Source organism: Sinorhizobium sp. 22678, from assembly GCF_052044265.1.
Lineage (GTDB): Bacteria > Pseudomonadota > Alphaproteobacteria > Rhizobiales > Rhizobiaceae > Sinorhizobium > Sinorhizobium meliloti_A.
Window position 1 is genome coordinate 272,116 of the sequence record NZ_JBQEMS010000001.1, and the last position, 87,750, is coordinate 359,865.

The window sequence follows — 87,750 nt, forward strand, 5'->3', positions numbered from 1 at the left end:
AGAGGCGTCATAGCCGGTGATCGTGTAGATCGGCAGCAGCAGTCCGAGAAGGAACACCCAGGTTCCCGAGGTTTGCGGCCACACATTGCCGCCCGTCTCGCCCGAATAATTGGAGAAGGTGAAAAGACGGCTGATCTCGTAGGTGTCGGCAGCGGCAAGGCAGACCAGCGCGAGGAGGATCGCGGTAACGAAGATCAGATAGCCCGAGAAGTCGGTGAGTTTCGCCGTCAGTCCGATGCCCATATGGTTCACGAGCGCCTGCGCGCCGGTGATGATCGCCAGGAAGACGATGCGCGTCATCGTCGTGTCCTCGAGACCGAAGTAAGGCGTTCCGAACGAGCCCATGAAAAAATAATAGGTGCCGACATTGATGGCGCCGAGAACGGTGACCAGACCGAGCAAATTGAACCATGCGGTCAGCCAGCCGGTAAAGCGGTTGCCGAGGATTGAACCCCAGTGATAGAGGCCGCCGGCGGTCGGATAGGCGGAGCTGATCTGCGCCATGGCGACCGCGAAGACAAACGAGATGAAGCATCCGAGCGGCCAGCCGATGCCGATCGCGGCGCCTCCGGCCCCGGAAGTCGCCTGCGCCAGCGAGTTGATGCCACCGGACAGAATGCAGATGATCGAGAACGAGACGGCGAAATTCGAGAACTGGCTCATTCGCCTTTCGAGTTCCTGGGCATAGCCCATCGAATGCAGGATCTGCATATCCTGCTTCTTGTCGACTTCGGTGTAGTCTGACATCCTTTTCCCCTGTTTCTCCAAGACCCGCCGCGCCATTGCGGAAGATCATGTCACCCCTGCTCCGGAAACCGGAGCAGCACCGCGGCTTTGCCGCTCCCCCAGGGTCTTTTAGTGCGCCGGAAGGGCAGCCACGCTCTTCGCGAGCAGCCCCGCCAGATAATCGGCCATGACCCTTTGGCCGAGTTTATCGCGGATGAGATCGTTGCGGATCTCGATCATGACATTCGGCACGCCAAAGCGGACGCCGTACTCGATCAGGCTGTGCGTCACACCGTCGGCCGGCCCGTAAGGCTCGTTGCGGCGGACGTCGTAACCCGCCTCGCCGATGGCTGCGGCGGCAAGCATGCGGTCCGCGAGCCGGCTGTCGGCGTCGTGCAGAATGCCTAACTCGACTGTCCGCGGCTTCCCGAAATAGATCGGCGTGAAACTATGCATGGTCACGAGAACCGGCCGCCTGCCTGCGGCCTTGCGGTCTGCGACCGCGCGCGTCACCGCCTCCTGAAACGGCAGATAGATCTCCTCCACCCGCGAACGCCGCTCCGCCGCCGACATGGTCCTGTTGCCGGGCACGTCATAGACCTCGCTGAGGACAGGCATCGCCGCGTCAGACTCCGGCGGCCTGTTGCAGTCATAGGCGAGCCGGGAAAAACGTTGATGGATGACCGTGCCGTCAAGCTTTTCGGAGAGCAATCGGGAGACTGCCAGTGCGCCGGGATCCCAGGCGACATGACTCTCGAGCGCCTCCTTCGAAAGGCCGAGCGTTCCCAGCCGCTCGGGCATCCGGTTCGAGGCATGCTCGCAGACGAAGAGGAATTCTCCCTTCGCTTCGGCGTTCTCGATCGCGACCGGGTCGCCCTCTGCCTCAGTCAAAAGTCCCGTCAAAACCGGCCCCCAATGCCTCGTCAGACGATGGTTGTGAAGAGAATTCTTCACGAATCGGCACGTGTCAATGGAAAACTGAAACGATCTTTTCAAAATTGCGATTGACTCCGATTGTGACAGCGATGTTTAATTTCCGGCAAGCTGGCAAAGACCGGCCAAGGGGACGACATTGAACGGCAACACGGCTTCCATGACGGTGTCGGATGTGATCAACGCACATTTCGCCGCGCTGACGCGCGCCGAAAAGCAATTGGCGGAGACACTTCTCGACAATTACCCGGTCTCCGGTCTCGGCTCGATCACCACCGTAGCAGAGAACGCCGGCGTTTCGACGCCGACGGTTGCCCGCATGGTTCAGAAGCTCGGTTTTCGCGGCTTCCCGGACTTTCAGGCACGGCTTCATCAGGAGCTCGAGGCAACGATCTCCAATCCGATCGCCAAGCACGACCGCTGGGCGGCCAGCGCGCCGGGAACCCATACGCTCAACCGCTTCGCCGACGCGGTCATGGGAAACATGCGCCAGACGCTGTCGCAGATCGAGCCCGCGGAGTTCGACACGGCCGCCGCACTCGTTGCCGATTTGAAGCGCAGGGTCTATCTCGTCGGCGGGCGCATCACCCGCTCTCTCGCGGATTACCTCTTCACTCATCTTCAGGTCATCCGAACCGGCGTGACGCAGATCGCCGCGAACCCGAGTTCGTGGCCGCATTACGTGCTGGACATGCGCCCGGGAGACGTCCTCATCCTGTTCGACATCCGCCGTTACGAGCAGGAGATGGAAACGCTCGCCCGCTCCGCCCGAGACCGCGGCGTCGAGATCATCCTCTTCACGGACCAGTGGGGCTCTCCGGTCGCCAAGTCTTCATCGAAGGTCTTCCGCGCCCGGATCGAGGTTCCCTCCGCATGGGACAGTTCCGTCATGCTGCTCTTCCTCGTGGAGGCGCTGATCGAGGCGGTACAGAGCTCGAACTGGGACCAAACCCGGGACCGGATGAGGACGCTGGAGGGCCTGTTCGATTCCACCCGCATTTTCCGCAAGCCGGTCTAGGAGGGCTCCGGCGGCTTGAATTCCCTGATGGAAGAGCATTCAGGCGACATTCGAATGCAACCGGGGCGGATTGCTCCGAAACCGACATATCTGCCGCAGACGGGACAAGGCCTGTCACATAAGCTTCATCGCATATCTTTAACTGCATCGGCGAAATTGAACGAAAACCCAATAAGGAGAACGCCAGTGATTTCAAGGACTCAACGCCTGCTCTCGCTTTCGACCGCCATGCTGCTCGCAACGACGGCAGTAGCCGTTGCCGAGCCGAGCGAAGAGCTCATCGCAGCCGCCAAGAAGGAAGGCACGCTGACGACAATCGCGCTCCCGCACAATTGGTGCGGGTACGGCGACGTGATCGCCGGCTTCAAGGCCAAATACGGCCTCGAAGTCAACGAACTGAACCCGGATGCGGGCTCCGGAGACGAGATCGAGGCGATCAAGGCCAACAAGGGCAACACCGGCCCGCAGGCCCCCGACGTCATCGACGTCGGCCTCTCTTTCGGCCCCTCGGCCAAGGCCGAAGGCCTGATTCAGCCCTACAAGGTCTCTACCTGGGACACGATTCCGGACACGGCCAAGGATCCGGAAGGCTATTGGTACGGCGACTATTACGGCGTTCTCTCCTTCGTGGTGAACACCGATATCGTCAAGGACGTGCCGAAGGACTGGGCGGACCTCAAGAAGTCCGACTATGCGAACTCGGTCGCCCTCGCCGGCGATCCGCGCGCATCCAACCAGGCGGTGCAGGCGGTCTACGCCGCCGGCCTCGCGGCCGGCGAAACGGATGCGGCAAAGGCCGGGGAAGCGGGCCTGGCCTTCTTCGCCGAGGTCAACAAGGCCGGCAACTTCGTCCCGGTCATCGGCAAGTCCGCCTCGCTCGCGCAAGGCTCGACGCCGATCATCATCGCCTGGGACTATAACGGTCTCTCCTGGCGCGACAGCCTGAACGGCAACCCGCCGGTCGAAGTCGTCGTCCCGGCCTCCGGCGTCGTCGCCGGCGTCTACGTGCAGGCGATCTCTGCCTTCGCTCCGCATCCGAACGCCGCCAAGCTCTGGATGGAATATCTTTACTCGGACGAAGGTCAGCTCGGCTGGCTGAAGGGCTACTGCCACCCGATCCGCTTCAACGACCTCGTCAAGAACGGCAAGGTTCCGCAGGAAATGCTCGACAAGCTGCCGCCAGCCGCATCCTACGAAAAGGCCGTGTTCCCGACACTCGACGAGCAGGCCAAGGGCAAGGAAGCGATCACCACCAAGTGGGACAGCGTCGTCGGCGCGAGCGTGCAGTAACCGCCATTGCGTACCTCCCCGCCTCGTACGTGGCGGGGAGGTCATTTTCCTCCGACGCCGGGACAGCCGAAAGCTTTATGACCACGACAACAGCAGCAGCACCCCTGATCAGCAAGCGAGCGATCATCGACTGGCTGGGCATCGCGCCCTTCATGATTTTCGCGCTGATGTTCCTGGTCGTTCCGACGCTCTATCTCGTCACCGGGGCCTTCCTCACGCCTGCAGGCGAGTTCACCTTCAAGAATATCGGCGATCTCTTCACGCCCTCGATCCTCTCCGCCTACTGGATTTCGATCCGCGTATCGGTCGCCTCCTCGCTCGGCGGCGCGCTCATCGGCTTTTTCCTCGCGTGGGCGATCGTGCTTGGCGGGCTGCCGGGCTGGATTCGCTCCGGGCTCCTCACCTTTTCCGGCGTCGCCTCCAACTTCGCGGGCGTTCCGCTCGCCTTCGCGTTTCTCGCGACCCTCGGCCGCACCGGACTCGTCACCGCGTTTCTGCGCGACTGGTTCGGCTTCAATCTCTATTCGACGGGCTTCAATCTCCTGAGCTTCCTCGGCCTCACCATCACCTACATGTATTTCCAGATCCCGCTGATGGTGCTGATCCTTACGCCGGCGCTCGACGGCATGAAGAAGGAATGGCGCGAAGCTTCCGAAATTCTCGGCGCCTCCACCTGGCAATACTGGCGCATGGTGGCGCTGCCGATCCTCTGGCCGAGCCTGCTCGGCACGACGCTCCTGCTCTTCGCCAACGCCTTCGGCGCGATCGCCACCGCCTACGCGCTGACCGGCAGTTCGCTCAATATCGTGCCGATCCTGCTCTATGCGCAGATCCGCGGCGACGTGCTCCATAATCCGAACCTCGGCTATGCGCTGGCGCTCGGCATGATCGTCATCACCGGCATCTCCAATATTCTCTACATCTGGCTGCGGATGCGCGCCGAACGGTGGCAGAAATGAAAGCAAGACGTCTCGGTGCCTGGATCGCCATCGCCATCGGGGCGAGCTATTTCATCGTTCCGCTGCTCGGCACGCTGGAATTCTCGCTGCGCATGCGCCGCGATGCCTATTCCTTCGACGCTTACCGGTCGGTCTTCTCCGACTTCCAGTTTCGCGAGACCTTCGGCTATTCGATGCTGATGGCGTTTTTCACGATCATCTTCGGCATGCTGCTGGTGGTGCCGACCGCCTATTGGGTGCGGCTGCGCCTGCCCCAGGTCCGCCCCGTCATCGAGTTCATCACGCTGCTGCCGCTCGTCATTCCGGCGATCGTCATCGTCTTCGGCTATCTCAGACTCTATAATTCGTCCTCGTTCCTGCCGCTGACCGGCTCCACTTCCGGCACCAACGCGCTCCTGATGTTCTCCTACATGACGCTGTCGCTTCCCTATATGTACCGCGCCGTCGACACGGCGATGCGGGCCATCGATGTCAGAACGCTGACGGAGGCCGCGGAAAGCCTCGGCGCCAAATGGCCGACCATCCTCTTCCGCTGCATTTTCCCGAATGTGATGAGCGGCGTGCTTTCCGGTGCCTTCATCACCTTCGCGATCGTCATGGGCGAATTCACCATGGCGGCGCTGCTCAACCGCCCGGCCTTCGGCCCCTATCTGCAGCTTGTCGGCGCCAACAAGGCCTACGAGCCTTCGGCGCTCGCCGTCATCGCATTCGCGATCACCTGGCTCAGCATGGGATTGATCCAGCTCGTATCGCGCTTCCAGAAATCCGCTCCGGCCAAGGCTTGATCACATGGCATTCCTGCAACTGACCAACATCCAGAAATCCTTCGGCCCGGTTCAGGTCGTGCATAATTTCGACATGGGGATCGACAAGGGCGAGTTCGTCTCCTTCCTCGGCCCCTCCGGCTGCGGCAAGACGACCATCCTGCGCATGATCGCCGGCTTCGAAACGCCGTCCGGCGGCTCGATCTTCATCGACGGCAAGGACCAGGGCACGCTCAAGCCCAACCAGCGCAATATCGGCATGGTGTTCCAGGCCTACGCACTCTTTCCCAACATGAATGTTCACGACAATGTCGCCTTCGGCCTCAAGGTCGCCGGCGCCTGCAAAACGGAGATCGAGGCACGGGTGAAGCAGATGCTCGGACTGATCAAGCTCGAGCATCTGGCGGACCGCTTCCCCTATCAATTGTCCGGCGGACAGCAGCAGCGCGTGGCGCTTGCCCGCGCCCTCGCCGTCAAGCCGCAGGTGCTGCTCCTCGACGAACCGCTCTCCGCGCTCGATGCAAAAATCCGCATCTCACTGCGGGAGGAGATCCGGCAGATTCAGCAGCAGCTCGGCATCACCACGGTATTCGTGACGCACGACCAGGAGGAGGCACTGTCGATCTCCGACCGGATCGTCGTCATGAATGCCGGCCGCGCCGATCAGATCGGCACCCCTTTCGAGATCTACAACACCCCGGCCACACGATTCGTCGCCTCCTTCGTCGGCACACTCAACATCATCGAGGGCAAGGTGGCCGATCCCGCCAGCGGCGCGGTCACCATAGGCGGGCAGCGGATTTCGCTGAAAGAGCCGATAACCGGGGCAAAGGGCGGCGACAGCATTTCGCTGGCACTCAGGCCGGAAGCAGGCTCAATCGCCGAGGGCGCCAGGGGCGATACCGCACTTCCGGGCCAAGTCGTATCGAGGAGTTTTCTCGGCTCCGTCATCCGCACCAAGCTGCGGGTCGGCGAAGACATCATCTCCTTCGATATGTTCAACGATCCGGGCATGACCCCACCGGTCGCCGGCGAGAGCGTCACGCTGCGCTTCGCGGCAAAGGACCTGCTCGTCATCCGCGAATAGACCGGCGGGAATGAATTGTTCAGGGGCGCGAAATCCTTGGAAAATTCTGTCGTGATTTTTCGCTTTCACGTCGCAGCACAGATTTGACGGCGGCGAAACAGCCGCTATAGTCGCAAGCGTTCTCAGGGCGGGGTGAAATTCCCCACCGGCGGTAGCGAACACAGGATCGGGAATGGTCGGTGGTCGAAGCCCGCGAGCGCTTCGCATTTTCGTGCGAAGGTCAGCAGATCCGGTCGAATTCCGGAGCCGACGGTTATAGTCCGGATGGAAGAGAGCAAGCAGAGGCGTCGCCCCTCCCCGGGGTCTTCGCACATGCATGTTCGCCCGACGGGATCATTGGAAAATGCCAACCCTGAAAGGCTTGAGACCATGACCATACTTTCCCATCCCTCCGCCAAGATCGCCATCGTCCGCGCCCGCTGGCACGCCGATATCGTCGATCGTTGCGTCGACGCCTTCATTGCGCAATGGACGAAACTCGGCGGCAGCGCCGCCGATGTCGAGATCTTCGACGTGCCGGGAGCGCTCGAAATCCCGCTGCATGCGCAGGCGCTCGCCAGGACCGGCCGCTACGCGGCGATCCTCGGCACCGCCTTCGTCGTCAATGGCGGCATCTATCGCCACGACTTCGTCGCCGGGACGGTGCTCGACGGCATGATGCGCGTCCAGCTCGATACCGGCGTGCCGGTGCTCTCCGCGGTCCTGACACCCCACAACTTCCAGGAAAGCGAGCCTCTGATCGCCTTCTTCCGCGACCATTTCGTCGTCAAGGGCGAGGAAGCCGCGAATGCCTGCGCGCAGATTCTCGATGCGCGTGCGAAGCTCGCGCTGGTCGACGCCTGAAACGGTGCTGCCCCTCTCCCCGGGGCTAAACCCGAGAGGCGCAGATGTACCAATTCCATTCAGAAAAAGGGCGCGGTCGGCATCGGCCGCGCCTTCACACTGAAGCGATTGAAACCCCACGCGATCCGCGATAACAAACTTGAACAACACCTGAAGGATTACTGCGGTCGGGCTTGGCAAGCCGGCAGGACCGGAGAAAGCGACGATGACATTTCAGCCGCGCATGCAGAACAGGATCAGCGGGTTTTCGATTATCGGCGGCCTCAACCGCAGAGAGTGGAATGGTGTGGTCGCGGACGTCTGGGATGTGGAATGCGTTCCGCATGCGGGCGGCTATTATATCGCCGAGGACCCCCGCATGTTCATCGTGCTCGACGCCAAGGGCGGCGGCAATTGCAGGGTGAAGCTCGCCGCAAACGGCGAGGGTGCCGTCCAGAACTACCATCGGCAGGCCCTCTCCTATATCCCGGCCGGAATGGAGCTCTGGACCGATGTCGTCGACATCCATTACATCCGGCATCTCGATCTTCACTTCGACATCGATGCGCTCGGCAGACGCCTGAAGGAAGACCTGGACGCCGCGGCAATCGAGACGCCCCGGCTGATGTTCCAGGACCAACGCTTCCTCACGATCGCCGGCCTGATCGCAGCCGAGTGCCTCAATTCCCAGCCCCTCCACGATCTTTACGGCGACGGCCTCACGGTGGCGCTTTTCATCGATCTCATGAAGATCGGCAAGCGAAGCGGCCGCAAGCGCAGCCAGCTTGCGGCGTGGCAATTGCGGCGGGCCGTCGATTTCATCGAGGAGAATTTCGCCCGTAATGTCCGGCTCGAGGAACTCGCCGACCTCACGGGCCTCTCCCAATCGCATTTCAGTCACGCCTTCAAAGCTTCGACGGGTGTCGCGCCTCACCAGTGGCACATCAATGCGCGGGTCGAACGGGCAAAGCAGATGCTGCTCAGGAGCGACGCCCCGCTGACCTCGATTGCCGCCGAGACGGGCTTTGCCGATCAGGCGCACTTCACCCGTGTGTTTCGCAAGGCAGTCGGCACGACTCCGGCCTTCTGGAAGAAAAGTCACACCGCCTGACCAGTCCGCCGGCAGCGCGCAGTTTTTGCCCAAAATCGTTCAATTTCCCGATATCGGGACAAGCGCCGCCAAAATAGTTGATCTAGACACTCATCTTATTGTCGACGGTGCCGGTCACGCGGGGCAACGCGGGGCCGGCCGATTTTTCGGGGCATGAATGAGATGAAGTGCAGGATTCGCGGGGCGCATCTGAAGACTCTTCTGGCGAGCGGAGCAGCGCTCGCGCCGCTGATGATGAGCGGAATGGCGCTGGCGCAGGAGGGAAACGCCACGCAGCTCGAGCGAATCGTCGTCGAGGGCGGCAATGCGACGGGCGCCAACGCGAGCGGACCGGTGGACGGCTACGTCGCAAAGGCGACCGCAACCGGGTCGAAGACCGCCACGCCGCTCAACGAAATCCCCCAGTCGGTCTCCGTCGTCGGCCGCGAGGAACTGGACGATCGCGCCGTGGTCAACAAGGTCGACGAGGCCTTGCGCTATACGCCGGGCGTCACGTCGGCACCTTTCGGCACCGATCCCGACACGGACTGGTTCTACATCCGCGGCTTCGATGCGGCCCAGACCGGCCTCTTCCTCGACGGCTTGCCGCTCTTCAGCTTCGGTTTCGGCAATTTCCAGATCGACCCCTTCATGCTGGAGCGGATCGAGGTGCTGAAGGGCCCGGCCTCCGTGCTCTATGGCGGGTCCAATCCGGGCGGCATCATCAATCTGATCAGCAAGCGTCCGCTCGATGAGCCGCTCTATTACACCGAAGTCGGCATCAACAGCGACGGCAACGCCTTCACCGGCTTCGACATCAACGACAAGCTGAACGATGACGGAACGGTTCGCTACCGCCTGACCGGAAAGGTCGCCGGCGGCGACAACTATTCGGACTATTCCGAGGACCTGCGCGGTTTCATCCTTCCTCAGGTAACCTATGCACCCGACGACGCGACCAGCCTGACCGTCTTCGGCCTGCTCCAGGGTCTGGACCAGGTTCATGTGGGCAACGGCTTCCTGCCCTATGTCGGAACCGTGGTCGATGCTCCCTACGGCAAGATCGACCGCGACGCCTATTTCGGCGAGCCGGACATGGACGAAGGAACCTACGCCCAGCAGATGGTCGGCTACGAGTTCACGCACGACTTCGACAACGGCTGGAAGTTCACGCAGAACGCCCGCTATGCCCATCTCCACAAACACGAGAACTATCCGTATCCCTACGGCTATGTCGGCCCGGGCTTCGGCAATGTCGATCCGATCGCTCCGGACTACCTCCTGAACCGCATCGGTTTCGAGGCCACCTCGAAAGTCGACAGCTTTGCGATCGACAACCGCGCCGAGACGGAATTCGATCTCGGCTCCACGAGCCACACCTTCCTCGCCGGCCTGGAATACAAATATTACCGACTGGACCACATCGGCGCCTCGGGAGGCGCAACACCGATCAGCCCGACCGATCCGGTTTACGGTGTGCCGCAGGGCCCGAAATCCGTCTACATCAACCAGGTTTTCACGCAGCAGCAGATCGGCATCTATGCTCAGGATCAGGTGCGCTTCGGCGACGGTTGGCTGGCCACGCTCAACGGGCGATACGACTATGTGGACACCGACCTCAGGAACGGCGCCACGGCCTGGGCCGCACCTTCGAACTTCGGATATGACGACGGAGCGCTCAGCGGCCGGGCCGGCCTTGCCTACGAGTTCGAAAGCGGCGTTACGCCCTATTTGAGCTTAGCGACATTCTTCAATCCGCTCGTGGGCTCGCGCGACTCGAACCCGGATCCCGCGGTCACGACGCTGGTGCCCCTGAAGCCCGAAGAAGGCTACCAATACGAAGCGGGGATCAAATACGAGCCGACGTTTATCGATGGTTTGTTCACCGCCTCGGTCTTCGAGATAACCAAGCAGAACGTCCAGGTGACCGACACACTCGGTGTTTCCACACAGCTCGGCGAGGTGCGCTCCCGCGGTTTCGAGCTCGAGGGCAAGGTGAATATCGACGAAAACTGGAAGATCGTCTCGGCTTTCAGCTATACCGATCTGGAGATCACGGAAGACACCAATCCGTCGCTGCTCGGCAAGTCGCCCTATCTCATACCCGAGACTCAGGCCGCTCTGTGGCTCGACTACACCGTGACCGACGGCGCGTTCGAAGGCATGAGCCTCGGTGCGGGCGTGCGCCGCCAGGGCGAGTCCTGGGCGGACGCCGCGAATACGAAGAAGGTCCCGGCGGCGACGCTCGTAGATGCCGCCATCCGCTACGAGAAGAACGACTGGACGGCGTCGCTCAACGTCGCCAACCTGTTCGACAAGGACTATGTCGCGGGCTGCCAGGGTCTCCTGACCTGCGGCTATGGCGAAAGCAGGACCTTCACGCTGAAGCTCAGCAAGAAGTGGTGACGGGCGGCATTTCCACCTCATCCGCCTGCCGGCACCTCCCCGCAGGCGGGGCGAAGGTCGCGGCGGCGAGTTGAGGGGGGCCGCCTCGTCCCGCGATCAAACTTTCATTTTTCCATCATGTAGATCGGCAACGACTGTCACACTCAACTGGTAGCAAGCGCTCGGCTTCATTCATGCCAACAATCTGCAGGGAGCGCTTTGCAATGAGAATCTCCGTCACTACGTCCCTTATCATCGGCTTGGTCGCAGGCATCGCGCCTGGCTCGCCGGCGGCTGCAGCCGAAAAGACGAAGTTTGAGTTCTGGTACGGCCTTTCGGGCGATCTTGGGGAACGTGTCCAGGATGCCTGCAAGAAGTTCAACGACAGCCAGACCGAATTCGAGATCGTCTGCACCTCGCAAAACGGATACGACGCGACCCTGCAGAACACGATTGCTGCCTACCGCGCGAAGAAGCAGCCGGCAATCACCCAGATCTACGATGCCGGCACTCTGGACATGATGCTTTCGGGTGCATTCGTGCCCGCCAGGAAGCTGATGGCCGACAACGGCTACAGCATCGATTGGAACAATTATTTCGGCGGCATCGCCAATTATTATGCGACGGCAAAGGGAGAACTGAACTCCTTCCCGTTCAACTCCTCGACTGCGATGTTCTACTACAATGTCGACGCCTTCGAGAAGGCCGGCGTCGATTTCAAGCCGGACACGTGGGAACAGGTCGAGGCAGCGGCCCGCAAATTGAAGGCAGCCGGATACGAATGCCCGCTCGCCTTCAACTTCGATACCTGGCAGCTCATGGAGCAGTTTTCGGCCATCCACAACCAGCCGATCGCCACCAGGGGGAATGGCTACAACGGGCTGGATGCCGAGCTGGTCGTCAACAGGACCAGGTTCGTGGACCATGTGAAGTTCTTCAAGAAAATGGCAGACGAGAAGCTGTTCGTGGTCAAGACCAAGCAGCTCGGCATGGATCTCGTCCCGGCCTTCACGTCGCAGACCTGCCAGATGATACAGACCTCGATCGCCGACCATGGCACCGTCGGCAAGTCCCTTCCCGAGGGGGTGAAGTGGGACGTCGCCATGCTGCCCGTATGGAACGGCACCGAGCGGCAGAATTCTCTCGTCGGCGGCGCGTCGCTCTGGGTGCTCGCCGGCCGTCCGGAAGCGGAGTACAAGGGCGCGGCCGCCTTCCTCAACTATCTCGCGACACCCGAAATGGCCGAGTGGTGGTCCACGGTAACCGGATATATCCCGGTGACCAGGACCGGGTTCGACGCCATGAAGTCAAACGGGTTCTACGACAAGGCACCCTACAAGGGACGCGAGCTCGCCATCGAGAGCCTGTCCTTTACTCCGACCTCGGAGAACACCCGCGGCATTCGCCTCGGTGGCTTCACGCAAGTCCGCAAGGAACTCGCGACCGCCCTCGAAGCGATCTTCATGCAGAACGCGGACGTGCAGACGGAACTCGACAGGGCCGTTGAACGCGGCAATGCCGTCCTGCGCCGTTTTGAGAAGACCTACGCCGGACAGACGCTGAACTAGATCTGATCCGATCCGGGGCCTGCCGTGACGTCGGCAGGCCCCGATTTTCTTCCTGCACATCGGAAATCGAAGCTATGGACAAGCGTGCGGCCTTTCGCAGCTGGTGGCTGCCAAGCCTATTCGCCCTGCCGCAGATCATCCTGATCCTGCTGTTTTTCTATTGGCCAGCAGTCGCCGTGCTGCGATGGGCGTTCACATTGGAGCCGCCGTTCGGGGGCGCCGCGGAATTCGTCGGCCTTGCCAACTTCCAGGAGGTTTTCGCCGATCCGCTCTACTGGAACTCCGTCGGTATCAGCCTGGCATTCGCCCTTTGCGGCACCTTGGCCACCATCTTCATCGGCCTCGTTCTTGCGCTTGCGGTCGATCGGCAATTGCCGGCCTCAGCTCCGTTCCGGTTTCTGTACATTCTGCCTTATGCGATTGCAGGCCCGGCCGCAGGCATGGCTTTCCGCTTTATCCTGTCGCCGGAGCGCGGACTGATGGCATCGGTCAACGCGGCTTTCCCGGATTTCTGGAACCCGGCCAAATACGGCAGCCACGCCCTGATTCTCGTCATCGTCGTCTTTGCGTGGAAATGGGCGGGCTACACATTCATCTTCCTTCTCGCCGGCCTTCAGTCGGTCCCCCGTTCGCTTATCGAGGCTGCCGCCATGGACGGCTCCGGCCCCGTCCGCCGTGCGGTCGATATCCAGGTACCCATGCTGGCGCCGACGCTCTTCTTCCTGCTGGTCATCATGATGACCGAGGGATTCGTCGGGGCCGACACCTACGGCATCGTAGACCGAACGACGGAGGGCGGGCCGAACCACGGCACGGATGTGATGGTGTACCGCATCGTCGAGGAGGCATTCCGCGGCTTGAACTATTCCGGCGCGTCGGCGCAAAGCCTCGTCCTCATCGGTCTCATCATGATCTTCACCTTCATCCAGTTCCGCTTCATCGAGCGCCAGGTCCATTACAAGTGAGGCTCACATGATACAGCGGACACCTTTCGCCAACGCCCTCACCTATGGCGTGATGATCTTCGGCTTCCTGCTGCTGATCGGCCCTTTCATCGTGATCGTGTCGGGCGCCAGCCAGACCTTTCAGCAAGTAAACGCCGTACCCTTCAGTCTTCTGCCGCAGGATCGCCTGATCGAGAACATGAGCGCCGCATGGGAGCGCGCCAATCTCGGGACGGCGATGCTGAACAGTTTGGTCATGGCCAGCCTCGTCACGATCGGCAAAGTGGCCCTATCGGCGCTGACGGCCTTCGCCATCGTCTTCTTCCGAACCCCGCTGAAGGGCTTCTTCTTCTGGATGGTGTTCATTACCCTGATGTTGCCGCTGGAAGTGCGCGTGGTGCCCACCTATGCCGTCGCTGCCGATCCGTTCCAACCTGTCCGGCTTCTGATCTCCGCAGTAACGGGCTTCGAAGTCTCGGTCGACTGGAACCTTCTCAACTCCTATGCCGGCCTCACGCTGCCCCTGATCGCGACCGCGACCGGAACGTTCCTCTACCGCCAGTTCTACCTGACCCTGCCCGACGAACTGGCAGAGGCGGCGCGGATGGACGGGTCGGGTGCGATCCGCTTCTTCATCGATATGCTGCTGCCGCTGTCGCGCACGAACATGCTCGCTTTGACCACGATCATGTTCGTCTATGGGTGGAACCAGTATCTCTGGCCGCTCCTGATGGTGACGGACCCTCAATACAAGACCACGATGATGTCGCTGATTGCGCTCCTGCCGTCCGAAAACGGTACTCCGGACTGGAACGTGACGCTTGCCGGATCCTTGATCATCATGCTGCCCCCGCTCATCGTCGTTGCCGTCCTCCAGCGGTGGTTCGTTCGCGGGCTCGTGGCGACCGACAAATGAACCGCATTTCCCAAACAGAAACAGACAGAGAGGCCCGCGTTCATGGCTGACATCCAAATTAGCGCCGTGCGCAAGTCCTACGGCAAGGTCCCTACCCTGCATGGCATCGACCTCGCCTTCGCGTCGGGAGAATTCGTCGTTATCCTCGGTCCGTCCGGGTGCGGGAAATCGACGCTTCTGAGGATGATCGCGGGGCTGGAGGAAATCACCGCCGGGGAAATCGCCATCAACGGGCGGGTCGTCAACAGGCTTGAGCCGCGCGAACGCGGCTGTGCCATGGTGTTCCAGAACTACGCCCTCTATCCCCACATGACCGTCGCCGGAAATATCGGCTATGCCCTGAAGGTGGCGGGCATACCGAAGGCTGAGCGGCTGCGCCGCATCGAGGAAACAGCGAAGATCGTCGGGCTTTCCGACTATCTCAATCGGAAGCCCGCGGCACTTTCCGGCGGTCAGCGCCAGCGCGTTGCCATGGCCCGCGCGATTATCCGCGAACCGAGCGTGTTCCTTTTCGACGAACCGCTCTCGAATCTCGACGCCAAACTGCGCGTCACCATGCGAGCCGAGATCCGGAAGCTGCATCAGCGTCTCTCGGCAACGTCCATCTTCGTCACCCATGATCAGGTCGAAGCCATGACGCTCGCTGACAAGCTGGTGGTCATGAACAAGGGCCTCGTCGAACAGGTGGGACAGCCGCTCGACATCTACCATCGTCCGGCAAGCATCTTCGTCGCGTCCTTCATCGGCTCGCCGGCCATGAACCTGTTCGATGCCGAGATCGACGTCGGCAACGCCTGCCTGACCTTCGCCGGCGCGAAGCTGCCGATCGACAGGAGGATTGCGGCGCGTCTGGGCGCAGGAAACATCACGATCGGCATTCGCCCGGAACAGTGCATCGTGTCGCCCGAAGCAAAAGCCGGCGTCGCGATCAGGGTCGAGTTCGTCGAGGAGCTCGGATCCGGCCGCGTCATTCACGCGGAGCTGCATGGCCGTCCCTTCGCCGCCTGTGTCGACGAGAAAATGCGCGTCCGGCCGGGTGATTGGATCGACCTGGAGCTGCCTTTGGCGCAATTGCACGTTTTCGACCGCGAGTCAGGCCGGCGGATCGGGGTCGATCTGGAAACTCGCGCCGTCGCTGCTTCCGCCGGTCGACCGGCATTCGAAACAATCTGATCGCGTCCATCGAGAAGGAGAAACGCAATGAACGAAATCATTTCCGCCGTAGGCTTTTGCAACCGGACCGGCAAGGGCGATCTTTCGAGCCTGGACGCGTCCTTACGCGAAGTTGCCGAAACGGGTGCTGACGCCTGCGAAATCGGAATTTACGGCGAAGAAATTGTCAGTGGCGGACGCATCATCGAAGACCGTGTCCGGCGCGTCGCCGACATCACGAAGAAATATTCCTTCAAAAAGCTCTCGCTGCACGGTCAGATCCTGTCCAACTTCATGGATCGCCAGCATCATCATCTGCAGAAAAAGGTCGTGAGGGCGATGCTCGAACTGTGTGACCGGCTTGGCGCCGGGATCCTCGTTCATCACTCCGGCGCGGCGCAGCTCGCCCCCGGAGAAAGCGCCGCCGATCTCGACAGGATGGAACGCGATGCCCTCGCGGAAATGGCGGAGATCGCAAAAGCGTACGGAGTACGCATCGCGCTTGAAAACATCTTCACGACGGAAACCGGCCAGTATCGGCAGACGCCGAGGCAGGTCGCCGAAACCGTGCGGGCGATCGGTTCCGACAACGTCGTCGCGCTCATCGACTTCTCGCATGCCTATATCGAAGCGACGCATCGAGGACTCGACTTCCGCGACGAGCTGAGGACAATGGCGCCGGTGACTGGTCACCTGCATGTCCACGACAGTTTCGGGCTGCCCTATTCCATGACCCGCTTCTATCATCCGGCAGAGGCGACCGCACTCGGCATCGGAGACCTGCATCTGCCGATCGGCTGGGGCGACATTGCCTGGGACGACATTTTCTCCGAGTTGACCTTCCTTCCGGACACGACGCTGATCATGGAAATCGACGCCGGGCGGTTTGCCGATCAGCAACCGGCGTGCCTGGAGCGCGCACGGAGTCTGGCCGCCGCAGTGGGACTGAGATCCGCGGCGTAGCGTGCGCGGTCACCTTTCCGCGCGTACCAGATCACGACGTTTAGGGTTGGAAGGCTACAGGATCAAAACCAATCCTGTTCCAGAAGCGAAAACACCCGGCATTGCTGCCGGGCGTCTCGCTGCGTGCGCATGAGGGAGGATCAGCACGCGCCGCAGAATTCGCGACCGTTACTTCGCCTGATCCAGGCGGTCGATCGCTTCGACATTTGCCGCCGACGGACCATTGGGGTCGAACTCGGAGGCCAGCCACGTATCGACGATCGATTTCGCCAGTTCCGGGCCGATGACGCGCGCGCCCATGGTGATGATCTGGGCGTTGTTGGATTTGGCCGCCCGCTCGGCGGAATAGGTATCGTGGGTCAGCGCGGCGCGGATGCCCGGCACCTTATTGGCCGAGATGCACACGCCGATGCCGGTACCGCAGATCAGAATGCCGCGCTCGTTTTCGCCGGCCGTGATCGTCTGCGCCAGATCGCGGGAGAGATCGGCATAGTAGCCGGTCTGACTCAGGTCCTTGACTTCGAGATCGCTCCTCTTGGCGAGATGCGCGGCGATGACGTCGAGCAGGGGCTTGCCGGCACTGTCGGCTCCAATCGCGATTTTCATGTCGTTTCCTTTCCGTAAGGTGTTGTTGCCTGACCCGGCGATGCTCAGATCGCCCGGGCTACGCGTTGCAGAATGTCGAGGTAGCCGCCCACGTCCCAGGCGGAGCGGCCGATGAAGAGCCCGTCGATATGGCGCTGGAGGATCAATTCCTCGCAGTTCTGCGGATTGACGCTGCCGCCATAGAGTACCGGAACCTTCACGCCGAGTGCACGCTCGGCGACTTCGCCAATGCGGCGGTGGCGGGCATCCGCATAGTCGGCGGTGGCCGGTATGCCGTTGACGCCGATCGCCCAGACCGGCTCATAGGCCAGGAGAACGGGCGCCGTCCGCGCCGCGCCTTCGAGAAAGGCAAAGGCGCCTTCCACCTGGCGCTTCAGGACCGTATCCGCCTCGCCCGCCTCGCGTTCGGCGAGAGTCTCGCCGATGCAGATCAACGGCACGAGCCCATGCTTGACGGCGGCTGCCGTCTTCAAGCCCACGGTGCGGTCGGTCTCGCCGAAATGCTCCCGCCGCTCGCTGTGCCCGAGCTCGACGATGTCGAGATCGCAATCCCTGAGCATGACCGGAGAAATTTCGCCGGTCCAGGCGCCCGCATCGTCCCAGTGCATGTTCTGCGCACCGACCTTGACGCTCGTCGCCTTAAGCCTTTCCTTTACCTGCCGCACGGCGGTGAACGGAGGAATGACGAAGCGCTGTATCCGCTGATCGCGCCCATCCTCAGCGGCCGCAAGACCGTCGGCGAAGACCATTGCCTCGGCCAGCGTCTTGTTCATCTTCCAGCTCGTGCCGACCCAGAGACCAGTCTTGCTCATGCGTTCTCCAATATTTTCCGATTGTCGATCCTGACGAGCTTGACGCCGGCGTCACCAAGCGCCGCCGTATTCCCCTCGGACACTTCGCTTCCGGTCAGCACCGCGTCGAAGGCCTCCAGCCCCGTCAGGAAATGCAGGGCCGACCGGCCGAACTTGCCGTGGTCCACCAGGAGATATTTGCGGCTGGCGGATTTCACCATCTGGCGCTTGATCTGCACGACCTCCTGATCCTGGTGGAACGCTGACGCGCCCTCGACGGCCGAACTCGACAGGAAGGCCACGTCGGCGCGCAGCGAACGCAGCGCCTCCTCGGTGACGACACCGAAAAAGCCGTTGAATTTCTTGCTGTAATGTCCGCCGAGCGCGATCAGGTTGATGCCCGGGGCTCCCGAAAGATCGGCGATGACGCCGAGATTGTTGGTGATGACGGTGAGCGGGCGAATATCCCTTAGAAACCCGGCGATCGCTCCGGCCGTCGAGCTGTCGTCGATGATGATGCTCTGGCCGGGCTCGATCAGCGTCGCGGCATGTTCCGCAAGGCGGCGCTTCTCGCCCGTCGCGATCTTTTCGCGGTAGCGGAAATCGCTTTCGAATTGCGGGCTCGACTGGATGGAAGCGCCGCCATGGACCTTTCGCAGGAGCCCCGCCTGTTCGAGATCGTCAAGATCGCGATGAACCGTCATCTTGCTGACGCCGAAGCGAAGGGCGAGTTCCTCGACGGAGGCTGTTCCCGCCTCCATCAGGACATCCATGATCGCCTGGCGTCTGTCTTCCGGTTTCATCGCATCGTCCCGTCAGGTGCAGCCTCCGCTGCGCCAAGGGAAAGGTAACAGTCTTCTGTGATATTTCTACTCAAATATGGGATTTTGTTACATTTCATTGTGATAATTTCGAAGCATTAAATCCCGTATCGATAAACGGCTCCCAGAATTCAACCGACTCCCGAATCATTTCCACCACGTTGCGGTCGGTCGGTTCGCGCTCCCGGAAGGAAAGCTCCAGGCAGATTTCGTTGTCCGTCCCGCCTCCCCTCCTGACGGCCTCGAGCAGTCGTTCGGGCGTGATCCTGCCGTCCTTGTTGTAGGCGGCCGTGAAGGGCCAGTGTCCGCCCTTGTTCATCGAGGACTGCTTGACGTGAATGATCGGCGACTGCCGCGGAAAGGCCTCCGCCCAGGCATAGGGATCGACGTCGGCGGCGTTCGGCGATGTGACGTCGCCATGATCGATGTCGACCATCATCCTCATCGGGATCGGCAGGTCGGCTGCCGCCAGACGCCGGTCGAGCGCCCTGCACGCCTCGATCGTGTGGCCGAACTCCCGGCCGACCGACATCGGCTCCCAGAAGACATAGGAAAGGCCCGCGGCCTTGGCGTGCTCTGCCACCTCGCGCCAGCATTCGATGGCGATCGTCATCAGCTCCTCGCGACGCGCCGGGTCGTGATAATCCCTGAGGGTGAAGATCGCGAATTGCGTACCCATGCCGGAGGCGCCGAGCTCGGCGGAGATATCGGCAAAAGTCTTGAACCAGTCGACATAATAGCGCCGGACGTCCGGGTCGGGATGTCCGAAATGATTGAGACGGCCATATGGGCCCGTCATGCCGGAGGTGATTTTCACGCCGGTTCGGCCGAGCGCCGTTCGAAACTGCCGCAGCGTCTTGTTGATCGTCGCCGCCGGCCAGCCTGGATTGACGAATTCATGGGTGAGTTGGACGTAACCGATGCGGATCTTCTCGGCGATGGTGTCGATCAGGTCGTCCGCCTCGGCAAAGCGGTTGACCAGAGGATTGGTGTTGAGGGACAGCGTGAAGGCCATTGCCGGCTCCTTGCTACCAGAGGAATTTCGGGAGGATGAAATCGGGGCTCGCGCCGTGCTCCCGGAAGAGCTGCCGGCGCTCCGCGTCCGACCGCTGCTCGAGAATTCCGGTGGCGACGAGCACCGAGCCGAGCCCGGCCGCCGCAGCCCCGGCAATGTCATGCTCGACGCTGTCGCCTATGGCACAGACGCGCCGCGGCTCCGGCCGCCCGAGAAAATCGAGCGCGAAGTCGTAGATGTCGGCAAACGGCTTGCCGATCCAGCGCACAGGACCGCCCAGCTCTTCGTAAAGCTCGGCGATGCGACCGGCGCCGAAGGCCGGGCCGCTCCTCGTCAGCATAACCTTGTCCGGGTTGGTACAGAGGCACGGGATGCCTCGCCGGGCAGCCGGTCCCAGCAGATCTTCGTAATAGGCAAGCGGATGGATATCGCCCTCGCTCCCCGCCAGCAGCACGATGTCCGCGTCTTCACCGCTCTCGGTGCGGACGAGATTCAGCCCCTTGAGCGGCGACTGATCGCCGTCGCGGCTGATCAGAAGGCACTTGCGCGCTGCGCCGCCCTCGCCTTCGGCCTCCCGTTTCAAGAGCTGCCAGGCAACCTCTCCCGAGGTCAGGAACCAGTCCCAGCTTCCGCCCTGGAAACCGAGTGCCTCCAGCCGCCGATCGTTCTCGGCCGAGCGCTTGCCGGAATTGGAGAGGATGATGACCCGCTTTCCGGCCTGTTTGAGACGGACAAGCGTTTCCGCCGCACCCGGATAGGGCCCGCGACCGTCTCTCAGCACTCCGTATTGATCCACGAGAAAGGCATCATATGCGTCCGATATCGCAGAGAGGGCTGGAATTTCCCGGACGGCGCTCATAGCACGCCCGCCGCTTTCGCTCCCGACAGCGCCAGGCGAGCGGCGCCGGCAGCCGCCTCTTCCGATAGCACCGGCAGGAAGGGAACGGCGAGCCTCCGTTTTCGGATTTCGGTCCACACCCCGTTCTTCGCGCCGCCGCCGACGGTGCGGATCGAGCCCAGGGCCGGGCTGCCGAGGGATACGAGCCGCTCATAAGCAAGACGCTCGACCCCCGCGATGCCCTCGAAGATCGCCTTCAGGAATTCGGCGTCCTCCGTCGGGCGCGGTTCCATGCGCGGCATGAAGGCGGGATCGGCCACCGGGAACCGCTCGCCGGGTTTCAGCAGCGGATAGAAGTCGAGGCCCGTATCGCTCGCCGGGTCGATTTGCTCCGAAAGCTCGGCGATCCGATCGCTGCTGAAATGCGCAGCGAGAACCGCGCCACCGGTATTGGAGGCGCCGCCGGCAAGCCACATATCGCCGATCCGGTGGCTGTAGAGCCCGAATTCCGGGGCAAAGAGCGGTTTGTCAGAGAGCATCTTCACCGTCAGCGTCGTGCCCAGCGCACTGACGGCATCACCCGGCCGGTCAGCGCCGGTTGCAAGGAAGGAGGCGCAGCCGTCCGTCGTACCCGCAACGATAACGGCTTCGCTCGGCAGTCCGAAGGCTTCCGCCGCGGCCCGCGAGATCGTCGCGACCGGCGCCCCCGCCGGCAGAACATCGGGCAGAAGATCGATACGCGCGCCGGTCCGCGCAAGCCATTCCGGCCAGCTGCGGGCAACGGGATCGTAGCCGGTCTTCAGCGCGTTGTTTTCGTCGCTGATGTCATAAAGCCCGGTGAAATGGCCGGCAATCCAGTCGGCCTGGTGGATGACACGGAAGACGTCCGGGAGCGACTGGAAGGTCAGCAGCTTGGCCAGGCCCGATGTCGCGCCATGTGCCGCACTCTCCTTGGGTGCATGAACGGCGATACGCTCCAGAACGGCGGGATCGCCGACCGGGTCGTTATACATGAGCGGCGTCGCGAGCGGCGCTCCGTCGACAGCGACCGGGAGCATGGTGCCCGACGTGCCGTCGATGCCGAGCGCACATATATGCGAGCCGTCGACGGCTTCGAGTGCCTGCGCAAGCGCGGCCTGGACAGCCTTCCACCAGCCAAGCGGATCGCGATGGTCATCGGAAAAGGCGGCAAGCCTGGCTGCGCCCGACGCGACGATCTCGCCCGCAGCGGTCATCGCCACGGCACGTGCACCGGACGTGCCGAGGTCGATGCCGAGAACGAGCTTGCCCTGGCCGCTCATTGCAGCACCTGCCCTGCACGGTTCAGCTGCTGGCGGTATTTTTCCGCGTCCCAGCCGAGAAGTTCCGCGTTTTCCGCATCGGTGAGATAGCGCAGCCTTGCACCCTCCGGGATTCGCGCCGTCACGTCCGAAAGGCAGCGCGCCATGGCGAGCGCGCCGGCAGAGATATCCTTGAGCACCAAGGCGCCCTTGCCGGGAAAGAGAAGGACCGGCGGCAGGCTCTCTCCCGCGCGACGGAATCCCTCTTCGAGAGAGAGCGCGTTCTCTCCCGGAGCGGCGACAACCGATCCCTTGCCGAGAAAGATCACGTGGTCCGGATAGAGGCTGCCTCCCGCAGCAATTCTGCAGCTTTCGAGATCGGTCGCGGCATCGTGGATCCGCCCGTCGTCGGGCAGCCGATAGGCGCTGTTGACCGCAAGGCGCGACAGCGCCTCAAGGTCGGCGGAAGGCGCCCGCCGCACGGGCACGGCGAAGCGCTGGGATACCTCTGCGAGAAGACGCGCGGCGTCCGCGACCGTCTCGGCGGCGACGGCGAGCCCGTGATTTCCGAGTACCAGGACCGAGGTATCATCCCGAATCCGCTCGGCAATTGCCTTGGCGAGCGGCAACCCCGGCCTGGCATAGGGAACGAAGGCGTAGGGAATGCCCTGAAGCTTCTCTTCGGCAATCGCGGCCGCGTCGGCGTGAACGGCGGTCGCGATCGTCTCGACGCAATGGACATGAACCACCACCTTCTGCGGCATCAGCGCGTGGACCGTGGTTTCGATCGACGGCCTGAGGCCCGAGGGGTTCAGATCCTCGACGACGAAATCCTGCGCCTTCTCCGTCGCCGGGTCGTCCCGCTCCAATGCGTCGAGCAACGGGTCGAGCGCGACCGCGACCATCACGTCGCGCCGACGGGCATGGGCAAGCCACAGGCCGGAAGCCTTGATCCAGAGGGTTCCGCCTTCCTTGATCGAGGTATTGCCGCCCGCGCCCTGAACGAGATCCGGATCGGCGCCGACACGCGCCGACAGATCGAGAAGCGCTTCGAATTCGGAGCTTCGCAACATCAATTCTTCCTTCTCACGCCGCAGCCTGCTGGCCCTCGAACCAGCCGCTGAAGGCCCGCTTCTCGGCGTCGCTCATATGCAGGCCGTGTTTCGTGCGCCGTTCCATCAGGTCTTCCGCCGTTCGCGCCCATTCATTCTCTATGAGGAAGCGGGCTTCCCGCTCCCGGAAGAGCTGCGTGAACGCCGTCCCGAGCTCGTCGAGGCAGGTGGCGCTGCCGATCAGATCATGCGCCCGCGTGCCGTAAAGCCGGGCGTAGTGCTTGGCGAGGTCCGACGGCAGCCACCGGTAGCGCGCGCGCAGGTCGCCGAGAAACTGGTCGAAATCCGCATCCGCCATGTCGCCGCCCGGCAGATGCGCACGCGCCGTCCAGGCCGGGCCCATCTTCGGAAAGAAAGGCTTCAACCGTTCGAGCGCGTGCTCGGAAAGCTTGCGGAAGGTCGTGATCTTGCCGCCGAACACCGAGAGCAGCGGCGCGTCCTTCCCGGCGGCGTCGAGCTCGAAAATATAGTCGCGCGTCACTGCCGACGGATTTTCGGCATTGTCGTCGTAAAGCGGACGCACACCCGAGAAGCTGTGAAGGATGTCGCCCGGCGCCAGTTGCTGCTTGAAATAGCGGTTCACCGATTTCAGGAGATAGGCGACCTCGTTTTCGTCCGCCGCGACGTCCTCAGGCCGCCCGTCATAGGGAATATCCGTGGTGCCGATCAGCGCCAGGTCGTTCTGATAGGGATTGATGAAGATCACGCGCTTGTCGGGGTTCTGGACGAGATAGGCCTGCCGCCCCTCCCAGAACTTCGGCACGACGATGTGGCTGCCCTTGACGAGGCGGACGCTGCGGCTCGAATTCAGCCCCGCAACGCGGCCGATCACGTCGTTGACCCAGGGCCCGGCGGTATTGACCACGCAGCGCGCCTTGGCCTCCGTCTTCGCTCCGGTCGCGGCATCGGTCATCTCGACATGCCAGAGGTCGCCTCGCCGGCGAATACCGGTGCAGGCGGTGCGGGTCAGTATCCGGGCGCCTTTCTTTTTCGCGTCGAGCGCGTTGAGCACGACGAGGCGGGCGTCGTCCACCCAACAGTCGGAATATTCGAAGGCCTTGCGATAGGCCGGCTTGATCGCAGCGCCTTCCGGGGCCGTACGCAGGTTGAGCACCCGCGTGCCGGGGAGGCGCTTGCGGCCGCCCAGGTGATCGTAGAGGAAGAGGCCGAGCCGTACGAGCCAGGCCGGCCTGTCGGCCGGATTGTGCGGCAGCACGAAACGCATCGGCCAGATGATGTGAGGTGCGGATTCCAGCAGAACCTCGCGCTCTATCAGGGCTTCGCGCACCAGGCGGAACTCGTAATATTCGAGGTAGCGTAAGCCGCCATGAACGAGCTTGCCGGAGCGGGAACTCGTGCCCTGCGCCAGATCGTCCTTCTCGCAGAGCAGGACGGAGAGCCCCCGCCCTGCCGCGTCGCGGGCAATGCCCGCCCCGTTTATGCCGCCGCCGATGACGAAAAGGTCGTATGTACCGGTTTCGGAACTCACGTGCTTGTCTCCTGTCGTCGTCATGCGGTCAGGCGGCCTCGCCGTTGGGTTTGTCCTGATGGCCGTAAGTGGCGAATCCCTCGATGACGCCGGCGATTTCCTCCTCAGGCAGGACCACCGGGCCGCCGATCAGGAGCGCGTGGTAATATTGCTTGGCGATCGTCTCGAGCTCGATCGCCGCCCACATCGCCTTTTCCAGGCTCGAACCGGTCGCGATCATGCCGTGATTGGCCATGAGGCAGGCGGAACGCCCCTCCATCGCCTTCAACACGTTCTCCGACAGCGCCTTCGTGCCGTAGCGGGCGTAATCGGCGACGCGCACGTCGGAACCGCCGAAGGCGGCGATCATGTAGTGGCAGGCGGGAATCGGCTTGCCCGCGATCGCGAGGATCGTCGAGAAGGTCGCGTGGGTATGAACGACGGCGCCGACATCCGGCCGCGCCCGCAGAATGTCGAGGTGGAAGGGCCATTCGACCGACGGCCTCTTGGGGCCTGCCCAGGCGCCATACTCGCCGTCGATCGGCATGGCGACGATCATGTCAGGCGTCATCTGGGCATAGGGGATCGCAGACGGGGTGATCAGCATCGTGCCGTTATGGCTCAGGCTGATATTGCCCGAAGTGCCCTGGTTGAGGCCAATCGCATTCATGTGGCGGCAATGGTCGATGATCGACTGGCGCAGTTGAAGTTCGTTCATCGTCCCACCTCAGCACGGATTGACCGGCGGCAGGCCGGCGATGTAGCGGCGCACTTCCTCGGCAGCCATTTCGGCCGCATAGGTCACGGTGCGTACCGACGCGCCCGCGATATGCGGCGTCAGCGTCACATTGGGAAGATTCAACAGCGGCCAGCCTTCCGGCACGGGCTCGACGGCAAACGTCTCCAGCATCGCGCTTGCGAGATGGCCGCTGACGAGATTCTCGTAAAGCGCGTCATAGTCGCAGAGCGGTCCGCGGGCCGTGTTCACGAAGATCGCCCCCGGCTTCATCTTCGCGAAGGTCTCCGCATTCATCATGTTCTTCGTCTCTTCGCTGACGCGCGGATGCAGCGTCACCAGGTCGGCGCGGGCAAGCAGTTCGTCGAGCGAGACGTGCTCGACGCCGGCATTCCTGTCTTCGGCGCTGAGCTGAACATAGGGATCGTGGACGAGCACCTTGGTGCCGAAAGCACGAAGCAAGCGGACCACCTTGGTGCCGATATTGCCGTAGCCGATGACGCCGACCGTCATTTCGGAAAGCTCGCGGCCGGTGCGGTCGGCACGGTAGAGATCGCCCCGCCATTCGCTCCGCCTCAGCGCTTCGTGCCCCACGCGGATAAGGCGCGTCTCCGCGAGGATGGCGCCGATCGTGAATTCGGCGACGGCACTCGCATTGCGGCCGGGCGTGTTGACGACGAGGACGCCCGCCTCGCGAGCGGCTTTCATGTCGATATTGACCGGACCGCCGCGCGACACGGCGACGAGCTTCAATCCCGGCAGGTCAGCCAGCATCGTTCGCGACAGGGGCGCAAGCTGCGTCACGAGAATTTCGGCATCGCCGACGAAGTCGACGATTTCGCCGGGCTTGCCGAGATATTCCTTGAGGCCGTCCATGCCCTCCACGGCATAGCCGTGCTCCATCGGCACGTCCGGCCAGGGCAGTTCGAGCATGCTGATCTCATGCCCGTCGCCGCATGCCTCGACGATCTTGTCGCGAAAAACATCCGGCAGCATGAACCGGTCGCCGATAATGGCTATCTTCTTCATTGCGGTCTTTCCTGTTGGTTTCCCGTTCCGGCTGCGTGGGAGAGCGCATGCCAGACGGGTTGAAGCGCAAGGCGCGACTGCTTGTAGGCGGGGAAAAGCGCATCATAGCGGCGCGCAAGCTCTTCATCCGCGGGTTCTGCCGGCCGATGGTGGGGCCGCACCCATTCGCGGACGCAGTCGGCCATCGAGGGATAAATGCCGAGAGAGACGGCGGCGATCATCGCCGCACCGGCGGCACCCGCCTCCTCGCGTTCGCTCGTCTGGATGCTGGCGCCGAGAGCCCCGCCGAGAATGCGGCGCAGCGAGGCGCTGCGCGCAGCGCCGCCCGACAGACGAACGCAGGCCGGCAGCGGCCCCATCGCGGCGTAACAATCCCGCGAGGCAAAGGCGAGACCGTCGAAGACCGCACGCACCATGTCGCCGAAGCCGTGATTGATCGAAAGCCCGACGAAGGAGGCGCGGGCCGAAGCATCGACAAAGGGGCCGCGCTCACCGGCCTCCGAAATGTAGGGCTGGAAGAGAAGCGGAGTCTCGTTCGCCTCGGAAAGCCAGCCATCCACATGGGTGAGCAGATCGTTCTTCGATTTCTCGATCCCCATGCCCTTGAGGAGACCTCCCGCAAACTGCAGGATCCAGTCGATATTGAGCGTCGCAGCCATATTCGACTGCATCTGCGCATAGGTGCCCGGAATCGGCATGCACATGGTGTAGCCGGTGTGATCCTGGTTGAGCCGAACATCGTCGGCGCCGGCGGCCAGACGCATGTGCATGCCTGTCGAGCCTATGATCGAGCAGCCCGTGTCGGTTCCGGGATCGTAGAGGCCAGCGCCGAGCGCCGTGCAGACGACGTCGACATAGCCAAGCACCACCGGCGTCCCCGCCGGCAGGCCCGTGGCGGCTGCGGCGGCAGCCGAGAGAGGGTGATGCGTGCTCGCCCCGTCGATGATTTCCGGCAGCAGGTGTTTGAGTTCGTTGAGACCGAGAAAGTCGATCACGTCGTCGGAATACTGGCGCTTGCGGAAATCGCCGAAGGTGAAATTCGCTTCCGAGGGATCGGTCGCGCGCCTGTCCGTGAGATTGAAATAGAGCCAGTCCTTGCAATGGAATGCGGTCGCAGCACCTTTCAGCATCTCCGGTGCATGATCCTTCATCCAGCGCAACTGCGGGCCCTGCTGGCAGGCGGCAAGTCCGGAGCCGGTGCGCGAGAAACGCTCCGCATCGCCGCTTTCGGCCCGCAGGCGTTCGACGATTGCGCTCGCGCGCGCATCAAGCCAGAGCCAGCCCTTGCCCACCGGCTCGCCCTCTCTGTCGATCATCCAGGTGCCGTCCCCCTGACCGGTCACCGCGATGGCGGCAACACGGCCAGGGAGGTTCTCGATCCTGGCCGAGAGCTCGACCAGGGTTTTGACCGTGTCCGTCCAGGTACGCCGCAACTCCTGAACGCTGCCGGTGCGGCCCACCGCCTCATAGCTGTTCGGAACCGCCGTCATCGCCAGCTGCCGGCCGCCGAGATCGAAGGCGACGGACTTGATGACGGACGTTCCGGCATCGATGCCGATGAGGATGTCGCGCATCAGGCGAGCTCCTCGCCGTGCGAAATCGCCATACCGCTCTCGCTGTCGAAGACGTGCAGGCTTGCAGGGTCGAGCCGGATGCCGATCGGCTGACCGATCTCCAGGCTGGTACGGTCGTGTTCGACGAGCACCATGGTGCCGCCGGCGAAATCGGCCGCGATATGGGTCTGGTCGCCGAGCCATTGATTGACGGCAACACGCCCCGTCACCCCGTCTGCACTGCGCCGGACGGAATAGGGCCGGATGCCGAGAACCACATTCTGGCGCTTCATCAGCGCATTGCGGACGGCATGGGAGAAATCGGCGGCCTGGTATTCGAGCCGGACCCCGTCCTTGAGGCCGAAGGTCACGCGGGCGTCCGTGCCGCTGACGCTTGCCTCGAAGACGTTCATCGGCGGCTCGCCGACGAAGGTTCCGGTGAAGAGATTCGCCGGCCGCTCCTTGATCTTCTGCGGCGTATCGAACTGCTGCAGCACGCCGCCTTCCATGACGGCGATCCGGTCGGCGAGCGCGTTCGCTTCGGTCTGATCGTGGGTGACGAGAATGGCGGTGAGCCCGCGTTCCTTGATGTAGTGCTTGATACGGCCGCGCAGCACGGCGCGCAATTGCGGCTCGAGCTGGCCCATCGGTTCGTCGAGGAGATGCAGGTCGGCGTCGCGGATAAGCGCGCGTCCGAGGGACGCCCTCTGCTGCTGACCGCCGGAAATCGAACTCGGATAACGGCCGAGAATATCCTCGATCTCGAGCAGTTTGGCGATGCTCGCTACCTTCTCTTCGACGACGCTTTGAGAGAGCTTCGACGCCTTGAGCGCAAAAGCTATGTTTTCGCGTACCGTCAGCGGCGGATAGAGCGAATAGCCTTCGAAGGCCATGGCGACGTTGCGGCGGACCGGCGCAAGCATATGCACCTGCCGGCCGGCGACCGAAATCGTGCCGCGCGATACCGGTTCGAAGCCGGCGATCATGCGAAGGGTAGAGGTCTTGCCGCAGCCGGAGGAGCCCAGAAGCGCGATGATCTCACCCTTCTTCACCTCCATGTTCAGCTGCTTCACGGCGTGAACGCCGTAGTCGACCGGGCCATAGAACTTGTCGACATTGTCGATCAAAAGAGCGGTAGCGTTCATGCCGCTTCTCCATCGCGCTTGGATGCCAGTTCGGAAGGAAGGATGCGCTGGCCCGTCGCCTTGTCGAACAGAAAGGCCGCCCGACCGTCGACTGCGATATGCGCCGGTCCGGCGACCGGGCCGGGGGTACCGGCAGGACGGGACACCAAGATCTCGCGGCCGCGGGCGGTCAGCGCCAGCGTCACGGTCTTCTCGTTGAGCGGCGTTTCCGCCTCGACCGTCACGGGGATCGCGCCCTGCGCGGCGGCTTCGGTAAAAGCGATCGTCTCCGGGCGCAGGCCGAGAACGCATTGCTTTTCGACAATTTGCGCGCCGAAGCCCGGTAGGCGCAGCCGCATGTCGGAGAGTTCGACGAACGCGCCGTCCGGTCCGCGCTGCGGCACGACATCGAGCAGGTTGATGGTCGGATCGCCGAAGAGCCGGGCGATCTCTATATCGGCGGGCGCGTTGTAGATTTCCGCCGGCGTGCCGATCTGGCGGATACGCCCATGCGCCATGACCGCGATGCGGTCGCCGAGCGCCATTGCCTCCTTATAGTCCTGCGTGACGTAGATGACGGTTGCCCCTTGAGCGGCGAGCAGGCGCGGCAGTTCCAACCTCATTTCGAAGCGCAGCTTCGCGTCGACGTTGCGAAGCGGATCGTCGAGAAGCAGCAGCGGCGGCGAGCCCACGAGGGCGCGGGCAAGTGCCGTGCGCTGCTTCTGGCCGTTGGAGAGCGCCTTCGGATGATGGCTCAGCACATGATCGATCTTCAGGAGCTTTGCGACCTTGTGCACGCCGGCGGCGATCGTGTCCCGGGACGATTTCCGCGAGGTCAGCGCGCTGGCGATGTTGTCGAAGGCGCTCATATGCGGGAACAGTGCAAAGTTCTGGAACGCCATGCCGAGCCCGCGATGCTCCGCGTCCACGTCGGTCATGTCTTCGCCGCCGATCAGGACCCGACCACCATCCGGTTCGATGACGCCGGCGATCAGCCGGAGCAGAACGGTCTTGCCGGAACCGGACGGGCCGAAGAGCACCAGTCGCTCGCCATTGGCCACGTCGAGCGAGAGATCGTCCAGAACCGCCTGGCTCTTGTAGCGCTTGACGATGTTTTTCAGTTGCAGTGTTGTCATTCGATTATCCCTTCACCGCACCGAGCGACAGGCCTTCGACGAGGTAGCGCTGGGCGTAGAGTGCGAGTGCGAGCGTCGGCGTGATCGAGAGCACGATCGCGGCGGCGATCTGGCCGTACTGGATGCCCGAGGCCGTGACGAAAGCCAGCGCGCCGACTGTCACCGGCTGCTTGTCCGCAGACGCCAGCACCAGGGCGAACACGAAATTGTTCCACGCGAAGATGAAGGCGAGCAGACCGGCCGCTGCGATCCCGGGACCTGCCAGCGGCAGGGCGATCTTGCGGAACGTCGAGAACCAGGAGTGGCCGGCGATGCGATAGGCATATTCGACATCGGCCGAGATGTCCTCGAAGTAGCCGCGCACGATCCAGAGGATGAGCGGCAGGCAGATCAGCTGGTAGATCCAGATGAGACCGAAATAGGTGTTCGAGAGGCCGAGCCACTGAAAATACTGCGTCAGGGGCAGCAGCACGAGCAGCGGCGGCGCAAAGCGGAAGGAGAGCAGCGTGAAGGCGATGTCCTCCGACCCTCTGAACTTGTGCCGCGCGAAGGCATAGGCCGCCGGCACGCCGAGGACCAGCGCCAGAGCTACGGAAGCGACCGACAGCAGGACCGAATTGCCGAGATTGCGCATGAAGGCGATATCGAGCGTGCCGGAAGCCGTCTGGAGTTTGCCGGTGATCAGCGCCGCATAATTCTCGAGCGTCGGCGTGAAGACCACCGATGGGGGTATTCTGAGGATCGTCTCGTTCGTCTGGAACGACATGAGGAAGATCCAGACGATCGGAAACATGAAGAAGACGACGACCAGGGTGAGCGCGACGCCGCGCAGGAGCCTTTCGACCGGAGAGGTGGTTTCCATTTTCGGCCTCCTTACGCTTCGCCGCGGGCGCGTTCGCGCAGCCGGAGCCAGTTCTTGATGAAGATGTTCGACAGGGCGTAGGTGATCGCCCACAGGATGATCAGCAGCGCCGCTGAACGCCCGACATTGGTCGACTGGAAGAAGTTGAGGTAGGCCTCGACCTGGAAGACCGTCAGCGTGTCCCCGGGTCCGCCCTGCGTCATCGCGTAGATGATGTCGAACTGCTGGATCGAATCGAGCAGCCGGAAGAGCGTCGCCGTCAGAATATAGGGCGTCAGCATCGGCAAGGTGATGCGGAAGAAGACGAAACTGCGCGGCACGCCGTCGAGCGCCGCCGCTTCGAAAGGCTGCGTCGGCAGCGAGCGGAGGCCCGCGAGCAGCAGGATCATGATGAAGGGCGTATAGACCCAGATGTCGACGAGCACGACGGTCAGCAGAGCCGTGTCCGGCGACGAGGCCCAGCGGAAATTCTCAAGGCCTACGAGGCTTGCGAGATAGCTCAGGATTCCGAAGCCGGGATTGGTCATCAGCTTCCACATCAGCGCGGCGAGCGCCGGGGCCGTCATCAGCGGCAGGAGCAGCATGATCGAGATAAAGTTGTTGACCGTGGAGCGGCGCTGCAGGAGCAGCGCGATGCCGAGACCGAGCAGCAGCTCCAGGGTCACGGTGACGCCGGCATAGAGCAGCGAGATCTTCAGCGTGTTCCAGAAACCCGGATCGGTGAAGAAGTTCAGATAGTTCTCACCCCAGTTGAACTGGCGTGCCCAGGGCTGGCTAAGCCGGTAGCGCTGGAAGGAATAGATCACCGCCGTGAAGAACGGGATCAGGATACCGATGCACACGAGAAGCGCCGGCAGGGAGAGCACATAGGGCAAGGCCCTCTTGCTGATTCCGAACCTGCTGCCCCTTGGGCTGGAGTGCGTTACTGAAGCCATGGCCAGCTCCGTCTAAATGCCTGTGTCTATGACATAAGGGGTCGGCCGCGGCCGGCGCAGCCAGACCCCCTCTTCCATTTGCTTTTCGTGCCGAAACGGCGGCCCGCCGGCGGCGGGCTGGCCTGGAGCGGGATGGATGCGAACGTTCGATGATGTCCGCCCGCCTCCGCTCCAAGCCGGAGGTGCGATCAGCCGAGCCCGGCTTCCGCGAGCTGCCGGTCGATGCTCTCGACAAGCCTGTCGAGACCCTCGTCGACGGGCACTTCCTTCGCCACCATCTTCTGCAGCGTCGCCGCCCATTCGGTGGTGAGGTCGAAGAAAAGCGGCTGGGGGGTGAAGTGGATCTTCGCGCCCGGCGCCGAAACGTCGTGCATCTCCACATAACCGGGATAGCTCTTGTTCAACCGCTCGCGGAAGATCTCGTCCTTCCAGACCGATGCCCGGACCGGGTTGACGAAGTCCATCTTGGTCGCGCCGAAGATCGCGTGCTCGAGACCGGATGCCCATTGCAGGAAGTACCAGGTCGCATCCTTGTCCTTCGCGAAGTTGGACATGGCCAACGACCAGATCCAGATGTTCGGCGTCGGAGCCTTTGCTTCCGGGTTGGCGGCAAACGGCGCGTAGGCGAGCTTGCCGGCCATCTTGTTATCGCCGCCATTCATGAAGTAGCCGAGAATGTCGGCGTCGTAGATCATGGCGGAGGCGCCGGCGCCGAGGTCCGTGCCGACCTGGTACCAGGTATAGGTCGACCAGTCCTTCGGGCCGCTCTCCTGGATCATCTGCACCCATTTTGCGTGGAAGGCCTTGGATTCAGGCGTATTCATCGCGGCCGAAAGCTTGCCGTCCTCCGAAACGTTCAGATCCTTCTGGCCGAAATTGGCGTAGCCGGAAAGGAAGCCCGGATGGATGGTCGCCCAGGAACGGGACCCGCGCACGCCGATGCCGTAGACGCCGCCGCCCACGTCCTTGTTGAGCTTTGCCGCGGTAGCGACGAGTTCATCGAGGTTCTTCGGAACGCTTGCGCCGACCTTTTCGAACATCTCCTGATTATAGGAGAGGTTGTTCTGCTCGTAGCCCCACGGAATGCACCATTGCTTGGCATCTTCCGAACCGAGCGCACCCCCCGGCTGGCCGTTCCATGCGCAGGAAGCCTTGACGCCCGGCAGGAAGTCGTCCCAGCCATATTGCGGATTTGTCTTCGCCGGATCCTTGATCCACTCGTTGAGGTCCGTGATCCAGCCGGCCGGACCGTAGGTCCAGGTCATGTAGGCGCCGGTCATGAAGGCGTCGTATTCCGACGAGCCGGAAGAGAGCGCCGCCGTCACCTTGTCGAAATAGACGTCCTCCGGGAAGACGTCATAGGTCACTTCGATGCCGGTCAGGTCCTTGAACGCCTGAAGATTGGCGATCATCGCATCCGCATAAGGATGCTTGTTCAGGAGCAGCTTCAGCGACTTGCCGGAATGTGCCTTCCAGTCGAAGTCGGCGGCAAGCGCCTGGGTCGACATCATGTTGAACAGGGTGCCGGCGGTGCCCGCCGTCAGGCCTGCCGCGCCAAGGCCCTTCAACAGGCCGCGACGGTCCACCTCTCCGCGCAGGAATGCGCCAATGAGGTCTTTCTCCTTGTCGTACATCTGTTTTCTCCTCCACTACGGGTAAAACTGCTCGACTGAGCTGCCGGCTACCCAACCGGTATTGCCTCCCTGGACCGCAGCGCCGATTTTCGTCGCTCCTCGGTCCCGTGTTTTCTCAAGCGGCGAGCGTCTGCGCAGTGCGCTCGTCGGTGATGAGTCCGCTCAGGAACCCGCTCTCCAGGACCGCGCGAATCGGGCGCGTCTTGACCCTGCCCCCGGCAATCGCCACGGTGCGGCGGTTCTTCAGGTCCTGCCGGCCAAGCGTGAAGGTGCGGTTCGAAAGCGCGGTCTCTATCGGCCTGCCCTTCTCGTCGAAGAAGTGGCCGAGCAGTTCGCCCACGCCGCCCGCTTTCTGGATCTCCGCTATTTCGCGCATCTCGATCATCCCGGTCGCCACAAGTGAAGCCTCGCGCTCGGCCGTACCGATTCCGACCATCAGAAGGTCGGCCGACTTCGCGAGATCGAAGACCTCCCGCACGCCGCGCTGGCTGAAAAGGACATCGCGGTCCTCGACCGTATTGGCGAAGAACGGCACCGGCATCACATAGGCTTCCGCGCCCGTGCGCTCTGCCAGGCGGTGGATAACGTCATGCGGATTGGCGGAGAATTTTCGCGTGAGCCCGCCGAGCAGAGAAACGAAGCGCGTGTTGTTGCTCGCCGTGCGCGGCATGTACTCGATGCTGGCTGCGAGCGTGCGTCCGTGGCCGACGCCGATCAGCGCCGTCTCTCCGCGCTCGATCTCGCGTCTGAGAAACTGCGCCCCGGAGATGCCGAGCGCCTTCAGCGGCAGGTCGTCGCTGTCGAAGTCCGGGACCACCTCGCAATAGTCCAGGCCGTAACGGCTGGAAAGCTTCTGCTCCAGCTCGACGCATTCGGAGACGTCCCCGTCGATATAGACTTTCACCAACCCTTCCTGGTTGGCCTTCATGATCAGCCGGTGTGCTTTGAGCGACGTGAGCCCCAGGCGCTTGGCGACCTCGGCCTGGGTCAGCCCGCCGGCGTAATGCAGCCAGGCGGCGCGGGTCGCCATGCTCGCCTCGTCCTCGCGGACAGCCATTCCACCGATGCTCGCCATATCCTCCCACCCGATGCTGCGCTGCATGATAAATTTTGCAGCGCATGATATTTTTATCTCGATATGAAATAATTTTCACGGGTTGAAAAAATTGTCAAGTCTCAGTTGGTCGCATGCCGAAAAAACGCGGGCACATCGGCGATGCGTCCCGCGGAGTTTTCGAAAGCCGGCGGCGTCAGGTGATCGGCAGAAGCGGAAGCCCGCCTCTCTAATGGCCGAGATTCTTGATGTAGAGAGACAGGAGCTGGGTTTGCGAGGAAATGCCGAGCTTCCGATAGACGTTGCGGCGGTGGACTTTGACCGTGCCCGTCGAAATGCCGAGCTTCAATCCGATCGATTCGGAAGAATGGCCCTGGAGCACGAGTTCGATGATCGCCGCTTCCCGCTCGGTAAGATTGAGGTGCCGCCAGACCCCGTCAGCCGGAGGATGTGCCGCCTTCCGGCGGCCCCGGCCCTTTTTCGCGAGCGCCATATCGAAGCGACGGTCGAGTTCCGCCCAATGATGGCGCACGAGGGCCGCCACCAGCAGCTCCGCCTTCTTCAGCAAAGCGAATTCCGTCGCGCTGAAGACCCCCGTCGCCTCCCGCCGCATCAAGGAGAGGACGACGGTGACCTGTTCGCTGACCGGCACGAAGAAGCCGACCTCCTCGGCAAGCCCCGTCTGGACGTAGTAGGTCCGGTAGTACTCGCTCGAGAAAAAGCGGTCGGGCGCCAGTTCGCGCATGCGCCACACGCCGGGCTTGGGGGCACGAGCGGCGTGATAGAACGGATCGAGCAGATAAGGTCCAGCCTGATAGAGGCTCACGAAGAGCACGTGATCCTCGGCGTCGAACGTACTGTAAAGGTCGAGCGGCCGTTCTTTTCCCCGATAGGCGAAGACGACGACGTAATCGAACGTCATCAGGGTGGACATCAGTCCCCGGAATGTGCAGCCGACAGCCTCGTCTTCCATCGGGGCGCCGTTCACCAGCGGCGCCATCGCCTGAAAAAGTCTGTCGAGGTCGATGCCCAAACGGTTCTCCCGGGTCGCTCCGCCGCTCTGGGGTATACTCCTCCCACAGGGCGTTTTGGGTTGAAATACCTCTCTTGGGGTATATACCGGCCCGGGCGCTTTTGACTAGGCTATCCGATAATGACGGTGGAAGCGGCGGTGCATGAACCGCGAGCAATTCCAAGAACGACCGCAGGGAACAGACGTGACATCCGCTTCGACGAACGACATCGAATTCCGTTCGGTCGCCAAACGCTATGGCAGCGTAACGGCCGTATCGGACATCAACCTGGCGGTGCCGAAGGGCGCCTTCGTTGCGCTGCTCGGCCCATCCGGCTGCGGCAAGACCACATGCCTGCGCATGATCGGCGGCTTCGAGCAGCCGAGCGAAGGCATGGTCTATATCGGCGGCCAACCGATGAACGGCGTGCCTGCCTATCGCCGGCCGGTCAACATGGTGTTCCAGCAATATGCGCTTTTCCCGCATCTCGATGTCGAGCAGAACGTCGCCTATGGCTTGAGGCAAATGCGTCCCCGCATCCCGGCCGCCGAGATCACCCGGCGTGCTCAGGAGGCGCTGGAGATGGTCCGCCTCGGCGGCTTCGGCAAGCGCCGGATCCACGAAATGTCCGGCGGACAGCAGCAGCGCGTGGCGCTCGCCCGCGCCATCGTCAACAAGCCGAAGGTGCTGCTCCTCGACGAGCCGCTCGCAGCGCTCGATAAGAAGCTGCGCACCGCCATGCAGATCGAGCTGCAGAGCCTGCAGCGCGAGCTCGGCATCACCTTCGTGCTCGTCACGCACGATCAGGAAGAGGCGCTCTCGATGAGCGACTTCGTCTGCGTCATGAGCACCGGCCGCATCGTGCAGCTCGGACCGCCGCAGGAAATCTACGACCGCCCGGCAAGTCTCTTCGTCGCCGACTTCGTCGGCAAGGCCAACCGCATCGCCGGGTCGATCGAACCCGGCGCCGGCGCGGTCCTCCTCGCCAATGGCGTCGGACTTGCCAAGCCCGCCCGCGCCAACGGCACGGCAGGCCCGGTCATGGTTGCGCTGCGCCCGGAGGCGATAAGCCTGGTGCGCGACGGCAGCGCTGCGCTGCGCGGCACGGTGACCCACCGTATCTTCCTGGGCTCGTCCGTCGAATATTCGGTCGAGGTCGAGGGCCTAGGAGATTTTCTCGTTACCGCAGACCGCCGCAGCCTGAACGACAGCGATCTCGCCGAGCCGGGCGAAAGGATCGGGCTAAGCTTCGACCCGAATGCAATGCATGTCTTTCCGGCCTGAAGGGCCCGATCTGCCGCAATCAATTGACGTCAACGATAAGGGAACAGCATCATGACCAAGTGGTACAGAGAGAATGCCCCGATCACCGCGGACAAGCTTGCCGACGAGCTGATGCGCCTGAAGCGCGGCTCCGTTTCGCGTCGTCACTTCCTCGGCGTCACCGGCCTCGGCCTCGCGACGGCCGTATTGGCGCGCCAGCCCGGCCTCTTCAACTCCGCCGCTTACGCCGCCGGCGACCTCGGCACGCAGATGTCGATCGCCACCTGGCCGAACTATCACGATCCCGCCACCTTCGAAGCCTTTACCGCGGCGACCGGCGTTGCGGTCGAAGTCAACGTCTTCGGTTCCAACGAGGAAATGCTGGCGAAGCTGCAGGCGGGCGGCACCGGCTGGGACCTCTTCGTCCCCACGAACTACACGATCTCGACCTATGTGAAGCTCGGCCTGATCGACGAGCTCGATCTTTCCAAGCTGCCCAACTACGACGCCTCTACGGAAAATGAGCGCTTCACCAATGAAGGCATCGTCGACGGAAAGACCTATGCCGTGCCGAAGAACTGGGGAACCACCGGGATCGCGGTGAATTCCGATAAGATCAAGGCGCCGGTTGCGAGCTGGAAGGACTTCTTCGAGGTCGCGATGACGGAAGCCGACGGCCGCGCCATGGTGCACGACTATCAGCTCACCACCATCGGCAACGCGCTGGTCTCGCTCGGCTTTTCCTTCAATTCGGTCCAGCCCGAAGAGCTCGCCAAGGCCGAAGAGTTGCTGATCAAGGTCAAGCCGCATCTCTATGCCATCAACAGCGACTATCAGCCCTCGATGCGCGCGACCGATGCGTGGATGACCATGTGCTGGACCAATGACGGGGCCCAACTCAATCGCGACATGCCGGAGATCAAGTTCGTGCTCGGCAAGGACGGCGGCGAGATCTGGTCGGACTTCTATGCGATCCCGAAGAGTGCAGCGAACAAGCCCGCGGGCTACGCGTTGCTCGATTTCCTGATGACCCCTGAAAATGCCGTTAAAGAACACATCGCCAACGGCGCGCCGACGACCGACAGCCGCGTCATGAAGCTGCTCCCGGCCGATGTCACCTCGAACAAGATCGTCTATCCGGACGAAGCGGCCCTCACCCCGCTCGAATTCGGCGCTGCCGTGACGCTGACGGATCCCGGCCGCGCCGAGTTGATGGCGCGCTTCAAATCGGCTTGAACATACGGGCAAGATGCCCCTCATCCCGCTGCCGCGTCCTTCTCCCCGTTTAACGGGGAGAAGGACACAAGCCGCGACGTCCCTAACCTCTCCCCGCCTGCGGGGAGAGGTTAGGGTGAGGGGCAGTTTCATTCCAGTTCACGGACAAATCATGCAGGCAGCAACGAACACGAAGAGGAAACTGGTTACGGCGGCGCTGATTGCGCCGGCGGCCGCGTGGCTCACCGTCTTCCTGGTTCTCCCATTCATCGCCATGCTCGTCTTCGCCTTTGGCGAGCGGGCGCCTGAAGGCGGATACCAGCCGGCCTTCACCTTTGCGCAGTTCGCCAATCTGCCGACTCGCGCGGCCGCCTTCTGGAACACGCTGATGCTCGCCCCGGCCGGCGCCCTGCTCTGCCTCATCGTCGCCTATCCGGTCGCCTATTACCTCGCCGTCAAGGCAAATCCGCGCTACCGCCTCATACTCGTCTCGCTCGTCGTCGTTCCTTTCTGGACGAGCCTGCTCGTGCGTACCTATGCCTGGATGTACATCCTCGGCTCGCGCGGCATTCCCAATCTCCTGTCGATGATCGGCATCGAGGACGTCCGCATGCTGAATACGCCCGGCGCCGTGCTGCTCGGCATCGTCTACGGCTATCTGCCGCTGATGATCATGCCGATCTATGTGAGCCTGGAAAAGCTCGACCGCCGCCTGCTGGAGGCTTCCGCCGATCTCGGCGGCAAGCCCGTCTCCACCTTTCTGGGCGTCACTCTGCCGCTGTCGCTGCCGGGCGTCATGACGGGCGTCGCGCTCGTCACCATCCTGCTTCTCGGCGAGTATCTGATCCCGCAGCTGCTCGGCGGCGGCAAGGTCTTCTTCATCGGCAATGCGCTGGTCGATCTCTTCCTGCAGTCTCGGAACTGGCCCTTCGGATCGGCGATCGCCGTGACACTCGTCGCCGTCGTCGTCGTCGTGCTCATGGTGGCGATGCGAATCGCCTGGAAGGTCGCCGGAACAAGACAGGTGGATCTCGTCTGATGCGCGCCTTCATCTCCTCCGTCTATCTCTTCCTTTATGCGCCGATCGCCCTGGTCGTGCTCTTCTCGTTCAATGCCGGCCGCAATGCGAGCGAGTTCACGGGCTTTTCGCTCGCCTGGTACGGCAAGGCGCTCGGCAACACCTTTCTCGTCTCGGCGCTGCAGAACAGCCTGATCATCGCCTTCACCAGCGCCACGCTTGCCGCCGTCTTCGGCACCATGGCAGCGCTCGGCATGGAGCGGCTTGGCTCCCGCATGCGCGCTCTCTTCGATGCTCTCTTCGCCGCGGCGATCGTCGTCCCGGGCGTCGTCATCGGCATCGCGACGCTGGTCGCACTCGTCGCTGTCTTCTCCTTCGTCAACCCGACGATCGCAGCCCTCTGGCCGGGCGATCAGCCGCCGCAACTGGGACTCGGTTACGGCTCCATCATCGCCGCCCACGGGCTCTTCTCGATGGCGCTCGTCACCATGATCGTGAAGGCGCGCATCGCGAGCCTCGGCCGCGACATCGTCGAGGCGTCGGGCGACCTCTATGCGACGCCGCTCACCACTTTCCGGCTGATCGTGCTGCCGCAGATCCTGCCGTCGATCCTCGCGGGCTTTCTCCTCGCCTTCACCTTCTCCTTCGACGACTTCATCATCGCCTTTTTCGTCGCCGGCTCGAAGACGACCCTGCCGATCTATGTCTTCGCCTCGATCCGCCGCGGGGTGACGCCCGAAATCAACGCGATCGCGACCCTGGTCCTGGTCGCCTCGCTGTTCCTTATCCTGACCGCCCGCGTGCTCATGCGCGAAAAGAAAAGCAAATCCGGGGAGTGAAACCATGATCCTGAATGACCGGATCGCGATCGTGACCGGAGCGGGCTCCGGAATCGGCCGGGCGGGTGCCGCCATCATGGCCCGCGAAGGCGCCCATGTGGTCGTCGTCGACCGCAGCGTGGAAGCCGCGGGCGAAACCGTGGCGGCGATCGCCACCGGGGGCGGCAGCGCTGAAGCGCTCGCGCTCGACGTCACCGACGACGAAGCGCTTGCGGACGGCATTGCCGATGTCCTCTATCGGCACGGACGGATCGACATCCTGCACAATCACGCCGGAGTGCAGGTCGCCGGCGACCTGGAAATGGTCGAGGTGGCGGGTTTCGACCGGTCCTGGAACCTCAACGTCCGCGCCCATTTCATGGCCGCCCGCCTCGTCATGCCCTCGATGAAGGCGGCCGGTCGCGGCGTGATCGTGAACACGTCGTCTTCGTCCGGCGTCCTCTACGATCGTGAGATGATCGCCTATACGACGACGAAACACGCGGTCATCGCCATGACCCGGCAGATGGCGGGCGACTATGCGAAATACGGTGTCAGGGTGAACGCTCTCTGCCCCGGCTGGGTCGACACGCCCTTCAACGAACCCTTCATCGACCAGATGGGCGGGCGCGAGGCCATCGAAGCCTATATCCGCGAGAGGGTTCCGCTCGGCCGCTGGGCGAGCGTCGACGAGATCGCCGAGTCGATCCTCTTCCTTGTTTCCGACCGTTCCTCCTACATGACCGGACAGATCCTCGTGGTGGACGGGGGCGAGACGGTGGTCTGATCGCTGAATCATCTCTCGATGGATTGGCCGCAGACCTCTGATTCGACTCGCAAAACTCACCTTCGCTCATCTTCCGCCTGAAGCCCTTGAATCAGTTCTTCAGCTTGAGCCGCCGGCGCGTCTCGCTGGGGCTTTCGCGATAATGCGCGCGATAGCTGCGCGAAAATGAAGATGACGAGTTGAAGCCGGAAATCGCCGCAATGTCGGCGAACTCCATCCGCGTTTCGATCACCTTGCGCCGCGCTGCGTTCAGCCGCAGCGCCAGATAGTGTTCGTGCGGCGCGACGCCCATGGTCTCCTTGAAGAGATCCTGAAGGTGCCGGGCGCTGACCCCCACGCGGCGCGCCAGCCGCGCGAGCGTCAGCGGAGCCTCGACCGTTTCTTCCATCAGCTTGACCGCGGCGCCGACGCGAGTCTCGAGAATGCGCATGTTGCCGATCGCGGGTACCTGCAGGAGGTCGCCGCGGGTGCGTTCCTGCTCGTAGATGAAGAGGCGCGACACTTCGAGCGCCAGCGAATAGCCGTGCGCGCGGCGGATCAGTTCCAGCATCAGGTCCAGCGTCGGCAGCGAGCCGCCGGTGGTGATGCGTTTTCGGTCGATGACGAAACGCTCGCGCACCATCGTCACCTGCGGATAGGCGGCGGCGAAATCCTCGAAATCCTCCCAATGGGTGGTGGCCGAGAAATTGTCGAGGAGGCTCGTCTCCGCCAGCAGCCAGGAGCCGGATTCGATTCCGGCCATCATCTCCCGGTGCCGCGCCGTCTGCGACAGGAGCATCTTGAGCTGCGAGGTGGTGCTGCGCTGCCAGTGGTAGCTGGAAAGCACGAAGAGCGGCGCCGTCTCGCGCTGCGGGCGGAAGGCGCCGGCCACCGGGACGGGAATGCCGCTCTTCGTCTCGATCGCCCTCCCGTCCGGACTGAACAGGCTCCAGCTGTAAAGCGTGCGCCCGGCGATGCGATTGGCGGCGCGCAACGGTTCGACAACCGATGCGACAAGGATGAGATTGGTCTCCGGCAAGATCAGAAGGTCGATATGCTGCGCCTGCGCGATGCTGCTGTCCACGGCAAAACTTCCTCCAGAGAATTCCGATAATGTATAGGATGCTTCTCTTAATGCAAAGCAACGCGGCACTTTCTGGCCCGTAATACGGGCAACGAAAGGGAGGACATCAATGCCGCTCAGCATGAACCGCGAGGTGTTCATCACATGCGCCGTCACCGGCGCCGGAGACACCGTCTCGAAATCCAGCCACGTTCCGGTCACGCCGAAACAGATCGCCGAATCGGCGATCGAGGCCGCCAAGGCGGGTGCCGCGGTCGTCCACTGTCACGTCCGCGATCCCGACACCGGCGCGCCTGCGCGGCGGCTCGACCTCTACAGGGAGGTGACCGACCGCATCCGCTCCGCCGACATCGACGTGGTGCTCAATCTGACCGCCGGCATGGGCGGAGACCTCGTCTTCGGTAACGTCGAGAGCCCCTTCCCCGTCAACGAGAAGGGCACGGACATGGCCGGCGCCACCGAACGCGTCGCGCATGTCGCCGAATGCCTGCCGGAAATCTGCACGCTCGACTGCGGCACCATGAATTTCTCGCTCGGCGATTACGTCATGACCAATACGCCGTCGATGCTGCGCGAGATGGCACGGCAGATGACCGCACTCGGCGTGCGTCCGGAGATCGAGGCTTTCGATACCGGGCATTTGTGGTTCGCCAAGCAACTCGCCGAAGAAGGCCTGATCGAGGATCCGGTGCTGATCCAGCTCTGCATGGGCATTCCGTGGGGCGCGCCGGACGATCTCAACACCTTCATGGCCATGGTCAACAACGTTCCCTCGAACTGGACCTTTTCCGCCTTCTCGATCGGCCGCAACGCCATGGCCTATCCCGCTGCCGCAATCCTTGCCGGCGGCAACGTCCGCGTCGGCCTGGAAGACAATCTCTATGTCGGCAAGGGCCAGCTGGCGACCAATGCCCAGCTCGTGGAGAAAGCGGTTTCCGTCGTCGAGAGCATGGGCGCGAAGATCATCGGTCCGGAGGAGGTCCGCAGGAAGCTGAAGCTGACGAAGCGGTAACAAGACCCCTCCCAACCCTCCCCACAAGGGGAGGACTTAACCTGCCGCGGCAGGCGCCACCTGTCCCTCCCCTTTGTGGGGAGGTCGGTCCCGAAGGGATCGGGAGCGGCTCTTACGACATTTTGAATGGAGAGGGGAATGACCACAATCACCAGGGCCGCCTGTATCGGCGGCGGCGTCATCGGCGGGGCCTGGGCTGCGCGTTTTGCGCTTGCAGGAATAGACGTCAACATCTTCGACCCGCATCCGGAAGCCGAGCGCATCATCGGCGAGGTCATGGCCAACGCGGAACGCGCCTATGGCATGCTGACCATGGCGCCGCTTCCGCCGCGCGGCAAATTCACCTTCTGCAAGAGCGTTCAGGAAGCAGTCGAGGACGTTGACTGGATTCAGGAAAGCGTGCCCGAACGGTTGCCGTTGAAGCGCGGCGTCATCAACGAGATCGATGCGGCCGCGCGGCCCGACGCCCTCATCGGCTCCTCCACTTCGGGTCTGCTCCCGTCCGACCTGCAGGCCGAGATGAAACACCCCGAACGCATGTTCGTGGCCCATCCCTATAACCCGGTCTACCTGCTGCCGCTGGTGGAGCTCGTCGGCGGCAAGAAGACTTCGCCGGAAACGATCGGGCGCGCCGAGGAAGCGGTCGCCGAGATCGGCATGAAGGGCGTCGTCATCGCCAAGGAGATAGAGGCCTTCGTCGGCGACCGCCTGCTCGAGGCGCTCTGGCGCGAAGCACTCTGGCTGATCCAGGACGACATCTGCGATACCGAGACGCTCGACGACGTCATGCGCTATTCCTTCGGCATGCGCTGGGCACAGATGGGTCTCTTCGAGACTTACCGCATCGCCGGCGGCGAAGCGGGCATGCGCCATTTCCTCGCCCAGTTCGGCCCCTGCCTCAAATGGCCCTGGACGAAATTCACCGACGTGGTCGATCTCGACGACGCGCTTGTCGAGAAGATCGGGGCACAATCGGACGCGCAGGCAGCCGGTCGCTCCATCCGCGAACTCGAACGCATCCGCGACGAAAACCTCGTCGGCATCATGCATGCCTTGAAGGCCGGCGACGGCGGCAAAGGCTGGGGTGCCGGCAAGCTGCTCGCCGATTTCGAGAAGCGGCTTTGGGAAAAGGGCGGCAGTCCGTCGAAGAGCGTGGACGCGTCCGGGCCGCTGCGTCTGGTCGATACCAGGGTCAACGCCGCCTGGGTCGACTACAACGGCCACATGACAGAGCATCGATACTTACAGCTCTTCGGCGACACCTCGGACGCACTGCTCAAGTTGATCGGCGTCGACTTCGCCTATGTCGAGGCCGGCCACAGCTATTACACGGTTGAGACCCACATCCGCCATCTCGGCGAAGCCAAGCTCGGACAGGCGCTCTATACGACCCTGCAGCTTCTTTCGTCGGACGGGAAGCGCATTCACTTCTTCACGCGCATTCACGATGCGGCGTCGGGCGACGTCATCGCCACCGCCGAACAGATGATGCTGCATGTCGACGCCAAGGCCGGCAAGTCCGTGCCGGCACCGGCGGAGGTGATGGCCAAGCTGAAGCCGATCGCGGAAGGTCATGCGAAGCTGGACGCGCCCGGGGGCGCGGGACGGCATGTGGGGCAGAGACGGTGATGGCGATGCTGGCGGGATGAGAGCCCCTCATCCGCCTGCCGGCACCTCTCCCCGTCCCAAGGACGTCCCGACGGGGAGAGGGATAGTCCTCGGATTAACCCGAGGAGAGGGGCACCGCCCGAGAGCCCGTAGCAGATCGTTGAGGAGCGATCTGCCGCGCGGACCAGAATTGACGAGGGAGAACAATGAATTTCGCACTGACCGAAGAACAGCAGATGATCGTCGACACGGTCCGCACCTTCGTCGAGACCGAGATCTATCCGCATGAGAACGAGGTCGAGCGGACCGGAGTGGTGCCGCGCGAACTCGGGCTGGAAATCGCCCGCAAATGCAAGGAACTCGGCTTCTTCGCCTGCAACTTCCCGGAAGAGGTCGGCGGCGCCGGCCTCGACCATCTGACCTTCACTCTGGTCGAGCGCGAGCTCGGCCGCGGGTCCATGGGCCTCACCGTCTTTTTCGGGCGGCCGTCCGGCATCCTGATGGCCTGCAACGAGGATCAGCGAGAGCGATACCTGCTCCCAGCCGTCCGCGGCGACAAGTTCGACGCGCTCGCCATGACCGAACCGGATGCCGGCTCGGACGTGCGCGGCATGAAATGCTTCGCACGGCAGGACGGCGACGACTGGATCGTCAACGGGACGAAGCACTTCATCAGCCATGCCGACATTGCCGATTTCGTCATCGTCTTCGTCGCCACCGGCGAGGAGCAGACGCCGCGCGGACCGAAGAAGAAGATCACCTGTTTCCTGGTCGATCGCGGCACCCCCGGCTTCGAAATCCGCGAAGGCTACAATTCCGTCTCGCATCGCGGCTACAAGAACTGCATCCTCACTTTCGACGACTGCCGGCTGCCTTCCGCCCAGATCCTCGGCGAGGCCCATAAGGGCTTCGATATTGCCAACGACTGGCTCTACGCCACGCGCCTGACCGTGGCGGCCACCTCCGTCGGCCGCGCCCGTCGCGCCTTCGATTACGCACTCTCCTACGCGGCCGAGCGCAAGCAGTTCGGCAAGCCGATCGGCGCCAACCAGGGAGTCTCCTTCAAGCTTGCCGACATGATCACCGAAATCGACGCGGCCGACCTTCTGACACTCTCGGCCGCCTGGCGGCTCGACCAGGGCCTGCCGTCCAACCGCGAGATCGCTTCGGCCAAGGTCTATGCCACCGAAATGCTCGCCCGCGTCACAGACGAGGCGATCCAGATCTATGGCGGCATGGGACTCATGGACGACCTGCCGCTCGCCCGCTTCTGGCGCGACGCCCGCGTCGAGCGTATCTGGGATGGGACGTCCGAGATCCAGCGACACATCATCAGCCGCGATCTGCTCCGGCCGCTGGGGGCTTGAGCGATGGGCGAGCTTCCGCAAATTACCCCCCTCTGCCCTGCCGGGCATCTCCCCGGCGCACTCCACGGGGGCGCGGCATGACCCCCACTCCCCGCTCCCTCGACCGTCTCATCCGCCCACGCTCCATCGCCGTCTTCGGCGGCAAGGAGGCGCGCCGCGTCATCGAACAATGCGACAAGATGGGCTTTGCCGGCGACATCTGGCCGGTCCACCCGCGCGAAGAAGAAATCCTCGGCCGCCGCTGCTACCGCTCGGTGTCCGAACTGCCGGGGGCGCCGGATGCCTCCTTCGTCGGGGTCAACCGCGCGCTCACGATCGAGATCATCCGCGATCTCGCCGCGCGCGGCGCCGGGGGTGCCGTCTGCTACGCCTCCGGTTTCCGCGAGGCGGCAAACGAGCTTGCCGACGGCAACGACCTGCAGGAGGCGCTCGTCGCGGCGGCCGGCGACATGCCGATCGTCGGGCCCAACTGCTACGGCTTCATCAACATGCTGGACGGCGCGCTGCTCTGGCCCGACCAGCACGGCATGCTTCGGGTCGAACGCGGCGTCGCGATCCTCACGCAATCTTCCAACATCGCCTGCAACATCTCCATGCAGAAGCGCGGGCTGCCGCTGGCCTATGTCATGACGGCCGGCAACCAGGCGCAGACGGGCCTTTCCGACATCGCCTGCGCCGTGCTCGAGGATCCGCGCGTCACCGCCGTCGGTCTCCATATCGAAGGCTTCGACAGCATCGAGGCTTTGGAAAGGCTTGCCGCCCGCGCACGCGAGCTGGGCAAACCCGTGGTCACGCTGAAGGTCGGGAAATCGGAAGCAGCCCAGCTTGCAACCGTCTCCCATACCGCCTCGCTAGCCGGCAACGACCGGGTCTCCTCGGCCCTGCTCGCCCGCCTCGGCATCGGCCGCGTCGATACGCTGCCCGAGTTGCTCGAAACCCTGAAGCTGCTGCATCTTCATGGGCCGCTGCCCAGCGCCGATATCTCCTCGATGAGCTGTTCGGGCGGCGAGGCATCGCTGATGGCGGATGCCGGCGTCCGGCGCAAAGTCAATTTCCGGGCACTCAGGGAGGAACAGCGCCAGCCGCTGCGCGAAAGCCTCGGCGAAATGGTGACGATCGCCAATCCGCTCGACTACCACACCTTCGTCTGGGGAAATCGCGAGAAGCAGACGGCCGCCTTCACGGCGATGATGCGCGGCGGCTATGCCCTCAACCTGATCGTGCTCGATTTCCCGCGGCTCGACCGATGCGACGCGGCCGACTGGGTCACGACCTGTGAGGCGATCATCGATGCGACGAAGGCTACCGGCGCGGTCGCCGGTATCGTTGCGAGCCTCGGCGAGAACATGCCCGAGGAAACCGCTCTCTCGCTGGTGTCGGCGGGCGTCGTGCCCTTCTTCGGCATCGACGAGGCGCTCGCCGCCATCGAGACCGCCGCTGCGATCGGAGCGATATGGTCAAAGCCCGCAGCACCTCCCCTCCTCCGCTCGCGTACTGAGGGAGGCGAGATCGTCACCCTGAGCGAAGCCGAAGCGAAGGCTGAGCTCGCGGCAGCGGGCGTCATCGTTCCCGGTGGCAGGAGCGCCGCGACAGTCGAGGAAGCCGCAGCGGCGGCCCAGGCCCTCGGCTTCCCCGTGGTCCTCAAGGGCCTGGGCGTGGCGCACAAGACCGAAGCCGGTGCGGTCAAGGTCAATCTGACAAGCCGTCAGGAGGTCATCACGGCGGCGCGAGGCATGGCTGCGGTCGCCTCCGGTTACCTCGTCGAGAAGATGATCGCCAGGCCTGTGGCGGAGCTGATCGTCGGGGCGATGCGCGACGCGGTCGCAGGTCCGGTGCTGACGATCGGCGCGGGCGGAATTCTCGTCGAATTGCTGGAGGATTCCGCGATCCTCACGCTGCCGGTCACCAAAGAGATGATCCGCGATGCGATTGCGGGCCTGAAGATCGCCAAGCTGCTCGACGGCTATCGCGGCAATCCCAAGGGCGATATCGCCGCCTTGACAGGAACTGTCGCTGCCGCGGCATCCTATGTCGTTGCAAACGCTTCCAAACTCGAAGAACTCGATATCAATCCTATAATGGTGCTGCCGGACGGCCACGGAGCCGTTGCCGCCGACGCCCTGATCCGCCGGAGGAAATGACGCCCATGACCGGACCGATCCTTACGCGCCGCGAAGGCGGCATTCTCGAAGTCACGATCGACCGGCCGAAGGCCAACGCCATCGACCTGAAGACCAGCCGCGTCATGGGCGAAATCTTCCGCGATTTCCGGGACGACCCGGAGCTCAGGGTCGCGATCGTCACCGGCGCCGGCGAGAAATTCTTCTGCCCCGGCTGGGATCTGAAGGCGGCCGCGGAAGGCGATCCAGTCGATGGAGACTACGGCGTCGGCGGTTTCGGCGGGATGCAGGAACTGCGCGACCTCAACAAGCCCGTCATCGCGGCCGTCAACGGCATTTGTTGCGGTGGCGGCCTGGAGATCGCGCTTTCGACCGACATCATCCTCGCAGCCGAACATGCGAGTTTCGCACTCCCCGAAATCCGCTCGGGCACGCTCGCCGATGCCGCTTCGATCAAGCTGCCGAAGCGAATCCCCTACCATATCGCCATGGACATGCTGCTCACCGGCCGCTGGCTCGACGTGGTCGAAGCGAACCGCTGGGGCTTCGTCAACGAGATCCTGCCGGCCGGACGGCTGATGGATCGGGCCTGGGAACTGGCGCGCCTGCTTGAAAGCGGCCCGCCGCTCGTCTATGCCGCAATCAAGGAAGTGGTCCGCGATGCCGAGGGCCGGGACTTCCAGACGACCATGAACAAGGTCACCCGTCGCCAGTTCAGGACAGTCGATGTCCTCTATTCGAGCGAGGACCAGCTCGAGGGCGCCCGCGCCTTTGCGGAGAAGCGCGACCCGGTCTGGAAGGGACGCTGAGATAAGCGGCCTCTTCGGCCGCGGACAGAGTGGAAGCCGGAGGATGCCGGCCTTCAGCGTGACGCGCCGCGAGCACCGGCGCGTGCGGCTGAGCAGTCTTTCCATAAGACATGCTTATGGAAAAGATTTATAATTTAGGACGTTACAAGCCACGTCCAAGCGTTTAGCCTTATGGATGAACAACGCGGATAACGCGCAAAGAGACGACAAGGAGGTCAGGATAGAGACGATCCCGGTGGACTGCAAACCACCTCCGGCCATCTCGACCGATGGCAAATACGCGAACACTCTACCAATCACAACGAACGGCGAATGCCGGCTGAAGAAGGGAACAGGGGAATGAGCGATTACAAAGACTATTTGGCACGTCAGGTCATGCTCGGCAAAATGAACCGGCGTGAATTTCTCGGACGCGCTGCCGCCCTCGGCATTGCCGTGTCTACGGCGAATACGCTCTTCGCGTCCAGCGCCGCGGCGCAGGAGCCGAAGCGCGGCGGTCACCTGAAGCTCGGCCTCGAAGGGGCAGCCGCCACCGATTCGCGGGATCCCGCAAAGGCGCTGTCGCAATTCATGTTCGTGGTCGGCCGGAACTGGGGCGACATGCTCGTCGAGAGCCACCCGACGACCGGCGAACCGGTGCCGGCGCTTGCAGAATCCTGGGAACCCTCCGCCGACGCCGCCACCTGGACCTTCACGATCCGCAAGGGCGTCAAATTCCACGACGGCAAGGAACTGACGATCGACGACGTCATCAAGACCCTGCAGCGACACACGGACGAAAAGTCCGAGTCCGGCGCGCTCGGCGTGATGAAATCAATCAAGGAAATCAAGGCCGACGGCGACAAGCTCGTCTTGACGCTGACGGAGGGCAATGCGGACCTGCCGCTGCTGCTGACCGATTATCACCTCATCATCCAGCCGAACGGCGGCACGGACAATCCCGACGCGATGATCGGGACCGGCCCCTATAAGGTCGCAAGCTTCGAGCCGGGCGTGCGGGCCACATTCGAAAGGAACGCCGACGACTGGCGCACCGACCGCGGCTACGTCGATTCCGTCGAACTGATCGCGATGAACGACGCGACGGCGCGCATTGCGGCGCTGTCCTCGGGCCAGGTCCACTTCATCAACCGCGTCGACCCGAAGACGGTCAACCTGTTGAAGAAGGCGCCGACCGTCGAAATCCTCAACACGTCGGGCCGAGGACATTACGTCTTCATCATGCATTGCAACACGGCGCCGTTCGACAACAACGACCTTCGCATGGCGCTGAAATACGCGATGGACCGCGAGACGCTGGTACAGCGCATTCTTGGCGGCTACGGCAAGGTCGGCAACGACTTCCCGATCAACGACACCTATGCGCTCTTCCCCGAAGGTATCGAGCAACGCGCCTACGATCCGGACAAGGCGGCATTCCACTACAAGAAGTCCGGCCATAGTGGTCCGGTGCTGCTGCGCACCTCGGACGTCGCTTTCCCGGGCGCGGTCGATGCCGCCGTCCTCTACCAGGCGAGCGCCAAGAAGGCGGGCATCGAGATCGAGGTCAAGCGCGAGCCGGGCGACGGCTATTGGTCCAACGTCTGGAACGTCCAACCCTTCTCGACATCCTATTGGGGCGGGCGTCCGACCCAGGATCAGATGTACTCCACCGCCTATCTCTCGACAGCCGACTGGAACGATACCCGCTTCAAGCGTCCGGATTTCGACAAGATCCTGCTCGAAGCACGTTCCGAGCTGGACGAAGCGAAGCGCAAGGACATGTACCGCACCATGGCGATGATGGTGCGCGACGAAGGCGGCCTGATCCTGCCGATGTTCAACGACTTCGTGAACGCGGCCGGCAAAACGGTGAAGGGCTACGTCCACGACATCGGCAACGACATGTCGAACGGCTATGTCGCGACCAGGGTATGGCTGGACGCCTGATGATGGAAAGCGGACCGATCACGGGTCCGGTCGTGACGGATGCGACCGCAGGCGAGACAGCCCTGCGGTCCCCCGATCTTTCCGGTGTCCCAGCCAAACCCGACCCGGCCGCCGACGAGCTCGGCGGCACGTTCTGGCGGCGCTTCGCCTTTCGCCGTCCTCTCGCGGCGCTGATCCTTCAGCGCCTGGGACTGAGCGTCGGCCTGCTCTTCGCCGTGTCGCTGATGATCTTCGGCGGCATCGAGGCGTTGCCCGGCGATTTCGCCACCACCTATCTCGGCCAGTCGGCGACGCCGCAGGCCGTCGAGAACATCCGCAAGGATCTCGGGCTCGACCGTCCCTGGAGCGAACGCTATCTCAGCTGGCTCGGCGGCGCCGTGCAGGGTGATTTCGGCACGTCCTGGGCGAGCAGGAATTCCGTCAGCGAGCAGATCGGCAACCGCCTCGGCAACTCGCTCTTCCTCGCTTTCTTCGCGGCGCTCGTCTCCGTACCGCTGGCCGTGGGGCTAGGGATGCTCGCGGTGCAATTCCGCAACCGCCTGCCTGACAAGATCATCAACGTGATATCGCTTGCGGCGATCTCGCTGCCGGAGTTCTTCATCGGCTATCTGCTGATCATGTTCTTCGCCGTCAAATGGGGGGTCGCCACCTTCCCGGCCACCGTCTACGCCAGCATGGGCTTCATGGACCGCCTTTCGGCGATCGCACTTCCGGTCGCGACCCTCGTGCTCGTGGTCCTCGCCCATATGATGCGCATGACGCGCGCGGCCATCCTCAACGTCATGTCGTCCGCCTACGTGGAAACCGCCGAACTCAAGGGGCTCGGCACGTTCCGCATCATCGCGCGGCACGCCGCCCCCAATGCCGTGGCCCCAGTGATCAACGTCATAGCGCTGAACCTTGCCTATCTGGTCGTCGGCGTCGTCGTGGTCGAGGTCGTCTTCGTTTATCCCGGCATGGGGCAATATATGGTGGATGCCGTGACGGTGCGCGACATGCCCGTCGTGCAGGCGTGCGGGCTGATCTTTGCGGCCTTCTACATCTTCCTCAACATGGCGGCCGACATTCTCGCCATTCTCGCCAATCCGAGACTGAGGCACCCGCGATGAACCTGAAATCCATTCCACTCAGTGCCTGGGTAGGCATCATCGGCATCGCGATCGCGCTTCTGTGCGCTCTCTTCGCGCCCGTTCTCGCGCCCTTCGGCGAGCGGGAAGTGGTCGGCGAGATCTGGCTCCCGGCCGGCGGCGATTTCCTGCTCGGCACGGACAATCTTGGCCGCGACCTGCTCTCGCGCCTGATCTACGGTGCCCGCACGACCATCTTCGTGGCGTTGGCGGCAACCGTGCTCTCCTTCGCTCTCGGCATGATCCTGAGCTTCACCGCAGCCGTCACCGGCGGCTTCGTCGATCAGTTCTTCTCCCGCTTCAACGATCTGATGATGGCGGTGCCGACGCTGATCTTCGCACTCGTCGTTCTCGCGGTGCTGCCGCAGCATCTGTGGATCCTGGTCCTCGTCATGGCCGTGCTCGACTCGACGCGCGTCTTCCGCATCGGCCGGGCCGTCGCCCTCGATGTCGCGGTGATGGAATTCGTCGAGGCTGCGCGGTTACGCGGCGAAGGCAATGTCTGGATCATCTTCCGGGAAATCCTGCCGAACACGCTGTCGCCGCTGCTCGCCGAGTTCGGTCTGCGCTTCGCCTTCTCGATCCTGTTCCTCTCCACCCTCTCCTTCCTCGGCCTTGGCATCCAGCCGCCGGCGGCCGACTGGGGCGGCATGGTCAAGGACAACAAGGATGGCATCATCTTCGGCATATCGGCCGCGCTCATCCCGGGCGGAGCGATCGCCGCCCTCGCCATCTGCGTCAATCTCGTCGTCGACTGGCTGATGAAGCGCACCTCGAGCCTGAAAGGAGGCCGCGGCGATGCCTGAGCTGCTTTCCGTCAAGAACCTGAAGATCGAAGCGACGAGCTATCCGCCGGGCGAACCGCCGAAGGTGGTGACGCTGGTCGAGGGCGTTTCCTTCGATCTCGAAAAAGGCAAGGTGCTCGGTCTCATCGGCGAGTCCGGTGCCGGCAAGTCGACCATCGGCCTTTCGGCGCTCGCCTATGGCCGCGGCGGCGTGAGAATCACCGGCGGTGAGGTGCTGCTCAACGGCCGCGACATCCTGAAGCTCGGCCGCAGCGGCATCAACGCGGTTCGCGGGCGCAATGTCTGCTACGTCGCGCAGTCCGCCGCAGCCGCCTTCAACCCGGCGCACAAGCTCGGCGATCAGGTGATCGAGGCGTCGGTCCGTCACGGCGTCATGAGCCGTGAAGAGGCGAACAGGCGCGCGCTCTATCTTTTCGAGGTCCTCGGCCTTCCCAATCCGGAGACCTTCGGCGACCGCTATCCCCACCAGGTGTCGGGCGGGCAGTTGCAACGCGCCATGACCGCCATGGCACTCTGCCCCAATCCGGAACTGATCGTCTTCGACGAGCCGACCACGGCGCTCGACGTGACGACCCAGATCGACGTGCTCGCGGCCATCAAGCACGCGATCGAAGAGACCGACACGGCGGCCCTCTACATCACCCACGATCTTGCAGTCGTCGCCCAGATCTCCGACGACATCATGGTGCTGCGTCACGGCAAGACCGTGGAATACGGTACCACGAAGCAGGTGATCGAGGCCCCGAGGGAAGAATACACCCGCGCCCTCGTCAGCGTCCGCCAGGAAAAACGCGTCGAGGCCCCGGACCAGACCGGCGCGCTTCTCAAGATCGAACATGTGCATGCCGGCTATGCCAACGGCTTCAAGGTGCTGCACGACGTCTCGATGCATCTGCCTAAGGGACAGACGCTTGCAGTCGTCGGGGAGTCCGGATCGGGCAAGTCGACGCTCGCACGCGTCATCACCGGCCTGCTGCCGCCGAGCGAAGGGCGCATCACCTTCGAAGGAAAGGAACTGCCGAAAGCCTTGAAGGGGCGAACTAACGACGAGCTTCGGCGGATCCAAATGATCTATCAGATGGCCGATACGGCGATGAATCCGCGCCAGACGGTGCGCGACATCGTCGGCCGGCCGCTCTCCTTCTACTTCGGAATGCATGGCGCCAAGAAGACCGAGCGGGTGAAGGAATTGCTCGACCAGATCGAAATGGGGACGCGCTTCCTCGATCGTTATCCGGCCGAGCTTTCCGGCGGACAGAAGCAGCGCGTCGCGATCGCCCGGGCGCTTGCCGCCCAACCGGAACTCATCCTTTGCGACGAGCCGACCTCGGCGCTCGATCCGCTGGTGGCGGAGGGCATTCTGAACCTGCTTCTGAAGCTGCAGGAGGAAACCGCCGTTTCCTACGTCTTCATCACCCATGACATCGCGATCGTCCGGGCAATCGCCGATAGCGTCGCCGTAATGCATCGCGGCCGGCTGGTGCGCTTCGGTCCGAAGTCTAAGGTCCTTTCGCCGCCCTTCGACGACTATACCGATCTGCTTTTGAAGTCGGTTCCCGAAATGGAAATCGGCTGGCTGGAAAAGGTCCTGCAGACGCGACGGATGGAGAGCGCCGGCAATTGAATGCGCGTGGCGGCCGCCACGCGCACTCGTCAGTATTCTGCGGGAATGGTCAGCACTTCGGCCTCCGGCGTCTCCAGGAAGCGCCGGACCGCAGAAGGCAGATGCCGCGACCCGAAAGGAAGCAGCCCGCAGCGCGAAAGCATCTGGCGTTTGTCCGGATCCAGCCCTATATGCCGCCAGATCATCCGCGAGGCGTAGGGCAGGTTCTCCTTGCGCCACGAGACCCCCATCGTGGTGCCGCGCAGATAGACTCGCTGGTGCACCTCGAAGGGCATCAGGATCGTCTGCGCCAGCATCGACGCCTGCCCCACGGTGCGCTCGGCTATGAAGATGCGGTTTCGCCAGAAGGTGACAAGGCCGACATATTTCGAGAACTGTTCGATTTCGTTCGCCTTATCGCGAATGCGCTCGATCGATTTCACCCGGATCGAGCCGCCTTCCTCATAGATATGCGCGCAGGAACAGACCACGAAGCCGGGCCAGGAGAGCGAAAGGTGATAGGTCTGGTAGTAGCCGAAATGGTGGCGAAGGGCTGCGGCATCGCCCGGGAACCCTTCGAGAAGTTGCCCCGCTTCCAGCCGGTGCCGCTCGGGGCGGGTCATGCGCGCCTCGAACAGCTTGGGTGAGAGCGAAAAATCCTCGGCCGCAAGTCCGAAGAACGCGGCAATCCGTTGCACGTTGTGCGCCGAGGGGTGCGCCTCGCCGTTGATGTAGCGGTTGAACTGTTGCCGGTTGATGCCGATCTCGCGGCAGATCTGGGAGATCGATCGCCGCGTTGCACAGGCAAAACGCAGGTTTGTTACGAATGTGTCGTCCGGCTGCAAGTGCTCCACCCCTCGAATTTCAGTCAGCGTAAACTAGCGAAAAATCGCGTCAAGTCGCGAAATTGTCTGGAGCCCGGCAGGCGTTAGGTTTCTCTCGAACAAAACACACAAGGGGAACTGGAAATGACCGACTTCACGAAGCGTCCCGACGGCCTCATCGTACCGGCCGGCATCAACCGGCGCGGCTTCCTCGCAGGCACGGCAGCGCTCGGCCTCGCCGCCGGCATCGGGAGCTCCATCGGCTTGGGCGAGGCACGGGCGCAGGAGCCCAAACGCGGCGGCCACCTGAAGCTCGGCCTCGACGGTGGAGCGACGACCGATTCGCTCGATCCGGCAACCTATAGCGGTTCGGTATCTTTCGTGATCGGCCATCTCTGGGGCGACACGCTGGTCGAGTCCCATCCCGAGACCGGCGCTCCGCTGCCTGCGATCGCCTCCTCCTGGGAGTCGTCGGCGGATGCTTCGGTCTGGACGTTCAAGATTCGGAACGACATCGCTTTCCACGACGGCAAGAAACTCACCGTCGCAGACGTGATCGCAACGTTGAAGCGGCATTCCGACGAAGGCTCCAAGTCGGGAGCGCTCGGGCTGATGCGGTCCGTCAAGACGATCGAGGAAAAAGCCGGCGACCTCGTCCTGACGCTGACGGAAGGCAATGCGGACCTGCCCCTCCTGTTGACCGACTATCATCTCATCATCCAGCCCGGCGGCGGCGTCGACAACCCCGCCTCGCCGATCGGCACCGGCCCCTACAAGCTGGCAAGCTACGAGGCCGGCATTCGGGCAACCTTCGAGAAGAACACCGCCGACTGGCGTTCGGACCGCGGCTATGTCGACAGCGTCGAGATCATCGTCATGAACGACAACACGGCCCGCATTGCGGCGCTTTCATCCGGGCAGGTGCATTTCATCAACGGCGTCGATCCGAAGACCGTGCCGCTGCTGAAGCGTGCGCCCCGCGTCGAGATCCTGCAGACCTCGGGCAAGGGCTTCTACAGCTTCCTCATGCATTGCGACACGGCCCCCTTCGACAACAACGACCTGAGGCTCGCGCTGAAATATGCCATAGATCGGCAGGCTATTCTCGACCGTGTGCTCGGCGGCTACGGCACGCTCGGCAACGATTATCCGGTCAACGAAAACTACGCGCTGGCACCTGAAGGCATCGAGCAGCGCGCCTACGACCCCGACAAGGCCGCCTTCCATTACAAGAAGTCCGGCCACGACCGGCCGATCCTGCTGCGCACCTCCGATGCCGCCTTCCCGGGTGCGGTCGATGCTTCCGTCCTCTTCCAGGAAAGCGCCCGCAAGGCCGGGATCGAAATCGAAGTACGCCGGGAGCCGGAAGACGGCTACTGGACCAATGTCTGGAACGTCCAGCCGTTCTGCGCTTCCTACTGGGGCGGCCGCCCGACGCAGGATTCCCGCTATTCCACGTCCTATCTGTCGAGTGCGGAATGGAACGACACGCGGTTCAAGCGGCAGGACTTCGACAAGCTGCTCCTGCAGGCGCGCTCCGAACTTGACGAAGCCAAGCGCAAGGAGCTCTACCACACCATGGCCCTCATGGTCCGGGACGAAGGCGGTCTCATCCTGCCCGTCTTCAATGATTATGTGAACGCCGCCTCCACTTCGCTGAAAGGCTTCGTGCACGACATCGGCAACGACCTTTCCAACGGCTACGTCGGAAGCCGCGTCTGGTTCGACAGCTAAAGTGCAATGAGCAGGCGCAGGTGGTTTTCCGCCTGCGCCTCGCGTCTCAACAGTCACGCACCGATCGGAGGCAGCCAACATGGTCGAGCGCAATTTCACCGTGATCGAAAACGAATGGATAACCCTGAAGGACGGGATCCGGCTCGCCGCGCGCATCTGGATGCCCGAGGGCACCGAGCAGAAGCCGGTGCCGGCCGTCCTGGAATACCTGCCCTACCGCAAGCGCGACGGAACCTGTGCACGCGACGAATCCACCTACCCTGCCTTCGCGGCCGCCGGGATTGCCGGCGTTCGCGTCGACATCCGCGGCTCGGGCGAGTCCGAGGGCGTGATCGACGGCGAATATACGCCGCGTGAACTCTCCGACGGCTGCGAGATCATCGAATGGATTGCGGCACAGCCCTGGTCGAACGGCAAGGTCGGGATGATGGGCATCTCCTGGGGCGGCTTCAACTGTCTGCAGGTGGCGGCACTCAAGCCCCCGGCTCTCAAGGCGGTGATCTCGATCGCCTCGACCGTCGACCGCTACAATGACGACATCCACTACAAGAACGGCTGCCATCTCTCGGCTCAACTCTCCTGGGCGGCAACCATGCTCGCCTACCAGTCTCGATCGCCCGATCCGGAACTCGTCGGCGAGCGCTGGCGGGAGATGTGGCTGGAGCGCCTCGAGAACGAGCCATTCTTCCTGGAGGAATGGCTGGAGCACCAGCGCCGCGACGATTTCTGGCGGCATGGCTCGATCTCGGAGAATTTCGACGGCTTTCCGATCCCGGCGCTGGTGATCGCCGGATGGGCGGACGGCTACCGCAACACGCCCATCAAGGCGGTCGAGGGGCTCGGCGGCAAGGCCAAGGCGCTCATCGGCCCCTGGGTCCACAAATATCCGCATTTCGCCTGGCCGAAGCCGCGGGCAGACTTCCTCGGAGAGGCGATCCGCTGGTGGAACCGCTGGCTTCGCGACGAAAAGAACGATGCCGAGCAATTGCCGCAGATGCGCGCCTATATCCTCGACGGCCCGAGGCCTGCGGTCAGGCGAAATGAAGACCCGGGCCGCTGGATCGCCAAGGATGTCTGGAGCACGCCGGAAATGCGGACCTTCGCGGTTTCGAGCGAGGGAGGCCTGGCGGCCGGTTCCCCGTCCAGGCGCGGGATCGGCGATGTTTACCTGCGTTCGCCGCTCGATACCGGCACCGCTGCCGGTGAGTATTTCACGCTCAAGCCCGACGCCGAGATGCCCGGCGACCAGCGCATCGACGATGCGGGCTCGCTCACTTTCGACACGCGCCCGCTGCTCGAGGCGGAGGACTATCTCGGCCAGCCGGTGCTCGACCTCGAGCTTTCCTGCAGTGCCGAAACGGCCAATCTCGTCGCGCGTATCGTCGATGTCCATCCGGACGGAACGGCAACCCGCGTCGCCTTCGGCGTCCTCAACCTGGCGCACCGCAACGGCAATGCGCAGCCGGTGCCAATGGAGAAGAACCGCAAGACGCGCGTCACGCTGGTGCTCGATGCCTGCGGCTATCGCTTCCGCGCCGGTCACCGCATACGCCTGTCGCTGTCGACCTCCTATTGGCCGATCATCCTGCCGTCGCCGACCGATCCGGGCGTCACGATCGATACGGCCAGCGTCTCGCTTTCCCTGCCGCTTCTCGGCAACCACCGCGAGATCGTCGTGCCGCAGCCGGCCAATCCCGACCCGTTGCCGCACTATATTGAGCATTCGCCGTCCGAAACGCGCCGCACCGTCGAACGCGACATGACCAAGGGCCTGACGCATTATCGGATCTACGAGAATACCGGCCTCGTCGAGCATCCCGGCACGGGCAATGCGACGCAGGACATCCGCGAAGAAACCTGGACGATCGCGCCGGACGATCCACACTCGATGACGGGCGCTTCGACCTGGACGTGTATTGCGCGGCGTGGGCAGCAATCGCTGAAGACCGTCTCGACCTCCCGCCTCGGCTGTACGGAAAGCGAGTGGATCACCTCCGCCAGGGTCGAGGCTTTCGAGGGAGAGACGAAGATCTTCGAGAAGAGCTTCGAGAAGCGGATCCGGCGGGATTTCATGTGAGGCTCGGCGCGACTGCCCCTCGTCCCGCTACTCGCGACCTGTCGGGCGGGGCCGGGACAATTTCATCGGGTGCTCGCGTTTCCGTGGCTGAGCGCCCGCAACACTTGGACGGCTCTTTCTGCGTCTGCCGCGGGCACGAAAATGTGGTCGTGGTAATAGGCCGCCACCACATTGGCGCTGATGCCCGCCTGCGTCAGTGCGCCGGAAACCGCCGCCGTCAGCCCTACGGCTTCGAGTGCGGAATGGACGCCCAGCGTAATCAGCCGCAAAACCGGCCCATAGGAAAGTCCCGCCGTCTCGGCACGAGCCTGCTCGAGGATGAGCGTCATCCCCTCATTTTCGCGAAAGGTTCCGATCGGCTCAAGCGCGAACCAGGCCGCAGCACGACTTTCAACCGTGCAATAGACATATTCGCCGTCATGTAGCACCGGCTCCATTTCTGCCAGCAGCCGCTGGAGATCGGTCTCGCCGCTCATCGCCGACTCAAGCCGTGCCGGTCAATCGTGCCACAGCTTGCACGAGACGGACGAAGCCGTCCCGCGCACCGGGGCTCATGTGGCGCGCTCGAAGCCAGGAATGCACCATCTGCGGCTCTTCCTGGTAGGTGACGTCCACGCCGGCCTGGGCGAGCCGGGCTGCATAGGCGCGCGCATCATCCCGCAGCGGATCGAAATGCGCTCCAGTGATATAGGCGGGGGGAAGCCCGGACAGGTCCGCGGCCTTCAGCGGGTGCGCAAACGGCTCATCCGCCGGCGCTTTCAGCACCTCGCGGTAATAGTCGACGTCGGCGGTGGAAAGCAGCGGCGCCTCGGCCATCTCGATATAGGAGCCGCGCGTCAGATCGCCGCCGAGGCCGGGATAGATCAGAACCTGGCCGACGATGCCGGCGAGCCCCTCAGCCTTCGCTTTCAGTACGATTCCGGCTGACAGGTTGCCGCCGGCGCTGTCGCCGGCGACGACGAGCGGACGCCCATCGGCAAGAAGCGCTTCGAGCACGTCATAGCAGTCTTCGAGGGCTGCGGGCCATAGATGTTCGGGGGCAAGGCGATAGTCTACCGACACCAGCTCGACCCGTGCACCATGGGCAAGCTCGGCGCAGATCGCATCATGGCTCTCAAGCGAGCCGACAACGAAGCCGCCGCCATGGATATAGAGAACGCGCGTCTCGCTCGCGACCTCCGCTGGACGGTAGTACCGCACCGGAATTCGTCCCGCCAGCCGCTCGTCCCGCCGGGTCAGCCCTTCGGGAGACGGCGCGTCGAATTCGGCGCAGAGTGCATCGTACCATTGCCGTTGCTGCTCGACGGAGGCATTGACCGCGTCGGCGGGATAGAACGCCTCGCAACGTTGGTGAAAGGCGCGAATCCCCGCTTCTGTCGGCATCGGCTTTGTCGTTTTCGAATCCATCCCGTTACCCCCTCACCGCACCTTAACAGCGTCGCTCCGGCGTGCACGACGAAATGCGTCACCCCTGCCGCAGTTCACGCCGTGCTTGCGTTCCCTGCGGCGCACGGTGTTAATTCGCACATGGCATTCACACTCCGGCAGTTGCAATATTTCGTCGCCGTCGCCGAGCAGGGCTCGGTCACCCGCGCGGCGCAGAACCTCTCCATCTCTCAATCATCGATCACCGAGGCAATCAAGGAGCTCGAAACCGATCTCGGGGTCGAGCTCTTCGACCGGCACCCCCGCGGCCTTGCGATCACCCATAACGGGCATCAGTTTCTGCGCCACGCGACCAAGATCCTCGCCGATGTCTCCGATGCGCGGCGCAGCTTCTCCGACAGCCGCGAGGAACGCGGCGGCAAGCTCAATCTCGGGGTCACGTCCCTCGTCGCCGGCTACGTGCTCTCCGACCTGCTTGCCCGCTACCGCCGCGCCTGCCCCGGCATCGAGGTGAGCGCCATCGAGGACAACGGCTCCTATCTCGAGCACCTCCTGATCGGCGGCGAGCTCGACGTCGCCGTGATGGTCATTTCGAACCTGCGCGACCGCATGGCGCTGCAGGCGGAAATCCTGGAAACCTCCCCTTACCGACTGTGGCTGCCGATCGGCCACCCGCTCGTCAGCGCCGACATCATCTCGGTCGAGGATATCGCAAGAGAACCGCTGATCATGTTGACGGTGGACGAGATCGAGGAGAATACCGGCAAACTCCTGACGGCGCTCGGCGCGCGTCCGCATGTCGCCTTCCGCACCCGCTCCGTGGAGGCGGTCAGAAGCCTGGTCGCGACCGGTGCCGGCATCGCGCTTTTGCCTGATCTCGTCTACCGACCGTGGTCGCTCGAAGGCGACCGGATCGAAAGCCGCGACGTTTCCGGGGCGCTGCCGGTCGTGCAGGTCGGCATGGTCTGGCGCAAGGGTTCGAGCCTGCCCCAGTCCGCGCGCGATTTCGTCGGCGTGGCCGAAGCGCTGCGCAGCGCCCGCCCGCGATGAACCGCGATATCGGAAATCCCGATATCGGCGTTCTGATTAATGAATTTGCGAATACGGAGAAACCAAGGCACGCTTCGATCCGGGAACAAAGCCGCTAACGGCATGAAACTGGGGAGACTTCCGATGAAGCAGATCCTGAAATCCTGCACGGCACTTACCCTGTCGCTGGGCCTCGCCGCCCCCGCGCTGGCGCAGGAGCCGCTGAAAGAGCTCGGTCAGGGCGAAGGTGCGCTCTCGATCGTCGCCTGGGCGGGCTATATCGAGCGCGGCGAGACCGACAAGAACTACGACTGGGTCACCGATTTCGAGAAGAAGACGGGTTGCAAGGTCAGCGTCAAGACGGCGGCGACCTCCGACGAAATGGTCGCGCTGATGAACGAAGGCGGTTTCGACCTGGTGACAGCCTCCGGAGACGCATCGCTGCGCCTCGTGGCTGGAAAGCGCGTCCAGCCGATCAATACAGATCTCATCCCCAGCTGGAAAACGATCGACGAACGCATGCAGAACGCCCCGTGGCACACCGCCAACGGCGTCCATTACGGCACCCCCTATGTCTGGGGCCCGAACGTGCTGATGTACAACACCGAAGCCTTCAAGGATCAGCCGCCGAAGAGCTGGAAAGTCGTCTTCGAGGAGATGACGCTGCCCGACGGCAAGTCCAACAAGGGCCGCGTCCAGGCCTATGACGGCCCGATCCATGTCGCGGACGCCGCCAACTACCTGATGGCGCACAAGCCCGATCTCGGCATCAAGGATCCTTACGAGCTCAACGAAGATCAGTACAAGGCCGCACTCGATCTGTTGCGCACCCAGCGCACCCTCGTCGGCCGCTACTGGCACGACGCGATGATCCAGATCGACGACTTCAAGAACGAGGGCGTCGTCGCCTCCGGCTCCTGGCCCTTCCAGGTCAACCTGATGCAAGCGGAGAAGCAGCCGATCGCTTCCGTCATCCCGGAAGAAGGCGTGACGGGCTGGGCCGATACGACCATGCTGCATGCCGACAGCGAGCATCCGAACTGTGCCTATATGTGGATGGAGCATTCGCTCTCGCCGAAGGTCCAGGGCGATGTATCCGCCTGGTTCGGCGCCAATCCCTCGGTCGGTGCCGCCTGCAAGGGCAACGATCTTCTGACCGACGAGGGTTGCAAGACCAACGGCTATGACGACTTCGAGAAGGTCAAGTTCTGGAAGACGCCCGTGACGAAATGTGAAAGCCAGGGCGAATGCGTGCCCTATCATCGCTGGGTCTCCGACTATATCGGCGTCATCGGCGGGCGGTAAGCCGGTCTCAACAGCGTCGCAAGCGTCGCCCCTCATCCTGGCCGTCTCCCGCTCGCGGGAAGAGGGAACGCCTCCGCAAAGCCCTCGCCCCGAAATACAGGCGAGGCACCGGCCGCGAGTCCCTTCTCCCCGCAAGCGGGGAGAAGGTGCCAGCAGGCGGATGAGGGGCAACAATTACCTGGAGCATTCCTATGACCGCCGTCCTCTTCGACAATGTTTCCCGCTATTTCGGCGCCGTCCGTGCCGTCGATCGCGTGAACCTTGCGATCGCCGAGGGCGAGTTCTTCGCGATGCTCGGTCCGTCGGGCTCTGGCAAAACCACCTGCCTGAGGCTGATGGCAGGCTTCGAGCAGCCGACCGGAGGCCATATCGAGATCTTCGGCGAGACTACCGAAGGCGTGCCGCCGTACCGGCGAAGCGTCAATACCGTCTTCCAGGACTACGCCCTCTTCCCGCATCTCTCCATTCTCGACAACGTCGCCTATGGCCTGATGGTCAAGGGCGTCGGACGTGAGGAGCGCCGCAGGGCGGCCGAGGATGCGCTCGCCATGGTGAAGCTTCCGGGCTACGGCACGCGCCGGCCCGGACAGCTTTCCGGCGGCCAGCGCCAGCGCGTGGCGCTCGCCCGCGCGCTCGTCAACAAGCCCAAGGTTCTGCTTCTCGACGAGCCGTTGGGCGCGCTCGATCTGAAGCTTCGCGAACAGATGCAGGAGGAATTGAAGACGCTGCAGAAGTCCCTCGGCATCACCTTCGTCTTCGTCACCCATGATCAGGGCGAAGCCCTGTCGATGGCCGACCGGATCGCCGTGTTCAACGAGGGCCGTATTCAGCAGCTCGGAAGCCCGGAAGAAGTCTACAATCGCCCGCAGACCCGTTTCGTCGCCGATTTCGTCGGCTCCTCCAACGTGCTTTCCGAGGACCTCTGCCGCAGATTGGGACTGAAGGCTTCCTTCGCGAGCCTCCGCCCGGAGGCCGTTGCCATCGCGCCGCCGAGCGACGGAGCGCTGAGCCTTTCCGGCACCGTCGCTTCGCAGAGCTTCCTCGGCGCCACCAACCGCATCGTGATCGACGTCGAAGGTGCCCGCATCGCCGTGGCGAGCCCGGCGGCGCGTCGCGTTCCCGCCGTCGGCAGTCCGGTCACGATCAGCTTCGCCGCGCACGACCTCCACCCGATGGAGGACGCATGACAATCGTCGCCGAAAGCATCATTCTTCCGCAGCGCCCCAGCCCGGCCGGCCGCCTTTCGGATTTTTTCTGGCGGCACCCGCATGTGCTGCTGGCGATCTTTCTCGCACCGCCGCTTCTGTGGCTCGGGATCGTCTATCTCGGTTCGCTCTTCGCGCTGCTCCTGCAGAGCTTCTTCTCTATCGACGACTTCTCCGGGCTCATAAATTACGAGTTCACGCTTGCGACCTATCGTCAGCTCTTGAGCGAAGCCAATCTCGACATCATCATCCGCACCGTCTCGATGGCCGCTCTGGTGACGCTCGTTTCGGCGCTCATTGCCTTTCCGATCGCCTATTACGCCGCCCGCTACGCGCGCGGGAAATGGAAGGCGCTCTTCTATCTCGCCGTCATGCTGCCGCTCTGGTCGAGCTATCTCGTCAAGATCTATGCCTGGAAGCTGATCCTCGCCAAGGAAGGCATCCTGACCTGGTTCTTCGCAAAGCTGAACCTTCTCTGGCTGATCGATGCCTGGTTATCTCTTCCGGTGGTCGGCGGCAACTCGCTGTCGGTCAGCTATACGGGCACCTTCATCGTCTTCGTCTATGTCTGGATGCCGTTCATGATCCTGCCTATCCAGGCGGCGCTCGAGCGCGTGCCGGCCAATCTGGTCGAAGCCTCGTCGGACCTCGGCGGAACGCCCGCCCAGACCTTCCGCCATGTGCTCTTTCCGCTCGCGCTGCCGGGCATCGTCGCCGGATCGATCTTCACCTTCTCGCTGACGCTCGGCGACTACATCATTCCGCAGATCGTCGGCTCGTCGCGGCTCTTCATCGGTCAGGCCGTCTACGCGCAGCAGGGCACCGCCGGAAACATTCCGCTCGCGGCCGCCTTCACGGTCGTGCCGATCGTCATCATGGGCGCCTATCTCTGGATGGCCAAACGCATGGGGGCCTTCGATGCGCTCTGAGAAGGCGAACTCCGCTCCATTGGGTCTGAAGATCGCTGCCGCCGCCGGGCTCGCCTTCCTGCATCTGCCGATCCTGCTGATTTTTCTCTACGCTTTCACCACCGAGGAAAAGAGCTACCAGTTTCCGCCGCCGGGGCTCACCACGCAATGGTTCGCCGTCGCCTGGAACCGGCCGGATGTCTGGGCGGCGCTGACGCTCTCCGTCAAGGTCGCCTCGATCGCGACGGCGGTCGCCCTCGTCCTCGGCACCCTCTGCGCCGCGGCCGTCAGCCAGACCCGCTTCTTCGGCCGCGAGACGATCTCGCTCCTCGTTATCCTGCCGATCGCGCTTCCCGGCATCATCACCGGCATTGCGCTGCGTTCGGCCTTCTCCATGGCCGACATTCCCTTCTCCTTCTGGACCATCGTGCTCGGCCACGCGACCTTCTGCATCGTCGTCGTCTACAACAATGCGGTCGCCCGTTTCCGCCGGATTTCCGGCTCGCTGATCGAGGCTTCCATGGATCTCGGCGCCGACGGTTTCCAGACCTTCCGCTACGTGATCCTGCCGAACATCGGCACGGCCCTGCTCGCCGGCGGCATGCTCGCCTTCGCGCTTTCCTTCGACGAGGTGATCGTGACGACCTTCACGGCCGGGCAGCAATCGACCCTGCCGATCTGGATGCTCGAAGAGCTGATCCGCCCGCGTCAGCGCCCGGTGACCAACGTCGTCGCCATGGTCGTCGTGATGGCCACCTTCCTGCCGATCCTCGGCGCGTATTACCTGACCCGCGACGGCGACCAGATCGCCGGCGCCGGCAAATGACATTTCGCACTTGAAGGGAGAACAGACATGGACACCCAGCTCTTGATCGGATCGCGCTTCGAAGCCGGAACCGAGGCCGAGGAACACATTCTCAATCCGAGGACGGGCGCCGGGATCATCGACCTCGCCGAGGCCTCCCACGCGCAGATCGACGCCGCCGTCGACGCTGCCGAGCGCGCCTTCGTCGGCTGGTCGCAGACGACGCCGGCCGAACGCTCCAACGCCCTCTTGAAGGTCGCCGATGCCATCGAGAAAGAAGCCGACGAATTCGCCGCGCTGGAGGCGCTGAACTGCGGCAAGCCGATCAATGCGGTGAAGAACGACGAGTTGCCCGCAATCATCGACTGCTGGCGCTTCTTCGCCGGCGCGGTGCGCAATCTGCATGCGCCGACGGCGGGCGAGTATCTGCCGGGCCATACGTCGATGATCCGCCGCGACCCGATCGGGGTCGTCGGCTCGATCGCGCCGTGGAACTATCCCCTGATGATGATGGCCTGGAAGCTGGCGCCGGCAATCGGCGGCGGCAACACCGTCGTCTTCAAGCCATCCGAGCAGACGCCGCTGACGGCGCTGAAGCTCGCGCGGCTCCTCGCCGACATTCTCCCCGAAGGCGTCGTCAACGTCATCACCGGCCGCGGCGAAACCGTCGGCAATGCGCTGATCAACCATCCGAAGGTCGGCATGGTATCGATCACCGGCGACATCGCCACCGGCAAGAAGGTGCTCGCGGCCGCCGCCAAGACGGTGAAGCGCACCCATCTCGAGCTCGGCGGCAAGGCGCCGGTCATCGTCTATGACGACGCCGACCTCGAGGCGGTGGTCAACGGCATCCGCACCTTCGGCTACTACAATGCCGGACAGGACTGCACCGCCGCCTGCCGCATCTATGCCGAAGCCGGAATCTACGAGAAACTCGTCGCCGACCTCACATCGGCCGTCTCGACCATCCGCTACAATCTCGACGACGACACGGAAAACGAGATCGGTCCGCTGATCTCCAGGCGCCAGCGCGACCGCGTGGCAAGCTTCGTCGAAAGGGCCGCCGATCAGAAGCACATCGAGATCACCACCGGCGGCGGCACGGGCAGCGAGCAAGGCTTCTTCTTCCAACCGACGGTCGTCGCGGGCGCCACTCAGGAGGACGAGATCGTCCGCCGCGAAGTCTTCGGCCCGGTCGTCTCCGTCACGCGCTTCACCGGAAAGGACGATGCCGTGGCCTGGGCGAACGACAGCGATTATGGCCTCGCCTCCTCGGTCTGGACGAAGGACATCAGCAAGGCGATGCGAGCGGCATCCCGCCTGCAATATGGCTGCACCTGGATCAACACCCATTTCATGCTGACCAACGAAATGCCGCATGGCGGCATCAAGCAGTCGGGCTATGGCAAGGACATGTCGGTCTATGCGCTGGAGGACTACACCGCCGTCCGTCACATCATGATCAATCACGGCTGAATTTTACGCGCCCCTGCCGGCGACCTTCTGCCGCCGGTCCGGCGAGGCGGCCCGCGGCAGCCTCGCCGCGGTCCCTCGCTTCCTCGAGAGAGGTGAGAGCGCTTCCAGGAAAGTGTAACGGTTCTCCGTCCGGAAGTGCGTTGGATCAATCGGTTAGAGCATTTCAAGGTTTCCATGAAACATTGAAATGCTCTGGGGGGCATGCCGCGTCGCACTCCACTTGCCCATCCAAACCCTCACGGGCCGTCCGCTCCCCTGCCCGCGCATTCGCCGATGTTGCACTTTTCACACATACTTCCGGAACATGACTGAAAAAGTCATGAAAAGAGCTTGCGCCCGCAACAATCATGAGTGAATAGCTCATCTTATAGAACATAACTTATATCTCTATAAGGTTGCGTTGCATGCCCTCGAAATCCGCCTTCCTCCTGCCCCTCATTCGCGCTGCCCTCGCCGGAACGTCCGCCCTCGCCCTTGTCGCCACGGCCCAGGCGCAGCAAGCAGAACAGGAAGCCGCTTCCGGCGGCAATTCGACCGAGCTCGAAACGCTGGTGGTCAACGGCAGTGGCGGCGTGATCACGGCCGAAGGCTATGTCGGCATCAGCAGCGCCACGGGCGCCAAAGTCGACACGCCGTTCCTCGAGACTCCACAATCGATTTCCACGGTGACCGAACAGCAATTGAAGGACCGCAACCCGCAGACGCTGCTGGAGACGCTCGCCTATACGCCGGGCACGCGCGTCGGCGCCTATGGTTTCGATCCTCGCTTCGACGCATTCTTCGTCCGCGGTTTCGACGTAACCTTTACCGGCATCTTCCGCGACAATCTCCGCCAGCCGGCGGCTGTCGACTCGGTCTTCAAGAACGAACCCTACGGGCTCGAAGGCGTTTCGATCCTGCGCGGACCCTCCTCGGCCCTCTACGGCGCAACAGGCGCCGGCGGTCTTTACAACCTCATCACCAAGCGGCCGACGGAAGATGCGCTGAGAGAGGTGCAGGTCCAATACGGCAGTCACGACCGCTATCAGGGCCAGTTCGACTTCTCGGGCCCGGTGAACGAGACCGACCCGGTCTATTATCGCCTGACCGGCCTGCTGCGCGATGCCGACACCGAGCAGGTCGGCCTTGCGGACGACCGCGCCTATATCGCACCGGCATTCACCTGGAAGCCGGACGAAGACACGAAGCTGACGGTTCTCGGCGAGTATTCGCGCACCAAGACCGGAGGCACCGCGACCTATTACAACGACCCGCTGACCGGCGAAGTGACCGACATATTTGCCGGCAACCCTGACTTCAACGCTTCGATACAGAAGCAGGGACGCATCGGCTACGAATTCGAGCACCGGCTCAACGACACCTTCGTCTTCCGCCAGAATGCGCGTGTATCCACGCTGAACATCGACGCCGACTGGGACTTCGCCTACGCCCCGAACGCTGACGACCCGACTTTGCTCGACAGCGCCGCCGGCACCTATGACGAGCGGCTGACCGCGTTCGTCATCGACAACCAGCTCGAAGCAAAATTCGACACCGGCGCTCTGGAGCATACGCTGCTTGCGGGGATCGACTATACGAAACTGCGTTTCCGTGCGCTCGACGGACGCGGCGTGTCGCCGCCGCTCGATACCGACAATCCGACGCAGGGGCGTCCGGTCGACCCGATAGACTTCAACACCCGTACGGTCCAGGACCAGTGGCAGCTCGGCACATATCTGCAAGACCAGATCCGCTACGACGCCTGGACGTTGACGGTGGGCGGACGCTACGACTGGGTATCGACCGATACGGACACCACCGACCTTGCCAGCGATTCGCTGACGTCGGTTTCGCAGAAGGACAAGGAGTTCTCCGGCCGCATAGGGCTCACCTACCAGACCGACTTCGGACTGGCGCCCTATATAAGCTACTCGACGGCCTTCACACCCAATGCTGGCACCAACCAGGAAACGCACCAGCCGTTCAAACCGACCGAGAGCGAACAACAGGAGGTCGGCGTCAAGTACCTCCTGCCGAACAGCAATACGCTGATCACCGCCGCTCTCTTCAACATCGATCAGAAGAATGGCCTTTATTTCGAGGCCGACGGCGTCACCAACATACAGGTCCAGCGCGGCAAACTGCGTTCGCGCGGTTTCGAAATCGAAGCGAACACCAGCCTTGACAACGGCCTTTCGCTTATCGCTTCTTACGCCTATACCGACGTCAAGATCATTCAAGGCCCCGAAGGCACGATCGGCAACTATGTATCTTCCGCACCACAGCATATGGCGTCGATCTGGGCCCATTATACATTGCCGGAAGATAGCCCGTTTTACGGGTTCAGCCTGGGTGGAGGCGCGCGTTTCGTGGGATCGAGTTACGGTAATGACGAAAACACCTTCAAGAATAGTTCGCGCGTTCTCTTCGATGCTTCTGTCGGCTACGATTTCGCAGCGATCGACCAGAAATATGACGGTCTGCATCTGCAGGTGAATGCCACCAATCTCTTCGACCGCCGCGAGGCCGTGTGCACTGCCGGCTACTGCCATCGCGATCAGGGCCGCATGGTCATCGGCTCGCTGCGTTACAACTGGTGAGCTCATGACAACAGCCGGGCATGGAAGCGTGGCGGTAATCGACGAGCCGAAAGGTCTGTCGGCGGCCTTTGCCGGCCCGCATGCCTGGTGCAACGAGAAGATGATGCTGTCGGCTAATCTTTCCGACGGCATTTCGCTGCCGGAATTTTTCGCTTCCGGCGCCTTCGACCGGACGCTCTCGCACTATGCCGAGGCCTCCGGCGGCACCGACCGCCGCGCCGTCGCCTCCATGTGGTCGCTCTACTATTTCTCGGCCCTGACCATCCCCTATGTCGTCGCCCGGGTGCTGGACCACCAGGCGCTGCCGGCGGATTTCGACCAAATGACGGTGGCGCTCTCGGACGACGGGCTGCCCCGCGCCTTCGGGGTCGCGACGGCAGGTCAGTGGCGCGACGATGACGGGCGTGACATCTTCGCCTTGATCGGCTCGCTCATGGACGAGCATCTTGCCAAGGTGGTCCCGCATCTCAAGGCAGCCGGCGGCATATCGCCGAGGCTCGCCTGGAACAATGCCGCCGTTTACATCGATTATGCGCTTCGAACCGCGGGGACCGACCCCATGAGCGACCAGGCCGATGCCATGGTCGGCTGCCGTCTGATGCCCAACGGCGCTCCCAATCCTTTCTTCGACTGTCTGCGTCAGGAGGAAGAGGACGGGACGCGCGTCTGTCGGCGCAAGATCTGCTGTCTGAGATATCTCCTCCCCGGCATTCCGAGCTGCGGCAGCCTCTGCGCCCTTCCAAGCCAAAGGAAACAATAGCTTGTCTCGTCGATTCCCACGCCGCCGCGGCCTCTTCCTTCAGGCCATTGCCCTCCTGTCGATCCTCTTCTTCCCGTTCGCCGCGCTGGCGCAGGCACAATGGCCGATCACGGTCACGGACGCAGTCGGAAGACAGGTAACGATCCCCGCGCCCCCCAAGGCGGTGCTTCTCGGCAGCGGCTTCAATCTCGTCGCCCTCTCGGTCATCCATCCGGACCCGGTAAGTCTGCTCGCCGGCTGGTCCGGCGACATGAAAGGCGACAATCCGGAAATCTATGAGAGCTTCGTTCGCAAGTTTCCGAAGCTCGCAGACGTGCCGCTGATCGACGACGGCAGCGGACCGGGCCTTTCCTTCGAAACGATCCTGACGCTGAAGGCCGATCTTGCGGTTCTTGCCAATTGGCAGGCGGATACGGAAGCGGGCCAGCGTGCGATGGAATACCTCGAGAGCACCGGCGTGCCCGTCATCGTCGTGGACTTCAACAACGAAGCACTCAAAAACACGCCTGCCAACATACGTCTCCTCGGCAGGGTCTTCGAGAGAGAAGAACAGGCGGAGGAGTTCGCCCGCTTCTATGAGGAACGTCTTGCCCGCATCCGCGACCGCGTCGCCAAGAGTTCCGAGCCCGGCCCTAAAGTCCTCATGGAAGCGTTTCCCGCGCCAGACCGTTGCTGCTGGGCCTACGGCGTCGGCGGATTGGGCGAATTCATCGCCGTCACCGGCAGCCGCAACATCGCCGAGGGCGCGCTGCCGCGCCCGGGCGGCATGATGAACGCGGAGGCCGTCATGGCCGAGAACCCGGACGTCTATATCGCCACCTCGTCGCCGGGCGGCAAATATAGCGGCTTTTCGATCGGGCCCGGCGTCAAGGCCGAAGAGGCGGAGCGGACCCTGGCGCAGGCCGTGGACAAACCGGTGATGGAGAGCATCGCGGCCGTCCGCAACGGGCGGGTGCACGGCCTCTGGAATTTCTTCAACGCCGTTCCGCTGAACATCGTCGCAGCGGAAGCCTTTGCCTCCTGGCTTCGCCCCGACCTCTTCCCCGACGTCGATCCCGCGGCGACGCTTGCCGAAATCGACCGGCGCTTCGCTGCAGTTCCCTTCGAGGGCACCTACTGGATCAGTTTGAAGAAATGACCGCCGGCTGAACCTGCCCCGGATTGGCAGAAGGGTGTCGGCCGGGCGTACCCCAAAGATTGCCAGCGCCGCCTCGCCCTATATAAGGTTCTCGCAGGAGGAACTTCATGGCGTGGCTGATTGCGTTACCGTTGGGCTTGGCGATCGTGTATCTCGCGGCCCGTTACGGTCGCTTCCGCAGCTGGATCGAGCCGGTCCTGTCCATTGCGGTTGCGCTGGGGCTCAGCGTCGCTTTTCTCGTCTGGCTGAACGAAGCTGCTCCGGACAAAGCCCCGGAGCCGGCCCCGAGCCGGCCCGCCGCCGGGCTGACCGTCGCCGACATCACCCTGCGGGACATGGCGTTCGAACCGAACGAAACCGAGCGCACCTTTCGGGTCCGTGGCACCGCAGCCAATGCGTCGGACGTCACGCTCGAATATTTTCGTCTCACGGTGACGCTCGAGGACTGCCCGCAGGACGCCTGCAAACGTATCGGCGAGGATACGGCTCTCATCCTGCTCCGGGTGCCGGGCGGCCAGAACCGCCCATTCGAGACGTTCCTGACCTTCCCCTACAGGCCGGATGAAGCGCCGACTGCGCCGAAATGGACCTATAGGGTAAGCGAGGTCAGAGGTGCCGGTCGACGCTAACGGCGAATCGACACGTCAACAAAAGATGCCGAACCGCTCCCGTATCGCCCGGTCGGCCTCCGCCGAGATCAGCGACGGGGCAGCGTCTGCCAGGATGCGGTTCTTCCTCTCGATGGCGCGGGCGACGAGATCCGGCCGGCCGATCTCGACCCATTCCTTCGGGCTCGTGCGGTCGGCGACGGCCGGATAGATATATTCCGTCTGCATCAGCCCGAGTGTCTGCGGATGGCCAAGATAGTGGCCGGGGCCGTCGAGGCAGACCGAACGCATGGTCTCGAGCGAAACCGAATCCTCCGTTACGTCGATGCCGCGGATGCAGCGCTGCACCTGGCCCAGCATGTCGTCTCCGAGCACCAGCGACTCCAGGCAGAAGCCGAGGAGCGATGCATGCATGCCGACCGCCTCGTAGACCATGTTGAGCCCCGAAAGCCCCGCCATCACGTTGGAGATCGCCTGTTCCCAGCCGGCCTGCATGTCGGGAAGCTTCGCATCCGCGATGCCGGCGGCGGCGCCGCCGGGCAGGCGATAGAACTGGTGCATCTGCGCGCAGCCTGCGGTCAGCAGAGCCTGTTCGCCGGAGCCGCCGGACATGGCGCCCGTCCTCAGATCGGAGACGAACGGCCAGGTGCCGAAGACGGCCGGATGGCCGGGCGAAAGCGCGTTGACGTAGACGACGCCGGCAAGGCACTCGGCAACCGCCTGCACGATGGCGGTCGCGAGCGGCGCCGGGGCAGTCGCCCCCGCCTGTCCGGCGGATAGCAGCAGGACCGGCATGCCGCCACGGATGCACTTCTCCATGGTGATGCAGCTTTCCTCGGCGAATTTCATCGGCGGTACGACAAAGCAGTTCGAGTTCGAAACGAAGGGCCGCTCCCGCCACTTGTCCTCGCCGCCTGCGATCATGTGAATGAGGTCGAAGCAACCCTCCACATGCGACGGATCGGAGAAGCTCGTGCCGACATGCTTCGTCGTCCCGGCGCAGCAGGCGTAGAGCGTGTTGATGTCCATCAGGAAATTGTCTGAAACGTCCCGGCAGACCATGGCTCGCTGGAAGAAATGGACATTGTCCAGGTGATGGACGAGCTGCGCCGCGTTCAGGAGATCCTTGGCGGTCGATTCGCGGTATTCGCGCTTCTCGACGTCGACCACGTGAACCGCCGCGCCCGCTGTACCGTAATAGACGCGCGTGCCGCTGAGTTCGAGGTCCTGTTTCGGATCGCGCGCGTAAAGGGTGATGTCGCGCGCGGCGATGGCCAGCATGTCCTCGACCAGTGCACGCGGGAAGCGGAGTCGTCCATCCTCGCCGAGGATAGCCCCGGCGCCGGTCATGATCTCGACGCCGGATCGCGGCGCGTTGGCAAGGCCGATCTGTTCCAGCGCATCGAGCGCCGCCTCGTGAATCCGTCTGACGTTGGCCTCCGTCAGCGGCTTGTACTGTCCGCCGGAAAGGCCCGGACGAACGGGGCGGATGTTTTCGGCGAGCGGCGACGAACGAAGCGCAACGCGCGCCGCCCGTCCGCCGGACCGTCTCGAAGCCGCAACTGCGCATTCCTCAGCCATCATTCATCTCCCAATGGCGCTGTCGTCGTCTGTTCTTTGCCCCTCTCCCTCGGTTTTCGCACCCGGGGGTGGGCTGCACGGCATCTCACTTCTCCCCGTCAAAACGGGGAGAAGTGCCGGCAGGCGTATGGGGGCAGTCTTTTCAGGCCCGCACCCGCTCCGCCTTCGGGTCGTACATCGGCTTCAGCGAAGCCTCGGCCCTGACCCGCGTTCCGGCGATTTCGATCTCGTAAGCGGAAGCCAGCACATCGGCCTCGCTTTCACCCTGGCAGGCCACATAGCCGAGCCCGATCGCACCCCCGAGATGGTGGCCGTAATTGCCCGACGTGATCGTGCCGACGATCTCTCCGTCGCGCACGATCGCTTCGTTGTGGAAGAGCAACGGCTCCGGATCTGAAAGCCGGAACTGCACCAGCCGGCGCGAAAGACCCTCGTCGCGCTTGGTGAGCACCGCCTCGCGGCCGATGAACTCGCCTTTTCTGGGCTTCACCGCAAAGCCGAGCCCCGCTTCGAGCACATGATCCTCGTCGGTGATATCGTGGCCGAAATGCCGGAAGGCTTTCTCGATCCGGCAGCTATCGAGCGTATGAAGGCCACAGAGCTTCAGCCCGACATCGGCCCCCTCCAGTTCCAGTGTCTCGAACACATGCGCCGCCTGGTCGGTGGAGACGTAGAGCTCCCATCCGAGTTCGCCGACATAGGTGACACGGTGGGCGCGGGCGAGGCCCATCCCGATCTCTATCTCGCGGGCGGTGGCGAAGGGGTGCGCCTCGTTGGAAAAATCATTCGGGCTCACCCTCTGCATGAGCTCGCGTGCCCTTGGCCCCATGACGCAGAGCACGCTTTCGGCAGCGGTGACGTCGGTGATCACCACGAACTCGTCGCGGACATGTTTTCGCAGCCAGGCAAGATCGCGCTGCAGCGTGGCCCCCGGCACGACGAGGAAGAAGGTGGTCTGCGAAAGCCGCGTGACGGTCAGGTCGCTTTCGATGCCGCCGCGGGCGTTCAGCATCTGGGTGTAGACGACACGGCCGGGCTCGACATTCATCTCGTTGGCGCAAAGCCGCTGCAGGAAAGCGAGCGCATCGCGGCCCTCGACGCGGATCTTGCCGAAGGAGGTCATGTCGAAAAGGCCGACCCCATTGCGGACGGCGAGATGCTCCTCCCGCTGGTTTTCGAACCAGTTCTGCCGTTTCCACGAATAGCGGTATTCGCGCTCCTGGTCGTCCCTTGCGAACCAGTTTGGCCGCTCCCATCCCGCCACTTCGCCGAAGACGGCACCGCGCGCCTTCAGATGTTCGTGGATGGGCGAGCGGCGAACGCCGCGGGCGGTCGCCATCTGGCGATAGGGGAAATGATCGGCGTAAAGCAGACCCAGCGTCTCGCTGACACGTTCCTTGAGGTAGGAACGGTTCTTCTGGAAGGGCTGCGCCCGGCGGATATCGACCTCCCAGAGATCGAAGGGCGGCTCGCCGTCGTTCATCCACTGCGCCAGCGCCATGCCGGCGCCTCCCGAGGAGACGATCCCGATCGAATTGTAACCGGCTGCCACCCAGTAGCCCTTGAGCTCCGGCGCCTCGCCGAGATAGTAGCGGTCGTCTGGCGTGAAGCTTTCCGGGCCGTTGAAGAAGGTGTGGATGCCCGCCGTTTCAAGCATCGGCATGCGGTTGACGGCCATTTCGAGGATCGGGGCGAAATGGTCGAAGTCCTCCGGCAGCTGGTCGAAACAGAAATCCTCGCGGATGCCTTCCATGCCCCAGGGCTTCGCCTTGAGCTCGAAGGCGCCGATCAGCATCTTGCCGGCATCTTCCTTGTAGTAGGTGCACTCGTCCGGCACGCGCAGCACCGGCAGGCGGCTGAGGTGAGGTATCGCCTCGGTGACGATATAGAAGTGCTCGCAGGCGTGCAGCGGCACGGTGACGCCGGATTGCCGGGCAAGCTCCCTGCCCCACATGCCGGCGCAGTTGACGACATTCTCCGTCTCGATCGTGAAGCTCTCGCCGTTCTGCTCGCAGGTGACGCCGGTTATTCGGCCGTCCTTCTTCAGCACCGAGGTGACTTTCACGCCCTCGACGATTGTCGCACCGTTCTGCCGCGCACCCTTGGCAAGCGCCATGGCGATGTTGGCCGGATCACACTGGCCGTCGAGCGGCAGGTGGACCGCCGCCTTCACGTCGGCAACGTTGAGGTGGGGGTAAAGCTCCTTGACCTCGTCGGGCGTGATCTCGCGTACGTCGACGTTGAAGGCGCGCGCCAGCGAGGCCTGCCGGTAGATCTCTTCCTTGCGCTCTTCCGTCAGCGCCACGGTGATCGAGCCGTTCTGGCGCATGCCGGTAGCGATGCCGGTTTCCGCCTCGAGCTTCACGTAAAGATCGGCCGAGTATTTCGCGAGCCGTGTCATGTTCTGCGAAGCGCGCAGCTGGCCAATCAAACCGGCCGCATGCCAGGTCGTGCCACAGGTCAACTGCTTGCGCTCGAGCAGAACCACATCGGTCCAGCCGAGCTTCGCCAGATGATAGGCGACCGAGCAGCCGGAAACGCCACCGCCGATGATGACCACACGCGCTTTTGCGGGAATGGGCTTCGTCATGCCTTCAGTCTTTCATTCGAGGGATCCCAGAGCGGCTGGTCCGGCTGGACGACGGCCTTGAAGCGGTCGCCGAAAATCTCTACCTCGACCTCCTGGCCGGGAACGGCCAGATCGGCGCGCAGCATGCCGAGTGCGATCGACTTGCCGGTGCGGTAGCCCCAGTTTCCGGACGTGGTCTCGCCGACGACCTCGCCGCCCGACCAGAGCGTCGACATATAGGGCGCGTCGCAATCGCCGGGCTCTACCGTCAGCGTCACGAAGCGNCGCCCTGCTGCTTCTCACGCTCCAGGGCGGCCTTGCCCCTGAAATCCGGCTTCGACCAGTCGACGAAGCGTTCGAGCCCGCCCTGCAAAACCGTGTAATCGGTGGAGAGATCGCCCTTCCAGGCGCGGTAACCCTTCTCGATGCGCAGACTGTCGAGCGCTTCCATTCCGAAGGGCTTGAGGCCGTGCTTCTGCCCGGCTTCCCAAACGGCATCGAAGACCGGGGCGGTATCCTCCACTTTCGTGTGGATCTCCCAGCCGAGTTCGCCGGCGAAGGAGACCCGCACGAGCTGGCAATAGCGGCCGGCGATCTGCGCCGTTTGATGCGTCAGCCACCCCTTCGCAAGGTCAGCGTCCGAGACCTCGGCCAGGATCGCGCGCGATTTCGGCCCCGTCAGGATCTGGCAGGCGAATTTCACCGTCACGTCATCCAGCGTGAAGGCGGCGTCCGCCGGGCGATGCTTCTGCAGCCACTCGAAATCATGCCACTGCGCCGTCGCCGCGGTGATCAGGAAGAAGAAATCCTCCTCGATCGCCATGACGGACATTTCGGTGAGGATGCGGCCCTTGTCGTCGGCGAAATAGGCCAGCCCGATGCGGCCGGGCTTCGGTACGCGGCCGGTGATGAGGCCGGAGAGCCAGTCGCGCGCGCCCTCCCCCTTCAGCCGGAAGCGCGAGAAGCCCGGCAGGTCGAGAATGCCGGCGGCATCGCGCACGGCCAGGCACTCCTCCTCGATCCGCTTCGCCCAGGGACCTTCCCTTCCCCAGGTCTGCGTCGCAGCCTCTGACGTGTCGTCGCCGGGTTTAGCGTACCACATGGCGCGTTCCCAGCCGTTATAGGGCTTGAACTGCGCGCCAAGCGCCGCAACGCGATCATGGATCGGCGAGAGCTTCCTGCCGCGCCCGGCCGGCCAGTAGTGCTTCGGGAAATGCATCGCATATTCGTGGCCGTAGATCTCCATCCCCTTGGCGATGCAATAGTCCTGGTCGGTATAGTCCGTGTAACGGCGCGGGTCGCAGGACCACATGTCCCATTCGGTCCGGCCTTCGGTCACCCATTCGGCGAGCACCTTGCCGGCCCCGCCCGCCTGGCAGATGCCGAAGGTGAAGACGCAGGCCTCGAAGGCGTTCGGCACGCCGGGCATCGGCCCGATCAGCGGATTGCCGTCCGGCGCATAGGGAATCGGTCCGTTGATGACGCGCGAAAGACCTGCCGTCCCCAGGATCGGCACGCGCTCGACCGCATCGTTCAGATACCATTCCAGTCTTTCGAGGTCGTCCGGGAAGAGCTGGAAGGAAAAATCCTCCGGCATCGGGTCATCAGGCCTCACCCAATGAGCGCGGCAGTTCTTCTCGTAAGGCCCGAGATTCATGCCATATTTCTCCTGGCGGAGATAATAGGAGGAGTCGACGTCGCGAAGGAGCGGCAGCTTGTGCCCGGCTTCCTTCGACCAGGCGGCAAGTTCCGGGATCTCGTCGAAAAGGACGTACTGATGGCTCATCACCATCATCGGCACGTCGCGGCCGAACATCTTCCCGACCTCGCGGGCATAATATCCGGCGGCGTTGACGACGTATTCGCAGCGGATTTCGCCCTGCGCCGTCTCGACCACCCATTCATCCCTTTCGCGCCGGGCACCGGTCACGGGACAGAAGCGGATGATCTTCGCGCCCATGTCGCGCGCGCCCTTGGCGAGCGCCTGAGTCAGCTGCGCCGGATCGATGTCGCCGTCATAGGGATCGTAAAGCGCGCCGGTCAAGTCATGCGTTTCGAGGAAGGGATAGCGGCTGCGCATTTCCTCGGGCGTCAATATATCGAGGTCCATGCCCTGGTAGCGGCCCATGCCGACGACGCGCTTGAACTCCTGCAGCCGCTCCTTCGAATGGCCGAGGCGGATGGATCCCGTCACATGATAATTCATCGGGTAATCGACGAGCGCTCCCAGGTCGCGATAGAGCGAAGCCGAATAGCGCTGCATGTTCATGATCGACCAGGATGAGGAGAAGGTCGGCACGTTGCCGGCCGCATGCCAGGTGGAGCCGGCCGTGAGCTCGTTCTTTTCAACAAGCACGCAGTCGGTCCAACCGGCCTTGGCAAGATGGTAGAGCGAGGAGGCGCCGACGGCTCCCCCACCAATGATCACGACACGTGCGTGAGACGGCAAATTGGACATGCTGGCTCCCTCTGTTACGGCGATCTTTGACGGGGAAGCCTGATGCCATCAAGCGCGGCGATTCAGCTTTATTGATCGAAGAATTCGATTAGATTGGCGGGAGGAGCAAGGAGCGACACAAATGCAGGTTGACCTGATCGAGACCTTTCTTGACCTGATGGAAACGCGCAGCTTCAACCGGACCGCCGAGCGCCTCAACATCACGCAATCCACGGTTTCTCATCGGGTGAAGGCCCTGGAGACGCAGTTCAACCGCAAGCTCTTCACCCGCAACAAGGGCGGAACCCTTCCGACCGCCGCCGGACTGCGCTTTCTCGATTATGCGAAAGCCTTGCAAAACCAGTGGCATGAGGCCACCCGTGCAGTCGCGAGTGCAGGCGCTCTGGAACGTTCGATGCGGCTCGGAATCCAGCACGACCTGGCCGAGACCATTGCCGGCCGCTGGGTCGCTGCGATCCGCCGCGACCTGCCGACAACCGAGATCTATATGGAGGCGGATTATTCGAACCAGATGAACCGCGATCTTGCCGCCGGGGAGCTGGATCTCGCGATCCTCTACACACCGCATTTCCTGCCCGACCTTCACTATGAACGGATCGGCGAACTGCATTACGTGCTGGTCAGCACCGATGCTTCCGAGATGGCCGGTGTGAAGCCTGAAACCTATATCCGTTCGAGTTACTCGCCGGCCTTCGACCGGGCGCACCGCCTGGCGCTTCCGCATCTTTCGGGAGCTTCGCTCGCCGCCGGCCAGAACATGGCCGTCACGGACCTGTTGCGCACGCTCGGCGGCGCAGCTTACGTGACGCAGGCGACTGCCGATCGGCTCGCCGACCGCGTTGCCGTCGTGGCCGACGCGCCGGTCATCCCGCAGACCGTCTATGCGGCAACGAGTCTCCGCACCCGCCATGCCCATCAGCATCGCAAGATCATCGGCGCAATGGAGGGGCTGCTGTCGGGGTTCGTGACCTAGACGTATCGGAAGCTTGCGGCGTCCCGGCCTCTCTCTGCGGTCGGAGCGATGAAGGCAGCTCACCGCTTGCTGAATTGCGCCTTCAATCGCGTGATATCCTGGGCCGTAATCCCTTGCGGATCGGTAACCGCCATCCAGGCGTCGATGTAGTGTTCCGGTGCGTAGACATGGCCGTAGCCCATCGGCGAGGTCGTCGCCAGCGCCATGTCGGCAAGCAGCTGCAGTCCGGTGACCACGGGAAACCAGCTCAGCGCCGGCGAAACGTCCGGCCCCCGCGGGGGCTTCATCCAGTCCGGCTCCCGGTAGAAGGAATGGGGATCGAAAAAGGTCACCGGATCGCTGGCATATTGCAGATAGACGATCCGCATCGCGCCCCAGCGCGCACCGGGAATGTCAAGCGCATTCTCCTGACTGGTGAAGCGGATGGCGGAGCTGTCGCGATAGCGCGGCAGCCAGGCGGTCGAGCCGGCGACGCGGTCGGCCGTCACCGAACGCCAGAGCGCGCTCGGAAACGGCGGTCCGCTCCAGAGCGCGCCCTGGAAGGGGTCGCTGATGACATCGAAGAGATCGACCGATCCTTGCGAATTCATCGCGCCAAGGCTGAGCCCGTGCAGATAGAGCTTGGGCCGACGATCCCTGGGCAGCGTCGTCCAGTAGCCATAGACCGCGTCGAAGAGAGCGTCGGCCGCTTCGGCACCATAGCCCGGCTCGACCAGCAGGGAGAGCCAGCTGGTGAGATAGGAATATTGCACGGCCACGCTCGCGACGTCGCCGTGAAGCAGATATTCGAGCGTATCGAGCGCCGCGGGGTCGATCCAGCCGGTGCCGGTCGGCACGACGACGATCAGCGACTTGCGCTCGAAGCCTCCGGCACGCTTCAGCTCCTCCAGTGCCAGCTTCGCCCGCTCCCGCGCGGTCTCGGCGGAATTAAGCCCGACATAGACACGCACGGGATCGGGAGCTGCAGCCCCGAAGAACGCCCCGATGTCGGCGCCGGTCGGGCCGGACGCGATGAACTGCCGTCCCTGCCGCCCGAGCTCGTCCCAGTGCACGAGCGACGCACCGCTCCCCGTCCTGGCGGGATCGGCAGGCGGTGCGATCTCGGGATCCATAAGTGCATCGAGTTGCTGGAAAGAACTGTCTGCGGCACGAAGCGCGAACTTGAAGATCACGCCGTTCGCAGCCGACCAGAACAGGGCGAGCGCCACCAGCCCGCCGAGAGCATTGGCGATCGGCCGCGTGAGGAAATATTGCAGCCATCGGGAAAGAACGCGAAAGGTCAGCCGGAACAGCCGCGCCAGGAGGACCAGGACGATGAACATGAGCACGGCTGTCAGGCCGAGCTGGAGCGGCTCGGCGCTCTCGATGGGCTCGAGGCCCATGATGTGCCGTACTGTGTTTTGCCAATGCGCCGCCTGCCACAGGAATACGGCCGCGGCCGCTATCGAAACGATCGCAGCGGCGATTTTCAAAGTTCGCGCGCGCCGCACCGTGGGCTCGGGGAGTTCGAAGAAGGACCAGAGCCAGCGCAGAAACACGCCGATCGCGTAGCCGGCTGCAAGGGAAAATCCGGAGATCACGGCCTGAATCAGATAGGGCCTGGGTATCAGACTCGGAGTCAACGAAACCGCAAAGAACAGAATGCCGACGAGGAGGCCGCTTGTGGAAAACGAACGCAGGAAGGTGGAGATGTGACGGTGCACCGGTCTCTGCAGGTCCGTCTGCTGAACGTGTTCCATGGCGGACTCCACTTCGCGCGCTGGCGGCAATGTCGCTTTCCGCCGGCGTGTAGTCAATTCCCGCTGGCCTGCTGCAAAGGACAAAAACGTGCAGAGGCACTGTCGAGGATTTTGCACCGGCAAGAGATGCGGGCATCAAAACGAAGTGATCGCAAATAGCAAGGATCGGAGGCAGACGTTTGGTATATTTAAGCCGGTAGTAGAGTCTGCCTGCGCCAAGGAGAAAAACCCATGACCGCGCCGCACCCCTCCAAGACCCATATCGGCAACCACAAACTGCATCCCGAAACGCTGATGCTGAATTATGGTTACGACCCCGAGCTCTCGGAGGGTGCCGTCAAGCCGCCGATCTTTCTCACCTCGACTTTCGTCTTCCACTCCGCCGAGGAGGGCCGTGACTTCTTCGACTTCGTCTCCGGTCGGCGCGAACCGCCCGCCGGTGTGGGTGCAGGGCTCGTCTATTCCCGCTTCAATCACCCGAACAGCGAGATCGTCGAAGACCGGCTCGCCATTTTCGAACGAGCGGAAGCCGGCGCGCTCTTTTCCTCCGGCATGTCGGCGATCGCCACGACGCTTCTCGCTTTCGTGCGGCCGGGAGACTCCATCCTGCATTCGCAGCCGCTTTACGGCGGCACCGAAACGCTGCTCGCCAAGACCTTTCTCAATCTGGGTGTCTCCGCGGTCGGCTTTGGCGATGGTACGGACGAGGCGGCCGTCAATGCCGCGGCTGAAGAAGCGATGAGCAAGGGGCGGGTCTCCGCGATCCTGATAGAGACGCCGGCCAATCCCACCAACAGCCTCGTCGACGTCGCGTTGATCCGGCGCATTGCCGAAAGAATCGGAGAAAGACAGGCGCATCGGCCGATCGTCGCCTGCGACAACACCCTGCTCGGCCCTGTCTTTCAACACCCGATCGAACATGGGGCGGATCTTTCCCTTTATTCCCTGACCAAATATGTCGGCGGCCATTCCGACCTGATCGCCGGCGCCGTTCTCGGCTCCAAGGCGCTGATCAGGCAGGTGAAGGCCCTGCGCGGCTCGATCGGCACACAGCTCGATCCGCATTCCTGCTGGATGATCGGCCGATCGCTCGAAACCCTGTCGGTGCGTATGGAAAAGGCAAACGACAACGCCCGCATCGTCGCCGAATTCCTGCGTGACCATCCCAAGGTCGAGCGGATCCATTATCTGCCGTTCCACGACGCGGACACGCCGGTCGGCCGTGTATTCGCCACGCAATGCACCGGCGCGGGATCGACCTTCTCCTTCGACATCGCCGGCGGCCAGGAGGCGGCATTCCGCTTCCTCAACGCACTGCAGATCTTCAAGCTCGCCGTCAGCCTCGGCGGTACGGAATCGCTCGCGAGCCACCCGGCGGCAATGACGCATTCCGGCGTGCCGATCGAGGTCCGCGCCCGGATCGGCGTGCTCGAATCCACGATCCGCCTGTCGATCGGCATCGAGCACCCGGACGATCTCGTCGCCGACGTCGCAAACGCGCTGACGATGATCTAGGCTGCTGCTGGAAATGTCGGGCCTGTTGTCGTTGACGGCGGTCAGCCGCTCGAAATCCTCCCGCACCATGCGGCGGCCGATGATGTGGGCCGGCGCGAGCGCCGCGGCATTCGATTTTAGGGGAAGATCGGGGTCAAGCCCTCGCCCGATGCGAAAGGACGTTGACGATATTGCCGAACGGATCGCGCAGAAAGAACCGGCGCACGCCCCAGCTTTCGTCGGTGATATCGTAGACGATCTCCGCACCGGCGGCCGTAGCGCGGTGATAGGTTTCGTTCACGTCATCCACCTCGATCGAGAGCGCCGGGACCGGCGTTCCGGACCCGCCTTCGGTGGCGAAACTCACCTGCGGCATGGCGGAGCGGCCAACCGCCGCAAATGTAACGATCCAGCCGTGATCCATCACCACCTCCAGGCCGAGCAGGTCCGCATAGAACCGCTGCGCCTGAAGCGGATCGGACACCTGAAGATTAGGAACGATGCGTCGTACTGTCATTCGACCCTCCCGATTGTCCGCTCCGATAGCGCCAGCTTGACGAGCGAGGCCGCGGCCGTCCCCGCCGTCTCCATATAGCTCGGATCACGGTGAAGCAGAACGACGGCGAAGCTGCCGTCGAGGAGCAACAGGACCTGCCGCGCGAGCGCTTCCGCCTCTAGGATCCCTTCTGCCTCGAACACCTGCCGGAGCCAGTCCTCGAATTTTTTCTTGTGCGCGGCGCCGATACGGATCGCCGGGTGCCCCGGCATGCCGGCGAGTTCGGCGGAGGTGCGCAGGAAGCCGCAGCCCTTCCATTTCGGCTGTCGGGCGACGCGGGCAAGATTGAGGAAGATGCCCTCGACTTTCGATGCCACCTCGCCTTCGGTTTCGCTGAACCATTTCCGGAAGTGCTTGAGGTTCGGCTGATCGCGCCCCTCGAGATAGGCGGCAATCAGGTCGTCCTTGCTTTTGAAGTGATAATAGAGCGTTCGCTTCGTCACGCCGGCCGCTTCGGCGACTGCGTCCACGCCGACGGCGCGGATCCCTTCGGCATAGAACAGCTTGGAAGCGGCGGAAACGATGCGTTCGCGTGTGTTCGGTGCCGTCGTCATGGGCTATGTATACCGACTAGTGAATATACATTCCTTTGTCGCCGACTTAGCCTCCACTCGTCAATACTTGATGGGAGACAATTCATGTCCGATACGGTTCTTATCGAAATTTCGGCCGGCATCGCCCTGCTTACCCTCAACCGGCCCGAAAAGCTGAATGCCCTCAACTACGAACTGATCGATCGACTTTTAGCCCTTCTCGACCGTGTCGAAATCGACGAGACGGTGCAGGCAGTCATCCTCACCGGCGCCGGCGATCGCGCCTTTTCCGCAGGCGGCGACATTCACGAATTCGCCGGCAGCGTGGCCAAAGGCGTGAACGCCGCCGGCCGCGATTTTGTCCGGCGGGGGCAACAGCTGACGCATCGCCTGGAGGCTTTTTCGAAGCCTGTGATCGCTGCTGTTAACGGTCTCGCCTATGGTGGCGGCTGCGAGATGACCGAAGCGGTGCATCTCGCGATAGCCAGCGAGCGGGCTCGCTTTGCCAAACCGGAAATCAAGCTTGCCATGCCGCCGACATTCGGGGGTACGCAGAGACTGCCTCGCCTTGCAGGGCGAAAGCGTGCGCTCGAGCTGCTCCTGACCGGGGACGCATTCTCGCCCCAACGCGCGCTGGACATAGGGCTCGTCAATGCCGTCGTGCCGCATGATCAGCTGATCGCCTCGGCCCGAGCGCTTGCCGATCGCATCATCCGCCATTCCCCTCTTGCCACCGCCGCCATCATCACGGCCGTGACGCGTGGTCTCAACATGGCCATCGGAGAAGGTCTGCTTTGCGAAAGCGAGCAATTCGCACGATTGGTTCCGAGCCATGATCTCAAGGAAGGGCTTGCCGCCTGGAGAGAGCGGCGAGAGCCACGCTATGCCGGGCGCTGATCCGGTTCTTCAAAACGACCCGGTTCCGCACGGAGAACCGTTCGTCACTTTTCCAGGAGTGTTCTAAATTCGCGCGAAGCCGAGCACGAAAAGGGCGAGCGCGCCTGTCGAAGCGAAGGTGCGCACGTGGTTCCAGCGGACCCAGTCGGTCAGGTATCGCTGCTGCCAGAGCTCGGCGGCTGCCTGGCCGGCAGGGGCGGCCGCAAGCGCGTCGTTCAGCGGAACATTGATCGCGACCGTCACCGCGAGCGTGCCTACAAGGTAGACGAGACCGCCGGCTGCCAGCAGATAACTCCCCTGCCCGCCCCAGATGAAGGCCATGACGAGGAGGATCAGGCCAAGCAGCGCCGTACCCATGAAGGCGGAGAGAAACAGCGGGTTCTGAATGACCACGTTGATGGCGTTCATCGCGGCGACCCCCTGATCAGGCGGGAGCCGCGACAGCGCCTGCATGATGCAGACCGAGAAGACGAAGAAGAGCCCGGCCATCAGACCGGATCCGATAGCGGCGGCAAAAGCCAGCGCAGGAACAAGGGCAACCATCGCGGCACTCCAGACGGGAACGAAGCCGCTTCGGGCCGCTTCCCTCGTTTCAGACTCGAGGCAGCGTCGACGAAAGCCAGCCGCCCGCAAAGCCGGCCCTTCTCAACCCATGGCTGAATGCCGGAATGCTGCGCGTCAGTTCCCAAATCAGGCCGCTTCTCCAGTTCTCGATCATCATGACCACGAGCCCCTGGTCAAGCCCGACGATTCTGTCGTCCACCCAACCCTCGGGGCCGTCCCCAGGCAGGCTGGGATTGAAGCCGCCGGGAAGGCAACCCTCCTTAACGAGCGCGGGATAATGCGACACCAGGTGGGAAAGGCTGCCGAGACACGCGTCCGGCTCGAACGGCAGGCCGGCGAGCGACGCCCATGGAACAAGCGTACCGTCATCGGCGCCGAATGGTGCGCCGCGTGCCTCGTAGCCGAGCAATCTCTGCCGCCGCCCGCCGCGAAGCCGCAGCCAGCCTTTCGGCGCGTGGCAGGCGCTGAAGCCCCATAGATGGCTGCAGTAACCCGCGAAGCCATGGGGATTTTCTTCGGCGTGGGCGCGCTGCAGCCTGATGGCCCGCCGGGAGTTTTCGAAATAGTCGCTATCCCTTTCACGCATCCCCCGGTCGCGAAGGCCGCGAAAATCGATCCAGGCCTGCGGAAACAGGTGCACGAAGAGCGCGCCGGCGTGAAGATGCGCCACCCCGTCGAGCGTGAGCCATTCATGCGCCGCGGTGTAGGCGTCGTAGTTCTGCGGCATGATCGGTCGTGTCGGCGATCCCAGTGCCAGGACATAAAGGAGCAGCGCCTCGCTGTAGCCCCGCCAGCGGTGTTTCAGGAAGCGCCCCGGCGGCCGCCAGCCCATTGTGACGGTATCGCCGCCATTGAGCGCCCAGTTCCAATCGGCCCGTTCATAGAGAAACGCCGTGAGGCTCCTGATCTCCCTCTCCTGCCCGCCCGAGCCGGAAAAATAGGCCGCTGCGGCCAGGGCACCGGCAAGGAGCAACGCGGTGTCGATCGTGGAGAGTTCGCTGCGCCAGGCACGCTCTCCCGACCGCATATCGAGGAAATGATAATAGAAGCCGCGATAGCCGCTTGCCCGTACGTCGCTCTCCTGCCGGCTCGCCGCGAAGAATGCGAGGGTGGCCAACACACGCCGGGCTGCCTCCGCCCGCCCGATCCAGCCGCGCTCGACCGCGACCGGATAGGCTGCCAGTCCGAAGCCGGTGGCGGCGATGCTCGACGGAGAACCCTCGCGCGAGGTGTCGGCCACCAGACCGGTTGCCGGATCGGAATGACGAAGAAAGTAGCCGAACGCCGCGCGCTGCAGCCGGTCGACGCATGCGATATCCGAGTTCCAGCTCGAGTGAAACATGGTGGCCTATTGTTCGATGAGGTTGGTGACATTGCGGCGGGTGGCGCAGCCCTTGCCGCGATCACCGAATATTGTAGGCTCGCGTCGCGCCAGCCGTCGCGGATTTCCAATCCTGTGGTACATTCATCGAATTACATCGGCCCGGAGGCCGAGGCCGGTTTTACGGCAAATCGCGGTGCCCGGGATAGAGGGGCAGAACGCCCGACGCGTGATCCACGATGATTGGCTGATGCGATGTTAGGCACGATAGCATTGATCCTGGCTCTGAGCGGGAGCCCGATACAGTCGGCAGCCATGGCCGCCGACGTGGACGTGGAGCTGTTGCTGGCTGTCGACATGTCGGGTTCGATGGACATGGAGGAGGCGCGCGTGCAGCGCTCCGGCTATCTGCAGGCGCTGCGACACCCGGATTTCATCAATGCGGTCCAGGGCGGGCTCCTCGGGCGGATCGCAATCGGCTATTTCGAATGGGCAGGGCTGGTAAACGAGGCCTCCGTCGTAAACTGGCAGGTGATCGAAAATGCTGCCGATGCCGAAGCCTTCGCCGTCAAGCTGGAGGCGCGGCCGATCGGGACGCGGCGCGGCACCTCGATCTCCAACGCGATCCTTTTCGGCACGAGCCTCATCGATTCGAACGCCTTTTCGGGTGCGCGACGGGTCCTCGACATCTCCGGTGACGGACCGAACAATACCGGGCCGCCGGTCACGCCTGCCCGCAACGATGCCGTATCGCGCGGAATCATCATCAACGGGCTTGCGATCCTCATCCGCCCGTCGGTCTCGACCGGGCCGCTCGACCAGTATTACGCCGAATGCGTCATCGGCGGCCCCGGCTCCTTCGTCCTGCCCGTCCATGAGCCCGAGGATTTCGCGATCGCAATCCGCCAGAAGCTTATCCTGGAAGTAAGCGACCTCACTCCCGCGCCGGCGCTCCGCCTTGCAGCCGGCGAAGCCGCGGCAGACTGCATGATAGGCGAGAAGCTGCGGCCCGGTTTTCTCGACAGGGTCTACCCGGAGCTGGATCGCTAGATGTGAGGAGCG

At 63.2% G+C, this 87,750-nt stretch carries 74 protein-coding genes, 1 pseudogene and 1 riboswitch (1 of these 76 only partly in view); of the genes and pseudogenes, 43 read left to right on the plus strand and 32 right to left on the minus strand.

The features are described from left to right. Positions 1–747, minus strand: the 5' portion of a protein-coding gene (locus ACTJKL_RS01475) for an amino acid permease (protein ID WP_275597632.1). It extends 801 nt beyond the left edge of the window; the window shows 747 of its 1,548 coding nt (coding positions 1–747); its start codon is at positions 745–747; its stop codon lies beyond the left edge, outside the window. A 108-nt stretch (positions 748–855) separates the two neighbouring features. After that, positions 856–1,629, minus strand: coding sequence for an N-formylglutamate amidohydrolase (locus tag ACTJKL_RS01480; RefSeq protein ID WP_440851996.1), 774 nt, complete (start codon positions 1,627–1,629; stop codon positions 856–858). Positions 1,630–1,798: 169 nt separating this feature from the next. Here ACTJKL_RS01480 and ACTJKL_RS01485 point away from each other — a divergent pair, with 169 nt between their 5' ends. The 13 genes from ACTJKL_RS01485 to ACTJKL_RS01545 all read left to right on the plus strand — a co-directional run bounded on the left by ACTJKL_RS01485 (position 1,799) and on the right by ACTJKL_RS01545 (position 16,617). Further along, positions 1,799–2,677, plus strand: a complete 879-nt coding sequence (locus ACTJKL_RS01485; RefSeq protein WP_275597631.1) for a MurR/RpiR family transcriptional regulator — start codon at positions 1,799–1,801, stop codon at positions 2,675–2,677. Positions 2,678–2,863: 186 nt separating this feature from the next. Further along, entirely contained in the window at positions 2,864–3,967 is a 1,104-nt protein-coding gene (locus ACTJKL_RS01490; RefSeq protein ID WP_324762043.1) for an ABC transporter substrate-binding protein, read from the plus strand. A gap of 77 nt (positions 3,968–4,044) precedes the next feature. Then, positions 4,045–4,926 carry an ABC transporter permease gene (locus ACTJKL_RS01495; RefSeq protein ID WP_440851997.1) on the plus strand — a complete coding sequence of 294 codons (882 nt, stop codon included), beginning with the start codon at positions 4,045–4,047 and terminating at the stop codon, positions 4,924–4,926. Further along, positions 4,923–5,711 carry an ABC transporter permease gene (locus ACTJKL_RS01500; RefSeq protein WP_018095499.1) on the plus strand — a complete coding sequence of 263 codons (789 nt, stop codon included), beginning with the start codon at positions 4,923–4,925 and terminating at the stop codon, positions 5,709–5,711. The genes ACTJKL_RS01495 and ACTJKL_RS01500 overlap by 4 nt, the downstream gene beginning before the upstream one ends. A gap of 4 nt (positions 5,712–5,715) precedes the next feature. After that, the gene (locus tag ACTJKL_RS01505; RefSeq protein WP_440851998.1) at positions 5,716–6,777 is read left to right on the plus strand and encodes an ABC transporter ATP-binding protein; all 1,062 of its coding nucleotides are present in this window, start codon (positions 5,716–5,718) and stop codon (positions 6,775–6,777) included. Between the two features lie 114 nt (positions 6,778–6,891). After that, positions 6,892–7,057: riboswitch (FMN riboswitch) on the plus strand. A gap of 89 nt (positions 7,058–7,146) precedes the next feature. After that, the gene (locus ACTJKL_RS01510; protein WP_440851999.1) at positions 7,147–7,620 is read left to right on the plus strand and encodes a 6,7-dimethyl-8-ribityllumazine synthase; all 474 of its coding nucleotides are present in this window, start codon (positions 7,147–7,149) and stop codon (positions 7,618–7,620) included. 205 nt (positions 7,621–7,825) lie between these two features. Continuing rightward, on the plus strand, positions 7,826–8,710 hold the full coding sequence (locus ACTJKL_RS01515) for a helix-turn-helix domain-containing protein (protein WP_440852000.1): 885 nt from the start codon (positions 7,826–7,828) through the stop codon (positions 8,708–8,710). 153 nt (positions 8,711–8,863) lie between these two features. Beyond that, positions 8,864–11,095, plus strand: coding sequence for a TonB-dependent siderophore receptor (locus tag ACTJKL_RS01520; protein ID WP_440852001.1), 2,232 nt, complete (start codon positions 8,864–8,866; stop codon positions 11,093–11,095). A gap of 203 nt (positions 11,096–11,298) precedes the next feature. Continuing rightward, on the plus strand, positions 11,299–12,642 hold the full coding sequence (locus ACTJKL_RS01525) for an extracellular solute-binding protein (protein WP_440852002.1): 1,344 nt from the start codon (positions 11,299–11,301) through the stop codon (positions 12,640–12,642). Between the two features lie 74 nt (positions 12,643–12,716). After that, complete coding sequence (locus ACTJKL_RS01530; RefSeq protein ID WP_100671735.1) at positions 12,717–13,607, plus strand: carbohydrate ABC transporter permease; 891 nt, start codon at positions 12,717–12,719, stop codon at positions 13,605–13,607. Positions 13,608–13,614: 7 nt separating this feature from the next. Beyond that, positions 13,615–14,502, plus strand: a complete 888-nt coding sequence (locus tag ACTJKL_RS01535) for an ABC transporter permease subunit (RefSeq protein ID WP_440852003.1) — start codon at positions 13,615–13,617, stop codon at positions 14,500–14,502. A gap of 42 nt (positions 14,503–14,544) precedes the next feature. Beyond that, positions 14,545–15,675, plus strand: a complete 1,131-nt coding sequence (locus ACTJKL_RS01540) for an ABC transporter ATP-binding protein (protein ID WP_440852004.1) — start codon at positions 14,545–14,547, stop codon at positions 15,673–15,675. A gap of 27 nt (positions 15,676–15,702) precedes the next feature. Then, complete coding sequence (locus ACTJKL_RS01545) at positions 15,703–16,617, plus strand: sugar phosphate isomerase/epimerase family protein (RefSeq protein ID WP_100671738.1); 915 nt, start codon at positions 15,703–15,705, stop codon at positions 16,615–16,617. Between the two features lie 168 nt (positions 16,618–16,785). On the opposite strand, the gene derI is transcribed toward ACTJKL_RS01545, so the two are convergent. The 18 genes from derI to ACTJKL_RS01635 all read right to left on the minus strand — a co-directional run bounded on the left by derI (position 16,786) and on the right by ACTJKL_RS01635 (position 35,644). Beyond that, the gene (gene derI, locus ACTJKL_RS01550; protein ID WP_003537271.1) at positions 16,786–17,223 is read right to left on the minus strand and encodes a D-erythrulose-4-phosphate isomerase; all 438 of its coding nucleotides are present in this window, start codon (positions 17,221–17,223) and stop codon (positions 16,786–16,788) included. Between the two features lie 44 nt (positions 17,224–17,267). Continuing rightward, complete coding sequence (locus tag ACTJKL_RS01555) at positions 17,268–18,035, minus strand: triose-phosphate isomerase (RefSeq protein ID WP_440852005.1); 768 nt, start codon at positions 18,033–18,035, stop codon at positions 17,268–17,270. Next, positions 18,032–18,817 carry a DeoR/GlpR family DNA-binding transcription regulator gene (locus ACTJKL_RS01560; protein WP_275597623.1) on the minus strand — a complete coding sequence of 262 codons (786 nt, stop codon included), beginning with the start codon at positions 18,815–18,817 and terminating at the stop codon, positions 18,032–18,034. Before ACTJKL_RS01560 ends, ACTJKL_RS01555 begins: the two co-directional genes overlap by 4 nt. Before the next feature lie 94 nt (positions 18,818–18,911). Next, positions 18,912–19,850 carry a sugar phosphate isomerase/epimerase family protein gene (locus ACTJKL_RS01565; RefSeq protein ID WP_440852006.1) on the minus strand — a complete coding sequence of 313 codons (939 nt, stop codon included), beginning with the start codon at positions 19,848–19,850 and terminating at the stop codon, positions 18,912–18,914. A gap of 13 nt (positions 19,851–19,863) precedes the next feature. Next, complete coding sequence (locus tag ACTJKL_RS01570) at positions 19,864–20,709, minus strand: TIGR01459 family HAD-type hydrolase (RefSeq protein ID WP_440852007.1); 846 nt, start codon at positions 20,707–20,709, stop codon at positions 19,864–19,866. After that, the gene (locus ACTJKL_RS01575; protein WP_440852008.1) at positions 20,706–21,989 is read right to left on the minus strand and encodes an FGGY-family carbohydrate kinase; all 1,284 of its coding nucleotides are present in this window, start codon (positions 21,987–21,989) and stop codon (positions 20,706–20,708) included. Before ACTJKL_RS01575 ends, ACTJKL_RS01570 begins: the two co-directional genes overlap by 4 nt. Continuing rightward, positions 21,986–23,041 (minus strand): class II aldolase, encoded by a 1,056-nt coding sequence (locus tag ACTJKL_RS01580; RefSeq protein ID WP_018095509.1) that lies wholly within the window; start codon positions 23,039–23,041, stop codon positions 21,986–21,988. Before ACTJKL_RS01580 ends, ACTJKL_RS01575 begins: the two co-directional genes overlap by 4 nt. A 13-nt stretch (positions 23,042–23,054) precedes the next feature. Further along, positions 23,055–24,593, minus strand: coding sequence for a glycerol-3-phosphate dehydrogenase (locus ACTJKL_RS01585; protein ID WP_440852009.1), 1,539 nt, complete (start codon positions 24,591–24,593; stop codon positions 23,055–23,057). Between the two features lie 4 nt (positions 24,594–24,597). After that, positions 24,598–25,266, minus strand: a complete 669-nt coding sequence (locus ACTJKL_RS01590; RefSeq protein WP_440852010.1) for a class II aldolase/adducin family protein — start codon at positions 25,264–25,266, stop codon at positions 24,598–24,600. Positions 25,267–25,275: 9 nt separating this feature from the next. Then, a complete protein-coding gene (locus tag ACTJKL_RS01595; protein WP_100671746.1) occupies positions 25,276–26,313 on the minus strand; it encodes a 2-hydroxyacid dehydrogenase in 1,038 nt (345 codons plus the stop codon). Continuing rightward, positions 26,310–27,887 (minus strand): FGGY-family carbohydrate kinase, encoded by a 1,578-nt coding sequence (locus tag ACTJKL_RS01600; protein ID WP_440852011.1) that lies wholly within the window; start codon positions 27,885–27,887, stop codon positions 26,310–26,312. Before ACTJKL_RS01600 ends, ACTJKL_RS01595 begins: the two co-directional genes overlap by 4 nt. Next, complete coding sequence (locus tag ACTJKL_RS01605; protein ID WP_127711264.1) at positions 27,887–29,011, minus strand: ABC transporter ATP-binding protein; 1,125 nt, start codon at positions 29,009–29,011, stop codon at positions 27,887–27,889. The genes ACTJKL_RS01600 and ACTJKL_RS01605 overlap by 1 nt, the downstream gene beginning before the upstream one ends. Further along, positions 29,008–30,126 carry an ABC transporter ATP-binding protein gene (locus ACTJKL_RS01610; protein ID WP_018095515.1) on the minus strand — a complete coding sequence of 373 codons (1,119 nt, stop codon included), beginning with the start codon at positions 30,124–30,126 and terminating at the stop codon, positions 29,008–29,010. The genes ACTJKL_RS01605 and ACTJKL_RS01610 overlap by 4 nt, the downstream gene beginning before the upstream one ends. 4 nt (positions 30,127–30,130) lie before the next feature. Next, complete coding sequence (locus ACTJKL_RS01615; RefSeq protein ID WP_010969796.1) at positions 30,131–30,988, minus strand: carbohydrate ABC transporter permease; 858 nt, start codon at positions 30,986–30,988, stop codon at positions 30,131–30,133. Between the two features lie 11 nt (positions 30,989–30,999). Further along, positions 31,000–31,923, minus strand: coding sequence for a carbohydrate ABC transporter permease (locus ACTJKL_RS01620; protein ID WP_018095517.1), 924 nt, complete (start codon positions 31,921–31,923; stop codon positions 31,000–31,002). A 188-nt stretch (positions 31,924–32,111) separates the two neighbouring features. Next, the gene (locus ACTJKL_RS01625; RefSeq protein WP_018095518.1) at positions 32,112–33,557 is read right to left on the minus strand and encodes an ABC transporter substrate-binding protein; all 1,446 of its coding nucleotides are present in this window, start codon (positions 33,555–33,557) and stop codon (positions 32,112–32,114) included. A 115-nt stretch (positions 33,558–33,672) separates the two neighbouring features. After that, positions 33,673–34,632, minus strand: coding sequence for a sugar-binding transcriptional regulator (locus tag ACTJKL_RS01630; RefSeq protein WP_100671974.1), 960 nt, complete (start codon positions 34,630–34,632; stop codon positions 33,673–33,675). Positions 34,633–34,840: 208 nt separating this feature from the next. Continuing rightward, positions 34,841–35,644, minus strand: a complete 804-nt coding sequence (locus ACTJKL_RS01635) for a helix-turn-helix transcriptional regulator (protein WP_275597613.1) — start codon at positions 35,642–35,644, stop codon at positions 34,841–34,843. Positions 35,645–35,786: 142 nt separating this feature from the next. Between ACTJKL_RS01635 and ACTJKL_RS01640 the strand changes: the two genes are divergently transcribed. The 5 genes from ACTJKL_RS01640 (at position 35,787) to ACTJKL_RS01660 (ending at position 40,725) form a co-directional block, all read left to right on the plus strand. Continuing rightward, the gene (locus ACTJKL_RS01640) at positions 35,787–36,908 is read left to right on the plus strand and encodes an ABC transporter ATP-binding protein (RefSeq protein WP_440852012.1); all 1,122 of its coding nucleotides are present in this window, start codon (positions 35,787–35,789) and stop codon (positions 36,906–36,908) included. A 51-nt stretch (positions 36,909–36,959) separates the two neighbouring features. Further along, positions 36,960–38,123, plus strand: coding sequence for a polyamine ABC transporter substrate-binding protein (locus tag ACTJKL_RS01645; RefSeq protein WP_338282476.1), 1,164 nt, complete (start codon positions 36,960–36,962; stop codon positions 38,121–38,123). Between the two features lie 151 nt (positions 38,124–38,274). After that, complete coding sequence (locus tag ACTJKL_RS01650) at positions 38,275–39,141, plus strand: ABC transporter permease (protein ID WP_018095523.1); 867 nt, start codon at positions 38,275–38,277, stop codon at positions 39,139–39,141. Beyond that, complete coding sequence (locus ACTJKL_RS01655; protein WP_018095524.1) at positions 39,141–39,959, plus strand: ABC transporter permease; 819 nt, start codon at positions 39,141–39,143, stop codon at positions 39,957–39,959. The genes ACTJKL_RS01650 and ACTJKL_RS01655 overlap by 1 nt, the downstream gene beginning before the upstream one ends. A gap of 4 nt (positions 39,960–39,963) precedes the next feature. Further along, positions 39,964–40,725, plus strand: a complete 762-nt coding sequence (locus tag ACTJKL_RS01660; RefSeq protein ID WP_440852013.1) for an SDR family NAD(P)-dependent oxidoreductase — start codon at positions 39,964–39,966, stop codon at positions 40,723–40,725. 91 nt (positions 40,726–40,816) lie between these two features. Here ACTJKL_RS01660 and ACTJKL_RS01665 read toward each other — a convergent pair whose 3' ends face one another. Then, a complete protein-coding gene (locus ACTJKL_RS01665) occupies positions 40,817–41,788 on the minus strand; it encodes a GlxA family transcriptional regulator (protein WP_440852014.1) in 972 nt (323 codons plus the stop codon). Positions 41,789–41,897: 109 nt separating this feature from the next. Here ACTJKL_RS01665 and bcoG point away from each other — a divergent pair, with 109 nt between their 5' ends. The 9 genes from bcoG to ACTJKL_RS01710 all read left to right on the plus strand — a co-directional run bounded on the left by bcoG (position 41,898) and on the right by ACTJKL_RS01710 (position 54,190). Beyond that, positions 41,898–42,800, plus strand: a complete 903-nt coding sequence (gene bcoG / locus ACTJKL_RS01670) for a 3-dehydrocarnitine:acetyl-CoA trimethylamine transferase BcoG (protein WP_018095527.1) — start codon at positions 41,898–41,900, stop codon at positions 42,798–42,800. A gap of 138 nt (positions 42,801–42,938) precedes the next feature. Then, positions 42,939–44,429, plus strand: a complete 1,491-nt coding sequence (locus ACTJKL_RS01675; protein WP_440852015.1) for a carnitine 3-dehydrogenase — start codon at positions 42,939–42,941, stop codon at positions 44,427–44,429. Positions 44,430–44,614: 185 nt separating this feature from the next. Further along, positions 44,615–45,775 (plus strand): acyl-CoA dehydrogenase family protein, encoded by a 1,161-nt coding sequence (locus tag ACTJKL_RS01680; RefSeq protein WP_127711286.1) that lies wholly within the window; start codon positions 44,615–44,617, stop codon positions 45,773–45,775. A gap of 77 nt (positions 45,776–45,852) precedes the next feature. Then, positions 45,853–47,916, plus strand: a complete 2,064-nt coding sequence (locus tag ACTJKL_RS01685; RefSeq protein ID WP_440852016.1) for an acetate--CoA ligase family protein — start codon at positions 45,853–45,855, stop codon at positions 47,914–47,916. 5 nt (positions 47,917–47,921) lie between these two features. Continuing rightward, on the plus strand, positions 47,922–48,704 hold the full coding sequence (locus ACTJKL_RS01690; RefSeq protein ID WP_275597607.1) for a carnitinyl-CoA dehydratase: 783 nt from the start codon (positions 47,922–47,924) through the stop codon (positions 48,702–48,704). Between the two features lie 339 nt (positions 48,705–49,043). Beyond that, positions 49,044–50,633, plus strand: coding sequence for an ABC transporter substrate-binding protein (locus ACTJKL_RS01695; RefSeq protein WP_018095532.1), 1,590 nt, complete (start codon positions 49,044–49,046; stop codon positions 50,631–50,633). Continuing rightward, positions 50,618–51,742, plus strand: a complete 1,125-nt coding sequence (locus tag ACTJKL_RS01700) for an ABC transporter permease (protein WP_440852017.1) — start codon at positions 50,618–50,620, stop codon at positions 51,740–51,742. The genes ACTJKL_RS01695 and ACTJKL_RS01700 overlap by 16 nt, the downstream gene beginning before the upstream one ends. Continuing rightward, the gene (locus ACTJKL_RS01705) at positions 51,739–52,566 is read left to right on the plus strand and encodes an ABC transporter permease (RefSeq protein ID WP_018095534.1); all 828 of its coding nucleotides are present in this window, start codon (positions 51,739–51,741) and stop codon (positions 52,564–52,566) included. Before ACTJKL_RS01700 ends, ACTJKL_RS01705 begins: the two co-directional genes overlap by 4 nt. Further along, entirely contained in the window at positions 52,559–54,190 is a 1,632-nt protein-coding gene (locus ACTJKL_RS01710) for an ABC transporter ATP-binding protein (RefSeq protein WP_018095535.1), read from the plus strand. Before ACTJKL_RS01705 ends, ACTJKL_RS01710 begins: the two co-directional genes overlap by 8 nt. Before the next feature lie 29 nt (positions 54,191–54,219). On the opposite strand, the gene ACTJKL_RS01715 is transcribed toward ACTJKL_RS01710, so the two are convergent. Continuing rightward, positions 54,220–55,014 carry a helix-turn-helix domain-containing protein gene (locus ACTJKL_RS01715; RefSeq protein ID WP_100671976.1) on the minus strand — a complete coding sequence of 265 codons (795 nt, stop codon included), beginning with the start codon at positions 55,012–55,014 and terminating at the stop codon, positions 54,220–54,222. Between the two features lie 123 nt (positions 55,015–55,137). Between ACTJKL_RS01715 and ACTJKL_RS01720 the strand changes: the two genes are divergently transcribed. Together ACTJKL_RS01720 and ACTJKL_RS01725 are read left to right on the plus strand one after the other, a co-directional pair. Continuing rightward, on the plus strand, positions 55,138–56,727 hold the full coding sequence (locus tag ACTJKL_RS01720; RefSeq protein WP_440852018.1) for an ABC transporter substrate-binding protein: 1,590 nt from the start codon (positions 55,138–55,140) through the stop codon (positions 56,725–56,727). A 79-nt stretch (positions 56,728–56,806) separates the two neighbouring features. Beyond that, entirely contained in the window at positions 56,807–58,804 is a 1,998-nt protein-coding gene (locus tag ACTJKL_RS01725; protein WP_440852019.1) for a CocE/NonD family hydrolase, read from the plus strand. Positions 58,805–58,866: 62 nt separating this feature from the next. Here ACTJKL_RS01725 and ACTJKL_RS01730 read toward each other — a convergent pair whose 3' ends face one another. Further along, positions 58,867–59,280, minus strand: a complete 414-nt coding sequence (locus ACTJKL_RS01730) for an ACT domain-containing protein (RefSeq protein ID WP_440852020.1) — start codon at positions 59,278–59,280, stop codon at positions 58,867–58,869. A gap of 7 nt (positions 59,281–59,287) precedes the next feature. Further along, a complete protein-coding gene (locus ACTJKL_RS01735) occupies positions 59,288–60,211 on the minus strand; it encodes an alpha/beta hydrolase (RefSeq protein WP_440852021.1) in 924 nt (307 codons plus the stop codon). Between the two features lie 120 nt (positions 60,212–60,331). Here ACTJKL_RS01735 and ACTJKL_RS01740 point away from each other — a divergent pair, with 120 nt between their 5' ends. From ACTJKL_RS01740 to ACTJKL_RS01785, 10 genes are all read left to right on the plus strand, one after another. Next, positions 60,332–61,240 carry a LysR family transcriptional regulator gene (locus ACTJKL_RS01740; protein WP_018095549.1) on the plus strand — a complete coding sequence of 303 codons (909 nt, stop codon included), beginning with the start codon at positions 60,332–60,334 and terminating at the stop codon, positions 61,238–61,240. 123 nt (positions 61,241–61,363) lie between these two features. Then, positions 61,364–62,524, plus strand: coding sequence for an ABC transporter substrate-binding protein (locus tag ACTJKL_RS01745; RefSeq protein ID WP_100671764.1), 1,161 nt, complete (start codon positions 61,364–61,366; stop codon positions 62,522–62,524). Positions 62,525–62,715: 191 nt separating this feature from the next. Continuing rightward, entirely contained in the window at positions 62,716–63,711 is a 996-nt protein-coding gene (locus ACTJKL_RS01750) for an ABC transporter ATP-binding protein (protein ID WP_440852022.1), read from the plus strand. Further along, positions 63,708–64,658 carry an ABC transporter permease gene (locus tag ACTJKL_RS01755; RefSeq protein ID WP_440852023.1) on the plus strand — a complete coding sequence of 317 codons (951 nt, stop codon included), beginning with the start codon at positions 63,708–63,710 and terminating at the stop codon, positions 64,656–64,658. Before ACTJKL_RS01750 ends, ACTJKL_RS01755 begins: the two co-directional genes overlap by 4 nt. Then, a complete protein-coding gene (locus ACTJKL_RS01760; RefSeq protein WP_018095553.1) occupies positions 64,648–65,463 on the plus strand; it encodes an ABC transporter permease in 816 nt (271 codons plus the stop codon). Before ACTJKL_RS01755 ends, ACTJKL_RS01760 begins: the two co-directional genes overlap by 11 nt. 27 nt (positions 65,464–65,490) lie before the next feature. Next, positions 65,491–66,918: a gamma-aminobutyraldehyde dehydrogenase gene (locus ACTJKL_RS01765; RefSeq protein ID WP_127711318.1), complete on the plus strand. Its 1,428-nt coding sequence runs from the start codon at positions 65,491–65,493 to the stop codon at positions 66,916–66,918. 404 nt (positions 66,919–67,322) lie between these two features. After that, positions 67,323–69,497, plus strand: coding sequence for a TonB-dependent siderophore receptor (locus ACTJKL_RS01770; RefSeq protein ID WP_440852024.1), 2,175 nt, complete (start codon positions 67,323–67,325; stop codon positions 69,495–69,497). Between the two features lie 28 nt (positions 69,498–69,525). Further along, positions 69,526–70,257 carry a siderophore-iron reductase FhuF gene (gene fhuF / locus ACTJKL_RS01775; protein WP_324763464.1) on the plus strand — a complete coding sequence of 244 codons (732 nt, stop codon included), beginning with the start codon at positions 69,526–69,528 and terminating at the stop codon, positions 70,255–70,257. Position 70,258: 1 nt separating this feature from the next. Continuing rightward, positions 70,259–71,395 (plus strand): ABC transporter substrate-binding protein, encoded by a 1,137-nt coding sequence (locus ACTJKL_RS01780; protein WP_440852025.1) that lies wholly within the window; start codon positions 70,259–70,261, stop codon positions 71,393–71,395. A 107-nt stretch (positions 71,396–71,502) separates the two neighbouring features. After that, the gene (locus tag ACTJKL_RS01785) at positions 71,503–72,024 is read left to right on the plus strand and encodes a hypothetical protein (RefSeq protein WP_275597601.1); all 522 of its coding nucleotides are present in this window, start codon (positions 71,503–71,505) and stop codon (positions 72,022–72,024) included. A 15-nt stretch (positions 72,025–72,039) separates the two neighbouring features. Here the strand turns inward: ACTJKL_RS01785 and ACTJKL_RS01790 are convergent, their stop codons facing one another. From ACTJKL_RS01790 to ACTJKL_RS01800, 3 genes and pseudogenes are all read right to left on the minus strand, one after another. Then, entirely contained in the window at positions 72,040–73,584 is a 1,545-nt protein-coding gene (locus ACTJKL_RS01790) for a trimethylamine methyltransferase family protein (protein WP_440852026.1), read from the minus strand. 142 nt (positions 73,585–73,726) lie between these two features. After that, the gene (locus tag ACTJKL_RS01795) at positions 73,727–76,174 is read right to left on the minus strand and encodes a GcvT family protein (RefSeq protein ID WP_440852027.1); all 2,448 of its coding nucleotides are present in this window, start codon (positions 76,172–76,174) and stop codon (positions 73,727–73,729) included. After that, positions 76,171–78,611, minus strand: a pseudogene (locus tag ACTJKL_RS01800) (GcvT family protein). The gene ACTJKL_RS01795 and the pseudogene ACTJKL_RS01800 overlap by 4 nt, the downstream one beginning before the upstream one ends. 121 nt (positions 78,612–78,732) lie before the next feature. Here ACTJKL_RS01800 and ACTJKL_RS01805 point away from each other — a divergent pair. Then, on the plus strand, positions 78,733–79,584 hold the full coding sequence (locus ACTJKL_RS01805) for a LysR family transcriptional regulator (protein ID WP_100671776.1): 852 nt from the start codon (positions 78,733–78,735) through the stop codon (positions 79,582–79,584). Between the two features lie 59 nt (positions 79,585–79,643). Here the strand turns inward: ACTJKL_RS01805 and ACTJKL_RS01810 are convergent, their stop codons facing one another. Then, a complete protein-coding gene (locus ACTJKL_RS01810; RefSeq protein WP_440852028.1) occupies positions 79,644–81,323 on the minus strand; it encodes an alpha/beta hydrolase in 1,680 nt (559 codons plus the stop codon). A gap of 231 nt (positions 81,324–81,554) precedes the next feature. Here ACTJKL_RS01810 and ACTJKL_RS01815 point away from each other — a divergent pair, with 231 nt between their 5' ends. Further along, entirely contained in the window at positions 81,555–82,838 is a 1,284-nt protein-coding gene (locus ACTJKL_RS01815) for a cystathionine gamma-synthase family protein (protein ID WP_100671778.1), read from the plus strand. A 133-nt stretch (positions 82,839–82,971) separates the two neighbouring features. On the opposite strand, the gene ACTJKL_RS01820 is transcribed toward ACTJKL_RS01815, so the two are convergent. Together ACTJKL_RS01820 and ACTJKL_RS01825 are read right to left on the minus strand one after the other, a co-directional pair. Next, complete coding sequence (locus ACTJKL_RS01820) at positions 82,972–83,334, minus strand: glyoxalase superfamily protein (RefSeq protein WP_379938117.1); 363 nt, start codon at positions 83,332–83,334, stop codon at positions 82,972–82,974. Beyond that, positions 83,331–83,927: a TetR/AcrR family transcriptional regulator gene (locus ACTJKL_RS01825; protein ID WP_379938116.1), complete on the minus strand. Its 597-nt coding sequence runs from the start codon at positions 83,925–83,927 to the stop codon at positions 83,331–83,333. Before ACTJKL_RS01825 ends, ACTJKL_RS01820 begins: the two co-directional genes overlap by 4 nt. Before the next feature lie 84 nt (positions 83,928–84,011). On the opposite strand from ACTJKL_RS01825, the gene ACTJKL_RS01830 reads away from it, so the two are divergent. Beyond that, complete coding sequence (locus tag ACTJKL_RS01830) at positions 84,012–84,803, plus strand: crotonase/enoyl-CoA hydratase family protein (protein ID WP_275597594.1); 792 nt, start codon at positions 84,012–84,014, stop codon at positions 84,801–84,803. A 63-nt stretch (positions 84,804–84,866) separates the two neighbouring features. Here the strand turns inward: ACTJKL_RS01830 and ACTJKL_RS01835 are convergent, their stop codons facing one another. Both ACTJKL_RS01835 and ACTJKL_RS01840 read right to left on the minus strand, forming a co-directional pair. After that, entirely contained in the window at positions 84,867–85,346 is a 480-nt protein-coding gene (locus ACTJKL_RS01835) for an anthrone oxygenase family protein (protein ID WP_100671782.1), read from the minus strand. Positions 85,347–85,395: 49 nt separating this feature from the next. Then, positions 85,396–86,709, minus strand: a complete 1,314-nt coding sequence (locus ACTJKL_RS01840) for a glucoamylase family protein (RefSeq protein ID WP_411933729.1) — start codon at positions 86,707–86,709, stop codon at positions 85,396–85,398. Between the two features lie 234 nt (positions 86,710–86,943). Between ACTJKL_RS01840 and ACTJKL_RS01845 the strand changes: the two genes are divergently transcribed. Further along, positions 86,944–87,738: a DUF1194 domain-containing protein gene (locus ACTJKL_RS01845; RefSeq protein WP_100671784.1), complete on the plus strand. Its 795-nt coding sequence runs from the start codon at positions 86,944–86,946 to the stop codon at positions 87,736–87,738. Positions 87,739–87,750 lie beyond the last annotated feature (12 nt).

Bases quoted from the DNA above. Each gene is read 5' to 3' on its own strand.
- ACTJKL_RS01495 (WP_440851997.1), top strand. From the start codon at position 4,045: ATGACCACGACAACAGCAGCAGCACCCCTGATCAGCAAGCGAGCGATC.
- ACTJKL_RS01500 (WP_018095499.1), top strand. From the start codon at position 4,923: ATGAAAGCAAGACGTCTCGGTGCCTGGATCGCCATCGCCATCGGGGCG.
- ACTJKL_RS01505 (WP_440851998.1), top strand. From the start codon at position 5,716: ATGGCATTCCTGCAACTGACCAACATCCAGAAATCCTTCGGCCCGGTT.
- ACTJKL_RS01510 (WP_440851999.1), top strand. From the start codon at position 7,147: ATGACCATACTTTCCCATCCCTCCGCCAAGATCGCCATCGTCCGCGCC.
- ACTJKL_RS01515 (WP_440852000.1), top strand. From the start codon at position 7,826: ATGACATTTCAGCCGCGCATGCAGAACAGGATCAGCGGGTTTTCGATT.
- ACTJKL_RS01520 (WP_440852001.1), top strand. From the start codon at position 8,864: ATGAATGAGATGAAGTGCAGGATTCGCGGGGCGCATCTGAAGACTCTT.
- ACTJKL_RS01525 (WP_440852002.1), top strand. From the start codon at position 11,299: ATGAGAATCTCCGTCACTACGTCCCTTATCATCGGCTTGGTCGCAGGC.
- ACTJKL_RS01530 (WP_100671735.1), top strand. From the start codon at position 12,717: ATGGACAAGCGTGCGGCCTTTCGCAGCTGGTGGCTGCCAAGCCTATTC.
- ACTJKL_RS01535 (WP_440852003.1), top strand. From the start codon at position 13,615: ATGATACAGCGGACACCTTTCGCCAACGCCCTCACCTATGGCGTGATG.
- ACTJKL_RS01540 (WP_440852004.1), top strand. From the start codon at position 14,545: ATGGCTGACATCCAAATTAGCGCCGTGCGCAAGTCCTACGGCAAGGTC.
- ACTJKL_RS01545 (WP_100671738.1), top strand. From the start codon at position 15,703: ATGAACGAAATCATTTCCGCCGTAGGCTTTTGCAACCGGACCGGCAAG.
- derI (WP_003537271.1), bottom strand. From the start codon at position 17,223: ATGAAAATCGCGATTGGAGCCGACAGTGCCGGCAAGCCCCTGCTCGAC.
- ACTJKL_RS01555 (WP_440852005.1), bottom strand. From the start codon at position 18,035: ATGAGCAAGACTGGTCTCTGGGTCGGCACGAGCTGGAAGATGAACAAG.
- ACTJKL_RS01560 (WP_275597623.1), bottom strand. From the start codon at position 18,817: ATGAAACCGGAAGACAGACGCCAGGCGATCATGGATGTCCTGATGGAG.
- ACTJKL_RS01565 (WP_440852006.1), bottom strand. From the start codon at position 19,850: ATGGCCTTCACGCTGTCCCTCAACACCAATCCTCTGGTCAACCGCTTT.
- ACTJKL_RS01570 (WP_440852007.1), bottom strand. From the start codon at position 20,709: ATGAGCGCCGTCCGGGAAATTCCAGCCCTCTCTGCGATATCGGACGCA.
- ACTJKL_RS01575 (WP_440852008.1), bottom strand. From the start codon at position 21,989: ATGAGCGGCCAGGGCAAGCTCGTTCTCGGCATCGACCTCGGCACGTCC.
- ACTJKL_RS01580 (WP_018095509.1), bottom strand. From the start codon at position 23,041: ATGTTGCGAAGCTCCGAATTCGAAGCGCTTCTCGATCTGTCGGCGCGT.
- ACTJKL_RS01585 (WP_440852009.1), bottom strand. From the start codon at position 24,593: ATGACGACGACAGGAGACAAGCACGTGAGTTCCGAAACCGGTACATAC.
- ACTJKL_RS01590 (WP_440852010.1), bottom strand. From the start codon at position 25,266: ATGAACGAACTTCAACTGCGCCAGTCGATCATCGACCATTGCCGCCAC.
- ACTJKL_RS01595 (WP_100671746.1), bottom strand. From the start codon at position 26,313: ATGAAGAAGATAGCCATTATCGGCGACCGGTTCATGCTGCCGGATGTT.
- ACTJKL_RS01600 (WP_440852011.1), bottom strand. From the start codon at position 27,887: ATGCGCGACATCCTCATCGGCATCGATGCCGGAACGTCCGTCATCAAG.
- ACTJKL_RS01605 (WP_127711264.1), bottom strand. From the start codon at position 29,011: ATGAACGCTACCGCTCTTTTGATCGACAATGTCGACAAGTTCTATGGC.
- ACTJKL_RS01610 (WP_018095515.1), bottom strand. From the start codon at position 30,126: ATGACAACACTGCAACTGAAAAACATCGTCAAGCGCTACAAGAGCCAG.
- ACTJKL_RS01615 (WP_010969796.1), bottom strand. From the start codon at position 30,988: ATGGAAACCACCTCTCCGGTCGAAAGGCTCCTGCGCGGCGTCGCGCTC.
- ACTJKL_RS01620 (WP_018095517.1), bottom strand. From the start codon at position 31,923: ATGGCTTCAGTAACGCACTCCAGCCCAAGGGGCAGCAGGTTCGGAATC.
- ACTJKL_RS01625 (WP_018095518.1), bottom strand. From the start codon at position 33,557: ATGTACGACAAGGAGAAAGACCTCATTGGCGCATTCCTGCGCGGAGAG.
- ACTJKL_RS01630 (WP_100671974.1), bottom strand. From the start codon at position 34,632: ATGGCGAGCATCGGTGGAATGGCTGTCCGCGAGGACGAGGCGAGCATG.
- ACTJKL_RS01640 (WP_440852012.1), top strand. From the start codon at position 35,787: ATGAACCGCGAGCAATTCCAAGAACGACCGCAGGGAACAGACGTGACA.
- ACTJKL_RS01645 (WP_338282476.1), top strand. From the start codon at position 36,960: ATGACCAAGTGGTACAGAGAGAATGCCCCGATCACCGCGGACAAGCTT.
- ACTJKL_RS01650 (WP_018095523.1), top strand. From the start codon at position 38,275: ATGCAGGCAGCAACGAACACGAAGAGGAAACTGGTTACGGCGGCGCTG.
- ACTJKL_RS01655 (WP_018095524.1), top strand. From the start codon at position 39,141: ATGCGCGCCTTCATCTCCTCCGTCTATCTCTTCCTTTATGCGCCGATC.
- ACTJKL_RS01660 (WP_440852013.1), top strand. From the start codon at position 39,964: ATGATCCTGAATGACCGGATCGCGATCGTGACCGGAGCGGGCTCCGGA.
- bcoG (WP_018095527.1), top strand. From the start codon at position 41,898: ATGCCGCTCAGCATGAACCGCGAGGTGTTCATCACATGCGCCGTCACC.
- ACTJKL_RS01675 (WP_440852015.1), top strand. From the start codon at position 42,939: ATGACCACAATCACCAGGGCCGCCTGTATCGGCGGCGGCGTCATCGGC.
- ACTJKL_RS01680 (WP_127711286.1), top strand. From the start codon at position 44,615: ATGAATTTCGCACTGACCGAAGAACAGCAGATGATCGTCGACACGGTC.
- ACTJKL_RS01685 (WP_440852016.1), top strand. From the start codon at position 45,853: ATGACCCCCACTCCCCGCTCCCTCGACCGTCTCATCCGCCCACGCTCC.
- ACTJKL_RS01690 (WP_275597607.1), top strand. From the start codon at position 47,922: ATGACCGGACCGATCCTTACGCGCCGCGAAGGCGGCATTCTCGAAGTC.
- ACTJKL_RS01695 (WP_018095532.1), top strand. From the start codon at position 49,044: ATGAGCGATTACAAAGACTATTTGGCACGTCAGGTCATGCTCGGCAAA.
- ACTJKL_RS01700 (WP_440852017.1), top strand. From the start codon at position 50,618: ATGGCTGGACGCCTGATGATGGAAAGCGGACCGATCACGGGTCCGGTC.
- ACTJKL_RS01705 (WP_018095534.1), top strand. From the start codon at position 51,739: ATGAACCTGAAATCCATTCCACTCAGTGCCTGGGTAGGCATCATCGGC.
- ACTJKL_RS01710 (WP_018095535.1), top strand. From the start codon at position 52,559: ATGCCTGAGCTGCTTTCCGTCAAGAACCTGAAGATCGAAGCGACGAGC.
- ACTJKL_RS01720 (WP_440852018.1), top strand. From the start codon at position 55,138: ATGACCGACTTCACGAAGCGTCCCGACGGCCTCATCGTACCGGCCGGC.
- ACTJKL_RS01725 (WP_440852019.1), top strand. From the start codon at position 56,807: ATGGTCGAGCGCAATTTCACCGTGATCGAAAACGAATGGATAACCCTG.
- ACTJKL_RS01730 (WP_440852020.1), bottom strand. From the start codon at position 59,280: ATGAGCGGCGAGACCGATCTCCAGCGGCTGCTGGCAGAAATGGAGCCG.
- ACTJKL_RS01735 (WP_440852021.1), bottom strand. From the start codon at position 60,211: ATGGATTCGAAAACGACAAAGCCGATGCCGACAGAAGCGGGGATTCGC.
- ACTJKL_RS01740 (WP_018095549.1), top strand. From the start codon at position 60,332: ATGGCATTCACACTCCGGCAGTTGCAATATTTCGTCGCCGTCGCCGAG.
- ACTJKL_RS01745 (WP_100671764.1), top strand. From the start codon at position 61,364: ATGAAGCAGATCCTGAAATCCTGCACGGCACTTACCCTGTCGCTGGGC.
- ACTJKL_RS01750 (WP_440852022.1), top strand. From the start codon at position 62,716: ATGACCGCCGTCCTCTTCGACAATGTTTCCCGCTATTTCGGCGCCGTC.
- ACTJKL_RS01755 (WP_440852023.1), top strand. From the start codon at position 63,708: ATGACAATCGTCGCCGAAAGCATCATTCTTCCGCAGCGCCCCAGCCCG.
- ACTJKL_RS01760 (WP_018095553.1), top strand. From the start codon at position 64,648: ATGCGCTCTGAGAAGGCGAACTCCGCTCCATTGGGTCTGAAGATCGCT.
- ACTJKL_RS01765 (WP_127711318.1), top strand. From the start codon at position 65,491: ATGGACACCCAGCTCTTGATCGGATCGCGCTTCGAAGCCGGAACCGAG.
- ACTJKL_RS01770 (WP_440852024.1), top strand. From the start codon at position 67,323: ATGCCCTCGAAATCCGCCTTCCTCCTGCCCCTCATTCGCGCTGCCCTC.
- ACTJKL_RS01785 (WP_275597601.1), top strand. From the start codon at position 71,503: ATGGCGTGGCTGATTGCGTTACCGTTGGGCTTGGCGATCGTGTATCTC.
- ACTJKL_RS01790 (WP_440852026.1), bottom strand. From the start codon at position 73,584: ATGGCTGAGGAATGCGCAGTTGCGGCTTCGAGACGGTCCGGCGGACGG.
- ACTJKL_RS01795 (WP_440852027.1), bottom strand. From the start codon at position 76,174: ATGACGAAGCCCATTCCCGCAAAAGCGCGTGTGGTCATCATCGGCGGT.
- ACTJKL_RS01805 (WP_100671776.1), top strand. From the start codon at position 78,733: ATGCAGGTTGACCTGATCGAGACCTTTCTTGACCTGATGGAAACGCGC.
- ACTJKL_RS01810 (WP_440852028.1), bottom strand. From the start codon at position 81,323: ATGGAACACGTTCAGCAGACGGACCTGCAGAGACCGGTGCACCGTCAC.
- ACTJKL_RS01815 (WP_100671778.1), top strand. From the start codon at position 81,555: ATGACCGCGCCGCACCCCTCCAAGACCCATATCGGCAACCACAAACTG.
- ACTJKL_RS01820 (WP_379938117.1), bottom strand. From the start codon at position 83,334: ATGACAGTACGACGCATCGTTCCTAATCTTCAGGTGTCCGATCCGCTT.
- ACTJKL_RS01825 (WP_379938116.1), bottom strand. From the start codon at position 83,927: ATGACGACGGCACCGAACACACGCGAACGCATCGTTTCCGCCGCTTCC.
- ACTJKL_RS01830 (WP_275597594.1), top strand. From the start codon at position 84,012: ATGTCCGATACGGTTCTTATCGAAATTTCGGCCGGCATCGCCCTGCTT.
- ACTJKL_RS01835 (WP_100671782.1), bottom strand. From the start codon at position 85,346: ATGGTTGCCCTTGTTCCTGCGCTGGCTTTTGCCGCCGCTATCGGATCC.
- ACTJKL_RS01840 (WP_411933729.1), bottom strand. From the start codon at position 86,709: ATGTTTCACTCGAGCTGGAACTCGGATATCGCATGCGTCGACCGGCTG.
- ACTJKL_RS01845 (WP_100671784.1), top strand. From the start codon at position 86,944: ATGTTAGGCACGATAGCATTGATCCTGGCTCTGAGCGGGAGCCCGATA.